We start from the raw sequence: 109555 nt of genomic DNA, 5'->3' as shown, positions 1-109555 counted from the left end.
CAGCACCGGCGGTGGCGCCAGGTGCCACGTTCTGGCCAACGGTCCTGCTGTCGCTGGTCTTCGCCGTCACCTGGTTCACCAGCACCGCGATGGCGGCCCACCTGCCGCGCCTGCTGCAGGCCCACGGGCTGACGCTGGCCGCCGCGCTGGCCCTGGCGGCCTTGGTGGGGCCAGCCCAGGTAGCGGCCCGCCTGCTGGAATTCGGCTTTCTGCGCAAGGTACACCCCTTGGTTTCGGCCCAGCTCGCGACAGCGGCGCACCCGGTGGGGGCGCTGCTCCTGATGGCGATCGGCGGCCCGGCGGCGATGCTGTTCACGCTGCTGCACGGTGCGGGCAACGGCATCCTCACCATCGCCAAGGGAACCTTGCCCCTGGTGATCTTCGGGCCGCAAGGGTATGGCGCGCGGCAGGGCTTGCTGATGGTGCCAGCGCGAGTGGCACAGGCCGTTGCGCCCTTGGCCTTTGGCCTGGCGATTGACCGGCTCGGGGGGGATGCCCTCTGGGTGTCCACCGGGGTTGGCCTGGTCGGCCTGACCGCACTGGTGTGGTTGCAGCGCAGCGGCCCGGTGGCGCGGTAGCGGCGGCGTGTTGGGCAGGCTGGCTCGTTGCTCCTAACGGACCAAGTCGTGTGTGCCCAGGCCGCAGGGCCGGCCACCCGGGAAGAGTCCCACCGGACAGCACCTGTCTAAGCCGCGAGTTGCTTTCTTTCTGACCCTCACGTGTGTTCCCAAGCCTTCTTCAGATCGATCGGCAGCCGGCGCGGCTGGTCGGGTTGGGACCTGGGATCGAAGTAGGGTGAGGCCGTTTCGAGCTGGGTCGGGCCCGGGCGAATGCCCGAGGGCGCCTCGACGATGCTGGCGATGCCCAACTCCGGGCAGCTGGAGTGGTAGCGCAACACGCCATCACCCACCCGCATCGCATCGCGCATGAAGTTGCGCGCCTGGTAGTTGCCTACGTGTCGGTCCAGGGCATGGTTGAGCCTGGCGCGGCCAGCAAGCGGCGTGGTGCAGGTCATCGTTTGGAAAGCGCTGCGCGAACGCCAGCGCGCCGCACTCACCCGCTCACGCCTGCTTGCGGTCTACGGCACCTGGCAACGCGACGGCGAGGTGCGCAACCTGATCGCCGGCCACCTGGAAGATCCGACGCCGCTGCTCGGCCGGCTGGCGGCAGGACGCAGCCGGGATTTTCATTGAGGGGGGTGAATGTCGGAAGGCGGCCAGGAGCGGTCGAAGTCCAAAAGGGGATGCAGTCGCTCAGCGTCCATGGCCAACGGCGCACAACACGCGCCGCGAAGCGGCAACCTGTTGTTGTGTGTCTGCTTGGGCCGACGTGTTAAACCGCATGTGTGACCTTGATTTTGGGTTCATTCATGGACACAACTTTTGCGATGTGATCTAGGCAAAGCAAAGCCCAATGCTTAAACGGGCCGGGATAGTCTGCCGATGCGTGTGTCTGATCCACAGCGATTCGCGCCAGGCATCGGATCAGCCAACCCGCCCGGACTACTCACCCGGGTCGACGCAAATCGTTCGTTTCTTGGCGGCGCCCTTCAGCGGATGCCGAAGCTGATAGAAGGAAAGCTGTTGCTGACAAGGAGCCGCCTCCAAGGCGGTTCTTACCTTGCCAGACCGCATCATGTCGTGACGCGTCCGTAGGTGTCTTCGAAGCGCACGATGTCGTCCTCGCCGAGGTAGCCACCACTTTGCACTTCGATGATCTCCAACGGCACCCGACCGGGATTGTGCAAGCGGTGTGTCTGTCCCAACGGGATGTAGGTGCTCTGGTTTTCCGTGAGCATGATCACCTTGTCGCCGTTGGTGACCTCGGCCGTGCCGCTGACGACGATCCAGTGTTCCGCACGGTGGTGGTGCATCTGCAGACTCAAGGACGCACCCGGCTTGACCATGATTCGTTTGACCTGGTGGCGCGGACCTTGGTCGATGCCGTCGTACCAGCCCCATGGACGCTGCACCTTGCGGTGCAAGGCTTGCTCGCCTCGTCGCTCAGCACCGATCTGACTGACGATCTGCTTCACGTCCTGACTTTTCTTGCGGCTAGCGACCAGCACCGCGTCGGCGGTCTCTACCACCACCACGTCGTCCATGCCGACCACGGTGACCAGGCGACTGGTGGCGTGCACCAGGGTGTTGTAGCTGTCGTTGACGATGGCGTCACCAACGGCCACGTTGCCAGCGGCGTCTTTGGGGGCGACTTGCCAGACCGCTTCCCACGCGCCGAGGTCGTTCCAGCCAGCGTCGAGCTCCTGCATGCGGATGTCAAGCACCCCCGGGCACTTCTCCATCACCGCGCAGTCGATGGACTCAGCGGGCACGGCCGCAAACTCGTGCTTGCCTGGACGCACGAACTGGGCGTCGCTGGTCTTTGCGGCCCAGGCCCTCTGGCAAGCGGCGACCATGTCCGGACGAAAGCGTTCGAGCGCTGCGATCCACACCGAAGCGCGCAAGACGAATATGCTGGCGTTCCAGTAGTAGCTGCCGGCCGCGAGATACCGCTGAGCAGTGGCGAGGTCGGGCTTCTCGACAAACTGCGCCACCGTCTGGCTCGGCGCCGCTCCTTGAGCCCGGATGTAGCCGTAGCCAGTTTCGGGACGGTCGGGCCTGATACCCAGGATCACGACAGCGCCGTCGGCCGCTTGCACCACGGCGCGTTGAACGGCAGCGGTGAAGGCGGTCTGGTCGGTGATGGTCTGGTCAGCGGCAGTGACGACCAGCACCGGGTCTGCGTTGTCCCCGTGGGTGGCACGCGCCGCATCGAGCGCTTGCAGGGCTGCCAGCATCAGCGCCGGCGCGGTGTTGCGGCTCATCGGTTCCAGCAACACGGCAGCCGGCTCGGTGCGTGCCTCGCGCATCTGGTCCAGCACCAGGAAGCCGTGATCTTCGTTGCCGACGATCAATGGCGCCAGCAGCGTCTGACCAGACGTCGCCAGTCCGTGAATCCGTGCCACGGCCTGCTGGAACGAGCTGGTGTGGCCAGACAGCACCAAAAATGGCTTGGGATGGGCGGCCCGCGACAGCGGCCACAGGCGCGTGTCCGAACCGCCGACCATGACCACCGGTTGTACGAGAAGGTTCATGTCGAGTATCCGTTGGGGTTGAACGATTGCCAGCGCTCGGTCGGCGCGTCTGGTGGCGCAGCGGGTTCCTTGCGCTCTGCTGTTGAAGGCGTGTTGCGGGCCGATATGGCGGTGTGGGACGCCGCGCTGGTCTGGGCTGTCTCGCTTGGGGTCAATGACATGGGTCCTCCTGAAGGTGGCGACGCAGTGAGCTGGCAGAGGGGACTGGCTTCGCTCTGTAACGACAACGCCTGGAGAGGGCATGTATTCCACGCGATGTGTGACCACCTGTCGCATCGACCCGCGTGCCTTTGGCCTGCTAGTGCCTGTATTGCAGCGTGAGGCGGGCGATCCCCCGACTGAAGCCCCCGTCGGACAGGGTTCGGGAGGTGGAGTGGTCATACGCCGCTTCGATGGCCAGCTGCGTGCTGACTTCCCAGGTCAGTCTGGCGTTGGCGCTGCGTATCGGCCTCTCGTCGCCAGGCCGGGACTTTTCCAGCCCCGTGGCCCAGCCCAGCTGCCACCGCAGGCCTGTGGGTAGCCGGCCCGACGCTTGCAGCGTGAGCTCGTCAGACCGGTAGTCTGCCGGGTTGAAGTAGCCGCTCTGGCCGGGCAGGCTGAAGCCATAGCGGTTGTGGCGGTAGCCGACATGAACGCGCGGCACGTCCCGCACACGGCGCTCTGCCTCGAACTGCCAGCCGTCACCGCGATTGCTGTCTGACAGGCGTGAGCTGTGCACGCGCACGGTCCAGCGCGTCAGTTCGTCTGGCAACAGGTCGGCCGACAGCTTGATCTGCGTGGCAGTGAGCCCCTTTCTCAGCGTCTCCTCGCTGTCGAAGGTCCAGCGCGAGGAGCCCAGGTCCAGGCGCAGGAGATCGCTGGGCCACCAGGTCAGGTAGGTGTCGTGCACCAGGCGGCTGTGGTCGCCGGTGCTGCCGGTGGTGTCGATCAGGTCGAGTCCTGCGCGGCCGTTCCATTCCAGGTCATCGTTCAACCGCCAGCGGGCTTGGGCACTGGGGCGGACCACATCGATGCGGCTCACCGTTCCGGCGGTCGGAACGAAGCGGGTGGTGCGCAGGTGCAAACCGACGTGGCCGCGCCCCAGTGCCACCGGGTGTTGTGTGGCCAGCGAGAGGTCTCGGATGCGCAGGCGGTCGGACTGGTCGAACTCGCGCCAGTCGAACGTGGTTTGTTGCCGCGAGTCGTTTTCCAGCTGCTTCAGAAGCTTGGCTGCGCGTGCGTCGTCGGCATCGGCCGCCAGTTGCGCGCGCAGCACGCTCTGGGCGCGGTCGGCCCGGCCCATCCAGGAAAGCGACTCGGCCAAGATCACAGTCGCCTCGCGGTCGTGCGGGTGATCCTGGAGGTACTCCTGCATCAGGGCCGCCGCTTCGCGGTGGCGGCCGCGCCAACTCTGGACGCGGCCCACGCCACGGCGCGCCTCTGCGTCGAGCGGCAAGTCACGAAGCAGAGCCTCGTACTGCGCCAGGGCCAGCGATTGCCGGCCAGCCCACGACAGCGCGCGCGCCATTCCCAGCCGCGCACGGTACTGCGCCACCGGGTCCTGCGTGGCCCCGGCTTCGCGGTACAGCGCGATGGCCTCATCGAGTTGGCCGGCCCAGGTGTGCTGGTCTGCCCATTCCTGCAACCACTCTGGTCGGCGGTGCGGCGCCGCTTGCACGGCGCGCCCGAAGGCCGCGATGGCGTCGGCATGGCGGTCGGCGCGCGCAGCCTCACGCGCTTGTTGTGCCGCCCGGTCGGCCGCATCGGCAGCCTGTGCGGGTGCCCACGCTCCCAGCAACGCGCCGCAGCACAGTGCACAAAGGTGTCGAAACAGGCGCTTCATGACTGCAGCTCCGTCGTGGTGCGCTGGCGGCGCTGGAGCAAGGCGGACGCGGCGGGTGCCAAGCGCAGGCCCACGACGCAGGCCAGCACCCAGGCAGCGCCCATCACTGCCAGGTTCATGCCCTGGCTGATGAAGTAGACGATCCAGCCGCCCTGCGCGGCGCACAGGGTGACCTCGGTCGTCAGGTAGGCCATCCGTGTCGATTTCGAGCGCGAAGCGGCTGGTGCTGGCGCGCTTGCCGGGCCCGCCTCTTTCGGTTTCGCGGTGGGGCCAGTCGTTCCGTCGGCGGCCGTGGCGCTCGCGGTCTTGGGCGTTCGCTCAAACTCGGCGTGCATCGGGCCGAACAGGCCTTCCAGAAACGCGCAGAAGTGGTGCGGCACCATGCCGGTGTTGATGATCAGATAGGGAACCAGTCTGGCGCAGCGGCGCGCAAAGCTGCCACGATTGGAACCTTGGCCATGGCGTGTCTCTGCCGTGGCCAACACGCCCGCCAGCAAGGCGAACAGCAGTGGTGGCACCAGATAGGCCAGCAGCGCGGCCTCGGTGCCGTAGGAGCCCAACCACAGACCCTTGGCCATCAGGAAGGGCAGCACTGCGATCCAGGCGGTCCACAAAGGCCATTGCCAGGAGATGCAGGCCAGATAGACCAGAAAGGCCTTGCGTGCCCAGTGGGTCCGGTAGTCGAAGACCAGGCCGCGAAGATGCAATCGCTGCAGCTGCGCCCAGCCCTGCGTCCATCGCTTCTGCTGCAGGCGGTACGCGGCCAGGGTCTGCGGCAGCTCCGCTGGTACCGCCAGCTGCCGGATGAAGCGGCTGCGGTAGCCGTGCAGCAGGGCGCGCACGCTGAGTTCGCAGTCTTCGACCAGACTGGCTGAGCGCCAGCCGCCCACCGCTTCGATCGCCGAGGCGCGCCAGACGCCTGCGGTGCCGGTGAAGTTGACCCAGTCAATGTTGGCGGAACGCCAGGACTGCTGCAGCGAGTGGTGGTCGTCGACCCAGAGCGCCTGCGCACCGGTGAGCAGCGACTCGTCGTCGTTGAGATGGCCCCATTGGGCCTGCACCAGCGCCAGGCTGGGAATGCCGCGGCCTGCGGCGTCGTAGAAGTGCGGCAGCGCACGCTCCAGGTAGTCCGGCGGCGGCACGAAGTCGGCGTCGAAGATGGCGATGAACTCGGCATCGGTCTCCTGGCGCCCGTGCTCCAGTGCGCCAGCCTTGTAGCCGGTGCGGATGGGCCGGTGGATCCAGGTGCAGCTGATACCGGTGCGCTCTCGCACACGGGCGCAGACACCCAGCACCATTTTGCGGGTTGCCTCGTCGGTCGAGTCGTCCAGAACCTGGATGACCAGCAGTTCCCGGGGCCATCGGATGGCTGCTGCGGCCTCGATGATGCGGCTGGCGACTGCATGCTCATTGAACATCGGCAACTGGATGCACACCTTGGGCAGGTGCATCGGCAGCCGGCCAGAAGGGTGAGGGGTTCTTCCCCGCCAGTAAAACCCGATCCGCTCCAGCAGACCGAAGGCCAGCATCACCAGGATCAGCAGATAGGGCAGGTGCAGCAGCAGGGCCAAGCCCCAAGAACCTGGCGAATCGAGCGCCTGGCCGGTCGTTCCGATCGCCATCTGATGAACAAAAAGACCCCCATAGCACATGGCCGCAGCACCCGCCGGCCACCACCACCTCAGGCGCGACCTGGGCGCTGCGGCAGCGGTGCTGCCCACGCTGCGCTGCGGTGTCCGCAGCATGGGCCCGGGCGAGATGTCCAGCGTGACGGTGCTGACGTCGTCGTGGTTCCGCTCAGCCATGGTGGACAAGGCTCGTGACCGAGATCGCGGTCGGGTGGCAGGGCAATCGCATGGGGCATCCTTTGGCTGGCGTGGCAGCGACGCGGCCGGTGTGTCCGGCTGTGCTGTACGACGACAACGCGTGGGAATGCCATTTATTCCCGCCGAAGGTGTTGGACCCCGTCGCTGCGGCAGGCAACGCCAAGCTGGGCCTTTCCAAGCCAGGCCATGCACTGGCTCTGGCGCCCGGGGCAGCGGGTAGCCCCGCCCTTCGTCACCCCCAGGCAATGCAGGGAATCCGCTCTCGCCCTGGCCGCAACGCCCTCGTTGAGGGCCTTGAGCCGCCCACTGGGCCCAACAGCCACGGCGGCAGCGGCAATGTCGCTGTTATTCCAGGCATGGGACGGGCCCGGCGGTGAAGCACCAAGAAGAGTGGGACCTGCAGGGTTTCATCAATTCCCCTCACCCGCTCCAGACGAAAAAGACTGCCCCTGAGGGCCGTTTTTTTGTTGGGCGGTCCAGTGCGTCAGATTGGCGGCACGCCAGTCTTGGACTGCACGAATTTGCGCGTGACCTTGGGCGCCAGTTCCACCAGCTTCAGGCCTTCGGTGGTGACGTCCATCACCGCCAGATCGATCACGATGCGGTTGACCACGCCCTTGCCCGTCATTGGCCCGGTCACAAACTGGTCAATCAGCTCGTTCGAGTTCTTCGGCAGCGCCGCACTTCTGGCGGCGCTGGCCGCGTTCTTCAACTTCGTCTTGCTTGGCACAATTGGTCCTGTCGGTCATGTTTATGCCTCAAACACAAAATTCAGGACAGGCTCGGGCGCTGGGTCTCAGAAGACTTGCCCTAAATCGCCCTTCACGATGCCCAGTCAGCTCTGGACGCCAATAGGTCTTCTTGAGTTTGCCTCTTCGCTTTGCTGGGGAGTAGCCGTGTCGACGTTCAACAAGGATTCCGATCTTCTTCGTGGCTGCACACTGCAATCGGAAGGACGGCTTTGCGGCACTTGGCCAGATGCCCGCTCAGGGTCGCCAAGAGCCGTTCAAAGTCCAGGCAGACCCTCCTGATTGAGTGCCCTCCGCGCCTGGGCATTCGCCACCGCCGTTCGGCTGCATGCCCTAGCTGCCCTGCGATCCTGCTGGAGCGTCGAACCCGCTTCAGCCGCTCAGCAGCCGCTGGGTGATGTGATCCCAGTGCGCCTCGCTCACCGGCGTGATCGAGAGCCGGTTGCCGCGCTTGAGCAGCAGCATCTCGGTCAGCTCGGGCGTGGCGCGCAGCTCGGGCAGGCCGAGCAGGCGGGTTTTGCGCAAGGCCTTCACATCGAGCAGCAGCCAGCGTGGCTGGTCGGGTGGGGACTTGGGGTCGAAGTAGGGTGAGGCCGGGTCGAACTGGGTCGGGTCGGGGCGCGTGGCCGAGGCCACTTCGGCGATGCCAGCGATGCCCGGCTCTGGGCAGCTGGAGTGGTAGAACAACACGCCGTCGCCCACCTGCATCGCATCGCGCATGAAGTTGCGGGCCTGGTAGTTGCGCACGCCGGTCCAGGGCACGGTGGCGCCCGGCGCGGCCAGCGCGTCGTCGATCGAACACTCGTCGGGCTCGGATTTCATCAACCAGTACTTCGCGCGGCTCATGGCGGCAGTTTATCGGGCCAGCGGTGGCGCGCGGCCGCGTGATGCGGGCTTGTGAACCTCAGCGCTGCGCTGGTGCCACCTGCGATTTTTCCATCACCAGATCGACCCGGCGGTTGGCCTGGCGGTCCACCGGGTTGTCTTTGCCGCCAAGGGGCCGGGTGTCGGCAAAGCCAGTGGCCTGGATGCGCTGGGGCGCCACGCCGTGTTCGGCCAGGTAGCGGGCCACGGCGGCGGCGCGGCTGGTGGAGAGTTCCCAGTTGGACGGGAAGCGCGCGTTCTGGATCGGCGTGTTGTCGGTGTGGCCCTCGATCACCAAGCGCAGCGTGGGGTCGGCATTGAGCACCGGAATCAGCTCGTCGAGCACCGGGTAACCAGCCTGCGTGAGCTCGGCCCCACCCGGGCCAAACAGAAACTCGCTGCTGAGCCGAAAGCGCACGGCGTTCGCGTCTTCGGTCACCTGCACTTCCTTACCCAGACTGTGTTGTGGCAGGCCTTGCGCTGGGCTCTCCTGCCGCGGTGCGGCGTCGGACTTGAGCACGGGCAAGGGGATCATGCCGGGCACATCGGGGGCGGCGCTGGCCGCAGCGGTTGTCGGCGCTGCCATAGCGACCGGTGCCGTGGTCGCTGGCGTTGGCTGCTGGTCGGGTGGGCCTGCGAGCGACAGCATGACCACCATCATCACCAGCATCAGCGTGATCACGTCCAGGTAGGTCAGCAACCAGCCCTCTTCTTCGGCTGGGGCGGGCGTGTCCAGGTGCCAGCGGCGAAAGCGCCGGCCTGCAGCCTTGGCGCGGGGCTGCGCGAGCGCGGGGGCCATGGGTGCGGCGGGCGTTGGGGTGCCGTCGGCACTCAGCGTGGCCGACATGTCAGGCTGCCTTGCGGATCTTGGCGCCGGGTTTGCCGTGGATGCCGCCGTCGAACATCTCGTCGTCGAACTGGGCGACAAAGGCTTTCAGGGTCTCGCGCATCATCGACGGGCTGCGCCCGGCACACATCATGGAAATGCCTTCGAGCACCATGTTCATGGTGACCAGTCGCTCCTCGGTGCGCCGCTCCAGCTTGACGGCGACCGGCTTGAACACCAGGTTGGCCAGCAGCACGCCGTAGAAGGTGGTCATCAGCGCCACCGCCAGCTGGCGCCCGATGGCGCCCAGATCGCCCGCGCCCACCAGGTCCATCAGGTTGATGAGACCGAGCAATGTGCCCACCATGCCGAAAGCCGGCGCGTAGCTGGCCATGGTGCGGAAGATCGCCGCTTCGGCCATTTCGCGCGAGCGCAGATGGGCGATGCGCCACTGCAGCAGGTCGACGATTTCATCTTCGGGTGTGCGGTCGATGATGAGCTGCACACCAGTGCGAAGAAACGGGTTGCTCACCGACGGCAGCGCGCGCTCCACCGCCCTGAGGTCGCCCGCGATCCACAGGCGCGACATGCGCACCAGCTCCTCGATCTCGCGCACGCTGTCCAGCCGCTCCTGGCGCATGACCTGCACCACCAGGGGCAACACCCGCTTGATTTCGCGCAGCGGGTAGCTCAGGAAAGTGGCTGCCAGGGTGCCGCCGAACACGATGGCCAGGCTTGGCAGGTCGACGAACTTGCCCGGGTCGTCGGCCGCAAACAGCAGGATCACGCCCATGAACAGCGCGCTGGCGATCATGCCGATGAGGGTGGACGGGTTCAATCGAAGGCCTTGCGGGGAAGTGAGAGGTCTGACGGCCTCCCATTGTTGGGTGCCGAGCGCGCCAGCAAAGACGACAAAAGCATCCTGCTTGCCCACCATTTCTGGCCTGATGCTGCTGGCCTGCGGATCCGTTTGCCATCGGATCGCCCTGGGCAGGTCAGGCGGCACCCCGGCCACAAGCCACACTCCGGCCTGCGATTGCGGTTAGCCTCGACGGTGGAGTCCTCAGCGCGCACACCAGCCGCACGACCACCGCTTCCTGATGCCACCACCCCAGTCCCCTCCAGCCGCCAGCGGCCGGCTGATCGCCAACCTGCTCGCGCAGCTGGCCTTCGGCCTGCTGACCATGACCATCTGCCTGCCGTCCATGCAGGAGTGGGGAGCCCTGTTCGACAGCAGCCAGGCGGCGGTGCAGCTGACCTTCAGCGGCTACGTGGTGGCGATGGGCCTGCTGCAACTGGTGTACGGCCCGGTGTCGGACCGGATGGGGCGCAAGCGGGTGCTGCTGTTTGGCCTTGGGTTGACGTTCATCGCCTCGGTCATGGCCGCCCTGGCGACGGACCTCAACACGCTGATCGCCGCGCGGATCTTGCAGGGCGCTGGCGGAGCCGCCGGCATGGTGGTGGGCCGTGCGCTGGTGCAGGACCTGTTTGAAGGGCCGCAGCGCACCCGGGTGATGGCCTACGTGGGCATGGCCATGGGCCTGTGCCCGCCGCTGGCCACGGTGGTCGGCGGTCAGCTGCATGTGCAGCTGGGCTGGCAGGCCAACTTCGTGTTGATCGCCATCCTGGCGGTGGCGCTGTTCGTGGCCGCCTGGCGCGGCCTGCCCGATCACCAGAAGTCCACCACGGTGCAGCCGCACTGGCTGCGCGCCATGCTGTCGGCCTATGCGCGGCTGGCGCGCGAGCCGGTCTTCATCTGCTATGTGGTCATCCTGTCGGCGACCACCGCCACCTTCTACGCCTTTCTGGCAGGGGCGCCCGTGGTGCTGGGCAGCTATGGCGTGGGGCCGGGTGGCGTGGGCTTCTACATCATGGTCGGTCCGCTGTCCTACATCGTCGGCAACTTCATCACCACCCACCTGGTGCACCGGCTGCATGAGCGCACCATCATGCGGTTGGGCCAGTCGCTCACCGTGGGCGGAATCGCTCTCATGGTGGTGCTGGCCTTGGCCGGCCTGAACAACCCGCTGGCATTTGCCCTGCCCTTGATTTTTATGGGGCTGGGCAATGGTTTGCTGGTGCCGCCAGCGCTGGCCGGCACGGTCGGCCTGCTGCCAGCCCTGGCTGGAGCCGCCGCCGCAGTGGCCGGGCTGATGCAGCAGCTCATGGGCGCGGTGGGTGGGTTTGCGGTGGGCCTGTTCAGCCACGAGGATGCGGTCAACCTCGGGGTGTTGATGCTGGTGCTGGCCTTGTGCGGTGTCGTTGCCCAGGTGTGGCTGCACCGCTTGCGTGGCCGCCGGACCTGAACAGACCTTACTCGCTCAGGCTGCGCAAGAAAGCGGCGAGGTCGGCGGCCTGCTCGTCGCTGAGGTTCAAGCGGCGCAAGATGCGCTCGCCATCGGCGTGCAGTCGGTCTTCGTTGAGCTGCGAGTAGTGCTGCACCACGGCTTCGATGCTGGGCAGGCTGCCGTTGTGCATGAAAGGCGCGGTGTGCGCCAGCTGGCGCAGGCTGGGCACGCGGAATTCGCCGAAGTGGCGCGGCTCCAGGATCACGTGGCGCGTGCCCACCGCGCCCGCGTCGGTGGCGCCGGCGTCGTTGAACGTACCCAGGCGGTTGTAGGGGCTGGCCAGCAGCTGCTGCAACCCGCGATAACGGCCCGGGTCCACACCGCCTGGCACAAAAAATGGCACGCCGATGTCGCCAAATTCGCCATTGCTGAACAGCGGCCCGGCGTGGCAGACGGTGCACCGGCCTTCACCAAGAAAAATGCGCAGGCCGCGCTGCGCGGCCATTGGGTAACGCGCAGCGCGGGCGGAGTTGCCGCTGGCCAGGGCATCGCGAAAAGCGTCGAAGGCCGAGCGCGGTGAGGCCAGTGTGGCCTGGTAAGCCGCCAGCGCCTTGGCCAGGTTGACCACCAGCGTGGTGTTGTCGGCCGGCGGTGACTGACCAAAGGCTTCGCGGTAGCCCGCTGCGAGTTCGGGCGTGCGGCGCACCCGCTCGGCCAGGCCAGGCACGGTCTGCTGCATTTCGCCATCGGACAGCAGCGGCGTGAGACTGGCCGACCACAGCGAGTCGTGTGCACCGTCCCAGCCCAGCCAGCGCCACTGCGCCACGTCGAGCAGGCCGGGCGTGTTGCGCTGGCCTGCGGTGCGGCCGACGGCGGTGGCCAAGCCGTCCTGAAACGCGCGATTGGGCTGGTGGCAGCTGGCGCATGAGAGCTGCTGGTTGGCCGACAGGCGCGTGTCGAAAAACAGCGAAGCGCCCCAGGCCTGAGCGGCGGCCTGCCCCATGGCGCGGTTGGAGGCATCGGTCCGAGGCTGGGGCGGCCACGGACCGTGGGCCACGATTTGTGCGCGCTCGGTGGCGCTGAAATCCAGCAGCGCGGGTGGCTCCGCAGTCGTGCCTGCGGCCATCGAGGGCAGGGCCAGCAGGCTGAGCGCTGCGGCGCCGATCGACAGTGCCCAGCGGGCGCGAGCCGCTCGGACCACTTGCGCAAGTCGGTTCATCCGGCCGGGTCGCTGGTTCACTTCAAGTTCACGGATTGCGTCAGGGTGTGGGTGGTGTCGATGAGCCGGGTGTCCAGCTTCAGTTCCCAGCGCCCGGCCATGTGCCAGACCAGCCCCTGCACACGCCACTCGCCTGGCCCCAGCGCCTCGATGCTGGGCCGGTAGTTCATGCCGTGGCGGTGCTCGGGCATGGTGGCGTCCACCCGCAGCAGCTGTGCGTTCGCCGGGCACAGAGACACGCGCATCACAAATGGCTCACCGACCTGCATCGGCTGGGGCTCGGTGGTCCAGCGCGCCTGCACCGGCCCGGTGGTGGCGTGGGCCGGTGCATCGGCCGGGAAAGGGCAGGCGGCGTGCGCCGCAAGAGCCGCCACGCTGATCAGACCCGCGACGGCCAGTGCCCTGAGGGAGGCGCGCGTCTGCGTCATCACTTCAGCGGCAGCGAGGCAAAAAGGGCTTCGCCGTTGCGGTAGCCGATGCGCTCGGCCACCTCGCGCGGCAGGTCGGCCAGCCAGGCGCGCGTCCAGTTGGCGTGTTCGCCCACGTAGTACCAGCGCTCGGGCGTGAAGGTGTCGGTGCCGACCACGAAGCGGTCGGGGAACGCGAGAAAGGTTTCGCGCCAGTCGCTGCTCACCTTGCCCATGGTGGCGTGGTCGCTGCGATAGGCCAGGTCGCACCACAGGTTCTTGTGCTTGCCCAGCATCGCGCGCACTTTCTCTGGCGCGTCAAAGCCCGAATGGGCCCAGAGAATGCGTGCGTCCGGGTCCTGGGCAAACTGGCGATCGATCGCTTCGGCATCGGAGTGCGAGTGCAGAAACAGCTTGTGTTGTCTGGCGAGCTGCACCACGCGGCGTATCACCGGAAGGTCGGCGTCCTGGCCGAAGATGTGGTACTCGCCAATGGCCACGTACCGGTACTTTTGGAGGCGCTCTTCCAGCATGCCGACCACGCTGGCGTCACGCATCCAGGTACCGAGCTCGCCGCGCACGCGGTAGGGCCGCAACGAAGGCAGGATCAGATCGGGCGCCTCGCGGTACAGCATCTGTGTGCCGTCGTCGCTGCTGCTGGAGACCATGGCGCGCTTGAGGCCGGCCTTGCGCAGCAAGGCGATTGCGTCTTTGGGGGGGAGGCGTTCCCAGGCGTCGTGGCTGTAGTGCAGGTGCGCATCGAAGATCGGCATGGGCGGGTCTGCGGCTTGCGCGGCGCCCGCGCCCAGCAGGCCGGCTGCGGTGCCCAGTACCCAGTGGCGGCGGTTCAATGGCGGAGCGGCGGTGTGGGTCTGGGTGCGCATGAAGACTCCTGGTGAGCAGATTGACGGGGTGAGCAGGGGGTTGATGCCGATCGCATCGCTAGGTTCAATCAACCCGCTGTGGCGCTGCGCCGTGTGCGAACGGCCTCTGCCAGGTCGCGCAGCACCCCGACGGTCGTGGTCCAGTCGATGCAGGCATCGGTCACGCTCTGACCGTAGGTCAGGCCGGTGCGGCCTTGAACAATGTCTTGCCGGCCTGCGACCAGGTGGCTTTCCAGCATCACGCCGCAGATGTCCCGGTTGCCACCGGCCACCTGCCGTGCCACATCGGCAGCCACGATGGGCTGGCGTGCCGGGTCTTTGCTGCTGTTGCCGTGGCTGCAGTCGATCACCAGCCGGGTCGAGAGCTCGGCCGCTGTCAGTGCCTGGCTGGCCTGAGCCACCTGGTCCGCGCCGTGGTTGGGGCCGTTGACATCGCCGCGCAAGACCAGGTGACCGTCGGGGTTGCCGGTGGTGGTGATGACGGTGGCGCGGCCTTCGAGCGACACGGTGGGAAAGCGATGCGGCTGGGCGGCCACGTGGATGGCGTCGATGGCCGTGGTCAGGCTGCCGTGGGTCGGGTTCTTGAAGCCCACCGGCGCGGAGAGGGCCGAGGCCATCTGGCGGTGCAGCGGGCTCTCCACCGTGCGTGCGCCGATGGCGCCCCAGGTGAGCAGCTCGGCGTAGTACTGCGGCGTGACCAGATCCAGAATCTCCGAGGCGGCTGGCACACCTCGGCGCGTGCACTCGATGAGCAGGCGCCTTGCCTGGCGCAGGCCTTCGCCAATGTCACCCTGGCCGTCGAGGCTGGGGTCGTAGATCAGGCCCTTCCACCCCATGCGGGTGCGTGGTTTCTCGAAATACACGCGCATCACCAGCAGCAGGTCGTGCTCGAAATCGGGCGTGACTTGCCGCAGGCGGTCGGCGTATTCGATGGCTGAGGCCGGTTCGTGCACCGAACAAGGACCCACGATCACCAGCAAACGATCGTCTTCGCCACGCAAAACGGCGCGGGTGGCCGCGCGCGAAGCCGCGATCAGCGCCGCATCCTGTTCGGTGGCGGGGAGCTCGCTGAGCAGCTGTCGCGGCTCGGGCAGTGCTTCGGACTGCGCGATGTGAAGGTCGTGAATCTGAGGTGGCATGAGTGGGTGATGGGTGGTGCTCGTGCTCGGGTTCATGCGCATCATGGGCCGCGGCATCCGGGCGGTGTCGCTGCGTGGGTGCAGCGGCGGGCGCGCCGTTACAAACCGCCAGTGGGGTGGGTGGGGTCGACCCAGAGCACCTGCTCGGGTTTTTCCACCGGATCGATGTCCAGGTTCACCGCCACCGCCTGGCCGTCGCTGCGGCACAGCACACATTCCAGCACCTCGGTGGCGCTGGCGTTGATTTCCTGGTGCGGCACAAACGGCGGCACGTAGATGAAGTCGCCCGGGCCAGCCTCGGCGGTGAACTCCAGGTGTTCGCCCCAGCGCATGCGGGCCCGCCCCTTTACCACGTAGATCACGCTTTCCAGCGGCCCATGGTGGTGGGCGCCGGTCTTGGCATCGGGGTGGATGGTCACGGTGCCGGCCCAGAGTTTCTGGGCACCGACACGGGCGAAATTGATCGCGGCCTTGCGGTCCATGCCCGGTGTGCTGGGCACGTTGCCATCGAGCTGGTTGCCTGGAACGACGCGCACGCCGTCGTGTTTCCACGCGGCCTCGTGGGCCGGGTGGTCATGTTCGTGGTCGTGTGACATGGTGGCCTCGATCAGTTGGCGAGCGTGGCGTAGGCCAGGCAACGGAACAGGTTGCGCACATGGTCGCGCTGGTTCGGTGCCTGGGTCATGAGAATGCCGAAGAAGTTTTCGGCAGGGTCGACAAAAAAGGTGGTGCCGGCGATGCCGCCCCAGTGGTAGGTGCCGACCGAACCGGGCATGGGCGACACCCCGGCCTGGGTGCGCACCGCAAAGCCCAGGCCAAAGCCGTGCCCGGGTGGCAGCAGGTTGTCGTGGCTGGGGATGGATCCCAGATGGTCGGCGGTCATGAAGTCCACCGTGTGCGAACCGAGCAGGCGCACGCCATCGAGCTGGCCGCGGTTGAGCAGGCACTGCAGAAAGCGCGCGTAGTCGCGGGTGGTCGACATCAGCCCTCCGCCGCCAGCTTCCAGCGCCGGCACCTCGCGCGGGTTCAGCACCCGCATCGGGATGCCGCCATCGGGATCGTGCGGGAACGGCTCAGCGATGCGGGCGTGGTCGGCCTCGGGCACGCTGAACGCGGTGTCGCGCATGCCCAGCGGACCGAAGATGGTGTGTTGCAGCAGCTCACCCAGGGTCTGGCCGGTGATCACTTCGAGCAAGTGGCCGAGCACGTCGGTGGCACGGCTGTAGGCCCACTGGCTACCGGGCTGGTGAAACAGCGGCAGGCTGGCCAGCGTTTCGCAGAACGCGGCATTGCTGCGTTCGCGAGAGCCGATCTGTGCCTGCGCGTAGAGGCGCTGCACGTGGGCACTGCCGAGGAACTCGTAGGTGAGGCCCGCAGTGTGGCGCAACAGGTCTTGCACGGTGGCGGGCTGGTGTACGGGCTCCAGTGTCACCTGCCCGTCGCGCTCTACCGCCACGCGCTGGTTCGCAAACTCGGGCAGAAACCGGGCCACCGGATCGGTGAGCAGCAGGCGACCCTGTTCCACCAGCATCATGACCGCAACCGAGACCACTGGCTTGGTCATGGAGTAGATGCGGAAGATCGCGTCGGTGGTCATGGCGCTGCCGGTGCCGGGATCGCGCTGACCCATGGCCTGGTGCAGCGCCACCTGCCCGTGGCGAGCGAGCAGCACCACGGCCCCCGGGATGTAGCCGCGGTCGACCTCGGCTTGCAGCACGTCAACCAGGCGTTGCGTGCGATCAGCGCACAGGCCGAGATCGGCCGGCTCTGCAGGGGAGAGGTGTTGGCGTGCACTCATGTGGTCGCCCTCCCCGGCTCAGCCGCCGTAGCGCTGGCGTGCCAGCGCAGCGCCTTTGCCCAGCGCCTCGAGTTTGGCCATGGCCACTTCGCGGCTCATCGGCGCCAGGCCGCAGTTGGTGCAGGCGATCAGGCGCTCGCGCGGCACGTACTTGAGCGCCAGGCCGATCGTGTCAGCCACCTGCTCGGGGGTTTCGATCTCCGGGTTGGCGACGTCGATCACGCCCACCATCACGTCCTTGCCTTCGAGCAGCGCCATCAGCTCGGGCGGCACATGCGAGTGGAAACATTCCAGGCTGACTTGCTGGATGCTGCTCTTGGCCAGCGCCGGAAAGACCTGTTCGTATTGCCGCCACTGGTCGCCCAGGGTTTCCTTCCACTTTACGTTGGCCTCGATGCCGTAGCCGTAACAGATGTGCACCGCGGTCGTGCAGGTGAGGCCCTGCGCGGCGCGCTCCAGTGCCTTGACGCCCCAGTCGGCCGCCTCACTCATGTAGACGTTGAACGCGGGCTCGTCGAACTGGATGATGTCCACGCCATCGGCCTGCAGCGCCAGCGCTTCCTGGTTCAGCAGCTCGGCAAAGGCCATGGCCATCTTGACCTTGTCGCCGTAGTAGCGGTCAGCCACGGTGTCCACGATGGTCATGGGGCCGGGCAGCGTGAACTTGAGCTTGCGCTTGGTGTGTGCGCGCGCCAGCTGCGCTTCGAACGCATGCACCCGGCCCTTGAGCTTGAGCGGAGCGACCACCTGGGGAACCATGGCGTCGTAGCGGTTGTTGCGGATCCCCATCGTGACCTTGTTGACGAAGTCGATGCCCTCGACCTGTTCAACAAAGCCGTGCACGAAGTGCTGGCGCGCCTGTTCGCCGTCGCCGATCACATCCAGGCCGGCATCCTCCTGGGCCTTGATCCAGAGCAGCGTGGCGTCGGCCTTGGCCTGCTGCAGCTCAAGGCCTTGCGCTTTCCACTGTGGCCAGAGTTTTTCGGTCTCGGCCAGCCACGATGGCTTGGGCAGGCTGCCTGCGATGGCGGTGCTGAACATGGTGAGGTCTCCTCTTGTTTGGGTAAACGAGGATGTTACCCAGCCTGGCATGGCCGAGTGTGACGCGAGGGTGTCCCCGCCCCTCACCCGTGCGCCGCTGGCTCGTTACCATCGAGGGGTGCCACTCACCTTGAACCTTTCCCCCAGAGCCCGCCGCGTGGTGCAGGCGGTCTTGTACGAAGCCTTCGCGCTGGCCTTCGTGGCGCCTATGCTGTCGTGGCTTTTCGCTCGTTCCCCCTGGTCCACCGCCGCGCTCACGCTGCTGATGTCGACCATTGCCCTGGGGTGGAACTACGTGTTCAACGCAGCCTTTGAGCGCTGGGAGGCGACTCAGGCCCTATCGGGGCGTTCGTGGAAGCGGCGCGCCGCCCATGGCCTGGGGTTCGAAGGCGGTCTGGCGCTCATTCTGGTGCCGGTGATGGCGCTCTGGCTGGACATCACGCTGTGGCAGGCGCTGGTGGCCGACCTGGGCATCCTGCTCTTTTTCCTCGTCTACACGGTCGTGTTCACCTGGTGCTTTGACCGCGTGTTCGGCTTGCCCCAGTCGACCCTGCGGCCCGCTGGTTGAAGCCGGCCGCAGGTTGGTGCATCACCGATAGCGCTGGTACCAGTCGGCTGCCGACAGCGCATGACCCGTGCGGTCCACCACCGAGACGGTGGCATGCCCGTCCTGCCCCGATACGCGCACGCGGTCGCCATCAAAACTGGTGAAGCTCATGGACATGCGCTCTCCGTACAGACTGGCCTGCTCTTCCAGGATGGATACGGTGATGCGTTCGCCCATGCGCAGCGACGCGAAGTAGTCGGTGTAGTAGTGCACGCCCGCCACGTTGCGCGCGATCGCGATGTTGGCGGCCAGCTTGTCGAGTTCGCCCTGCACCGTGAGTTTGGGCGATCCCGCGGCCTTTTTCAGCGTGGCCTTGTTGCCGACGTAGACCTTGCCGAATCCATAGGCACCGCTGCCGCCAGGGCCCTGGCCAGCGGCCAGCGGCCACTCCAGTTCGGTTTCCCCGTCGGCCTGGTACATCTCGAAAAACGCCTTCAGCGCCGTGACGCAGGCGCCTGCCACCGTGGCGTGGCCAGCGCCGTAGGCCGGGTGTGTGGGCGAGCCCTCGGGGAAGGCCATCGGCAGCAGGTAGTTCTTGCCGGCAGCGATGGTCGGCAGACCGGCGGTGTTGCCGTTGGGCGCCACGATGCCGGCCGACGCGGTCGGCGAGCCCGAGGTGTCCGCCGTGTTCTTGGCGGCGATGGCTGCCAGGATGGACGCCGGGATCTTGGCCTGCAGCTCGGCCAGCGCGGTCTGCAGGGCGGGGTCGGGAATGGCGGCCGGATCGTTGGCGTGCAGCGTGAGCAGGCCTGCCACCACCTCGGGCCGCAGGCGGCGGTGGTGCAGCCATTTCTGGCGCCACACCGCCTTGAGCGCGCGGGTGGAGACCTCGGTGACCAGGGCCAGGATGTGCGGGCCGCCGTAGCTGGCAAAGGCAGAGCGGGTGCGACTGTTCGACTCCGGCATGCCACGGTCCTTGCCAAAGGGCGCGCCGCCGGCCAGCATGAGCAGGCTGGCGACCTGGTAGGCCTGGTACAGCGCATCGAAGTGCACGTAGGTGGCGATATCCCGCGGCGTGGTCATGAACTGGCGCTTGCTTTCGAACTGGTCCAGCCCGCCGAAGTCGGCGCCGTTTTGTGCGTCGAGCCAGGCGGCCCAGGTCTGCATCCAGTCGTTGCCGGCCACGGCCACGGCGCTGCGTTGGTCGACCATCTGCGTGCCGTAGTAGACGTAGCCGTCGTCCACCTCGGGCAGGGCACGCACCGGCAGCGGCGCCGAGGTGTCGGCGCCGCCGGGCCCGCGGTTGCCCACCAGCAGGAACTGCGACAGCCACGGGCCGTTGCGCGAGCCCGGTGTGGAGCCGCGGAACAGGTCGGCTGGTCCGGTGAGCGGGCGGTGGCGGTCGCCAATGCCGGTGTAGCCCGCGGCACTGGCGAACCACGGCATGCCGGCCAGTGCAGTGGCGAGCGTGCCGGCGCTGCCAGCGCCGCTGGCGATGTCTTCAAACCTGGCATCGCGCAGCAAGGCCATGGCGTAGACCTCGGCCATTTCGGCGGCCAGTTCGTCACTGCCCAGCGTCGGCGCGGCGGTGATGGCCTGGGCGGCGGCGTCCAGGCCCTGCAGGTCGTACACGTGACCGGTGAACGGGCTGGTCATCTTGCGCTGACCGCTGCCACCGCCACTGGTGCGGCGCGGATGGCTGACGCTGGGGAAGTTGGCACCCACCGGCAGACCTTCGAAACGGGCGTGGTCCTGCTGCAGCAGGGCATCGGTGTACTCGCGGTAGGAGGCCGGGTCGACAAAACCAGTGGGCCCGTGCGGCAGGCCCTTGTGGTAGCAGCTGGCGAAGGTTTCGCCGTAGGCCAGCTCCTCCCCGTTGGTGCTGGTGCGGGCCTGACCGCGCTGCGGGACGCTGTGCGCGGCGTTGCGGATCGCCTGTGCCTGGGTGGCGCGTTCGTCGCGATCGGGTTGCGGATGGCCGATGACGTTGCTCATGGTGGACCTCTTGAATGAAAGTTGGTAACGGGTGGGTGCATGGTTCGGGTGGTGCCAGTCGGGCTTGCCGATAGGAATCACGCACCATGCGAGGCGCAGCGTAGGCCGCTGCTCAAGGCCACGCATCCATCGCGTAAGGGAGCAGCACACCCAGGCGAGGGAAAACAGGACTTCAACCTCCCCCGGGCGGGGGATGCCAGAGCGCCCGCGCACGGATGTGCTTCGGGCTTTGGGTTGTTGTTGGCCGAAGCGGCAGCTATTCTGGACAGCCAGACCGCCCCGAGCCGAGGAGACCGCATGCGCCCCGATGTGTTTCAAGCCCACGAAATCTTCAGCGCCTACCCGCCGCCATTCAGCAACTACGGCCGGCGTTTGCTGGCCGAGGGCGATTCGTGGTTCACCATCGGTACGCTGAACCTGCCGCGTTCGTCCAACATCCTGCTCAACCTGGAGTTCCAGCGCTCCACCGCCGTGGTGAACTGTGCTTACCCGGGTCACACGCTGCAGCACATGGTGGACAACCTTCACGATCCGTATTTCGATCGTTTCCTGCGCCAGCCCAACTTCGCCAGCTACTGGGAGGCGCTGCTGATCTCGGGCGGTGGCAACGACCTGATCGACGCTGCCCAGAGCCCTGCCCAGGACGGTCAGGGCCAGCTGGTGCCGGTCGAGGGTCGCCTGCTCCTGACACCTGCCGAGGTGGCAGCCAATGGCGTAGTCGCAGGCGCAGCCCGCTATGTGAGCGAGGCGGGCTGGGACCGGCTGGCCACCTATCTGCGCGCCAACTACGCCGAACTCGTCCTGCGCCGCGACCAGGGTCCGAGCCGTGGCCGGCCGCTATTCCTGCACACCTACGCGGTACCGGTGGTGCGGCCTTCGGGTACGGTGGGCGCTCCGCGCGGCTGGCTGTACCCGGCCATGGTGGCCTATGCGATCCCCGAGGCCGACTGGCAGTCGCTGGCTCAGCTGCTGTTCACCCGGCTGCGCCAGTTGTTGCTCGCCCTCGATCAGGGCAGCGGTCAGCCGGGTGCGCTGGCCCAGGTGCATGTGTTCGATTCGGCCGGACTGCAGACCCTGGTGCCTGCCAGTCCAGGCACCTCCGGGCGCTCGGGGGACTGGATCAACGAGATCCACCTCACCCCCACGGGCTACCGCAAGCTCGGGCGCGTCATGGGCGCCTTCATCGACACGGTGCTTTCGGGGTACCCTTGACGATGGTCGCCGCTTGGAGCGGCCGCGCTGTCCAAGTTCATGAGCACCCTGCAAACTGTCAATGCCCGCACCGGTGAGCCTCGCGGCAAGCCGATACCCGCCTCCACCCACGAAGAGATCGACGCTGCGGTGACGCACGCCGCGGCTGCCGCTGAGAGCTGGGCCAGCAGCGCCCCGATCAAGCGTGCGCAGCTGTTGCGAGGCCTGGCCGGCGCGCTGGAAATCGACGCCGAGACCCTGGTGGCCTGGGCCGAACTCGAGACCGCGCTGGGCCCGGTGCGCCTGGCCGGCGAGCTGGAGCGCTGTGCGTTCCAGTTGCGCCGCTTTGCCGAGCTGGCTGAAGCCGGAGTGCCCACTGCCGCTCTGGTGGAGCCTGCAGCACCTGGCGCCCCGCCGCGCGGCCATCCGGGTCTGATGCGCCAGCGCCAGCCGCTGGGGCCGGTGGCGGTGTTCGCTGCCAGCGCGTTCCCGTTTGGCTCGTCGGTGCTCGGTGGCGACACCGCGTCGGCACTGGCGGCAGGCTGTCCGGTGATCGTCAAGGCGCACCCCGCTCACCCCGGCTTGTCGCAGCGCCTGCACGCGGTGGCGCGGCAGGTGCTTGCGCTCAACGGTCTGCCCGAAGGCCTGCTGGGCATGGTGCAAGGGGCCGAACCCGAGATCGGCGCGACCCTGGTGCGTCACCCGCAGCTGGCAGCGGTGACCTTCACCGGTACGCAGCGCTCAGGCCTGGCCTTGCAGGCACTGGTGCAGGCGCGTGAAAGGCCCATTCCCTTTTTTGGACAGCTCAGCTCCACCAACCCGGTGGTGGCCCTGCCCGAGGTGCTGGCGTTGCGGGGTGCGGAGCTGGCGACCGCTCTGGCCACCACCATCGCCCAGGGTGGCGGGCAGTTCTGCACCAGCCCAGGCGTGGTGGTGCTGCTCAAGGACACCGCATCAGATGAATTCGTGGCCCAGCTGACCCGCCTGCTTGGCCAGCACAAGCCCCAGCCCATGCTGAGTTCCAGCACCCGCTCGGCATTTGATGCCGGCGTGCGCGCCTGGCTCGACCAGGGCGCACACCCGCTGCTCGCACCACCTGGTACACCGCTGGCGCCTTCAGCCCAGCTGTTTCAGGTGAGTGCGGCGCGCTTTCTGGAGCGCCCGGCTTTGCGCGGCGAGGTGTTTGGCCCGGCCTGTCTGCTGGTGCGTGCCGAGAGCCGCGCCGACGTGATCGCGGTGTTGCGCGCAGTGGGCGCCAGCCTCACCGTGACCCTGTGGGGAGCGGACGCCGACACGCCGGACAACCATGCGCTGGTGCGCACCGCCACCGCCATCGCCGGCCGGGTGCTGTTCTCCGGCGTGCCCACCGGCGTGACCATCTCGCCGGCGCAGCACCATGGCGGCCCCTGGCCGGTGACCACCGAGCCGCAACACACCTCGCTGGGTGACGCTGCGCTTGACCGCTTTTTGCGACCTGTCTGCCTTCAAGATCCGCCCCTCTGGCTTCAGGCGCGGCGTGGTCTGCCTTGTTGAATCACGCAGTAGGAGTTGTCACATGGTTTGGCTGATCCTGGGTCTGGTTCTGTTTCTTGGCGTGCACTCGGTGGCCATCGTAGCGCCGCTGGTGCGCGATCGCTGGGCGCAGCGCCTGGGCGAAGGGGCCTGGAAAGGGCTTTACACGCTGGTGTCGCTGGTGGGCCTGGGCTTGATCGTCTGGGGTTACGGGCCGGCGCGTGAGGCGCCGGTGCTGCTGTACAGCCTGCCCGCCGGGTTCCGGCACCTGGCGGCGCTGCTGATGCTGCCGGTGTTCGTGCTGTTGTTTGCGGCCTACCTGCCCGGGCGCATCCAGGCCGCGGCGAAACACCCCATGCTGCTCGCGGTGAAGCTCTGGGCCCTGGCGCACCTGCTGGCCCAATCCGTCACCGGCGGCACCCTGGCCGACGTGTTGCTGTTTGGCGGGTTTCTGGTCTGGGCCATTGCCGACCGCATCTCGGTCAAGCGCCGCGCCGCCGCTGGCCTCTTGCGCAGCCTGCCGCTGGGACCACCGCGCGCACGGAACGACGCGATCGCGCTCGCCGGTGGACTGGCGGTGTACCTGCTGTTCGCCTTCTGGCTGCATGCGGTCCTGTTCGGCGTGCGGCCGTTTGGCTGATCCGGGAACCTGCGGCGGTGCGCAGACATCCCACAGGCCCATTCACCGGAGTCCACCCATGAAATCTGCCCTGTTCACCACCGCACTTGTGCTGGCCACCAGCGCATGGCCGGCCCTGTCGGCTGCGCAGTCGTCTGCGATACGCACTGAGGTCGTGGCGAAGGGGCTGGAGAACCCGTGGGCCATGGCCTTCATCGGCGAGGGAAGGGTGCTGGTGACCGAGCGCCCGGGCACGATGCGGGTGGTTGGTGCCGATGGTCGGGTCAGCGAGCCGCTGGCTGGCGTGCCGCCGGTGGTCGCGCAAGGCCAGGGCGGCCTGCTCGATCTCATCACCGACCGCGACTTCGCCCGCAACCGAACCGTCTATTTCTGCTACGCCGAGCCCGCCGCCAGCGGCTCGGCCAACTCCACCGCCATGGCCTCGGCCGTGCTCTCGGCCGACGCGCGTTCGCTGGAGCAGGTGCGCGTGATCTTCAGCCAGAAACCAAAGTACAGCAGCCGGCTGCACTTTGGCTGCCGCATCGCGCAGGCTGCCGATGGCAGCCTGTTTCTCGCCCTGGGCGACCGCTTCCAGCGCATGGCCGATGCGCAGACGCTGGACAACCACCACGGCAAGGTGGTGCGCGTGAAGCCCGACGGCAGCCCGCACACCGACAACCCCTTCGTGAACCGCGCCGGCGCGCTGCCGGAAATCTGGAGCATCGGTCACCGCAACCCGCAGGGTGCCACCCTCGGTCCCGATGGTCAGCTTTGGGAGCTGGAGCACGGCCCACAGGGCGGCGATGAAATCAACCGCATCGAGCCCGGCAAAAACTACGGCTGGCCAGTGATCACTTACGGCGAGAGCTACGGCGGCGGCGCGATTGGCGAGGGCATCACGACCAAGCCCGGGCTGGAACAGCCACTGCACCAATGGACGCCTTCGATCGCGCCTTCCGGCATGGCGTTTGTGAGCAGCGAGCGTTATGGCAAGGACTGGGTCGGCAATCTGCTCGTGGGTTCGCTCAAGTTCCGCTACCTCGCCCGGCTCACGCTGGATGGCACGCGGGTGGTGAAAGAAGAGCGCCTGCTGCCCGACCTGAACCAGCGCGTGCGCGATGTGCGCCAGGGCCCGGACGGCTTCATCTATTTGCTGACCGACGCGCGCAACGGAGAGTTGCTGCGCCTGCTGCCGCGCTGAGCGCTTGTAAGAATCCGGTGGCTTGAGCGACTGATGCGGGCTGGCAGAGGATTTCGGGGTTCGACCCGGTGCATCCAGGTACCGGCTCCGATTGGTTTACCCTCTGGCCGAATCCGCTCGCCCACTGCCCATGCCCCTCCAGCCCCGCACCCTGATCCTCTTTGACTACGACTGGGATGCCCTCGGGCACGCGCATGCGGCGCAGGCGCAAGGGCTGGCGCTGGACCGCTCCGGCTTTGACCTTTTCACCTTCCCCAGCAACGCGCGTCTGGCCTGGTTCGACATGGGGCGTTACGTGGAAACGCTGGTGCAGCGCGCGAGGCTGCGCGGCTGGCAGGCAGTGGCCTCGCACCACGAACAGTTTGGCGCCCTGGCCGCGGCCCTTCTGGCCGAGCGCATGGGCTGGCCCGGCACACCGGTCAACGCCATCCTGGCCTGCCAGCACAAGCTCTACGCGCGCCAGGTGCTGCAGCGCGTGGCGCCCGAGGCCAACGTGCCGTTTGAGCTGCTCGACGCCGAATACGGCGCACCCATTCCGTCGGGGCTGGACTACCCGCGCTTCGTCAAGCCGGTGAAGGCCGCGTTTTCGGTGCTGGCGCGCCGGGTGGACAACCACGCCGAGCTGCACCGCCACACCCGCTTTGGCGCCTGGGAGCTGTGGGTGATCCGCCGCCTGGTGGAGCCCTTCGAGCGCATGGTGCGCGAGCGCCTGGGTGCCGACGTGCCCAGCGCCCACCGCATGCTGCTGGAGGCGCCGGTACAGGCCGAGCAGTTCAACCTCGACGGCTATGTGTTCAACGGTGAGACGAAGGCCATTGGCGTGGTCGACGCCATCATGTACCCCGGCACCCAGGCCTTCATGCGCCACCAGCTGCCCACGCGCCTGGCACCAGCGGTACAGGCGCGCGCGCTCGACGTGGCGAGGCGTTTCCTGGCAGCGGTGGGCTTCACCCACGGCCTGTTCAACATGGAGTTCTTCTTTGATGCGGCCACCGACCGGCTCACCGTGATCGAGTTCAACCCGCGCATGGCCTCGCAGTATTCCGACCTCTACCAGCGCGTGCTCGGCGTTGATCTGCACGCCATGGGCCTGGCGCTGGCGCACGGACGCGACCCGGCAGCGTTGCCGCGCGCCGTGCCCACCGCAGGCGCTGCTGCCAGCTTCGTCTACCGCGCCTTCGATCCTGCTCAGCGCGTGCACCTGCCCGATGCCGGGCAGACCCGTGCCTTTGCCCGCGCCTATCCCGATGCGCTGCTGTTTCCCTACCCCAAGTCGGCCGGCTCGATCGCTCGAGACTACAAGTGGCTGGGCAGCTATCGCTACGGCATCACCCACCTGGGCGGGCGCGACGAAGCCGACCTGCGCGCACGCTGCGAAGCCGCCAGCGCCTTGCTCGGCTGGGTCGCGCCCTATGCCGAATTTCCCCCGTCCTCCATCGATCCCATCCCGGCAACTGCGCCTTCCGCTCCCGCGGTGACCGTGTTGCAACCGTCCATCCACACCGCATCTTCTTGAGCCATGAACCCGACTGCTTTACGTGTCGTCCCAGGCTTCACTGCCCTGCTCCTGCTGAGCGCGTTGGCCGGCTGCGGTGCGATGTCGGCCCAAAATCCGTCGGGTGCGCTCAAACCCGTCAACGCGGTCGAGCTGCCCCCCAGCGAGCGCGTCATGCTCAAGGGCGCCGACGTGGTGGCCTATTTCACCGAAGGCGCGCATCGGCAGGGCAGCGCCGAGCACCAGAGCACCTACGAGGGTGTGAACTTCTGGTTCGCCAGCGCCGCGCACAAGGCCTTTTTCGACCAGTCGCCGCCGCGCTACCTGCCGCAGTACGGCGGCTACTGCGCCAACGGCATCGCCTACGGCATTCCGTGGGGCGGCGATGCCGATACCTGGAAAATCACCGATGGCAAGCTCTACATCTTCGGCGGCCAGGCCAGCAAAGACGGCTGGGAGCTCGATGAAAAAGTCAACCTTGCGCTGGCCGAAAAATACTGGGCGGAAGAAGTGAAAGGCAGCAACAGCTTTTTCCAGCGCGCCAAGCGCATGGTGCTCCGCGTGCCGCACTACAAGAGTGGCGAAGAACTGGCGCGCGAAATGGCCTCTGCGAAAGCCGCGCGCCAGTGAACGCGACATGCTGCATACGCCGCTGACGCGACGGTCTCTGCTGCTGGCAGGATCGGCCAGCGCGGCCGTGGTGATTTCTGGCTGCACACTCAATCCCGACCGAGACCACAGTGGGCCCGACGCGCCGCAGGCCTTGCCGCTGGCGAGCCCACCGCGCATCGCCTGGGTTCTCAGCTCAGGCGGACCGCGAGGTTTTGTGCATGTGGGCGTTCTCAAGGCGCTCGATGAACTGAGGTTGGTGCCCGACCTCATCGTGGGCGCTTCGGCTGGTGCGTTGGTTGGCAGCCTGTACGCCGCCGGCCTGAGTGCCCGCCGCATCGAAACCCTGGCGCTCGACTTGCAACCGCTCTCGCTGGCCCGCCTCGCCTGGGGCCAGGACGAGCGCCTGAGCGGCGCCGCCATCGCCGAGCTGGTGCGTGAGCACGCGCCCCAGACCCGGCTGGAGCGCATGCCCCTGCCCATGGCCTGTGTGGCCGCACGCCAGCGCGACAACACCGCCGTGGCCTTCACCGCTGGCGATGTCGGGGTGGCCGTGCAGGCGTCCAGCGCCATCGAAGGCCAGTTTGCGCCGGTGCGCATCCGCGGCGCGCGCTATGTGGATGCCGACTGGACAACGCCCTTGCCGGTGCGCATGGCCCGAGCGCTGGGCGCGCAGCGCGTGCTGGCCATCGACGCCAGCGTGCACCTGGACCGCGCACCGCCGGGCGCCGAGCGCTACCGGCTGAGCGACCTGCGCAAGAAGGCGCTGGTGGACGCCGACGGTACGCTCGCCGACCAACTGCTCAAGCCCGACTTCGGTTACTGGGTCAGCCTCTCGCGCGAGTTCCGCGAGCGGGCGATCGAGGCAGGGTACCGGGAGACGCTGGCGGCAGCGGCTTCCCTGAAATCCCTGCACGCTGGTTGAGGCCGCAGGTGCCGTCAGAGTCAGGCCGCAAGCTTCGCAGAGTCAGGAGGGCGAAGGGTCCCAGCCGTTTCGCTCGCAGAGAGGCGGCGCGGGTTGGAGCCAGAAGGGGTCACTTGCATCCCATGTGACGCCGATACATCTCGGCGTATCCGCGAAGCACGTTGTACCGCTTGATCTGGTCGGGTTTCAGAAACCGCACCGTCTTGAAGTGCTGCGAAAGGTGGATGTAGCGAAGCTCCGTCCTCGCGGACTCGGTTTGCGCCAACAGACGGCGCAATGATGCCTCGTCCACGGCCCCTTCGCAAAAGCGGCTTCCAGGGCTGTTTCCGCCGCGATCAGGCGCTCACCGGTCGATCCGGCTGCCTTGCGCATGTCGACAAACAACGCCTGGGTCTTGTCCACCTGATCCTGCGTCAAAGGGATCTGGTCCTTGAGTTCCAGAAGATGTGCCGGTCCGGGCATGCCATTGAGTTCGGCTGCCAGGGCAAGTCCCCAGACACCCCCTCGCCGAAGTTCCTTGAAGTCTTGGTCAGACAGCGAATTGATGGCTCGACTTTGCATGCCCGCACAGGGTGTCTGTGCTCCGTGGCTGTGTTGGGCCGGGGTTGAAAAGGGCAGACAGATGGCAACAGCTCCCAGCAGCGTGCTTGCTTTCACAGCGTTCTCCAGATGTGGAGCGAGAGCTTGGCGAGGCTCCTGGCGCGATGTTCAGTTGAACATTTGCGGCGCCGAGGGGGTTCGTCCAGCACAGGATTTGCCTGTCTTCGCCAGAGCAGAGGAGCGATCCCCATCGTTCTTCCTTTGGGGCGATCTGAAAAACGCGCAGCCGGGAATAAACCGGACAGCCCACCGTTGTCTCTCCAACACCCGGTGTCCCTGCGACGCCAACAACTTTGCGCTGCGACAAGGAAATTGCGATGAAAACCAAGCGTTGGACCACGACCGCAGTCGCTGGGCTGACCCTGCTCACCCTGAGCGGCTGCGCAAGCATGGGCGAGATGTCCAGTCCACTGCCGGTGGGACAGGTCAAGGATGTGCAGACCGACTATTCGCTGGGCCTGAGTTGCCTGGGGCAGCGCATCGACCGCAGTGCAAGGCCTGCTGTTGAGGTTTACGTCGACAGTATCCGCGATCTGACGGTTCCCGCCGAGTTCAAAGACCGCCGTCTCAGCGGCGGTGGAAAGTGGTGGTTGATCACCGCGCTGCAAAAAATCAATGCGAAAAAGATCCGGGTGGTCACGAGAGATAGCCGCAAAGCCGATTCCGACAACCGGTCGCCTCTGGTGCTTTCGGGTGCCTGGACGCAGGACGATCTGGAACTTGGTCGTCAGGAAGGTGGCATCAAGGCCTGGGTGCCCAAGGCAATGCTCAAACTGGGTGCCCGCCGCTCGTTTGATGTCATCGCGGGTGATTTTGTCTCCAGCCGAAACGGGCAGGTAGTCCATGCAGCGGCCATCAGTGTGGTGGTCTCGTCAGCCCGGGCTGGCATGAACCTTGAAGTGGAAGATGGTGACCGGAAACTCTCGCTGGATTTTTCGCAACAACACAATGAAGGCCCCCAGTTTGCGCAGCGCCGCATCGCGGAGGCTGCAGTCATGGTCCACATGGCCAGGGCCTTCGGAGTCGATTACCGACCCTGCATTGCCCAGGAAGCCCAGGCCACGGGTGGTGTGCAACCTGCTCGACCAGCAGCCACGAAGTTGCCGGTCAGATCGAAGCAGCCGGCTCAGGGCTGAGCGTTCAGCCGCGATGCATCCGTCGGTGATCCGGGTCTGACTCCTGATGCGTACCACCCTTGGTCGATCGTTCAAGCGCCTGTGTGTCCGCCATGCTGGCATTGCGGTGGCCCTGCTTGTTGCGGGCGCGCTGGGCTGGCTGGTGTTGGACGGGCACTGGGACGGAAAACCAAGCTCGGCATGGCTGTGGATTGTTGTGCCCACGGTCGTGGCCGGTCTGGCGGTGGATATGGCCCGCTGGCGCATCAGGGTCTGCCAGAACCGGGAGCGCCAGCGGATTTTTCGGTTTCTGAACGACGAGATGGTCGACGACAAGAGTCGCCTGCTTCAGAGGTTGCTCGATTTGCGCCATCGCGTGCTTGAAGCAGATGGTTTCGAGGGTTTGGTGTTTGATCACCTTGACCGATTGATCGTGGATCAGCACCGCCATCTGTTGGCGTTGCGTGATCGTGCGGTCGACAGCGATCGCATGGCACCTTTGCTGACTGGGGTCTATACGGAGGGCTTCAGGGAAACGACCTGGACGGCCTCGCTTCATGGCGAATTCGAAGCGAGTCGCAGCGCGCGGTGAGCCTGCGTGGGCAGCATTGCCTGCTCTCATGACCAGGGCAGGCAGGCAGGCAGGCCGCGCCGGCCCGGGTACATTCGCCAGCGGCAGCGCCGCTTGCGTGCGGTTCAGCGATTCGAAAGGCTCTGCATTCGGGCTCTGTTCAGGCGAGCGGTCGATCCGCCGCGTCAGCCGCGAAGAGGCTGGACCGCAGGTCAGCATCTGCTGGTCCGGTGCCTGCCGCAGTGGTGGGATGAAGGTGCAGACACAGCGAGCGACGACCGACGCATCAGGCGATGCGAGCAGGATGAATTCATGGACACGATCCGGCGACGGCTCGACCAGATCCCCACCGCCCTGACGGTGTGCAAGAGCCTGCTTGACAGCTGGCGGGCACGCTCAAACACCGAATCGGCTGGACACACTTCCTGAGACCAGGCATCCAGAGCGTGCCTGTCGAGATGAGCCTGAACGTGTTGACGCACAAGCTCAACGGCATGCTCAGCATCCTGGGCTTCGAGCCGATCAAAGAGGCAGTGCGGTCGTTGGGCGCATTGGCGCTCTTTGCGATTTTTGCAGGCCCGAATCACGGCCTCAGGAGAGCCCCAGCATCGCCTTGATGGCGTCAATTCGCAGACACAGCCAAGTCATCAACCTGCACCCGACATGCGCGGGCTCCCCAGTCAGTTGTCACACGGTCTCTCTGCAGTGCTGACGCTCAGTGGCGTCGGCTGAAAGGTGAAAACGGGTTGGACGAACCCATTCGCTGTCGACCACTTCTTTTTGATACCGGGCGCAGCCGGCATCACCTGGGACTGGCCCGGCGTCTGCGGCCGCCAACTTGCCGTCAGCCCGGTATTGGCTCGGCCTGCGGTGCGGCGCTTCCGCCCCCCTTTTTTTCGCGATGCTGAGAAGCCAGGCGCTCCAAGCGCCCTTCAGGATCTCACACGAGGGCCAGGCACCTGGTCTGACCGACGGCGCTTGTCTTGACTGGCGCCTTGCGACTGCGGCGGTCCGGAAAGAAAACTGTGCCGACAGACCGAGCAACGAGTCGGGCCGAACTTTGTGCGCAAGCGCGCGTCAAGGCACTTTTGCCCATCCTCGTTGAAGCGCCTGCTCCTCTTGCTCTGGCGTGAAGGCCTGGCCCAGCCGCAGGCTCTCCACCATCGCACCCATGGCGTCCGCTTCGCCGCTGGCCGTGGCGAATGCGGGCGGTGAGGCCTCGATGGACTGAGCCGGTCCGTGGTCCAGCAGCAGTCGGGTGACCCACTGCTGGCCATCGCGACAGGCGATTCCATGCGCGGCCCGGCCGCCAGCGGTCTGTTCGAACTCGCGACAGACAAAGCCTTCTTCCGAAACAAAGCTGGCCAGTGGCATGACCTGCGTTTCGCCGACCCGGAGCACCTGGCCGCTGGGAACGGTCTGCAGGGCCTGAGCCACCGCGTCGGCGCCGGGGGCTGTGCTGCCGCCCAACCACTGGCCACCCAACACCCCCACCACCAGCGCCAGCGCCACGCTGGCGGCCGTGGCCAGCGAGGGCCAGTACCAGCGGTCGTTGGCCGCTGTGCGTGAAGGTGGGTGGATCGGTGTCGGTGGCGCGATGGCCACTGGTGGCCCAGGATGCCGCCGGATGGCGTCGATCAGGCGCTGCGGGACGGGCTCGTCGAGCAGGGGATCCAGACCGGGCGCCAGCTGCGATCGCGTCTGCCGAAAACGCTCCACGATCGCCTGACCCTCAGGATCATCCTGCAACTCAAGCTCGACCTGCTTCGCTGTCTGAGCGTCCAGCTCGCCATCGGCGTAGGCCATGAGCTGTTCAATGTCGTGGGTCTTCATGACCGGCTCTCCGTGGTGTTGGGGCGACGCAGCTGAGCGGCATCGAGGGGCTGTTCCTGGAGCAGCAGGCGCGCACGCGCCAGGCGGCTCATGACGGTACCGACCGGCACCTGCAGGATGTCGGCCGCCTCCTTGTAAGAGTGTTCTTCTACACACACGAGCATCACGACCTCCCGGTGCTCTGGTCGCAGCGCCTGCAGCCGGCGGGAGACCTCGCTGAGTTCGTCTCGCCGTTCTGGCAGGTGGTGGGCCTGCTCGTCTGCTTGCAGCTCGAGCATGCTTTCATCGACGGTTTCTCCGCGCACGCGCCGGCTGCGAAGCCGGTCGTACCAAAGGTTCTGAATGATTCGGTACATCCAGCTGTCCAGCCGGGTGCCGGGTGTCCACAGCTCGGTTCGGGTGAGCGCTCGCTCGCAGGCTTCCTGAACCAGGTCGTCTGCGTCCTCCCGATGGCTGGTCAGGCCGTGGGCAAAGCGCCGCAATCGCGGCAGCAGCGCCACCAGTTCTTCGCGCACATCGCTCATTGGTCAAAGGTTCCATGCAGGTGACAACGGTCGGGATCGCGCTTTATTCCCAGGGCGTATCCAGGCCAACAAGTATGCCCGCCACGTGTGACCCCCTCCATGCCTATGCTGGCCAGGGAAGATCTGTAAGCAAGTGCAAAACCGCAGGGCTGGGCGGAATAGGCGGGAGCCAGCTTCGTTGTCAGCGCAATACCCGATCACACGGGTGAGCCCTTCGGAGAAAACCATGCACGTCCATTCCGCTGCGCCACCGGCGCCCAGCAAAACCGAACCCCCTGAGGCCAGCCGCCTGCAGCCTGGGCTGCACCATCTCAGCGCTCCCACCCACAGCCTGAGTGCCTGGCTGGCGGTGCCCGAGCACTTGAATCCCTCGCTCTCGCCGTTGGTGGCGGTGCACGGTGTGCGCCGGGGTGCAAGAAACCAGGCCAGGCAGTTCATGCAGGCCGCGCATGAACAAGGGCGGCTGGTGATCGCGCCTTTGTTCGACACTCACCACTGGTTTGGCTATCAGCGCATCCTCGCGCAAGGTCAGCGGGCCGACCTGGCCTTGTTGCGGTTGCTCGAATCGGTGAGCTTCCAGCTCGGCGTTTCCACCCGCCAGGTGGCCCTGTTCGGGTATTCCGGTGGTGCTCAGTTCGCGCACCGCTTTGCCATGCTGCACCCTCACCGCGTCGCCCAGCTGTGCACCTGCGCAGCCGGCTGGTACACCTGGGTGGAAGCGGGAGCAGGCGCGTTTCCGCGCGGCCTTGAGGCCAGCGCACGCCGGCGGCTGAGTCTTGGCGAGGTGGCAGCAGCGAACCTGGGTCGCTTCCTGCAGATTCCGACCTGGGTGACCGTAGGCGCGCTGGACAACCAGGCCGATGCACTCACCCGCCGCGATCCCCACCTCGATGCACTTCAAGGCAGCCACCGCCTGAAACGGGCGCAGCGCTGGGTTCAGGCGCTGCACAGCGCGGCGGCCTCGCGCGGCATGCAGGCCTCTGCGCAGTTGCATGTGCTGCCCGATGCCGGCCACGACTTTGGGCAATGCATGCGCTCCGGTGCGCTGGCGCAGCTGGCCTTGCCCGCCCTGGCGCCGGCCCGATTGCGGCTGGCGGCCTGAAGTCTGTCGGTGCACGCCAGGCGATTCGCTTTCCGTTCCCGTTGCAGGTCACCCGGCACCGTTTCCTCTCGTCCCCTTTTCGTTTTCCGTCAACTTTCTTGACTCTTTCAACACCTGGAGGCTTCCCATGAAAAACGAACAAACCCGCATGCTGCAAAACACGCTTCAAACGGCCAAATGGGCCTTTTCCACCCGCCGTGTTCAGCGCACCGACGCCAGCCAGCTGAGCCACGATCTCGCGCAGGCGGATTCGGGCGACCTGGTGCTGGGTCGCGTGCTGGCCGTCGGCGCCCACCCGCGCCTGCAGCTCAAGGATGGCCGCCCTAGCGACCTCTACGAAGGCGACCTGATCGTGGTGGCGTGCGGCGCCCGCTACGCCAGCGACCAGTTCGAGGGCATTGCTGTGCTCAGCGACGAAGGCGCCGACCTGCTGGCCGGTGGCGGCTGCCTGGGACAGATGCGCCAGCGCCACGCCAAGATGAAGATGCCGACCCGCGTGCAGGTGATCGGACTGCTGCAGGATGCAGATGGCTGCACCCTGAACCTGGCCCGCTACGCCACACCCCTGGCCGCACCCAGCGGTGTACTCACCGTGATCGGTGTGGTGGGTGCCTCGATGAACGCTGGCAAAACCTCGGCCGTGGCCTCGCTGGTGCACGGTCTGGAAGGCGCAGGCTACCGAACCGCTGCCATCAAGGTCACCGGCACCGGTGCCTTCGGTGACTGGAACGCCTACGAAGACGCGGGTGCCAGCTTCGTGACCGACTTCACCGACGCCGGCATGGTCTCGACTTACCTGCAACCCGTTGAACGCCTGGAGCAAGCGCTGCAGCACCTGCTGGGTGCTGCCGAACAGGCTGCATGCGAAGTGGCGGTGGTCGAGTTTGCCGACGGGGTGCTGCAGCGAGAGACCGCTGCTTTGCTCGAAAAGCCTGAGGTGCGCGGGCAGTTCGCTGGCTTCCTCTACGCCACGCCCGATGCGCTGGCCGCTGTGGGAGGCCAGCTGAGCTTGCAGCGCCTGGGCATCCAACCCGCTGCGCTGACGGGTCTGATCAGCGCCTCCCCGCTGAACGCGCTGGAAGCTCAGGCGGCCACCGGCCTGCCGGTGCTGGCGCGCGAGGCGCTGCGCGACCCCGCCCAGGCCGCCAGCCTGTTGCACAGCCTGTCCGCCGAGGCCGTCGCGTGCTGAAGGTCGCGCCACAAGCCAGACGCGAGCTGCCCGCCGTGTCGGCCGACGGGCGCCGCCCCCTGTGGCTGGCGTTGATCGGCCTGGCGCTGGCGCAGGCCCTCATGGCCGGCCTGCTCGCTCTGGGGGTGCGCAACGCGTTTGTGGCGCTGCACGCCGGTGACGCGCTGCCCTGGGGCGCCCTGGCACTGATCGCAGGCATGGGTCTGGGCATCGCACTCACCCGCTGGGCCGAACAGCTCTGTGCCGAGTCGCTCAGCCAGCGCTACGTGTTGGCGCTGCGCCAGCGACTGTTTGCGCACATCGCTCGCCTGTCGGACGAAACGCTGACCTGGCTGCGGCGCGGCCATTTGCAGCAGCGGCTGGCTGGCGACATGGGTGCGGTGCGCGTCTGGGTGGGCAAGGGCCAGGCGCACGGGCTGTCGGCTCTCGTCACGCTGCCCATCGTGTGCGCGCTGCTGGCCGTTTGGATGGCTCCGGCGCTGGTGGTCGGGGTGTTGCTGAGCGTGCTGGCCGGTTTGTTGCTGATGGTGGTGATTGCGCGCGATCTGCCGCGCGGCCAGGGTCAGTTGCGCCGCGCGCAGGGGCGGCTGCATGCCTTTATGGGTGAGCGGGTGCCCCATGCGCAATCCTTGCGGCTGGCGGGACGCATCAACCGGGAAAGCGATGCGCTCGCGCGACTGGGTAACCGGCTGCGCACAACGGCCATGCGCCACCAGCGGCGCGCAGCGGCCATGCGCGCCATGCCCGACCTGGTGCGGGGCGTGGCGGCGGCGTGGGTGCTGGGCGCCGCTTTTCTCGTGGGCGCTCCCCCCGCCGACGCCGCCGCCACACTGGCTGCGGTGGGCTTGCTGATGCCCGCGTTGCGCGATCTGGCCGGGTTCTGGGAGCGTCGCACGGCCTGGCGGCGCGCGCGCGTGCGCCTGCTGGCGCTGCTGGCGCGACCCACCGTGCCCGCTCTGGGCCGTGCCGCGGAAATCCCGGCGGATGCAGGTGCCCTCATGGTGTGGCACGCAGAGGGACCGTTGGCATGGCACTTCGAGCTGCTGCGCCACAGCAGGGTGGTGCTCAGCGGCGCGTCTGGCACGGGCAAGAGCAGGCTGCTGCGCGCCCTGGCCGGGCTGGGTGCGCCTCCAGGGGGACAAATGGTGCGCGGACCCGCGGCCCGAAGCCGACTGCGCATCACCTGGCTCGGTGCGCGCGTACCGCTGCTGATGGGCAGCCTGCGGCGCGCCCTTACGCTGGGGTGCCGCCAGCGTCCAGGCGATGACAAGATCATCAGCGTGGCCACGGCGTTTGGATTGCAGGGCTTGCTGCAACGGCTGGGCGGGCTGGACGCGCGGCTGGCGGAAGATGGCGCGAACCTGTCGGACACCGAGCGGCGCCGTCTCGTGCTGGCGCGTGCTGCGCTGTCGGGTGCAGACCTGGTGCTCATCGACGAGCTGGACAGGCTGCTGGACGACACCACGCGCGCCGCCTGGCAAGACTGGCTGTGCAGCACCGAGGCCACCGTGGTGTATGCGAGCGACGACCCGGACTTGCAGCGGCTGGCGGACGCCCGTTGGGAACTGCTGGAGGAAGGTGGTTCATCTGGGCCCATGGTTTTGCGCAGTGCTCAGACCATTCGCCATGCAGGCGGCGATAGACTGTCCACGCCTCGATGACCTGCGTGGCGTGAACAGGCCGTGGTGTTCTTTCTCGCAATTCACTTGCCCATGAAGCCGCGTGTTCACACCCATGACAGCCATGAAGGCCCCACCGAAAGCACCAGCGATCGCTGCGGTTCGCGCCATGCCCGGGTGTGAATCCACCGGTTTCAGTTCAGGTCACTGTGTGCGGGCCAGGACACCAGACAAACAGGAGTGAATGGACATGACGAACCAACACCGTCGCGGGCTCTTCGCTCGCGCATGGCTGCTGTACCTCGTGCTCGCGCTCGCGCCGATGCTCTGGGCACCGGGGTGGTCCACTGGCGACGACGCGATACCTGGCCAGGCCTGGGCCCAGGCCGGTGACGATGACGATGACGATGACGATGACGATGACGATGACGATGACGATGATGACGATGATGACGATGATGACGACGACGATGGCGGATCGTCCTATTCCGCGTCGGCACCAGTGGCTACCATGGCGATTGCCAGCGTGGATGGTGGCAATGCCGTGCAGGCCGAGGTGCTGGGCGTCGACCTGAGCCGAGGCCAGATCAGTCAGGCGCTGCAGCGTGGCTTTTCAGTCATCCAGTCCGCGTCGCTGCGTCAGAGTGACATCAGCTACACCCGCCTGGCTGTGCCCAGGGGGCTGTCGGAAGCGCAGGCGGTGGCGTTGCTCAATGCGGAAGTGGCTGCGAACCGGTTCGACTTCAACCACGTGTACCGGCTCACCCAGCCAGCCTGCAAAGGCCAGCGTTGTCTGGACCGCAGCATGGTGGCCTGGCCGCTTGATCAGGCCGACCGTTGTCGCATCCGCGCACGTGTGGGCATGATCGATTCCGGCGTAAGCCCGCAGATATCGGGCGTGGCCAGCGGCCGGTTGTTGCAGCGCAGCTTTCCTGGCGGGAAAGAAGCTTCAGACAGCGACCACGGAAGCGCCGTGGCGGCTTTGCTCGCGGGACAGGGTCACGGCGGGATCGGCCTGCTGCCCTACAGCGAGCTGCTGGCCGCCGATGTGTTCGTCAAGAGCTCCGACGGGCGCTTGAGTGCCTCGGCTTCGGCCGTGGCCGAGGCGATGAACTGGCTGGTCGCCCGCAAGGCGCAGGTGATCAACATCAGCGTGGCCGGGCCGGACAACCTGCTTTTGCAGAAATCCATGGCTGCGGCCAACCGCCAGGGTGTGGTGGTGGTCGCCTCCGCGGGCAACGGTGGCCCGCGTGCGAAGCCCCTTTTCCCAGCAGCCTACCCGCAGGCCATCGCCGTGACCGCGGTCGATGCCCGGCGGCGCCTGTACGCCAGCGCCAATCGGGGCGAACACATCGCCCTGGCCGCGCCGGGGGTTTCGGTGTTTGTGCCAACCGCTGGCGAAGGTTCCTACCGCACTGGCACCTCGTTTGCGGCGCCCTTTGTCACCGCCAGCGTGGCGGTCTTGCTGAGCCAGCAAGAGCTCACACCGAACGAAGTCAAGACCAGCCTGCAAAGCTCGGTGGTCGATCTCGGTGTGCGCGGCTACGACCCGCTGTATGGCTGGGGCCTGTTGCGCGCGCCAGCCAAATGCCAGTAGACCGCAGATTGCTCAGGCTGGCGCTGGCGTTGCTGCTGGCGTTGCGGTTGGGTGCGACCTGGAGCGGCGAGCCGTCGCAGCGGGTGGAGTGGCCGCTGGAGGCGCGCATGCATGCGGCGGCGTCTTATCTGCATGCGCAAATCGGGTCGAGCGGCAAGATGGTCTACTTGCGCAGTGCCACAACGGCGCAGCCGATCCCGTCGACACGGTACAACCTCTTGCGCCATGCGGGCACCTTGCTCGCGCTGGCCGAGTACCACGCCGAATTTGCTCCCAGTCGCGAGCAGCGCATCGCCATCCAGGCGGCTTTCGGGTTTCTTCGCAGCTGTTGCCTGCGCCCTTCCCGCAGCGGAGCGAACGATCTGGCGCTCTGGTCTGAGCCCGAGGTGATTGGTGGACAGCGCTCGTACCCGGTGGCCAAACTGGGCGGCGCAGGCCTCGTGCTGGCGGCGATGGCGCGCTGGCGGCCGATGGATCCCGGTGGTGTTGAGATGGCCGAGATGCAGGCGCTGGGCAACTTCATTCTTTCGATGCAGCGCTCAGATGGGTTGTTTCACTCGCTTCATGCACTCGACGAGGGCGAACATGATCCGGCGTGGGTGTCGCTCTACTACCCGGGGGAAGCTGCGCTGGGTCTGGTGCTGCTGCATGAGCTGGACGGCGACGCCCGCTGGCTGGAAGGTGCGGTCGATGCGCTGCTGGCACTGGCGCGTGAGCGGGAGGGACAGGCCGTACCTCCGCCAGATCACTGGGCACTGGTCGCCACCGCCCAGCTCCAGCGGGTCTCGCCAGCAGCACTTCAGGCGGCTTTGCCCAAGGGTTTCAGCTGGCAGCCAGCCACCGGGATTCTGGGTGTCGAGCGGCTGCTGACCGACCACGCCCTGGCCGTGGCCCAAGGCATGGTGGCAGAACAGCGGCCCGGCGAGACACCGGTTTGTGCCCAGGGTGGATTCGGGGCTGATGGTCGCACCACACCGGCGGCAACGCGGCTTGAAGGGCTGCTTGCGTTGCTCGCATTTCTGCCAGCGGGTGAGCGCCACGCCCAGGTCCACACAGCCGTCGAGGCTGGCATGCGTTTTCTGCTCGACGCGCAGCTACAGAGCGCCCCTGTGAAAGGCGCTTTCAGCCGCGTCACGCCCAGCTGCTTTTCAGCCGATCCTCGCGCCAGCGAGATCCGGATCGACTACGTGCAACATGCGTTGGCGGCGATACAGGCCTACCGAGCTTTGCTTCGCCCATCCCGATTGCCCTGATGCGAAGCCGCACCGTCGGTTTGGCCGTGAGACCGGGAAGTGCGAACGAAACCGAAGTCCTTGACCAAGGGCGGTGATGACCGCCTTGACCGGGGTGTCGACTTCAGCACGCCCGCTCAGTAGCGATGGAACGCGCAAGGCGCGCGCCAGCAGGCGCGCACTTCAGCGGCGCTCTCTGGCTTCCTTGCGGTACCAGCCTTCGCCCGCGCCGGTCGCGCGCTGGATGCGCTGCCGCTCGGCCGCCTCGGCGGCGGTTTCGGCACGGACCAATCCGGGCAACTGCAGATCGTCGCGGCGAAACGGAATCACCTGTACCAGCGGCGTGCCTTTCTCCAGCGTATACAGGCCATCGGGCGCGGTGGCAAAGAAGGGGAAGTTGATCAGAGACGTGTACTCGTCGGTGTCCACGATGCCCGCAGCGATTTCGATCACCCCGTTGGGCTGGTTCATGGGCGGAACGAACAGGCAGCTCCAGCCCTTGGGCGTGCGGATGGTCCAGTGGTTGTGGAACTTGCAAGGGGGGCGCGGCTGCATCGGGTGGCCGTTGACCTGGTAAGCGTGGTGGTTGCTGACCATGGTCTTGTCGAAGTCCCAGCCGGTGTCCACCGTCTGCCCGTTGTCACGGATGTCGATGCGCACCGTGGCCGCCAGCGGCAGGATCCAGCCGGCCATGAGGGCGTCCAGGAACGGCATGCAACGCTTGACAGTGAGCGCGTTGTCGGTGGTCGACAGGTGGTGCTTGTCGACCGGTGCGAGGCGACGAAACCATTCGGGCATGGCCTCGCGCGCAGGGACGGGCGCCGCGATGACGCCCAGATCTTCAGGTGCGCAGAGGAATTCGATGGGAGCAAGGTCTGAAACGGACATGGTTGGGCCTCGAAGGGAAACGGCGGCGCGGGCCTGCAGGACAGCACGCCAGCCGTGTCGATCAGTTGCTGGTGTTCGAGCTCGAATTGGACGAACTGTTCGAGCCCGAGTTCGAAGAGCTGTTGGAGCTGGAATTCGAAGAGCTGTTCGAAGAGCTGTTAGAGCTGGAGTTTGAAGAGCTGTTTGAGGAGCGGTTGGAGCTGGAGTTCGAAGAGCTGTTCGATGAACGGTTCGAGCTGGAATTGCTCGAGCTGTTGGAGCTGCGGTTGCTTGAGCTGTTCACGCTGGAATTGGAGGAGCCGCGAGTGCCCGCGCCAGCGCCGTCGCGGCCGCGCCGCTCGTTGTCCAGTCCGATGCTGCGAGCCGCGGAGGTCAGACCCCGCTCCCAGGCGTTGAAGAAGCCGTGCACCGGTGTGAGGGCGCGGCGTTCGTCCTTGGCGTCGTCTGCCTGCGCAGCGGTGACACTGAGCGCCCCCACCATCGCTGCCGTCACCAAAGCCGTGTGTTTCGTGTTCATGCTGTACCTCTCTTGCGTTGATCGTCAGAAGATGGAGTGCGCGTAACCATTCGGTACGGTGCTCCGCGAAGACACCAGGTTCGACATTTGCTGGTCGTAACCGGTGTGCACTGACAACGATTGGCGAGGCGGGCTATTCCATCGTGCTTGTAAGCATTTGTCCGCATTTGCCGTTGTGCAGCCGTGGCAACCTTTCATGCGGCGAAGGCGCTTCAAGTCCCATGCATCTTTGTTTCTTCGGAATAAATCCTGAGCTGGTTCGTTCTCATGTCAACAGGTCACGTTGGCCCGCTACAGAGAACCACCACCATGCACTTCTTCAGTACCGTCGCCGACACCTTCGCCCAACGGCTGAAGCAAGCATCGGGCAAAGCTGGCAACCCTTCTACGCTGGGGCATATCCGCCAGGAAATGCTCAGTCTGCTTCCGGCCATGGGCCACAGCCTTGAATGCGATCGCGTGCGGAGGCATCTGCTGGTCGCCTCTGACGTCAGGAGCCTGTGGTTCTTGCGCACCAATCTGCACCAGCAACTGTCGCGGATCTGGGGCGAGCGGATCGCCATGCAGAAAGTGAATGCGCTCTGGCCCCTCTTCGAGGGGCAAATTGCGCCGTCTTTGCTGGGGAAAAGGCCGGCGAGATTCCGCTGTCCAGGAGACCTGGGAACTCCCTCCCTGGAGGCGTTTGCTCGCCAGCAAGCGCCTCGCAACCGGGCGCTGTCAAATGCGAGTGCTGGCGCCTGGAAGTGACCGGAGCTCACGCAGCGGCATGGGCTGTACTGGGTGCGCTCAGGCCAGCGACGCCGTTCGAGGCCTGTGCAGTGCCCAAGCCCCCGACTTCGCCATCGTTTCGGACTTGGCGAAGTTCAGGTTCGAGATCCGACCAGCCACCCACTTGACCACGCGCTGCGGTGTTGACCAACCGAGTGCGCCTGCGCAGTCTTCGGCAAAAATCTCCCCTGCCTCAGGGCGCGGCCGGCACCACCTGGGGTTGCCCCGGCATCACCGGCAGTGTGCCCGCGGCCAGTTTGGCTTCCCACTCGGCCTGCAGCGCGCCGTCGCTCTTGTAGTGCGGCACGCGGAAGATCAGGCGTTTGTAGCGCACGAACACGGCGTTGGAGCCAGCGATTTCGTCGCGCCAGAGCTGGTGGGCGAGTTTGAGGTTTTCCTCGGTGGCCATTTCAAAGTGGTCACGTGAGGACTGGCCACCGAACACGTAGAGCTTGCCGCGGTAGATGCGCCAGGTGTTGGGGCCACCGCCCGCGCCCCAGGGCACGGCGTAGTTGATGCCGTTGGCGCAGAAGCCGCCGAACTGCGGCATGTACTGCGTGGGGTCGCGCAGAAACAGGGCCTGGTTTTCGGCACTGGCGAAGCGCCAGGTCACGCCCTGGTGCTCGCTCTGGATCGCCGGGTTGCCCAGCACGGCGGCGTTCTGCGTGAAGTAGGCGACTGGGTCGTAGCCCAAGAGCATCAGGCGCTCGGCGCCAGCGTCGCTCATGGTGCGAAACGGCGGGCCCTGGTCGGCGTTGCCAGCTGCCTGGGAGGTGGCGGGCAGGCCGGTGCCGAGCAGGGCGGCGCTGCAGAGCAGGGACAAGAGGGTTTGGCGTCGGTTCATGGAGATCTCCTGGGGTGGATCAGGCGTCGCGCGCCAGGCGCAGGCCGCTGAATTGCCAGCGGGCGTCGGTGGGGAAAAAGTTGCGGTAGCTGGTGCGGATGTGGCTGCGTGGCGTGGCGCAGGAGCCGCCGCGCAGCACCATCTGGTTGATCATGAATTTCCCGTTGTACTCGCCCACCGCGCCGGCCCAGGCTCGGTAGCCGGGGTAGGGCAGGTAGCTGCTGGCGGTCCACTCCCAGACGTCGCCGCCCATCTGCAGCAAACCGGCGCGGGCGCGCGGTGGCGGCATGGGGTGCAGCGCGCGGCTCTCCGAGAAGTTGCCGTGTTCGGTCCAGGCAGCGCCCGATGCTTCGGCGGCGTGTTCCCACTCGGCTTCGGTCGGCAGGCGGATCGCCTCGCCGTCTTGCGCGCTGCGCCAGCGGGCGTAAGCGTCTGCCTCGAACCAGTTGATGTGCACCACCGGGGTGTGGGGGTCGATGGGCGCGCGCCCGTGCAGGGTGAAGTTGGTCCATCCCCCGTCGCCATCGGTCTGCCAGTACAGCGGTGCTTGCGCGCGCTGTGCCAGCACCCAGTCCCACCCGGCTGCCATCCACCAGCGCGCATCGGTGTAGCCGCCATCCTCCATGAAGGCCAGCCACTCGCCGTGGGTCACCAGCCGGTTGGACAGCGCGTAGGGCGCAAGCAGCACGGCGTGACGCGGGAGTTCGTTGTCGAACGAAAACCCGTCGCCCTTGTGACCGATCTGCACCGTGCCGCCAGCAAAACCGACCCATTGCGCGGGCACGCTGGCCACGCTGGACAGCGGCCAGGGCGCTCGGTACACCGGCGCCAGCGGGTTCTGCGCCAAGAGGTGCTTGATGTCGGTCAGCAGCAGTTCCTGGTGCTGCTGTTCGTGATGCAGGCCCAGCGTGACGAGCTCGGCCAGCTCGTCGGACGCGGGCCGGGCGAGCAGCGTCGCCATGCGCGCATCCACCTGTGCGCGGTAGGCCTTGATGTCGGTGAGGTCGGGACGGGTGATGAGGCCGCGCTGCGGGCGAGGATGTTGATCGCCCACGCCCTGGTAATAGCTGTTGAACAGCACCCGGTACGCCTCGTGAAACGGCTGGAAGTTCGCTTCGAATCGCTCGAGAATGAAGGTCTCGAAAAACCACGTGACGTGGGCCAGGTGCCATTTGGTGGGGCTGGCGTCGGGCATGGACTGGACCTGGCAGTCGGCCTCGGACAAGGGCGCGGCAAGGGCCAGCGTTTGCGCGCGCACCTCTGCGTAGCGCTTTGCCAGCGGGGAGTCGGGTCGGGATTGTGGGACGGGTGCGGTCATGATCGGTCTCCTCGATAGGTGGCGCTGGCGATGTAGCCCATGCCCCATTGCGTGCTTTGCCATTCAAAGCCGTCGCAACGCTCGGCCACCAGGCTCCAGGGCGACCAGAGATCGGCCGCCCTGGCGTTGTACGGTCGGTTTTTGAGCCAGGCCAGCAGGTTCAGCGGGCCGGTCCACCACGGAAAAAACTTGATACCGGCCATCGCCACGCGCGCGCCGGGCTTCACCTGGCGAAAGATGTTGGCCACCGCCTCGGGCGTGCGGCAGATGTCGTGCGTGTAGTTGAACAGCACCGCGTCGGCCAGGCCCGGCAGCACCACGGTTTCGGCTGGCTGGTTGGTGTGCCACACATTGGCCCAGCCTTCCTTCTCCACCCGCTGCTGCCCCACTGCAAACATCTCCGGGCTTTGTTCAAAGCCCAGCACCCGCCCTTGTTCACCCACGCCCTGGCGCAGCAGCGCGTAGCTCAGACCGGTTCCAGCACCCACATCGAGCACCGTCTGGCCGGGCTGCAGCTTGAGCAGCGCGATGGTGCGCCGGCGCAGCGGCATGGTGAACTCGGCCGAGGCGTCGTAGCCTGCCGCCTTGGTTCGGTAACGTTCGATGGAGAGTTCGTTGTCGGTCATGTGTGCATTCGTCGCTCAATGCGCCAAGACCTTACGCTGACGGGATGCGCGATGCCGAGTGCAGGCCCAAGACGCCGATGACGATCAGGCCGATGCTCACCAGCTTGATGGCCGTTGCCGGTTCTTTGAAGTAGTACACACCGATCAGCGCGGTGAGCACCGTGCCCACGCCCGACCACACGCCATAGACCACGCTCAGGCCGAGCACCCGGATCACCAAGGTGTTGAGCGCAAACGACATCGCATAAAAGACGAAGATCAGGATCGAGGGCGTGAGCCGGGTGAAGCCCTCGGACAGCCGCATGCAGGTGGTGCCTGCGACTTCGAGCAGGATGGCACCGGACAGCACGGCCCAGGCTTGGGCAACGGTGAGGTTCAGCATGGTGTTATCTCGTCAAGAGGCGGCGCGACAGGTTGCTCAGCGCGTCCACCAGTCCCACCAGCAGCAGCATGGCAGCCAGCACGGTGGCGGTTTTGTTCATTTGAAACAGGCCCATGTGAAACGCCAGCAACTGGCCCAGCCCGCCTGCGCCGACCACACCCAGAATGGCGGCGGCGCGGATGTTGTTCTCCCACCGATAAAGCGTGTAGCTCAGCAGTTGCGGCAGCACCTGCGGCAAGGTGGCAAACAGAAACACGCGACCGTTGCCAACGCCTTGCACGCGCAGCGCAGCGCCCGGGCCAGCGGGTGCGTTCTCGATCGCCTCGGCAAACAAGCGACCTAGCACGCCGCTGGTGTGCAGGGCCAGCGCCAGCGTGCCAGCGAAAGGCCCCAGTCCGGCCGAGATCAGCAGCAAAGCAGCCCACACCAGCTCGGGGATGCTGCGCAGGGCGTTGAGCACCAGGCGAGTCGGAGCACGGGCCCAGGCCGCGTCGCCACTGTGCAGACGGCTAGCGGGAAGAGCCAGTGCCAGACCGAGCGCGGCCGCAAGCAGGGTGCCGAGCGCCGACATGGCGAGGGTTTCCCAGGCGCCAATGGCGACTTTGGTGACGAACTCGGGCGACAGGTCTGGCGGAAAAAACTCCGCCAGAAATCGGCCCATGCTGCGCGCCGCATCCAGCGAAAGAAACTGTGCCCACTGCAAATCGAGCGACCAGAAGCTCGCCACGATCAGCACCAGCAAGCCAGCTACGAACCAGCAGGCCTTGCAGCGCGCACTGAACAGCGGCGGCGGTAGGCGGTAGACCTCGTTGGCAGAAACCGGTTTGGTCATGGCTGAAACCCATAACGCATGGGAGAAAACCAAACCAGTCTCCGGAGCGCGTGCCCGATGCAGCACACACCGCCGAATCGGCTTCGCCGGGCGGCTGGTGTGGTCCCCCATCCCGCAGGAGAGGGGGGAAGACGCGAGGCGGCGCAGGCGGGAGTTCGCATCCTGGGGAAAGACGCGAAGCGGCACAGGGGGGAGCTCCCCATCATCCGAGTGCCTTGCGCAACCACGCGCTGACCTGATCAGCGAGCGCCACCAGCGCGATGAACACCAGCAGCAAAGTCGCGACTTCGCCGCCGTTGAACATCTTCATCGAGTTGTCCATCTGCTGGCCCAGGCCACCCGCGCCCACGAAGCCCAGCACCACCGAAGAGCGGATGGCGCATTCCCAGCGGTAAACGGTGTAGCTGGTGAGCTCGGCCGCATTGGTCGGCAGCAAGCCATAGAAAAAAGCCTGTAGCCGGCCCGAGCCATTGCGCAGCAGGTTTTGTGTCGCCTGGGTTTCGCCACTTTCCAGGATTTCGCCATACACCTTGCCCAGCATGCCGCCGTAGGTGAGTGCAATGGCCAGGACGCCCGCAGTCGGCCCCAGGCCGACCACGCGAACGAACACCAGCGCCCACACCAGCTCGGGGATGCTGCGCAGGAACACCAGCAGCCAGCGCACGCCCTGGCGCAGCCAGGCCGGCCCGCGCGCCATGGTGCCCGACAGCGCCGAGATCGACAGCACGCGCGTCGAGAGCAGGGTGAATGGCACCGCCACCACCAGCGCCAGCGTGAGGCCGGCCGTGGCCATGGCGACGGTGCGCCAGGTTTCCTTCAGCACCAGGCCCATGAACTCGGCGTTGAGCGTGAGCGGCCAGAAACTGCCCAGGAACTGACCGGTGACCTGCAGGTTGCGCGGCTCGAACAGGATCCAGGGCTTGAACTCGGTGGCCACACCCAAGGGCCACAGCACCACCAGCAAGGCGCTGATCCAGAACAGGCGCCCGAGCCAGGCTGGATCGCGATCGGGGGCGGAGCGCAAGAGGTGGGTGTTCATGAACGCCGATCACGCACAGGCACAAAAGCCTGCGATGGTTTGGCCAATCGGCAACCGGAATACCCGCACAGCGAAAAGCCTGTGCGCTTGCGGAGCGCGTGCCTGCCGCAGGGTACCCGTGGAACCGGCTTGGCCGGGCCACAGGGTGTGTCTCCCCTCCCGCAGGAGAGGGGGGAAGACGCGAAGCGGCGCAGGGGGGTGTTCACCATCTAACGGCAGTGCATCACCACCGGCTGGGGCGCGGCGGCCTCCTCGGGCACGGCTGTTGACGGCACCTCGCCGCGCAGCTCGTGCTCAAACTGGTCGTAGAGCGCCGCCAGTCGGGCGCGCGTGACCTGATCGGCCGGCAGGTCAAATGCCACCTGGCCGTCGCGCAGGCCGATCACGCGCGGGAAATGTGCCAGCGCCATGTCCACCTGGTGCAGTGTGGCCACCAGCGTGACGCCGCGTTCGCGCGCACCTTGTACCAGCGTGTCAATGGCCTGACGCGAACGGGTCGGGTCCAGCGCCGAGAGCGGCTCGTCGATGAACCAGGCCTTGGCGGGCGCCAGCAGCGCACGCGCAAGACCCACGCGCTGGCGCTCGCCGCCCGAGAGTCGGTCGACGCGCTCAAACAGCTTGTCGGCCAGGTCGAAGCGGTCCAGCGCGTTGAAGGCGGCGGGAATGTCGCTTGGGTAGAACAGGGAGCGCAGGCTGGACAGCAGACCCATGGCCGGCAGGCGTGCGGCGAGCACCGAGGTCACCACGCGCTGACGCGGTGGGAGCGGTGGCACCTGCGGCGCCATGAACAGCTGGCCGCGCAGGCGCTGCAAGGCGCTGCGCGAGAGTTGCCAGGGCGTGACTCCGTCGAGCCGGAACACACCACTGCTCGGTGGCAGCGCGCAGGCCAGCACCTGCATCAAGGTGGTCTTGCCAGCGCCCGAAGGACCGATCACGGCCACCTGCTCGCCATGACCGATGCTCAGCCGGATCGACCGGATGGCCGGTGACGCTCCCGGCCGCGCCGCAGGATGGCGCGCAGAGGCGCCGTCAAGTTCGATGTTCAAGCCACCGCGCTCAAAGCAGGCCGGCCGACTTGGCCGCGGTCTCCAGGCCTTTGTAGTTCTCTGGCTTGGTTTCCAGGTAACGGGTGGCGCGGTTGAGCTTCAGGATCTCGGCCTGCTCGGGCACGCTGGGCGAGAGCGCGAGCAGCGCGGCCTTGACCTTGTCCTGCATCGCCTGTGGCATGTCGGCGTGCACCGACCAGTTGTAGTTGAAGTAGCCTGGCGTCGTGAAGAACACATCGACCGCCTTGGTGTCAACCTTGTTTTCGTTGACGAACTTCTTCCACACCGTGACGTCCAGCGCTGCTGCGTCCACCTTGCCGCTGACCACCGAGGCGATGGTGGCGTCGTGCGCGCCGCTGTAGGCGATGCGTGCGAAGTCCTTCTCGGGGTTGATGTTGGCCGCCAGCAGGAAGCTGCGTGGCATGAGGTGGCCGGAGGTGCTGCTCTGCGAGCCAAACGAGACCTGCTTGCCCTTCATGTCGGCCAGGCTCTTGATGCCGGAGCTGGTCTTGGCGATGAAGACCGACTGGAACTTCGTGTCTTCCTCGCGCTGCGCCAGCGGCACGATCTTGCCGCCTGCGCGGATGTTGGCTTGCACGTAGGTGAAGCCGCCCAGCCAGGCCAGGTCGACCTTCTTGTTGACCAGAGCTTCCACCGCTGCGGGGTAGTCGCTCACCGGGGTGAACTCGACTTTCACGCCAAGCTGCTTCTCCAGGTAGTTGGCCAGCGGGGTGAACTTGCGCATCTGTTCGGTGGCCGCTTCTTCGGGGATGGTGGTGACGCGAAACACCTGCTGGGCCTGCGCGGCGGTGGCGGCGCAGAACAGCGCGCTCACCATCAGGGCTTTGAAACGGATGGTCGGATTCAGACTGAACATGGGGGGACTCCTCGGTGGTGACAGACAGACGGGCAAAGAAAGTATTAAAACCTGAGAATGCCTTTGAAGTGGCTGGTGGGGATTGGGTGAAATCCCCTGTAAGAAATTTTCGCCAGCACCGACTCCCTCCATGGCGCTCTCACGCCCCTACCTGCAGGCCCGCCTGCGCGCCTCCCATGTCCCTCGAAACACCGCAACCCCACTTCATCCAGCTCCACCAGCACGATCAGCAGGCTGTTCGGGCCGAATTGCTGACCGGCCTGGCGCAGATGCCGGCGCGCGTGGCGCCGAAGTTCTTGTACGACGCGCTGGGCTCGCGCCTGTTTGATGCGATCACCGAGCTGGCCGAGTACTACCCTACCCGCACCGAAGCCCTCATTTTTTCGCAGCGCGGCGGCGACATGGCGCGCTGTATCGCACCGGGTTCGGTGCTGATCGACCTGGGTGCCGGCAGCTGCGCCAAGGCCGCGCGCCTGTTTGCGCCGCTGCAGCCCGCAGCCTACGTGGCAGTGGACATTTCGGTGGACTACCTGCGCGCCAGCCTGGGTGCGTTGCAGCAGCGTCACCTGGGCCTGCCGATGCTTGGGCTGGGGCAGGATTTTTCCAGCGAGCTGGCCCTGCCCGAGGCAGCACTTCGCTGGCTGTCCACCCAGGGCGCGGCCGCTGCGCCCCGCACCGTGTTCTACCCCGGGTCGAGCATCGGCAATTTCACGCCGCCCGAGGCCTTGAAGCTGCTGCGCCAGGCGCATGCGCTGTGCGTAGGGGGTGGTTCCGGTGGCGGCCTGTTGATCGGTGTGGATCGTGTCAAACCCAAGGCGGTGCTGGAGCCAGCCTACGACGACGCGCTGGGCGTGACCGCTGCTTTCAACCGCAACCTCCTGTTGCATGTGAACCGCGTGCTGGGCGCCAACTTTGATCCTGCGCAGTGGGACCATGTGGCGCTGTTCGATGAAGCGCAGTCGCGCATCGAGATGCACTTGCAGGCCCGTTCAGCGCTTGCCGTTCAATGGCCGCAAGGCGAGCGCCGCTTTGCAGCCGGGGAGCGCATCCACACCGAGAACTCTTACAAGTGGACGCCCGAGGCCTTTGCTGCCCTGCTGAGCGAGGCGGGCTTTGCCCCTGCCACGCAATGGACCGATTCGCAAGGCTGGTTCAGCGTGTTCTGGGCGCCAGCGACCTGATCTGTTTTCTAACCCACCCAAGGAGATTCACCATGAACGTTCGCCAAACACTGGTTGCCACATGGATGCTGGCTGCCAGCATTTCGCTCGCCCAAGCGGCCGACGGCCTGATCGCGGTCAAGAGCCCGCACAGCGCCAAAGCCACCATGGACAAGTTTGAAGCCGTGGCCAAGGAAAGGGGTCTGAACGTGTTTGCCCGCATCGATCACGCAGCCGGTGCGAGCAAAGTGGGCAAGAGCTTGCGCGCCACCGAGGTGCTGATCTTCGGCAACCCGCAGGGCGGCACGCCGTTCATGGAATGCGCGCAGTCGGTGGGCATCGACCTGCCGCTCAAGGCCCTCGTGTGGGAAGACGCATCTGCGCAGGTCTGGGTCGGTTACAACGACCCAGCCTGGATCGCCAAACGCCACGCGGTGGAGTCCTGCCCGGTGGCCGGCAACATCGCCAAGGCGCTGGCCGCCATCACCGAAGCCGCGGTGGCGAAGTAAGCCTTGGACCTGGGCGACCCGCGAAGCGGCGGAGTATGGGGGCGCTGCGATCCGCCGCCGGGCCGCCCCAAGGCGGATCAGCCCCCTCGGGGGGCAGCGACCCGCGAAGCGGCGGAGCGTGGGGGCAACATCACCACACTGCGAAAGCCCGACACGATGTCGTTGCGTTCGTGGGGGAAGAAGTTGCGGTACTTGGGGTGGCGCATGCGCGGCACGGTGGCCGGGCTGGCGCCCTTGAGTACCGGCCTGCCGTCGAACCAGGGGCGCGAATAATCCACGTAGGGGTGGGCGACGAAGCCGGGGTAGGGCGCAAACGGGCTGCTGGTCCATTCCCAGACCTCACCCCAGGCGAAGCCCTCGGCGTTGTGCGCAGCGCTTTCCCATTCGGCCTCGGTGGGCAGTCGCCGGCCCGCCCAGCGGCACCAGGCCTCGGCCTCGAAGGCCGTCAGGTGGCACGCGGCCGCCTCCATGTTCAGCGTCTGCCAGCGCCCGTGGTGCTGTTGTTCCCAGCCTTCGCCAGTCGAGCGCAGGTAGCGGGGCGCGGTGACGCCGCTGCGCGATACCCATTGCCAGCCAGCGTCGCTCCAGCAGGCGCGGTCCCGGTAGCCACCCTGGTCGACAAACGGGAGGAACTGCGCCCAGCGAACCGGCTGGGCGTCGATGTCAAACGCGGCCACCGGCACGGCGTGTGCAAAGAGTTCGTTGTCGAACAAGAAACCGCCGGGCGCACTGCCGAGTGTCCAGGTGCCGCTGGACAGGTGCAGCGTCGGCGTGGCGCGTATGGTGGCTGGTGGCTGGTGGGCGGCCTCGCCGGGGTCAAAGCCCAGCGTCTGTGCCATGTAGACGGCGGCCTCGGCGTGCATGTCTTCGTGGAACAGCGCGAGGCGGTGGAAATACAGGCCCTGGTCATTGTCTTCGGCGGTCTGCAGCAGCGCCAGCGTATCGGCCAGGCTGGCCTCCAGCAGCGCTCGCGTTGCAGCGGCATCCGGCAGCTCGAGCTGCCAGCGGTGGTCGTGGGCCACGGTGCTGGAGTTGTAGAGGCTGTCGCTGCGAGCACCGCGTGCGGGCTGGTGTGGCTGGGTCCGCGGCACATCCGGGTCGGCCTGTGCGCCCAGGTGGCGCTGCGGGTTGCGGGCGATCCACCAGTCGGCAAACCAGCTCACGTGGCCCAGTTCCCAAAGCGGCAGGTTGAGTTCGGGCGTGCATGGCACGCGCAGCTCAGGGCCGAGCGCAGCCTCGTAGGCTGCAAAGAGGCGCAGCGTGCGCGCACGCGCATCGAGCAGCAAAGCCTCCAGCGTGGCTTTGTCTGCGCGGCGCGCCGCCCGTGCTTCGGACACAATGCCTGACCCCATCAAGCTCATGCAAAAACCTTCTCTCTGTATCGTCACGCCCGCGCTGGCCGACGCCAACAACGGCAACTGGCAGACTGCACGCCGCTGGGCGCAGCTGCTCTCCGGTCATTATCGGGTGCACCTGAGCAAAACCTGGTCCGGCGACAGTGCGCAAGATCGGCAGACCGACGCGTTGCTGGCGCTGCACGCGCGCCGTTCGGCCGACTCGATCGCGGCCTGGGCCCGCTTGCGGCCCGGACGCGCGCTGGTGGTGGCGCTCACCGGAACCGACCTGTACCGCGATATCGCGCACGACGCCAACGCGCAGCGCTCGCTCGCGCTGGCGCACCGCCTGATCGTCTTGCAAGATCAGGCGCCGCGCGATGTGCCCGAGGCCTGGCGCGACAAGTGCCGCGTGGTGTTCCAGTCCAGCGCGCGGCGGCGCAGTTTGGAAAAGACCACGCGGCACCTGCGCGCGGTGGTGGTCGGTCACCTGCGCGAGGAGAAGTCGCCGCAATCCATCTTTGAGGCCGCCGGTTTGTTGACGCCTGAGGAAGGCATTCGCATCGATCACCTGGGCCAGGCTCTGGACCCGGCGCTGGGCGATGCAGCGCATGCCACGCAGGTCGCCTGTCCACACTATCGGTGGCTGGGCGGCGTGCCGCACGGCGCCGCGCGTGAGCGCATCCAGCGTGCACATGTGTTGCTGCATCCGAGCCGAATGGAAGGCGGGGCACACGTGATCATCGAGGCCGTGCAAAGTGGCACGCCGGTGCTGGCCTCTGAGATTCCCGGCAATGTCGGCATGCTGGGATCGGACTACGCGGGCTACTTCCCGCCTGGTGATGCCGCGCAGCTGGTCGCGCTGCTGCGAGCCTGCCGTGCGGGCATCGGTCAGCCGGAAGGCTCGCTGGCGAGACTGCAAGCGCAATGTGAAGCACGATCTCCTTTGTTCGAGCGCGCCTCCGAACAACGCCATCTGTTGCAGGCTCTGGCCGGGTTGCCTGGCACCGCAGAGGTGTAGGCCTGGTGCCCGGACGCCGGTCCATCAGACCAACCTGGACCCACTTCAATGGGTCTCGACTTGAACGCATCCACCCCGCGGCGACCCAGCCGCGGCTGATCAGTTTCTCGCAAGGCGGCGGCTGCGGCCGCTAGATCGCGCCAGGCTTGCATGGGCGAAATCCTCAAGGGCGCCGGCGCCATGCCCATGGCAAGGAATTGCTGGTGGGCGTAGAGACTGCCGACCACGCTGCGGACTTCCTGCTCCACGGCGAGCAGGCGTTCATGGCACCGCCGACTTTTTCTTGCCTATCGTCGATGACCCATCTGCACCACGGTTTTCCTGCCTCGGCCGATGTCCGCGAGATCCGGGCTTCGCGCAGCGACGGTGTTCGCCTCAGTGTGGACTTGCGCGGGCTCGTTCTGGCGCCTGAACCGCTCTGCAACAACGGTTGCGGTGTGTGACAGCGCCACGGCGTGCACCTGAAATAACATACACGCATGAAGCTGTTGCCCCTGTTGCTGCCCGTTGCGTTGCTGGCCGCCTTGCCCCCCACCCATGCCAACGACTGGTTGACTTGCGCCGGCATCAGCGACGGCACCGAGCGCCTGGACTGCTTCGATCAGAAAGCGAAACAGTTTGCCAACCCGGTTCAGCTGCAAAGCCCGCCGCCCGTGCCCTACACCGTCCCTGCGACCGCGTCGCCTGAGCCGCCAGTGGCCTCGGCCGCCCAGCGCGCCGAGGCGCAGCCCAGCGAAATCACGCGTTTCTGGGACCTCGAGCACGCCACCGCGCGCGACAACTTCGAGCTGCGCGCTTACCGGCCGGTGTCGCTCAGCGTCGTGGGTGGTCACCCGGTCAACACCTTGCCCGACTCGCCCGCGCCGGGGCGCACACCCAGCGAAGCTAGGCCTTACCAGCCCGGCGAGGTGAAGATCAATCTGAGCGTGCGCACCAAGGTCGCCAGCGGCCTGCTGCGCGGCGGTGATGACCCGTTGCGCGATTCGATCTGGTTTGGCTACACCCAGCAGAGTTACTGGCAGCTTTTCAACGGCGAGATCTCGCGTCCCTTTCGAAACACCGACCACGAGCCTGACCTCACCTACGTCTTTCCTCACTTCATCGCCTTGCCCGGCGGCTGGACCTACCGGCTCAGTGCAGCCGGTGTGGTGCACCAGTCCAACGGCCAGAGTCTGCCGCTGTCGCGCAGCTGGAACCGTGCTTTTGTGATGGGTGCCGCCGACAAGATCGCCGACAACGGAGACCGCTTCACGCTGCAGGCCCGCGTCTGGCGGCGCATGGATGAAAAGCCAGACAAGGACGACAACCCCGACATCAGCGATTTTGTGGGCCGTGGCGAGATCGTGGGCCGCTGGAGCTTTGACAGCGGTGTGGGTACCGACAAAACCTTGCACACCCTGGGCCTCGCGCTGCGTCACTCGCTGCGCTCCAGTGGCCGTGGTTCGGCGCGCCTGGACTACCTGCGCAGCATCGGCCGAGCCGACACCGGCTTGCGCTTTCACGCGCAACTCTTCAGCGGCTATGGCGACAGCCTGATCGACTACAACCGCAGGCGCACCGTGTTTACCGCCGGCCTGAGCCTGGTCGACTGGTGAGCCCATGAACACCCACGTCCTGGATATCCGAATCCCACCGCCGGTGGTGGCGCTCATCGTGGCGCTGTTGATGTGGAACGCGTCGGCCTGGTGGCCGGTGCTGGATCTGCCCGCATGGCGAATTCCGTTGGTGCTGTTGCTGGTGGCTGCGGGCGCCGCGCTGGACCTGTCTGGCTTGTGGGCCTTTCACCGCGCCAAGACCACGGTGAACCCGATGAAGCCCGACAAAACCTCCAGCCTGGTGAGCAGTGGTGTCTACCGCCTCACGCGCAACCCGATGTACCTGGGGCTTGCGTTCTTTCTGTCCGCGGGCGCAGTGATGCTGTGGTCTCCGCTGGCGCTGCTGGGGCCACCGGCTTTCGTGGCCTACATCAACCGCTTTCAGATCAAGCCGGAAGAACGGGTGATGCGCGAGCGCTTTGGTGAGGCCTACACCGACTATTGCGCCCGGGTGCGCCGCTGGTTCTGAACCCGGTCGAGGCCGACATGATGCAGCCCCAGGTACTCGCTTTCGACATTTTCGGCACCGTGGTCGACTGGCACGGCAGCATCGCGCGCGAGATCGCGGTCATCGATCCCAAGGTGGATGCCGATGCCTTTGCGCTCGCCTGGCGCGCGGGCTACCAACCTGCCATGCAACGGGTGCGCTCGGGAGAACTCGGCTGGACCCGCATCGACGATCTGCACCGCTTGATTCTGGACGGCATCCTGCCGCGTTTCGGCCTCGACCATCTGGACGAAACGCAGCGCCGCGAGCTCAACCGCGCGTGGCACCGGCTCGATGCCTGGCCCGATACGGTGGCGGGGCTGACCCGGCTCAAGCGCCGTTTCACGATCTGCACACTCTCCAACGGCAACATCGGCCTGCTCACCAACATGGCCAAGCGCGCTGGGCTGCCCTGGGACTGTGTGCTCTCGGCCGAGGTGTTCCGTGCCTACAAGCCCGACCCGCGCACCTACCTGGGCGTGGCTGAGACATTTGATCTGAAGCCCTCGCAGGTCATGCTCGTCGCCGCCCACCAGGACGACCTGGCCGCGGCCCGCGCCTGCGGCTTGCAGACCGCCTACATCGAGCGGCCGCTGGAATTCGGCACAGGCCAGCCCAAAGACGTCTCACCCGATCCGGCGAACACGCACCACGCGCGGGATCTGGAGCAGCTGGCGGATCTGATGGGGTGTTGAGGCTCGCGAGTCGACCCCCACCGCGCATGGCGTTCAAGTGGCGTCACCCTTGAACCTGACTTTTGGCGCCAGCACGTGGCCGACCGTCGCCGAAAAGGCGTCTCAGCGGCCCACCACCTGCACTTGCGCCGTGGCGGGCTCGATCACGTCGGTGCGGCCGGTGATGTTGTCCACCCAAAGCAGCTGCAGGCGGTAGGTGCCGGGTGGAGGCGAGAGGTGCACCTCGGTCTGGCCGTTGGTGTAGTTCAGGTCTGCGTTGCCGCTGCCACTGGTCGAGGTGACCTGGAGCTTGAAGTGGCCGGTATCAGGCAGTTGCTGGTCCAGTCGAGCCACATTGAGTTTCGAGGCATGGAACTGCACCCGGAAAGGCGCGCGCACTTCGCCCGGTGGCAGCATCAGGCTGATGCCTGCGGTCTGCAGGGACTTGGGATCGGAAGGGTTCTTTTTGGTGACGGTGATCCTGGCCGGCTTGCTGTACACGAAGTGCGGCAAGTGTTGCTGGTTGGCCAGCAACATGCGCAGGGTGTAGGTGCCTGGTTCGAACGTCAGCACGGTCTCCATCTGACCGCCACCGAAGTGAATGTACTGGTCATTGAACGGCAGCGCTTCCTTGAAATTGAGGGGCAGGTCTCGGTTCACCAGCAGGTGGTGATGGCCCGCCTTGCCGCTGGAGGGCTTGGCCACGGGTGCGAGTCCCCAGCCGCCCGAGAGGCCGAACTTCAGCACATAGGGGGTTTCGATCTGATCACCGTCCTTGAGGTTGGTGAAGTAGGCGTCGGCTTTCAGGCGCGGTGTGGGCACTTCCCAGGGATGCAGGCCGGATGCGGTGGCGGTCTGGGCCAGGGTGAGCAAGGGGGCCAGCGCCGCGGCAGCGACGACCAGGGAGCGGAATGAACGTGGGGTCATGGAGCTTCTGCTTTGGGTGTGACAGCGGACCGGCCGCGTCTGAGGTGTTCAACGTTCGCTCAGGTCGGCAAGATCGCTGAGGGTCGCTTTCATGGAGTCTATCCAGTCGGGTTTGGACTTGGGCTCTTCTCGCGACGCAAGCATCAGCAAAATGATGAGCAAAAAAATGCCACCCCTCACGACGCGGTCGCGATGGGCAACACAAAGATCAAGGAGACGGTACCCTTCTAGAGGCGGGCAGTTCCCAGGAAAGCGCAAAAGAACCACAGGCTGTTCGACCGCGACACGCTGAGCGCCACGGTCGATCCGTCGCGCCGACCTCCGCGGGACAACGGGCGCGAGCGCTTCAGGATGGGGAATAACCGCTGCTGCAGCACCAACGCATTGGCGCTGAGCAGCCTCGCCCGCAGCAGTTTGGCCTGCAGCTTTGGGTTGAGCAGACAGACCTGGCTGGCTTGCCAGCCCAGGTAGACGACGGCCGCGCCGGTGCAGTGAAGCACCCCCCAGTGCCGCGCTCACCATCAACGTCTCGAAACCCTCGGGCGGCGGGATCACCCCCTTGTAGCCCAGGACCTTGGCTGAGAGCCGCAGGCCGATGATCCGCATCAGCCCATCAGTGCAGCGCCCACCAGTGCGCACCCCGCCACCACGAGCCAGGGCGGCCATTTCCAGCGCATCAGCGCCAGCAGTGCCACGCCTGCCAGCAAGCCGTCTTCCACGCCGTGGATGCCGCTGGTGATAACCGGGTTCCACAACGCAGCCAGCAGCAGACCGACCACGGCGGCGTTGATGCCGAGAAGGGCGGCGCGCACCTGGGGTTGGGCGCGCAGCTGTTCCCAGAACGGCAATGCGCCTGCGATCAGCAGGAAGGAGGGCAGGAAAATGGCGGCCAGCGCGAGGGCGCCGCCGGTCCACCCGGTGGGCGTACCCGACAGACTGGCGCCGAGAAACGCGGCAAAGGTGAAGAGCGGACCGGGCACGGCCTGCGCCGCGCCGTAGCCGGCCACGAAAGCGTCGGCGCTGACCCAGCCGTTAGGTACCACGCTGGCTTGCAGCAGCGGCAACACGACATGGCCACCACCGAAGACCAGGGCGCCAGCGCGGTAAAAGGCGTCCACCACCGCCACCGCCTGCCCGGGCAGGGCCACGGCCAGCAGCGGCAGGCCGAGCAGCAGTGCGAAGAACAGCGCCAGCCAGGCGGCGCCAGCTCGCCGGCTGACCGGTACGCCCATCGGCTGAGGCGCGGTGTCGGCCGCCGGGCGCAGCCAGGCCAGACCAACCAGGGCGGCCAGGCCAATGGCGAGCAGTTGCATCGCGGTGCCCGGCCACGCAATAAGCAGCGCGGCGCTGGCGAGCATGAGCGCTCGGCGAGGGGTGTCAGGGCACAGGCTTCGCGCCATGCCCCATACGGCCTGCGCCACCACCGCCACCGCGACCACCTTGAGGCCATGCAGCAGGCCGGCAGGCACCGCATCGCCGGCTTGCGCGAGGCCAATCGCGAGTGCGATCAGCGCGATGGCCGAGGGCACGGTAAAGCCGACCCAGGCGGCCCAGGCGCCCGCGTAGCCGGCGCGCGAGAGGCCCAGTGCCAGGCCGACCTGGCTGCTGGCCGGGCCGGGCAGAAACTGGCACAACGCCACCAGGTCGGCGTAAGCCGCTTCGCTTAGCCAGCGGCGGCGCTCGACAAATTCCTGCCGGAAATAGCCGAGATGAGCGACCGGCCCACCGAACGAAGTGAGCCCGAGCCGCAGGAAGATCAGGAAGATGCGCCAGGCGCTGCGATCGGATACCGGCGTCATGCGGCGGGCAGGGCGTATTTCGCCACGAAAGCGCGGTCGATGCGGTCTTTCCAGCGCCAGGCCCAGGCGCCTTCCAGGTGCAGCGGGCCGTAGCTGGCGATGGCGTGACCGGCGCCACACGACAGCAGGTTGAGCGTGTGCTTCGGCGGGTGGTGGGCCTTGAGCGCCTGAGTCTCGTGGGCAGCGAGCAGGTTGCGCGCCAGTGGCGGGCCCGCGCGCACCGCGTAAACGCCGCTCTTGGGGTGCTCGCTGTCGGCGCGCGTGGCCACATCGCCCGCGGCGAACACGTTGGCGTGGCTGGTGCTTTGCTGGAAGGCGTTGACCAGCACATGGCCAGCCGCTGACAGCGCCAGCCCGCTGCCCTGAAGCCATGGCGGCGCGTGGGTACCGATGGCAAGGATGGGCACGTTGCAGGCCAGGGTGGCGCCGCTGCCCAGCAACAAGGCATCAGAACTGACGCCCACACAGGTTTCGCGCAGCACGGTGATGTTGCGCCGCTTGAGCAGGCGGCGCACGCGGGCCTGCACGCCCTTGGGGTAGTTCGTGGCCACCTCACCACCGCCCGTGATGAGGGTAAAGCGAGCCGATGCATGACCCGCCTGGCGCAGCCTCTGCTCGGCCGCGAACAGCAGCTCCAGTCCAGCAGCGCCAGCGCCGATGATCGCCACCGACACAGGATTCTTCTCGGCCAGACCGAGCACCTGGGGCCACAGCGCTGCGAACGCCTCGATGGGGCGCACGATCAGCGCGCGCGCAGCCGCGCCCGGCATCTCGGCCTCCAGCCGCTGCCGGTCGATGACCGCGCCGGTGTCGATGGACAGCAGGTGGTAGGGCAACTCTGCCGGGACCTGCTTGGCGCCGCCGGCGGCAGCGAGCCGCACCAGTTGCTCGTTGGCGTCAAGCCCGGTGCAGCGCGCCTGCACCCATTTCGCGCCAGCCGCTTTCACCAGCGGCTCCAGCGGAATCTGGCACTCGGCCGTTTCGTAGCGGCCGGCGACCAGGCCGGGCGTCATGCCGCTGTAGGTCTGGAACGGGTAGGGCGTAACCACGGTCACGTCCAGATCGGCGGGGCGGTTCTGAGCCAGCCGGGACAGGACATGCACGTGCGCATGACCGGCGCCGAGCAACACAAGTTTCTTGATGCCGGGGTTTTGCATGGGCATGGATGTTAGCTGGCCCCAACCTCGTAAAGTATCTCGCCCTCTGCCTCCCCGGGTAGGGGTTGAGGGAAGGATGGAAACACCGTCTCAACAGGTCGAAAGCCCGACTTCTCCAGCAAGCGGCGAGAAGCGAGGTTCGCTGTCATGGTGCGGGCCTGGATTCTGCCAAAGCCCATGGAGCCCAAGGCGTTGGCAACGAGTGCCTGCACGCCTTCGGACCCATAGCCTTGGCCCCAGGCTGCTCGACGAAGCCGGTAGCCCAGCTCCGCTGTCCTGATGCCGTCGACCATGCCATCGTCAAACAGCGCGAACCACCCGACAAAGTGGCCGGTTGCGCGCTCGTGAGCCGCGAGGACCTCAGACTCTGTGCCGCGCGGTGTCAGGAAGTCGCCATGGGCGCAGCCCGCTTGCGCAACTGGTCTTCCCCCGTTGAGGTAGCGCATGACAGAGGGGTCTGCCTCCAGCGCGATGAGGTCGGCTCGGTCTGCAGGGGTCACCGGCCGAAGTGCAAGGCGGGCGGTGAACATTCGACGGGGGGTCGGCATGCTCCATGGTAGCCGTGACTCGGCGACCCGCTGGCTTGCTGAACCCTGGCCTATCTCCCGAGCATTGCGCTCAGGGCGCCCAGCGCAGATCGGCCACCCAGCCCAGGCTGCGACTGGCGGTGTTGTCGCTGTCGGCGCCGATCAGCACCGTGTTCACCGGGGGCAGGTCGGCGCGCGGCGTCTGCGCACCTTGCGGCAGTTCGTCGGCGAACAGGGTGGCGAAGTCTCGCGCCACATCGCGCGATTCGTTGGCCCAGCGGCCCAGTGGCGCATCGCGCCCTTGCAGGCTGATGAAGCGCACACGCCGCGTGTACGGGTTGGCGCCCTGCACGCTCGCGGCACCCACGCTGTCCCACACGTAGCACAGCGTGGCGGCGGGCAGTGGCGCGCCGCTCACGCTGCGGGCGACGCGCAACAGGGTGCGTTCCACGAAGGGCACGCGGTCCAGCGCGTGGTCGAACATCACGCAGACTTTGAGCGCAGCGTCGTCGCCAGCCTTGCTCAGCAGGTTGGCCGGCGCCACACCGCCCGACAGCGGTTCATCGAGTCGCCAGCGCCATTGCAGTCGCTCCGGTGCCGCGCCTCGCCAGCCGTTGACCCAGGTGCCATAGGAGCGTTCGGTGACGACCTTCAGTGCGGGCTCGCCGTCCACCGTGCCAGGCTCGAAGCGCGTGGGCGGGATGTCGGCCTGGTTCTTGGGGAAACCCACGAAGCGCCAGTCGGAGGAAAGCGCGCCGCCGTTTTGAAGCAAAGGGGGCAGCGGGAGATTGGACTGCGCGAGCGCGGCCACCGTGCAGCCTGCCACCAGCGTGGCCAAGGCCAGCCGTCTCATGTTCACCGCCCCACGTCGTTGAGCGACCAGTCGTACTCCAGGTAGCTCACCGGCAGGCTCTTGGCGCGCAGTGCCGCTTGTTCTTCGGGCTTGTCGCTCAGGTGCTCGGCGTGCTGGGCCAGCAGGTCTTCCAGCCGGTTGATGCCGCGGTAGCCGCTGTTGAAGTCTTCCTTGAACCACTTGAAGATGTTGTTGATCTGCACCTCGCCGCCCTGGACGCGGTTGCGGGTTCGGTCGCTCATGAAGCGCTTCATGCCGTCGTCGAGCTGGGCATCGAGCTGGGTCGCGGTGAAGGCTTCGTCGCGCAGGGCCGGGCAGCCGATGCTCGCGCAGTTCACGCCGGCATGGATGCGCGGGTCTTTGTAGACAGGGCGCAGTTGCTCGTGTTCGATCCAGTCGAGGTGGCGCTTGGCGTCGAGCAGGGTGAAGAACTCGTTTTTCCAGGGACCGCGGTTGAGGAAGCCCAGTTCCTTGATGGACTTGATGTCCGGGTACTTGGTGAGGATGATCTCGACCGTGAACGCGTTGTAGGCGTTGATCAGAAACGCCATTTGCTGCGGTTTGCTCCAGCCGTCGAAGCTGGCTTTGGGCACAGCGCTCAGACCGTCCAGCACGCTTTTGAGCGCCGCGCGATCGGTTGCAAAGCCCTTGTAGTTCACGCGCGACTGCTTGCCGTCGGGCAACCAGCGCACATGCTTTTTCAACAGTGTGTTCCAGGCTTTGTACTGATGGTCGAATCCGGCCTGGGCCAGGGCGCCCAGCGGCATCAAGGTGGTGCTCGCCAGTGCGGTCAACAGGCGGAGGGTGTGGCGACGGGTGAGGCGTTGCGTGTTCATGGTGAGTGCCTTGGAGTTGAATGCAGGCGGCTGGTTCAACCGCGGCGCCAGTCGTGGAATTTCTTCACCCACAGCAGCAACTTCTCGGGCGCGTGGGCGCGCTTCCATTCGCCAGCGGCGTATTTGTTGGCCTCGGCCAGCGTGGGGTAGGTGTGGATGGTGCCCAGGATCTTGTTCAGACCCAGTCCATGCTTCATCGCGAGCACGTACTCGGCCAGCAGGTCGCCAGCGTGCGTGCCTACGATGGTCACGCCCAGGATGGTGTCCTTGCCGGGTACGGTCAGCACCTTCACGAAGCCATGGGCCTCGCTGTCGGCAATCGCGCGGTCGAGGTCGTCGATGCCGTATTTCGTGACTTCGTAGGCGATGCTCTTTTCCTTGGCTTCCTGTTCGTTGAGACCGACGCGCGCAACCTCTGGGTCAACGAAGGTGGCCCAGGGGATCACCGAATAGTCGGCCTTGAATTTCTTGAAGTCGCCAAACAGCGCATTGACGGCCGCGTACCAGGCCTGGTGGGCTGCCACGTGGGTGAACTGGTAGGGCCCGGCCACGTCGCCAGCGGCAAAGATGTTGGGGTACAGCGTTTCCAGGTACTCGTTGGTTTCCACCACGCGGTTGGTTGGAATGCCGATGTCTTCCAGGCCGTAGCCGGTCAGGCGCGCGCTGCGGCCCACGGCGCACAGCAGCTGGTCAAACGCAATGCGCTGCTCCTGGCCCTGGTGTTCGACGATCAGCGTCTTTTCGCCGCCCACCATCTCACAGCGCAGCGCCTTGTGGCCCACGCGCACATCCACGCCGTCGGCCTCCAGCGCCTTCTTCGCCAGCTCGCTCACCTCTTCGTCCTCGCGAATCATGATGCGCGGACCCATTTCCACCTGCGTCACCTGCGAGCCCAGGCGAGCGAAGCTCTGCGCCAGCTCCGAGCCGATCGGACCACCGCCCAGCACCACGAGGCGCCTGGGCACCTCATCCAGTTTCGCAAACTCGTCCCACAGCGTGTCGCTGGTGACGTAGCCCACGTCGTTCAGACCCAGCAGTGGGGGCACAAAAGGGCGCGCGCCAGCGGCGATCACGATGCTGCGTGCGGTGAGTGTCTGCTTGCTGCCATCGTTGAGCGCGATCTCGACCGTCCAGGGGTTGACCAGCTTGGCGTAGCCCTGCAGCACTTCCACGCCCAGCCCGGTGTAGCGCTCCACACTGTCGTGCGGCTCGATGGCTCGGATGACGTCGTGGATGCGCTGCATCACGGTCTTGAAGCTGAAGGTGGGCGTCGTGTCGGACAAACCGTACTTTTCGCCATGGCGCATCTGGCTGGCCAGCTTGGCGCTCTTGATCAGCGCCTTGCTCGGTACGCAGCCGTAGTTCAGGCAGTCGCCCCCCATCTTGTGGGCTTCGATCAGCGTCACTTTGGCCTTGACCGCAGCCGCGATGTAGGCCGACACCAGGCCGCCGGCACCGCCGCCGATCACGATCAGGTTGCGGTCGAAGGTCTTCGGACGCACGCTGGCCCAGCGCGCATAGACCTTGCGCTTCTTCACCGCCTCGACGATCTTGCGCGCGATCAGCGGGAAGATGCCGAGCAGCACGAAAGAGCCGATCAACCCCGGACTCAGAATGCCTTTCAGGGATTCGATCTGGGCCAGCTGTGTGCCCGCATTCACGTACACCAGCGTGCCGGCCAGCATGCCGACCTGGCTCACCCAGTAGAAGGTGAGCGCCTTCATCTTCGTCAGACCCATGAGGAGGTTGATGACGAAGAACGGCACCACCGGAATCAGCCGCAGCGTGAACAGGTAAAACGCGCCGTCTTTCTCCACGCCGCGGTTGATCTCGCCCAGGCGCTTGCCAAACTTGTCTTCGACCGTGCTTCGCAACACAAAGCGCGACACCAGAAACGCCAGCGTGGCGCCGATGCTGGAAGCGAACGACACGATCACCGTGCCCCAGAAGAGGCCAAAGATCGCGCCACCCGCCAGCGTGATGATGGCCGCACCGGGCAGCGAGAGCGCGGTGGCCGCCACATAGATCAGGAAGTAGGCGCCGGCTACTTTCAGCGGCTGGCTGGCGTAAAGCTCGGTGAAGCTGGCCTGGCTTTGCTTGAGATAGTCCAGGCTCAGGAAACGACCCAGGTCGAAGAAAAAGAAGGCGCCAATGCCCAGCGCCAGGGCGATCAGCAGTAAGACTTTGCGAGGGTTCACGACCATTTCCTTGTGGGTTGTTCTGGTTGAGTCGACAGCGTGAGGCCATTCTTACACCCCCCCCGTGACCCGCTTCCGAACCGCCAGCGATACTGTCTTCTCCATGTCCAGCCGCTCTTCCTTGTTGTCCGACTTGCAGGCCGCGCTTCGCCGCGCTCAGCACCCGCTGCGCGGCTGCGAGCTGCAAGCGCTGCCCGACAAAGGTCTGGCGCACGACCATGTGCGCCTGGTGGGCAGCGGCTGGCTGGCGCGCGTGCCCAAGCAAAGCCAGATGGGTCTGGACGCGGCGCACAACCTGGCCTACCAGCGCGCCTGCTTCGAGCGCGCGGCCCCCAGCGGCCACACGCCCGCACTGCACGGTGTGTTGCCGCCATCCGACCATCTGCCGCGCGGCGCCTTGCTGGTGCAGGCCATCGACGGCCGCCCCGCGCGCCTGCCGCATGACCTCGGCGCCATCGTCGCGGCACTGGCAGCCATTCACGCCTTGCCTCTGCCCGCAGCATCTCAGCGGGCGCCGTTGCTCGCAGCGGCTGATCCGCTGCGGGATCTGCACCAGGAAATCAGCGCCCAGGCTCAACACCTGAGTGCGGCGCGCGTGTCGCCCGCCGTGGCCACCGCGGTGGCAGCCGAGCTGCAGATGCTGGCGGACCTTTGCGATCGGGTGGAGCGACCGCCGCGGCACCTGATTGCGTTTGATGGGCACCCCGGCAACTTCATCGTTCGCGATGAGGGCTCGGCGGTGCTGGTGGATCTGGAGAAGTGCCGCTACAGCTACCCAGGCCTGGACCTGGCCCACGCCACGCTCTACACCTCGACCACCTGGGACGTGGAAACCCACGCGGTACTCAGCCTGAATGAGGTCGCGTCGGCCTACCGCACCTGGCGCCAGGCGATGGGGTCGGCCGCGGACGCGGCCCAGTCCTGGGCGGTGCCGCTGCGCCGGGCCATGTGGCTTTGGTCGGTCACCTGGTGCGCCAAGTGGCGCGTTCTGGCACGCCAACCGCTGCGCGCCTCGTCGGCCGGTGAGGACTGGTCTGAAGAGCGCAGCGGCAGCGCGCTGATCCACCATGTGCGTGACCGCGTCGACCACTACCTCAGCGCCTCGGTGGTCGAGCGGGTGCGCCAGGAATTTGAAGCGCTCGAACGCGCCCTCGCCGCATGAGGTCGGTTGCATGAAGCTGGCGGTGGTGATGCCGGTGCTCAACGAAGCGCCGACCTTGCCCGCGCGCCTGCTGGCGCTTTCGGAGCTGCGCCGCGAAGGTGCTGCCGTGATCGTGGTCGACGGCGGCAGTGACGACGACACCGTGGCGGTGGCTCGATCGGGTGCCGATGCCGTGCTGCAGGCACCGCGCGGCCGGGCGGCGCAAATGAACGCGGGTGCCTGCCATCCGCTGGCGCGCTGCGCCGATGGCTTGCTGTTTCTGCATGCCGACACCGCCTTGCCGGCAAACGCCCACGCACGCATTCAAAAAGCCCTGGCTGACGGTGCGACCTGGGGCCGCTTCGACGTGCGCATCGAAGGCCGGCACCCGCTGCTGCCCATGGTCGCGGCGTTTATGAACCGGCGCTCGCGCTGGAGCGGCATCGCCACCGGCGACCAGGCGATGTTTGTGCAACGCACGGTGTTTGAATCGCTGGGTGGCTTCGCGCCCCTGCCGCTGATGGAGGACATCGAGCTCAGCACCCGCCTCAAGGGCATCTCACCACCGGTTTGTTTGCGCGAAAAAGTCATCACCGCGGGCCGTCGCTGGGATCAGCGCGGTTTCTGGCGCACCGTGTGGCTGATGTGGCGCTTGCGCGCCAACTGGGCAATGGGAGGCGACGCCCATGCGCTGGCTCGTCGCTATGGCTACACCGTGCGCGCGCCGGCTGCGGTGGCGGTGCTGGCCAAGGCACCGGTGCCCGGCCAGGCCAAGACGCGGCTGGCGCCGCTGCTGGGGCATGCCGGCGCGGCCCGCGCCCAGCGCGGCTTCATCCTGCGCACCCTCACCACCGCGCACCACGCCAGCACCGGGCCGCTCACACTGCACGGCGCCCAGGGGGCCAACCACCGCCTGTTTCACCTGCTGCGCGACCGCTGGGGCGTGGCCTGCCGGCCACAGGTGGAGGGTGACATCGGCGAGCGAATGGCTGCGGTCATGGTCGAGCACTTCGCGAACACGCCCCACCTGCCGCTGATCATCGTCGGCACCGACTGCCCGGTGCTCACGCCCGAGCACCTGCAACAGGCCGCCGATGCGCTGCAGACGCACGACGCCGTTCTGATCCCGGCGGAAGACGGCGGCTATGTGCTGATCGGCCTGCGGGTGGCGCTACCCACCGTATTCGAGCGGGTGGACTGGAGCACGCCCCGGGTGATGGCCCAGACCCGCTTGCGCCTGACCCAGGTGGGCGCCCGCTGGCAGGAGTTGCCGGCGCTGTGGGACGTGGACGACCCGCAAGACTGGACCCGTTGGCAGACATTGGCCAGCGCAACACCCGACCATTTGCGCCGCGCTTGACGGTTTCGGTGTGAAACCACGCCGCGCGGCGCTATGGTTTGGCCATGGAGCAGTCACCTCGCCACCCTGAACAAGCCCCCTCCACGGCCTGGCACACGCTGGAGCCGGGCGAAGTCTGGCAGCGCCTGGACAGCACGGAGCGAGGACTCGGTGCATCCGAAGCCCGGCGTCGACTGGTGGCGCAGGGTCCCAATCGCTTGCCTGCCGCACGCCGACCCAGCGCGCTGCGCAGGCTGCTGAGCCAGTTCCACAACCTGCTGATCTATGTGCTGCTGGCCGCGGCCGCCATCACCGCCGCACTCGGCGACTGGCTGGACACCGCGGTCATTCTCGGTGTGGTGCTGATCAACGCGGTGATCGGCTTTGTGCAGGAGGGCAAGGCCGAGCGCGCGCTGGAGGCGGTGAGCGCGATGCTGGCGCGCAAGGCCACCGTGTGGCGCGACGGCCGTCGGCTGGAGATCGACGCGACCGACCTGGTGGTGGGCGATGTGGTGTGGCTCGAATCGGGTGCGCGCGTGCCAGCCGATCTGCGCCTGTGGCAGGTCAACAGCCTGGGCATCGACGAGGCTGCGCTCACTGGGGAATCGGTGCCGGTGGACAAGAACACCGAGGCGGTGTTACAGGCCGCTGCGCTGGGTGACCGCAGCGGCATGGCCTACGCCGGCACCGTGGTCACGCAAGGCCAGGCCAGTGGGGTGGTCGTGGCCATCGGGTCCGATACCGAGCTGGGGCGCATCGGCCAGCTGGTGTCAGCGGTGCACAGTCTGACCACGCCGCTCACGCGCCGGCTCGACCAGTTTGCGCGCCAGATCACGTTGGCCATCCTCGTGTTGAGCGGGGTCGTTTTCTGGTACGGCAGCCAGATCGGCGAGCGGCCGGTGCTGGAGATGTTTCTCGCGGTGGTGGGTCTGGCGGTGTCCGCCATTCCCGAAGGCCTGCCGGCCATCGTCACCATCACGCTGGCGATCGGCACCGCCGCGATGGCCAGGCGCCGTGCGGTGGTGCGCCGCCTGCCGGCGGTGGAAACGCTGGGCTCGGTGGGTGTGATCTGCACCGACAAGACCGGTACCCTGACCAAGAACGAAATGACCGCGGTCGAGGTGCACCTCGCGGGCGAAATGATCGAGGTGAGTGGTGCAGGCTATGCACCACAGGGCGAATTCTCGGTGGCGCAGCGGGCGATCGACCCCTCTCAGCGGCCTGAGCTGATGCGCCTGGCGCGCTGCGCGCTGCTGTGCAACGACGCGCACCTGCACCCCGATCAAGACGGTGTCTGGACCCTGGCGGGCGACCCGACCGAGGGCGCCCTGCTCACGCTGGCGCTCAAGGCCGGTCTCGATCCCGAGCAGGCCCAGCGCGAGTCACCGCGCATCGCCGCCATTCCTTTCGAATCCGAGCACCGTTTCATGGCCACGCTGCACCGCAACGCCAGCGCAGAGGTGATGGCTTTGCTCAAGGGCGCACCGGAGCGGGTGATCGGCCTGTGCACCCGGGACGCGAAGGGACAGACCCTGGATGTCGAGGCCTGGCGATCCCGGGTGCGCGAAGCGGCGGGCCAGGGACAGCGCGTGCTGGCGCTGGCCGAATGCGAGATGCCGCCGGACGCCGAGGCCCTGACCATGGACGACATCACGCCGCGCTTCACCTTGCTGGGTCTGGTGGGTCTGATGGACCCGGCGCGGCCCGAGGCGGTGAAAGCGGTGGCCGAGTGCCAGCGCGCGGGCATCCGTGTGCTCATGATCACGGGCGACCACGCCGCCACCGCGGCTGCCATCGGTGCAGGCATTGGCCTGCATGCCGGCAAACCGCTGACCGGCACGGAGATCGACCAGCTGGACGACGCCGCGCTGCGCCAGCGCCTGGGCGAGACCGACGTGGTGGCCCGCGCCAGCCCCGAACACAAGTTGCGCCTGGTGGCCAGCCTGCAGGCCAGCGGACAGCTGGTGTCGATGACGGGCGACGGCGTCAACGACGCACCCGCGCTCAAGGCTGCCGACATTGGCGTGGCCATGGGCCAGCGCGGCACCGATGCCGCGCGCCAGGCGGCCGATCTGGTGCTGACCGACGACAACTTCGCCTCGATCGCCGCGGCCGTGCGCGAAGGCCGGCGCGTGTTCGACAACATCAAGAAGGCGCTGCTGTTCATCATCCCCACCAACGGTGGCGAGGCCGGGATCATTCTGCTGGCGGTGTTTGCCGGCCTGGCGATGCCCATCACCGCAGGCCAGATCCTCTGGGTCAACATGGTGACCAGCGTCACGCTGGACATTGCGATTGCGTTTGAACCCGAGGAGGCGGGCGTGATGCAGCGCGCGCCACGCCCGCCGCGCGAACCGCTGATCACGCGCCTGCTGCTGATGCGCATCGGCTACGTGAGCCTGCTGATGGTGGGCGCGTGTTTCTGGGTCTACCACTGGGAGCTGGGGCGAGGCAGCTCGCTAGAGGTGGTGCGCACCGCCGTGGTCAACATGCTGGTGGTCAGCCAGGTCTTTTACCTCTTCAATGTGCGCCATTTCACCGCCAGCGCGCTGCGCTGGGAGACGCTGATGGGCAACCCGATTGCGGTGGCGGCAGCGGTGATGACGCTGGTGCTGCAATCGCTGTTCATCTACGCGCCGCCGATGCAGCAGCTCTTTGGCACCGGCGCGCTGGATCTCACGGCTTGGGCTCTGATCATCGCCTTGGCGAGTGCCATCTTCCTGGCGGTGGAGGCCGAAAAAGCGCTGCTGCGCCGCCGCGGCGTTCAGCGCATGTGAGCGCTGGCCGGTTGCTGGCCCGGTATAGTGGGTGCCATTCAAACGCTTGTATTGCTTGGCGCCGTGGCCCTCTGGGTCGGCGCCATTTTTCTTTTTCTGTCTTCGTGAATTCCCCCCGTTTCCTGAAAGCGCGCACCGAGCTGCGCGCCGTCGCCCTCATCGCCTTGCCCGTCATCACCGCGCAGCTGCTGCAGATGGGCATGGGCGTGGCCGACACCCTGATGGCCGGGCGCATCAGCCCGCTCGCGCTGGCCGCGGTGGCCATGGGCTCGGCCATGTGGTTCTTCACCTTCATCGCCGGCCTGGGCCTGATGCTGGCGCTCACGCCCATCATGGCCCACCACGTTGGCGCCAGCCGCCACCATCTGATTGGTGGCGAATGGCGCCAGGGCCTCTGGCTGGCGCTGGCGCTCTCGCTGGTGCAGATGGCCACGCTGCTGGCGCTGGCCTTGTTGATGCCGCACCTGGGCATTGCGAGCGAGATCGTGAGCGAGACGCGCCGCTACCTGCTGTGGGTGGGCTGGAGCCTGCCGTTCACCTGCCTGTACCTGGTGCCGCGCTTTCTCAACGAGTCCATGGGCCACACCATGCCGATGCTGTGGACGCAGCTGCTCATGCTGCCGCTCAACGTGCTGGGAAACTATGTGTTCATGTACGGCCACTTCGGCTGGCCCACCATGGGCGGCGCTGGCGCGGCGCTGTCCACCGGCATCGCCCAGACCATCGGCTGCCTCGCGCTGTTCACCTACACCCTGCGCACACCGCGCTACGCCGCGCACCGCCTGCGCCAGACCTGGGCCCGACCCGACTGGGCGCACATCGCCCGCATCGTGCGCCTGGGTCTGCCCATCTCCATCGGCATGGCGATGGAGTCGGGCATGTTCACCGCCACCGCGCTGCTCATGGGCCGCTTCGGCGTGGACGCGGTGGCTGGCCACCAGATCGCGATCAACATCGCCTCCATTGCGTTCATGGTCCCGCTGGGCATTTCGATCGCGCTCACGGTGCGGGTGGGTCAGGCACTGGGTGCGGGCGATCCGCTCGCCGCGCGCTACCGCGGCCGCCTGGGCATCGCACTGTGCAGCGGTTTCATGGCGGTGTCGGCCATCGTGCTCTGGAGCGCCAATGAGTTTCTGGCCAGCCTCTACACGCCGAATGCGCAGGTGATCGCGGTCGCCGCGCAATTCATCGTGTTTGCCGCCGTGTTCCAGCTGGTCGACGGTCTCCAGGTGGGCGCCATGGGCGTGCTGCGCGGCTACAAGGACACCAAGATTCCCATGCTCGTCACCGTGTTCGGCTACTGGGTGATCGGCATGGGCCTGAGCCTGAGCCTCGGCGTGTTTGGCCCCCTGGGTCCGGTGGGCCTGTGGGTCGGGCTGGTGGGCGGCCTGGCAGTGGCCGCGCTGGTGCTCAACGTGCGCTTCTGGCGCTTGACGCGGCGAGTTGAGCCGTTGCCCGCCGCGACCCGGTAGCCTGTCGCACCAGTGCCTGGCCGCAAAAGGTCGCCCTCAACGGTCGCTCGCCTCGGCCGCGCTCCATCGCCAAGCACCCGGAGCCAGGCCATCCAGCGCATAAGGCCCGATCGCCGCGCGGATCAGCCGCAGCGTGGGGTGGCCCACCGCCGCGGTCATGCGCCGCACCTGTCGGTTGCGCCCTTCGGCAATCGCCAGCTCAATCCAGCTGGTGGGAATGTGCTGACGAAAACGCACCGGTGGATCGCGCGGCCACAGTGCGGCGGGCTCGGGCATGCTGCGCGCGCGAGCGGGCCGGGTGGGGCCGTCGTTCAGCTGCAGGCCCTCGCGCAGGCGGCTCAGCGCGGCCTCATCGGGCACACCCTCGACCTGCACCCAATAGGTCTTCTCCATCTTGTGGCGCGGGTCGCTGATGCGGGCTTGCAGCTGCCCGTCGTTGGTGAGCAGCAGCAGGCCCTCGCTGTCCGCATCCAGCCGGCCCGCCACGTAGACGCCCGGCACATCGATGAAGTCTTTCAAACCCCGCCACCGGCCTTCGGCGGTGAACTGGCTCAGCACGCCGTAGGGCTTGTTGAAACAGATGAGGCGAGGCGCTGAAGCGGTGACCATGGCGGGGAGGTTAGCAGCGGGGGAGTGGTCACCGCAGAAGTGCGAGGCCACACGACACACGCCCCGCCGGGCAGCAGGTCTCAGATTTCCACGATTTCCAGCCGCCCGTTGCGCGCTGCCGCCGCCAAAGCGTGCACCGAGGTCGGCGCGGTGCAGACCAGCAGGTGCCGACCTTGCGGGCCGCCGAGTGCGCAGGCGTAGGCGTTTTGCGAGGTGGTCACGGTGTCTGTGATCTGGCCACCGTCTTCCACCCGGATTACCTGGGGCGCCAGCGCATTCGCCACCCAGATGCCGCCTTGGGCATCGGCGCAAATGCCGTCGGGCGCGACCCCGGCTTCTTTGAGCGAGGCCCAGACGCGGCGGTTCGACAGGCTGCCATCGGGCGCGCGGTCAAACGCGGTGAGCTCAAAGCCCAGCGTCTGCGCCACCACCAGCGTGCGCCCGCCGTTCAGCAATGCCATGCCGTTGGGGAACAGCACCGGCTCGGCCGCCACCGACGCCGTGCCGTCGGCCTTCACATGGGCCAGCCTGCCCAGGAACGGCGACGGGTCGGTGCCCAGCGCCGCCAGCAGGCCTTCCACGCCGTGGGCCATCAGGAACGCATCCAGATCAAAACCGAAGTTGCCCACATAGGCATCGCCCTCGGGCGTCACCAGCATGTCGTTGGCGTGAAAGGTGGCGATGCCGTTCAGGTCGGCGTGCACCGCCAGGTCTTTGCCGGCAGCCCGGCGCAGCACCTGCCGCTTCGTCATCCCCACCACCAGCAGATCGCCATTCGGCAACCAGCCCAGGCCAGAGGGCTGCTCGTCGCCCAGGCTCAGCTCCAGCCGCACATCGCCACTCAGCCCGACCGAACACACCTCGTGCGCATAAAAATCGCTGAACCAGAAACGGTCATCGTGCCAGCGAGGACCTTCGCAGAAGTAGCGCTGGTCGGCGAGGGGGGTGGCAGTGTGGGTGGTCATGGGTGGTCTCCTTGTTTGTGGGGCTGGGTGCGTGGGTTGCTCAAGCGCCCTGGGAGCATCGTGCGCCAGGTCGCAGAGCCCTTCAGTCGGTTGGGGGACAGTTGCAACGCCACCAGCGCTAGGTAGTACGAATGACCTTGGCTAGGGTGGCTGCCTCTGCCATAGGGGCTTGGGCCAAGATCTGAGCAGATCGGCAGCGTTGCCGGGTTGGGTCAGGTCTTTGTCGGTACATTAGGTGCTCGAGCAGCAGGCAACCTGTTGATTTCAAATGAAAAAAATATGAGATCAGTGGTCAGAGTATTCCGCAATGCCCAGCTTGCCCCGCGGGGTTTTCGGAACACGTTGCGTTTGGCGGCTCAAAGGATCCCACCCATATGTCCGGCGACACCTCGTACTACGTTTACGCGCTGAAAGATCCGCGGACTTCACCTGCCATGCCGTTCTACATCGGCAAGGGGACCGGAACGCGCTCGTTCGATCACCTGGTTAAGCCAGACCAGACCCGAAAGGGCCTGAAGCTGTTGATTCAAGAGATCGAGGCCTCTGGCGCTAAGGTGTTGGTCAGTCGGCTGGTTGACGCACTCGATGAGCATCAAGCAATGAAGCTCGAAGCCGAGTTGATTGCCGCGTTCGGAACAATCGACACAGGCGGGATCCTGACCAATTCGGTAGTGCCATCGGGTCTTTCCAAGAAGGCTCGTGGTTCAGTGGTTGTTCCATCTGGAGTCAAAGAGAAAGCTCAAGTCGGCCTCTCGCTGTTGAAGGAAGCAGTGCTTGACCTCGCGAGGGCCAATCCAACCGGAGTTTCAAACTCCGAAACCGCAAGCCTTCTCGGGCTGCGCAGCGACTACGGAGGCGGCTCGAAGGACTACTTGTCATACAGTTTGCTCGGCATCCTCATGCGAGAAGGCAAGCTCGAGCGGTCCAAGACAAACAAGAAGCACGTCTCCCGTGTCGAATGAGGGGAAACTAGGGTCGGATTGCACTTCGCCTCGTTCAACTTTCAGCGACGGTAGCCGATCAAAGACGGCCACACCGTGGCCCTAGGTGAGGGAAGGCGAAGGTGGACTGTTCATCGGTCCCGCCGGCCGGATTAGGCGGTGGTGAACGATCGCCAGCAGATACCATGCCTGCGGTCCGTGTTGGTTGAGAGGAGAAGATCCGTATCCCGCTGTCGATGGCGCAGCGAGATGTTCATGATCTGTGAGCTGTCGGACCGGCGCGTAAAGGGCTACGAGATCGCCGCGATTTATGGAGGTACCTCATGCGCTGCACCTTGCTGGCCCTGGCCACCGTTTCCATCGTCACCCTGTCGCACGCCAAGGTCGACTGCAAGAAGGCCATGACCACGCTGGACATCAACGCGTGTGCGCAGGCTGATTTTGAGGTGGTCGAGAAGAAGTTGAACGACACCTACCGCCGCGTGATGAAGTCGCTCAGCAAGCCCGACGAAGGCCTTGCCTACGCCGAGATCAAGAAGGGCCTGATCGAGGCGCAGCGGGCCTGGGTGGTGTTCCGGCAGAAGGACTGCGATGCCTATTACACGCTGCACGCCTCCGGCACGATCCGCACCGTGATGTACATCGGGTGCATGCAGAACCATGCCGAGCAGCGCATCAAGGCTTTGGAGGAATACGCGCTGTGAACCGCTCCTACCGGAACCGCTGCCACCCCCAGCCGATGCGCATGGCAATCGTGATCGCGCACAACACCGCAAAGCCATAAGCGATCTGCGGGAACCATTGCGGCCAGAGGCACATGGCGGCGAAGGCGATCAGGGTTTCGGTCGCTTCGGTCAGGCCGCCCAGGAAGTAAAAGCTCTTGTCGGGAAATGCGGTGGACGGCACCTGGTGTTTTTCGGCGATGACCGCAAAGGCGAGAAAGCTGCTGCCGGTGCCGATGAAGGCGGCGAGCAGCACGGCGGCGGGCAGGGCGTTGTGCGCGGGGTCGGCGATGGCGAAGGCCAGCGGGATGGACGCGTAGAACAGGAAGTCGAGCGTGATGTCCAGAAAGCCGCCGCGGTCGGTGGGCTGGGTGGCGCGGGCCACCGCGCCGTCCAGCCCGTCCATGAGGCGCGAGGCGAGCAGCAGCCCCAGGCCCAGCAGATAGGCCTGAAATGCAATGGCCACGGCGGCGGCCATGCCGACCACGAAGCCGGTGACGGTGACGGCGTCGGCGCCGATGCCCAGGCGCACCAGCCCTTGCGCTGCCCGGTTGAGCACGGGCTTGATGGCGGACTGGATGGTGCGGTCCAGCATGGCTACTTCAATTCCAACACCAGGGCGGCGTCGGCGATGTCGGCGGCGTCGTGGGTGACGAGCACGGCAGGGATGTTTTGCGCGCGGATGTGGTCGAACACAAAAGCGCGGAACTGGTCGCGCAGCGTAGCGTCGAGCTTGGAAAACGGCTCGTCGAGCAGCAGGGCGCTGGGCCGGGCGAGCAGGGCGCGCATGAGCGCCACGCGGGCGCGCTGGCCGCCGGAGAGCGTGGCCGGGTCGCGCTCGCCGTAGCCGGCCAGTTCGGCGTCGGCCAGTGCTTGCTCCACCTGCTGCCAGCGCTGCGCGCGCGGGCCGGGCGGCACGGCAAACAGCAGGTTCTCGGCCACCGTCATGTGGGCGAACAGCAGCGGGTCCTGAAACAGCAGGCCGATGCCGCGCCGGGCAGTGGGCAGTTGGGTGAGGTCGGTGCCGTCTAGCGTGATGGTGCCGTCGAAGCGCAGGGCCTGCGCGCCCTCGGCCACGCTGTGCAGCGTGCCAGCGATGGCCGCGAGCACCGAGCTCTTGCCGCTGCCGCTGGCGCCCATGAGGGTGAGCGTTTCGCCGGGCGCCACGTCAAAGCGCAGGTCGCGCAGCAGCACGCGCTGGGCGCTGCCGAGTTGCCTGAGGTGAACAGAGAGGGTCATGCCGTGGCCACTCTAAACCGCCGCGGCCGACCCACCCACGCCGCCAGGCCAAAGGCCAGCACCGGCAGCAGAAACTGCAAGCCAGCATAGGCGCTGGTGAGCGAGCGTTGCGCGCCCGCGGCCAGGGTCACGGCCTCGGTGGTCACGGTGGCGAAACGCCCCGCGCCGATGTAGAGCGTGGGCAGGTACTGGGTGACGCTCACCGCAAAGCCCACCGCCGCGCTGGCGGTCAGCGAGCGGCGCAGCAGCGGCCACTTCACCCGCCAGAGAAAAGCGGCGCGGCTGTGACCCAGGCTGTCGCTGAGCTGGGCGGCGCGCGGGTCGAAACCGAGGTAGGCGGGCGATAGCGCGAGCAACACATAGGGCAACACCATCACCGTGTGCGCCAGCATCAGGCCCAGCCACTGGCCTTCCAGCTGCCACTGCAACGCCACGCTGTACAGACCCACCACCCACAACACGGCGGGCAACACCAGCGGCAGGTAGAGCAGCGGGCGCAGCGCCTGGTCCCAGGCGCGCGGGCTGAGTTCCAGCCAGGCCACGCACCACACCAGCGAAAGTGCGGTTGAGGCCAGCGCCAGGCCGAGCGTGGTGCCCACGGTGTCCAGGCTGGCCCAGACGCTGAGCCAGGCCTGGGCGGTGAGTGCCTCGGGCCACAGCGCGGGGAAGCGCCACACGCCGGCCACGCTGCCCACCGCGAGCGCCAGCAGCACGGCGGCATACACACCGCCGAGCAGCCACAGGCCGGGCAGGGTCGCCGCGGTGCGTGTGGGCCGGCCACGCTCGCCGCTGGCACGCCGGGCGCGCCGCGCCATGGTGGCCTGCAGCGCGCGCCAGCCCAGCGCTGCAGCCAACACCGCCAGCGCCAGCACGCCGCCAGCCGCCGCGCCGCGCGCGTTGATGGCCAGGTCGGCGTCTTGCAGCCACTGCCAGGCCAGCACGGCCAGCGTGGGCGGCGAGGCCGGACCAATCACAAGTGCCATGTCGACCACCGTGAGGCCATAGGCCAGCACCGCCAGCAGCGGCCAGAACAGGCGCGGCGCCAGTTGCGGCCAGACCACGCGCCACCAGGCGCGTTGCGGCGAGTAGCCCACCGTCTGCGCCAGCGTGTGCTCGGCGCGCCAGCGCTGGCGCACGTCGTCGCGCTGCAGCTGGGTGGCAGCGGTCCAGAGCAGAAAGGGAATTTCCTTGAGCGTGAGCGCGACGATGAGGCCCAGGCCCCAGGGGTCTTGCGTGGTGGGCCAGGGCGGCGGCCAGTCGAACCCGGTGAGCCAGGGCGAGAGCGCGCGCAGGATCCAGCCGCTGGGCGCGATCAGAAACACCAGACCAATGGCAAACGCCGCATGGGGCGTGGCCAGCATCACGGGCAGACCCCGCAACAAGGCGCCCAGGCGCTGACGAACAAAACCCTGGGCCAGCAGCCCGGCGGTGATCCACCACGCCAGCGCGGTGGAGGCCAGGCCGGTCCACAGTGTGAGGCCGAGTGCGGGCAGCCATTGCGCGTCGCCCATCAGCGACACCCAGGCCGCCGCATCGAACAGCGCGCGCAGCGACAGGGCGGCCACCGCCAGCAAAGGCATGCCAACGAGCAGCAGCAGGGCGGTGGCGGAGGCAGTGCGCAGTGAGCTCAACGGCGAATTCATGCGCCCGAGTCTGGCATCGCCTCAGGCGCGCGGCACGTGGTCAAACCGCGTAGCGACGGGTCCACTCTCGCTCGATCGGCTCCACCCAGGCCGCGTGCGGTTCGGGCAGCGTGGGTGCGCCCTGGGCCACCTGGCCGGGCAAAGGCTTGGCGGGGAACAGCGCGCGATCGGCCGGGGACAGGCGCTTGAGGTCGAGCACAGTCGGGTCGCCCCAGTGGCTGATGTCGGCCTTGCGCGCCTGCGCCTGGGCCGAGAGCAGGAAGTTGGCCACCACCTGCGCGCCGGCCTTGGCGCGCGCGTTGTAAGGAATGGCCACGAAGTGCGTGTTGCCGATGGTGCCTTTGGCGAACTGCCAGGCGATGGTGGACGCGGGCAGGCGCTTGGCCGCGACTTCGTTGGCCGGCTCGTTGGGGTTGAAGGTGAGGGCCAGCAGCAGCTCGCCGTCGGCCATCATCTGGCGGATGGCGGCGGGGTTCTGCGGGAACTGCTTGCCGCCGCGCCACAGGTGCGGGTGCAGCGCATCGAGAAACTGCCACAGGGCGGCGGTCTGCTGGCCAAACGCGGCTTCCACCGGCGGCTTGCTGAGCAGGGCCACATCGCTCACGTGTTCGATCAGCGCCTGTTTGATGAAGGTGGTGCCGGTGAAGTCGGGCAGGCGCGGGTAGGTGATGCGCCCGGGCTGCTGGCGGGCCAGCGCGAGCAGCTCAGCCATGCTTTGGGGCGGCTTGGGCAGACGCTTGCCGTCGGCGAAAAAGGTGAACTGTGCCATGCCCCAGGGTGATTCCATGCCATCGGTGGGCACGGAAAAATCGTTGCGGGTGGTGGGCTTGCCGTCCACATCCACGTAGCGGAAATTGGGCAGGGTTTCGGCGAATGGGCCAAACAGCAGGCTCTCACGTTTCATGGCGGCGAAGTTCTCGCCGTTGATCCACACCAGGTCGACCGTGCCCTCGGTGTCCTTGCGGCCAGCGGTCTTTTCAGCGCGCACGCGCTTGACCACGTCGGCGGTGTCGGTGATCTTCACGTGTTCCAGCTTCACGCCGAAGGTCTTTTGCACCTCAGCGGCGACCCATTGCAAGTACGCGTTGGTCTGCTCGCTGCCAGCCCAGGCGTTCCAGAACACGGTCTGGCCACGCGCGGCTTTCTCGATCTCGGCCCAGTCGGGTGCTTTGGACTGTGCCCAGGCACCGGGCAGGGCAGACGCCGCGGCAGCGCCCAACAGGAGATGGCGGCGCGAGACGGCGGGCAGATTCGAGGCAGGCAGATGCAAAGGCAAAACGGTTCTCCAATTGACAACAAAAAACGCAACGGCGGTTCAGCGGGCGGCGCGGGCCAGACGTCGCTCCAGGCGTGGGCGAATCCAGCCGCAATCGAGGGTCCATTTGCCCAGGCCGTACAGCACCAGCGCCGCGAGCAACACGCCCCAGGTGATGTGCTGCTGCAGCGCGGCGGGTGCGATCTCGGACAGGCTGATCACGGCGACGAAGTTGACCACACTCAGGCCCATGGCCGCAAAACGCCCGGCCAGCCCGAGCAAGAGCAGCACCGGCAACACGAGTTCCCCGCCGGTGCCCATGACCGCCGCCACCTCGGGCGAGAGCAGCGGCACGGCGTATTCGTGGGTGAACAGCAGCACGGTGGTTTCCCAGTCGCGGATCTTGGTGAGGCCTGCGAGGAAAAACACCTGAGCGAGGTAGAGGCGTGCGGCCAGCGCGGCGGGCGCGCGCAGCGCGTCGATGATGCCGGTGAAACCCAGCCAGAGCGATTGGCTGCGGTGCAGCAAGGTGGGTTGGTTCATGGAGTTTCCTTTGAAGCGGTGGGGCTGGCATCGCTCACGCCAATGACCAGGCCGGTGGTCACGGCCTGGGTGAGCCAGACAGAAAGATCAAACGATTGCGTGTCGGTGGTTTCGGTGGCCAGCGCGATGTCGATCGCCGTCTCCAGGTCTTTTCCAGCCAGCAGCTGACTCAGCAGCGATGCCTCAACCGGGGAGAGCAGAGCGATACGCGGTTGCAAGGCCCGGCGCCAGACCAGCGCCGACTCGGCGATGCCTTCGCTGAGGCGCTGGGCGGCTTGCGCCAGGCTGGGCTGGGCGTGTCGGTGCGAGCGCACCAGGCTGGCCACGGGGAAAGCGCTGTGGATCACGGCCGTGCCGGGTGGCAGCGTGAGCGTGAGGCCGCTGGGATCTTCCGCAGCGAGGCGCGCAAAACTGGCGTGATCGGTCACCGCGTCGGCCGCGCTGGCGGCGCGGTGCAGCGCCCATTCCACACGCGCCACGTCAGCGAGGTAGGGCGCATCGAGCAGGGCCTCGCTGTGGGCCAGGAAGTCGGGCAGGCGGTCTCCCCAGTGCGCGAGATCGCCCCGCATGGGCGGGTGCCGATGCCAGAGGTCGCGGGCGAGCGCGACGAAGTTCAATTGGCCGAGCATCATCTCGATGACGGGGTAGGTCGCCGCCAGCGAACGCTCGGCGAGTGCATGGCCATTGGACTGGTAAGCCATCAGGCCGCGCGCCGCCTGTACACCCTGGGTGGTGAACTGGGCCAGCAGGTGCTCGCTGGCGAGGCGCGCGTCGTGGTGCGCGGGATGGGTGAACAAGGCGCTCAACAAAGCCGCTTGCTGGTCATGCAGCGCACTGACGGATGCGTTGCTCATGCGAGCGCGTCCAGCGGGGTTCGGGTGTTGGTGTGCGCTTGGGCGGCGACCTGTCGCGCGCGATCGGCCTCGTCCAGCAGCACCGACAGAGGTGGCACGTCGGTGTCCCATTCGATCAGCGTGGGTACCTGGCCAAAGCGCTGCAGGGCATGGCCGTAGAGCGACCAGACGGCATCCACCACGCAGCTGCCGTGATCGTCGATGACGATGTCGCCGGTGTGCACATGGCCGGCCAGGTGCAGCTCGGCCACGGTGGCGGGGACGATGGCGTCCAGCCATGCTTCGCACGCCGCCAGCGGGTCCAGTGGCTCGCCGCGAAGCTGGGCGTTGAGCGCGTTGACGAAAATATTGTTCACGTCCACCAGGAGTCCACAACCAGTGCGTTTTGCCAGGGTATTGAGGAAGGTGGGTTCGTCCATGTCGGACTCGCGCCACTGCACATAGGCCGACAGGTTTTCGACCGCAATCGGTCGGCGCAGCCGGTCTTGCACCTGCTGCACGTTGGCGCACATGACATCGAGGGCGGCCTTGGTCAGGGGCACGGGCAGCAGATCGGACGCGTGCGCAGGCTGGCCGGCCAGCGGCGCACGAGCGAAGCAGGCGTGGTCGCTCACGCGCACCGGTTCGATGCGGCCGACCAGTTGCGCCAGCTGGTCCAGATGCCAGGCATCAAGGCCGATCGCCGAGCCCAGCGACAGACCGACGCCATGCAGGCTCACGGGGTAGTGCTCTCGCCCCTGATGCAGCACCGACAGGGCCGCACCGCCGTCGGCAAAGAAGTTTTCGGAATGAACCTCGATGAAGTCCAGTGCGGGCTGCTGCTCCAGCAGCGCCGCGTAATGCGGGTGCCGCCACCCGATGCCCACCGCAGCGCCAGCGGGCGCATGCAGGGAGGGCTTCGGCGTGGCGTGCGACATGGCTGATCAGCCCTTCTTCATCATGTCGTCTTTTTTCATCTCGTCCTTCTTCATGTCGTCTTTTTTCATCATGCCGGCCTTGGCTTCTGCCTGGGTCAAACCCTTCATGGAGGCACAGGTGCCGGCGGCGACGTACTTCCACTCGCCTTTGTCGTTGTCCACTTTGGACTGACCGGCGCAGGAGTGCGTGCCGGCGAGGTTGGCGCAATCGTTCTGGCCGGCCTTGGCGATGCCGTAGCACTTTTCTTTACCAGCGTTCTGGGCCAGGGCGGGGCCGGACAGCATGGCGAGGGTCATCAGCGAGGCAGCGGCGGCGGTGATCATGGTGCGTTGGGTCATGGAAAATCTCCTGAAGGGTTGAATTAACCAGGGTGGGCACGTCAGCGACCGCCTCCGGTGCAGTTTCGTCAGCGCACACAGGCGGGTTCTTACAGTGGCCACATAACAAATCTGTGATGTGGCCGCTCACAGCAGCTCGGCGATGCGGTCCCACGCTTCGGGCGGGATGCGCCCGCTGTAGCGCTCCACCAGGCTGCCAGACTTGTCGATCAATACGCCGCTGGGCAACTGCTGGGGCATTTCCAGGTTGGATGTGAATGACGGGCCTGCGGCCCAGACCGAGCGCAGGCGCTGCGCCGCCGGCACGGTCTGGCGCAGCAGGTCTTCGTAGCTGGCCAGGTCGGCCTGGCGGGGGTCCATGTTCACGCCCAGCAGGGTAAAAGGCTGGTTTTGCCAGCCCGCGACGTTGGCGCGCATTTCGTGCATCTTGTCCCGGCAGACCGCACATCCAGTGGACCAGTACAGGAGCAGCACCACGCGCCCGCGCAGTCCGCTCAACCCCAGCGGCGTGCCGTCCACGCTGCTGCCTTCCAGCGTCGGGCCCGGCGCTTCGGCGGGCTGGGCCTGTGCCAACGGCCAGGCCAACGCGGGCAAGCAGGCGAGCAGCTGGCGACGGCTCAGGAGAGGGCTCGGGATCAGGTTTGGTGGCATGGCGGACTCCGGGTGCATCGCATTTTGTCTCGCCATCTGACCAGTCCTTACACTTCAGCCCCAGGATGTCTTTTGCCTTTCCATGCCCATGACCGATTTTGAACAGCAGCTGGTGGCGCTGCGCGAAGACTTGCTGCGCTACGCCCGGCTGCAACTGCGCAACGCCACCTGGGCCGAAGACGCGGTGTCCGACACGCTGCTGGCCGCCCTGGCCAAGCCGCAGGCGTTCGAGGGCCGCTCACAGCTCAAGACCTGGCTGGTGGGCATCCTGAAGCACAAGATCATCGACAGCATGCGCCTGCGCAAGCGCGAGGTGGTGCTGGACGGTGGATCAGAGGACGACGGTTTCGACCCCTTGGAGCACATGGCCTTCAAGGCCGACGGGCATTTCGCCCAGCGCCCATCCGACTGGGGCAACCCGGAGCAGGATCTGGGCAGCCGCCAGTTCATGGCGGTGCTGGATGCCTGCACCGAAAAACTGCCGTCCACCCAAGGGCGTCTGTTCCTCATGCGCGAGTGGCTGGAGCTCTCCAGCGACGAGATCTGTAAGGAACTGGACCTGACCCCGACGAATCTCTACGTTCAGTTGCACCGAGCCCGGCTGCGACTGCGCGAATGTCTGGAACTCAACTGGTTTTCGTCGCGATGAATCGCCTGCTCCGAAAAATGCCCCTGATGCGCACCTGCAAGGAGGTGACCGCGCTCGTGGTGGCGCGCGAGGACCGCGAGCTGCCGGCGCTGGAGCAGGCCGCGCTGCGGGTCCACATGGTGATCTGCAAGGCCTGCCCCAACTTCGAGCGGCAGATGCTGACCATGCGCAACGCGATGAAGCAGTGGCGCCACTACCGCGAGAGCGACTGAGGACTCGGAGACCGTGCTCAGGCCAGCAGGGCCTGCGCGAACTCTCTGGCGTCAAACGTTTCCAGGTCTTCCAGCTTTTCGCCGACACCGATGAAGTAGATCGGCACCGGCTTCTCGCGTGCAATCGCGCAGATCACACCGCCCTTGGCGGTTCCGTCGAGCTTGGTGATCACTAGGCCGGTCAGGCCCAGGGCCTCGTCAAAGGCCTTCACCTGCGCCAGTGCGTTCTGCCCGGTGTTGCCGTCGATCACCAGCAGCACCTCATGAGGGCTGGACGGATCCGCTTTTTGCACCACGCGCTTGATCTTGCGCAGCTCTTCCATCAGGTGCAGCTGCGTGGGCAGACGGCCAGCAGTGTCCACCAGCACCACGTCGCGCCCGCGTGCGCGGCCAGCGGTCACGGCATCAAAACTCACGGCGGCGGGGTCGCCGCCGGCCTGGGTGATGATTTCCACCGTGTTGCGGTCGGCCCAGACCGCGAGCTGCTCACGGGCGGCGGCGCGAAAAGTGTCGGCCGCGGCCAGTAAGACGCTCGCGCCGCTGTTGGCGAGGTGGCGCGTGAGCTTGCCGATGGAGGTGGTCTTGCCCGCGCCGTTGACGCCCGCGACCATGATCACCGTGGGTTTGTGTTCGCCGATCACCAACCGCTTTTGCAGCGGCGTGAGCAGGGCGGTGATGGCATCGGCCAGCAAGCCCTTGACGGCCGCCGGGTCGGTGGTCTTGCTCTCTTTCACGCGCCGCTTGAGATCGGCCAGCAGGTGCTCGGTGGCCTTGACGCCGGTGTCGGCCATGAGCAGCGCGGTTTCCAGCTCTTCGTACAGCGCATCGTCGATCTGGGTGCCGGTGAACACGGTGGCGATGCCGCTGCCGGTCTTGCGCAGGCCGGCCTTGAGCTTGTCCAGCCAGCCCTGGCGGGGTGGTTTGGCCGCGGGCGAGGCTTCGGGCACTGCCGGCGCGGACATGACGGCAGGAGCCGTTGCCGGAATCGGCACCGTTGGCGCGCTGGTCTCGGTGGAGGTATCGGGTGCCGTTTCACCTGCGCTTGCGGGCGGTCTGGCGGGTTCCAGGGCCTTGTCGGCGCTGGGTGGAGGGGATTTTTTTCGAAAGAACGAGAACATTGGCCAATCTCTAGAATCCATTGCATTCTATGAAACGCACCACACCCTTGTCGTCTGCCCGCCTCCTGGCCGGTCTGTTCTTCGTGGCAGGGATCATGATGGCCCAGATGCCCGCGCGAGCATCCACCGCGGCCATTTCGGGCGCATCGCCCACCGCCCAGCAGTTCACCCTCTCCAACGGCATGACGTTGATCGTGCGGCCTGACCGGCGCGCGCCCACGGTGGCCCACATGCTGTGGGTGCGCGTGGGTTCGATGGACGAGGTCGATGGCACATCGGGCGTGGCCCATGTGCTGGAACACATGATGTTCAAGGGCACACCCAGTCTGAAGCCGGGTGAATTCTCGCGCCGCATGGCTGCGCTGGGCGCGCGCGAAAACGCCTTCACCAGCCGCGACGCCACCGCCTACCACCAGCAGCTGCCGGCCGAGAAGCTCGAAGCCGTGATGCGGCTGGAGGCGGACCGCTTCGCCAACAACCAGTGGGCCGACGAAGAGTTTGTGCGCGAGTTGGAGGTGGTGAAGGAAGAGCGCCGCCAACGCACCGAAGAATCGCCGCGCGCGCGCATGTTTGAAGCGCTCAATGCGATCGTGTTCCAGGCCAATCCCTACCGCCGCCCGGTGATCGGCTGGATGAGCGATCTCGACGCGATGACACCGGACGACGCTCGCGCCTTCTACCGCCAGTGGTATGTACCGGGCAATGCCGCGGTGGTGATCGCGGGCGATGTGGACGTGGACCAGGTGAGATCTCTGGCCGAAAAGCACTATGGCGCTATCCCCGCGCGTGCCGTCCCCGCGCGCAAGCCGCGCGAGGAGCCGGAACAGGTGGGCCCTCGGCGCATGGAGTACCGCGCCGCAGCCGACCAGTCGCTGGTCGCGCTGGTCTACAAGGTGCCGCGCTGGACTGGCGGCGAAACGGCCACCGATCAGGACGCGCTGGCGCTGACCGTGTTGTCGGCCGTGCTCAGCGGCTACAGCGGCGCTCGCCTGGAGCGAGCCCTGGTGCAGGGTTCGGGCACGGGCGGCAAGCGCATCGCCGACAGCGCGGGTGCGTCCTACGGTCTCATGGGCCGAGGCCCCCAGCTGTTTTCGCTCTCGGCCGTGCCTGCCACCGGCGTCACCCCCGAAATGGCGGCTGGCGCCCTGAAAGCCGAACTGCAGCGGGTGGCGCGTGAAGGCATTGGCCAGGCTGAGCTCAAGCGTGTCATCACCCAGTGGACGGCGGGTGAGGTGTATCAACTGGATTCGGTGTTCAACCAGGCGCGTGAGCTCGGCAGTTACTGGATCAACGGCATGGATATCCACACCGGCGACCGGCTGATGCAGCGCCTTCGCAGCGTGACACCGGCCCAGGTGCAGTCCGTGGCACAGCGCTATTTCAGCGAGGAACAGCTCACCACCGCGGTGCTCGTGCCCGACGCCAGCAAGCGCCAGGCGGCCGCACCGGCGCGAGCCCCTTCCACACCAGGACGCCACTGATGAACCTCACGCTTTTGGTCTGGCCTGCCGTGGCGCGCCGTCTGGTTCTGGTGGGTGCTGTTGCATGGCTCGCGCTGGCGGGCACTGCGCAGGCCGCCATCCCGATCCAGCACTGGACCCACGCCAGCGGCGCCCGCGTTTACCTGGTGCCCAGCCCCAGCATTCCGATGCTTGACGTGCAGCTCAACTTCGATGGTGGCAGCCGGCGCGACCCGGCGAACCAGGCCGGTCTCGCCAGCATCACCGCCGGTCTTCTGCTCGACGGCGTGGCCGCGCAAGGCGCCCAACCCGCGCTGGACGAAAACCAGCTTGGGGAAGCCTGGGCAGACCTCGGCGCCCAGTTTGGTGCCCAGGCCAGTGACGACCGGTTCAGCTTTTCGCTGCGCACCCTGACCGAGCCTGAGCTGATGCGCGGTGCGGTGGCGCTCGCCGCGCGGCAGATGGCCGCGCCCGCCTGGCCCGAGCGCATCTGGCAGCGCGACCGGGAGCGCGCCCTCGCAGCCCTGAAAGAGGCCGAGAACCGCCCCGGCACCCACGCCGGGCGCGCCTTCTCCCGCGCCGTCTACGGCCAGCACCCCTACGGCCAGGACATCACACCCGCCACGCTGAACGCCATCACCGTGGCCGACATGCGCAGCTTTTATCGTCGCCACGTGGCGGCCTGCCGGGCCCAGGTGAGTCTGGTGGGGGCGATCGACCGCGCACAGGCCGATCAAATCGTGGAGCAATTCATGGCCGCGGTGAAGCCGCACGGCTGTGAACCGCTGCCACCCGTGGCCGAGGTCGCACCGCTGACTCAGGCGGTGGAGCAGCGCCTGCCGTTTGATGCAGCTCAGGCTCAGGTGCTGATCGGTCAACCTGGTGTCAAGCGCGACGACCCTGACTTCTTCCCGCTCATCGTGGGCAACCACATCCTGGGTGGTGGCGGCTTTGTGTCGCGCCTCACCACCGAAGTGCGCGAGAAGCGGGGCTTGAGCTACAGCGTCTACAGCTACTTTTCCCCAGGCCTGCACGCAGGCGCGTTCCAGCTCGGCCTGAGCACACGACCCGACCAAGCCGATCAGGCGATCGCCGTCGCGCGTGAAGTGGTGCAGCGTTTCGTGGCCGAGGGACCGACCGAAGCCGAGTTGCAGGCCGCCAAGGACAACCTCGTCAACGGCTTTGCGTTGCGCATCGACAGCAACAAGAAGCTGCTTGACAACGTATCCAACATCGCCTGGAACGACTTGCCACTCGACTACCTGGACCGCTGGACCCAGAAGGTTCAGCAGGTGAGCCTGGCCGACATCCGCCGCGCGTTTTCCCGCGTGATCCAGCCAGAGCGCATGGTCACCGTGGTGGTGGGCGCCAAGCCCTGATCGGGCCTGTCATCAGGCCGTCGGGTTCGCGGCGTAAGCTCGGGCCATGAAGCCCTCCAAACCACCTCGCACCGCTGCCGCACCCCAGGAAGTGCGCCTGATCGGCGGGCGCTGGAAGCGCACACCGCTGCCGGTGCTGCAGCGTCCCGGCTTGCGCCCCACGCCGGCGCGGGTGCGTGAGACCCTGTTCAACTGGCTGGGCCAGGACCTGAGCGGCTGGCGTTGCGTGGACGCCTTTGCTGGCACCGGTGCGCTGGGGCTGGAAGCGGCTTCGCGGGGCGCAGCCGAGGTGGTGCTGGTGGAGCAGGACGCGGCGCTGCTGGCCCGCCTGAACCAGCTCAAGGCGCGGTTGCAGGATGCGCAAGCCCTGCGCATCGAGCGTGGCGACGCAGTGGCCTCCCTGAGACAGCGAGCCGGACAAGGGCTGGACCTGGTGTTTCTGGATCCACCGTTTGCCGAGGGTGAGAACGAAGCGCTGTTCACGGCGGCCCTGCTGGCCGCCCGCGCCACCCTGCGCCCCGAGGGCCTTATTTACCTGGAAGCGCCTCACCCCTGGAGCGCAGAAGCGCTGGACCCGCTGGGCCTGGAGGTCCATCGGCAAGGCAAGGCCGGCGCGGTGGCCTTTCACCTGTTGCGGCTACTGAGTGCCCAGTGAGGCGTTGGGCACGAGGCCTCACGCATAATCCTTTCCATGGACACGGCCACGCCCCGCATCGCGGTTTACAGCGGCACCTTCGACCCCGTCACCCGCGGGCACGAGGACGTGGCGCGGCGCGCGGCGCAGCTGTTTGACGAGGTGATCATCGCGGTGGCCATGGCGCACCACAAAAAGACCCGCTTTGGCCTGAAGGACCGGCTCGCGATGGCCAGTGAGGCGGCCGCCCAGCTGCCAGGCCAGGTGCGCGTGCTGCCGTTTGACGGCCTCATCATGGATTTCTGCCGCGAGCAGCGCGCTTGTGCGGTGGTGCGCGGCATCCGCAACCTGACCGACTTTGATTACGAAGCGCAAATGGCCGCGATGAACCGCAAGCTGCTGCCCTCGGTCGAAACCGTGTTCTTGCTGCCTGATGCGCCGTTGCAGTGCATCTCCAGCACGCTGGTGCGCGAAATATCCTATCTGGGAGGCGATGTGTCTCAGATGGTGAGCCCCCATGTGGCCGCTCGCCTGCTTACGCCTCCGGTGCAGGCCTAGCCATGCAAAGCGCTTTTGCCTGTTCCGAGATCACTGGGAGTACGCCGTGGCTTTGATGATCACCGACGAGTGCATCAACTGCGATGTGTGCGAACCCGAATGCCCGAACCAGGCGATCTACATGGGCGAGGAGATCTACGAGATCGATCCGTCCAAGTGCACCGAGTGCGTGGGGCATTTCGACGAGCCGCAATGTGTCCAGGTCTGCCCGGTGAGCTGCATTCCCATTCACCCCGACCATGTGGAGTCGCGCGAGACGCTGTGGCAGAAGTACCAGCGCCTGCAGGGCGAGGCTCAGCCAGCGGGATCGGGGTCTGCCAGGCCTTCGCCGGCCTCGTCCGGGGGCGGTGTCTGATCGTCGGCTGAAGCCTTGGGCACAGGGCGCGCTGGCTTGGGCCGAGGGGGCTTGCTGGTGTGGATCAGCGCGGTGGCCTTGTCCATCTCGCCCGCGATCAGGTGGGGCAGTGCCTTCAGGCAACGGTCCAGCGTCTGTGCGATGGCGATTCGGTCATCTGGGGAAGGTTTCTTCAGCACCCAGTTGGCCACCTCGCTCTTGTTGCCAGGATGACCGATGCCGATGCGCAGACGCCAGTAGTCGGCGCTGCCGAGCTGGCCGTGGATGTCGCGCAACCCGTTGTGGCCTGCGTGACCGCCTCCACGCTTGAGCTTGGCTTCACCCGGTGGCAGGTCGAGCTCGTCGTGCACCACGAGCACTTCTTCGGGCGTGATCTTGTAGAAGCGCGCCACCGAGGCGACACATTTGCCCGAGAGGTTCATGAAGGTCTGAGGTTCGGTCAGCCACACCGTTTGCCCCGCCACGTTGGCGCGACCCAGCAGGCCAAAGTGCCCGCGCTCCATTTGCAGCGGCGTCTTGAGCGCCCGCGCCACCTCATCGACCCACCAGAAGCCGGCGTTGTGGCGAGTGTCTTCGTATTCGGGACCCGGGTTGCCCAGGCCGGCGATGAGTCGGATCATGGTCGGGATTATGGGTGAGCCAAAAAGCAACAGCCCGCGTGAGCGGGCTGCTGTGCGGGCTGGGTGGCTGGGACCTGTTGCCCCGCCCCATCGGCCGGCTTACTTTTTCTTCTTGCCTTTTTTGTCGTCGGCAGGTGCGGCATCCACCGGAGCGGCCACGACCTCTTCCACCTTCGGTGGCACCAGGGTGGCCACCGTCAGGTTGGTGCGGCCGTGGGTGACTCGCTTGATGCCCTTGGGCATGACGAGGTCGCGGGCGTGGATGGTGTCGCCCTTCTTGGCATTGCCCAGGTCCACCTCGATGAATTCGGGCAGTTGCATGGCCAGGCATTCCACTTCAATCTCGGTCATGACGTGGTTGACCACGCACTTGTCGGTTTTGACCGCTTCCGAGTTCTCGGCGTTGACAAAGTGCAGCGGCACTTTCTTGTGCAGCCGGGTTTTTTCGTCCACGCGCTGGAAGTCCACGTGCAGCACCTGCGGCTTGTAGGGGTGGTACTGCACATCGCGCAGCAGCACTTTGTGGGTCTTGCCAGCCAGCTCCATGTCGAGAATGGAGGCGTGGAACGTCTCCTTCTTCAACGCGTGCCACAAGGCGTTGTGATCCAGTTCGATGGTGACCGGTGCGGCCTCGCCACCAAACACGATACCGGGCGCGCGACCGGTGTTGCGCAGACGGCGGCTCGCACCCGTACCCTGCTTGGCGCGCTCAAAAGCGACAAATTGCATGACTGACTCCTGTTGAGGGGTTCCGCGACCAGAACGCCTCGGGTTGAAAAGAACCGTGCCGATTGCACAGTTCGCTTTTTGCTGCCGTCAGAACAGGTTGTCCTGATCGGCAAACAAACTCATGACCGACTCACCCGAGGCAATGCGCGCGATGGTTTCGGCCATCAACGGTGCCACGGAGAGCTGGCGGATCTTCTTGCAGGCCTGGGCGGCTTGCGACAAGGGAATGGTGTTGGTCACGACCACTTCATCCAGTGCGTCGCCTTTGGCGATGCGTTCGATGGCGGGACCGGAAAAGATGGGGTGGGTGCAGTAGGCGTAGACGTTCTTGGCGCCGCGCTCCTTGAGCACCTCGGCCGCCTTCACCAGGGTGCCGGCGGTGTCGATCATGTCATCCATGATCACGCAGTTACGGCCTTCGATGTCGCCGATGACGTGCATCACTTCCGACACGTTGGCCTTGGGACGGCGCTTGTCGATGATGGCCATGTCGCAGTTGAGCTGCTTGGCCAGCGCACGTGCGCGCACCACGCCACCCACATCCGGCGAGACCACCAGCAGGTCGGTGTAGTTCTTCTGGCGCAGATCGCCCAGCAACACCGGCGAGGCGTAGATGTTGTCCACCGGAATGTCGAAAAAGCCCTGGATCTGGTCCGCGTGCAGGTCCATGGTGAGTACGCGGCTCACGCCCACAGCCTGCAGCATGTTGGCCACGACCTTGGCCGATATCGGCACGCGACTGGAGCGCGGACGGCGGTCCTGGCGGGCATAGCCGTAGTAGGGAATCACCGCAGAGATGCTGACCGCAGACGCGCGCTTGAGCGCGTCGACCATGATGATGAGCTCCATCAGGTTTTCGTTGGTCGGGGCACAGGTGGACTGGATCACGAACGCGTGGCGAGCGCGCACGTTCTGGGTGATCTCCACCGTGACTTCGCCATCCGAGAACCGACCCACATTGGCCGAGCCGAGCTGGGTACCCAGACTGTGTGCGATCTCCGCAGCCAACACCGGGTTGGCGTTGCCGGTGAAGATCATGAAGTCCGGAGGCTGAACCTGCATGGCGGTGTAAGCTGCATCCATAGCGTTGAAGCGCGGCGCTGGCGGTGTTTGCAGCGGCAGACCCGGTGCGTGATGTGAACAAAGTGAGTGGCAGGGGAGGAAGGACTCGAACCCTCGCATGCTGGAATCAAAATCCAGTGCCTTTACCAACTTGGCGACTCCCCTACGCAGGTCAACTGATCGGCACCAAGGCTGTTTCAGTCCACCCAAAAACGTCGCAGGTCACGCATCAACTGCCCGAACTGATGCGAAATCCGATTCTAATCGGAACACCAGTCCAGCAATGGATGCGCATCCATGTTGCTGCAGACTTGAACCACCCAATGCGGCGGGGCATCGGAGAAGTCCATCGCCTGCGGCAGCTGCGCAAAAACCGCGGTGCCCGAGCCGGTCATTCGGCCCTGCAGGCCGTGGGTTGCAAGCCACTGCAGGCATTCCGACATCTCCGGGCACAAGCGCTCTACCACCGGTTGCAAGTCGTTGTGGCCAAAATCCAGCAATTGCCCGATTTCGCACCGCAACGGCACAAACTGTTGGTCGGTTTGGTCTTTTGCAGCAAAGCCTTGGATTGTAGCAGTTTCCGTGTCGCGTTTGAGTGAGGCGTCACCAAAGATGCGTGGGGTGGAAGCACCTGCTGGTGGCTTGACCACCACAAATCGGGCAGGCGCCAGCGAGATCGGTGTGATCTGCTCGCCCACGCCTTCCACCCAGGCGTTGCGCCCGTACACGAAAAATGGAACGTCGGCGCCGAGCTGGAGGCCGATCTCGGCCAGCTGGTGTCGGCGCAGCCCCAGGCCCCAGAGCCGGTTGAGCGCCAGCAGGCAGCTGGCGGCATCGGATGAGCCGCCGCCCAGGCCCGCTTCGGCCGGCAAACGCTTGTCCAGACCGATGTGCACCCCGAAAGAACAGCCCGTCACCCTTTGAAGCGTCCTGGCCGCCTGGGTGCACAGGTCATCGGCCGGCAGACCAACACCGCTCAGGTCTTCCCGGCTGATCTGACCGCTCGCTCGCCGTTCAAAATGCAGGCGGTCACTCCAGTCAATCAACATGAAGGCCGACTGCAGCAGGTGGTAGCCATCTGGGCGGCGACCGGTGATGTGCAAAAACAGGTTGAGTTTGGCTGGCGCCGGCACATCGTGCAGCGAGTTCATTGGTTTGACAGCCCCTGACGTCGTCATGGCAAAAACAGCAGGCGCAGCTCGGCGGTGGGCAAGGGGCTTTCGCGTCGCGCAGTGATACGGCCTTGGCTTTGTTGAGACAGGTCAGCTGTCCAGCCCGCGCTTGCCGGGTTGTCGCCACGCAGCCAGCCGAACAGGGCCGCCACAGGAAGCGCGGTGCCGCTGAGCTCGGTGGTGAGCTCGTCCAGGCTGGCGCGGCGCTGTACCTGACCACCTTGCTGCAACTCTGCCCCCGCTGATGACCAGCGCACCTGGGCGATCGTATTGCCCAATGGCGAGCTGAGCAGCAGTTCGCCGGCGTCGGGCGCGCCGCGCAGGTCGAAGCCGGCAGAGAACGACTGAGGCGGGACGCTGTCCACGCGCAAGGCCAGCCGCCCGCTCCAGGCTTCAGTCTTTGAGGAGCTTGAGTCCGGCGGCGTCGCACAGGCCACCAGCACAAGCGGCGCAGCCAACAGACCACCCAGCAGCCGGCGACGCTGGGCGAGGCCGGCCGGCGCTGTCGGGTCGCTCACGGTTTGACCTGAAATCGCTTGAGCGTTTCTTGCAGGGTCTCGTTGTCGCTCGCCAGCAAGAGACCCTCACGCCAGATCTTGAGCGCCTGTTCGCGCTGTCCCAGCACCCACAGCACCTCACCCAGGTGGGCAGCGATCTCGGCGTCGGGCCGCTTGGCGTAGGCCGCCTGCAGAATCTCCAGTGCGCGCTCGTTGTTGCCCAGGCGGTATTCGACCCAGGCCAGGCTGTCTTGGATGTAGGCGTCGTTGGGCGCCAGCGACACCGCCTTTTCGATCAGCTGCTTGGCCTCAGGCAGGCGGATGTTGCGGTCTGCCAGCGAGTACCCCAGCGCGTTGTAGGCATGGTGGTAGTCGGGCCTGGCGGCAATCAGCTGGCGCAACAACCGCTCCATCTCGGGCAGGCGGTCGGCCTTCTCGGCCATCATGGCCTGGTCGTAAAGCAGGTCGGTGTCTTGCGGGAAGCGCTTGACCGCCTCGCCGTACACCTCATATGACGCCTCGTACAGCTTGAGGTCGCGCAGCAGCCGCGCCTCGGCCACCAGCTTCAGGCGCGCGTCACCCTCGCGCCGCTCCGGCTGGTTGCGCAGCAGCGCACGTGCCTGGTCAAGCTGCCCCTGGCGTGCCAGCAGCGAGGCGCGCCGCATCTGTGCCTCCATGATGTCGTCGGCATTTTCGATCCGGTCCAGCCAGGCGTTGGCGGCGGAGAAGTCTTTCTGCTTCTCGGCGATTTGTGCCATCAGCAGGTAGGCCTGGGTGAGTCCGCGCGCAGTGCGCTCGTTGCTGGACTGGCGAGCCAGCGTCATGTAGGTCTGCAGGGATTGCGTGGCCGCGGGCAGGGCGTTGGACTGCACCTGCAAGGTGGCCAGGAGCAGCCAGGGTTCAGGGAGGTCGGGATGGCGGGCGGTGAGCGCGTCCAGCTGGGTGCGCGCTTCGGCGCTGCGCTGCAGGTCCAGCAGCGCGCGGGCGTAGTTCAGGGCGACCGAGTGTTCGCGTGTTCCGGCGCCCGTTTCGGCGGCTTTCAGATGACGCAGGATGACCGCTTCAGCGTCGGCCTGCCCGCGCTCGAACAGCTCCAGCGCCAGCAAGGCGGGAAAAGGCGAGGCCGGGTCGGCTGCATGACCCTGGCGCATGGATGCCAGCGCAGCCGGCTCCTGCTCGGCCGCTAGCTGCATGCGACCAATGGTGGTCCAGGTCGCTGCCGCCCGGTCGTTCCTGCTCAACGAGTCGCTCAGTGCTTCGCGCACGGCCGCGAGCGCCGCCGCCTTGTCGGGAATGCGGGCGTAGGTCTGCGGGATGGCGTTGAGGGTGTTGTTGCGTTCGTTCGCCGGGCTGCGCTCGACGATAGCTCGCAACACCGGCGGGGTTTCGCTCACCCGATTGAGAGCCAGCAGAATCTGAAGCAGGTAGCGGTCGGCCTCGGGGTCTTGCGGCAGGTCGGCAGACCAGGCGCGCGCAGCGGTCAGGGCAGCCTCTCCCGAGCGGTTTTGCAGTGCCACCTCGACCGCACGGCGGAACAGCGCGGGATCGCGTTGCTTGCGGGCGGCATCGAGCAGCAGCGAGAAACCCGCGCCTGCGTCACCATCGCGCACCTTGAGTTCGCCGAGCAGCAGTTGGTAAAAAAGGGGCGCGGTGAGTGCCGAGTTGGTCACCCCAGGCGCCGCCTGGGTCGGCGCCGGTGTCGCAGTTTGGGCGTGAAGGGGCGTGGCGCTCACCAGCAGTCCCACCGCCGCCGCCAGCATCCAGCCGACCTCGCTGCGCACCGGTTTATCAGAGAAGGACTCGGCCTGATCGGCGCGGCGCAAAGTGGTCATCGGGTCATGATAATGGAAGGCCAAAGAGCCCGTGCCTTGAGATTCCATGGCCCCACGGGCGTTCCCGAACCCTGAGTCAACGAACGGTTTTCATGCCCGAACTGCCCGAAGTCGAAGTTACCCGCCGCAGCTTTGCCGATCGCATCGCCGGTGCCCGCATCATCGACCTGCAACTGGGCAAACCCTTGCGCTGGCCTCTGGGAGTGGAGCGCGAGCGTTTGATCGGGCAGGTGGTGCAATCGGTAGGCAGGCGCGGTAAGTATCTGTTGGTGGAGCTGGGCGAAGGCTGCCTGCTGTTGCACCTGGGCATGTCGGGCAGCCTGCAGTTTGCAGCCGAGCTGCCGCCGCGCGGCACGCACGACCACTTCGAACTGGTGACCACGCGTGGACGGTTGCGGTTGCACGATCCCAGAAGGTTTGGGGCGGTGGTATTCGCCGCGACCCTGGACGACCCGGTAGCGCAAAAGCTGCTGGGCGGGCTCGGCGTGGAGCCGCTGGAGGCCGGTTTTGATCCGGTGTCCTTTCACCAGCGGCTGAAACAGCGGCGTGCCAGCATCAAGCAGGTGCTGTTGGCCGGCGACATCGTGGTGGGTGTAGGCAACATCTATGCTTCCGAGGCCTTGTACCTTGCCGGCATCCGCCCCACCCGGCGCGCCGATCAGCTGAGCAAACCCGCCGCACGTCGGTTGCATCAAGCCGTGGTGACGGTGCTGCAGCGCGCGCTGGCGCTGGGTGGCAGCACGCTGCGAGATTTCTCCAGCGCCGAAGGTCAGAGCGGCTACTTTCAGCTCGATGCCATGGTCTACGGCCGCTCGGGCCAGCCCTGCCGCGTTTGCGGGACACGGGTCAAGACCCTTCGCCAGGGTCAGAGGTCGAGCTTTTTTTGCCCGGTCTGTCAGAAGCCCTGAGCCGTGGCCAGGCCCCATTCCGTGAATTTTCCGCTGTTGGCGGCCGCGGGTGCGATGCTATATTGACTGATTCCTTCAGAGCACGGTGTATGAGCTTCATTCAGGATTTCGACGAGCACGGGGCTTGGCGCAAGCAGTTTGCTTTGCGGCTCAAGCTCTTGTCCGAGTGGCTGATCGATCATGACCTCATGCAGCCTGGCGTGCGCGATCGCTTGGAGCAGCTTCACGCCGAGGTCAAGAGCGACAAGATCATGGTGGCCTTTGTCGCCGAGTTCTCGCGCGGCAAGTCAGAGCTGATCAACGCGGTCTTTTTCGCTGGTTACGGTCGGCGCATCATGCCGGCAAGCGCCGGGCGCACCACCATGTGCCCCACCGAGCTGTCCTACGACGCCGAGATTCCGCCCTGCCTGCGGCTGCTGCCGATCGAGACACGCCTGCAACCCCAGTCGCTGCTGGACTGGAGAAGTGCACCCAACAAATGGGAGCGGGTCGACCTGGATGTGAACGATCCCAAGCAGCTGGCCAAGGCGATTCACAAGGTGGCCGAAGTGCGTCGGGTCAGCCGGGCCGAAGCGGCCTCGCTCGGCTTCTGGAATGAAGAGACGCCAGAAGACAATCCGCTGCCCGGTCCGGACGGGTTGATCGAAGTGCCGAAGTGGCGCCATGCGCTGATCAACATGGCGCACCCGCTGCTCAAGCAGGGCCTGGTGATACTGGACACGCCAGGGCTCAACGCCATCGGCGCTGAGCCCGAGCTCACGGTGAGCCTGTTGCCGCAAGCGCACGCGGTGGTGTTCATTCTCGCGGCCGACACCGGTGTGACCAAATCCGACCTGACCATCTGGCGTCAGCACCTGGCCACGCTGGGCGAAGGGCGCGAAGCGCGGCTCGTGGTGCTCAACAAGATTGACACCATGTGGGATGCCCTGAGCACCCCCGAGCAGGTTCAGCTGCAAATCGCGTCGCAGCGCACCGATTCGGCCGACATCCTGGGCCTGTCACCACGGCAGGTGCTGGCAGTGTCGGCGCAGAAAGGCCTGCTGGCCAAGGTCAACCGCGACGAGAAGCTGCTGGAGGCCAGCAACCTGCTGGAGCTGGAGGCAGCGCTTGGCGTTGGCCTTCTGGGACAGCGCCGCAAGATCCTCACCGCTGCCGTTTCGTCTGGCATCGACGCCTTGCGCGACGAAACCGGGCGGCTGGTGCACATCCGGGCGCGTGATCTGGTGGAGCAAGTGCAGGAGCTGGAAGGTCTGCGCGGCAAGAATGCCGGTGTGATCAAGCAGATGCGTTTGCGGATTGAGCAAGAACAGGCTGACTTCGACGCCAGCGGCGCCAAGATCCAGGCAGTGCGTTCGGTGCACCTGCGGCTGCTCAAAGACCTGTTTGATCTGTTGAGCGCGACCCAACTCAAGACCGAAGTGATGGAGCTGGCGCGCGCGCTCAAGCAGCCTGGCGTCAAGCTGGGCGTGCGGCGCGTGTACGGCCACACTTTTGACCGTCTGCGCGCCGGCCTGCAGCAGGCTGACCGCCTGGCGGGCGAAATCCAGTCCATGCTGGAAGGCAGCTTCAAGGGTTTGAACGCGGAGTACGGGTTTTCCTTGCAGGCGCCTGAGCCTCCCCATCTGGCCCAGTACATCAAAGAGCTCGACCTGGTCGAGAAGAGCCACTTGCAGTACCTGAGCCTGGGCAATGCCTTGCGCCTGGCCCAGCCCGAATTTGGCGAACGCCTGGCGCGTGCGCTGATGAGCCGCTTGCGCGTGGTTTTCGAGAGCGCGGTCAACCAGGTCGAACTCTGGAACAAGTCGGCTGCTGCCCAGCTTGATGCTCAGCTGCGCGAACGCCGGCGCAATTTTGGTCGTCGCATCGAAGCGGTCTCGCGCATTCAGCAGGCGGCTGGTGGGCTCAACGAGCGCATTCGCGAGCTTCAGATGCAGCAGGCCGAGCTCAACCTGCTCGACGCCAAGCTCACCGAGCTCACCGACCACCTGCTGGCCTCGCCTGAAGAAGCCCCGGCCGAAGTCGCGCTCGCATGAGCGCCTTGCCCGCGGCGGCGGGCCAGGACCCGCTGCCGGCCGCGTTTGCGCCGCGCCTGATCGCCTGGCAACGGGAACATGGTCGGCACGGTCTGCCCTGGCAGCAGACGCGAGACCCTTACCGGGTCTGGTTGTCCGAGGTCATGCTTCAGCAGACCCAGGTGAGCACTGTGCTCACCTATTTCGACCGTTTTCTGCAGCGATTTCCCGACGTCCATTCGCTGGCTGAGGCGCCCGCCGACGCCGTGATGAGTCTGTGGGCCGGGCTGGGTTACTACTCCAGGGCCCGCAACCTGCATCGATGCGCCCAGGTGGTGGTGCAAGACCATGGCGGTGTGTTTCCCCCAGCAGCGGCCCAGTTGCAGACATTGCCGGGCATTGGCGCCTCGACTGCGGCGGCCATCGCGGCGTTCTGTTTTGGCGAGCGGGTGTCCATCGTGGATGGCAATGTGCGGCGGGTGCTGGCGCGATTGCTGGCGTTTGATCAGGATCTTGCACAGGCGGCGAGTCAGCGCCAGCTCTGGGCGCTGGCGCAGGGCCTGCTGCCGCCATCTCCCACGCCGGCCGACATGAGTGCCTACACGCAAGGTCTGATGGATCTGGGCGCCACCGTGTGCCGGCGCAGCCAGCCGCTGTGTGAACGGTGCCCGGTGCAGGCGCTCTGTCAGGCCCGTTCGAATCAGACAGTGACGCAGTTTCCGGTGAAGTCATCCAGGGTCAAGCGCCGCGCGGAAAGCTGGTGGTTGCTGGTGCTGAAAAGCCCTTCGCTGGTCCCGGACGGCATGGATTTCTGGCTGGAACGCCGTCCCGCGCCTGGCATCTGGGCTGGGCTCTTCTGTCCGCCGGTGCTGGGCAGCGAAGCCGAGCTGCAGCAGCGTGTGCCGGCGCAAGCCTGGCAGGCGGCTCAGCACTTGCCGGCGATGACCCACAACCTGACCCACCGCGAGCTGCGGCTGTATCCGGTGGTGGTTAAGGTGGACCGCGCGTTGGTCTCCGAGCGGCAGGCGCCAGGCGTGTGGGTGAACGTTGCGGAACTGGCTGCGCTTGGCTTGCCCGCGCCCGTGCGCAGTCTGTACCAGCAGCTCGCGAGCTGAGACCAAGACGCGAGTCAGCCGACGTCGGTGGCGCGTTGGGTGCGCGCCGGCCAGTCGCCGATTTCCCGGTGGCGCACCCGGGTGGACCAGTCGGATGCAAAGGTTTGGGACAGCGCCTCGGCCAGGTAGACCGAGCGGTGCTGGCCCCCGGTGCAACCAATGGCCACTGTGACGTAGCTGCGGTGATCACGCAACATTTGCGGCAACCAGTCGCGCAGGAAGTCGGTGAGCTGATCCCGCATGCGCAGCACCTCGGGTTGTGCCGCCAGAAAACGGGCCACAGGAGCGTCTCGCCCGGTCAGGGCTTTCAGCTCGGGCTCGTAGTGCGGGTTCGGCAGCATGCGCACATCAAAGACAAAGTCGGCGTCCATGGGGATGCCGCGCTTGAACGCAAACGATTCGAACACCAGTGTGAGCGGCGCCTGCGTGGCACCCAGCAAGTCCTTGATCTGGCTGCGCAGCTGGGCCGGTCGGATCAGGCTGGTATCGAACACCAGCGCCTGCTCGCGCAGCTCGGCCAACAGTTCACGTTCGTGCTCGATGGCGTCGGTGAGCGCGCGGTGCTGGTCGTTGGCGCTCTTGAGCGAGAGCGGGTGCACGCGGCGGGTCTCGGAGAACCGGCGCACCAGCGTGTCGGTGGTCGCGTCGAGGAACACGGTTGTCAGGTGAACGCTGCGCTGAGGGCGGTTCTGCAGCAGTGCCAGGCGTTGTGGCAGACCGGGTAGCGAGCCGGCACTGCGCACATCCATGGCGATCGCCACCTTGTCCGCGCGCAGGCCTTGCTCAAGCGAGATGAAGGCCTCCAGCAGCTCGGGTGGCAGGTTGTCGACACAGTAAAAGCCCACGTCTTCCAGCGCGGTCAGCGCGACTGACTTGCCCGAGCCGGACATGCCTGTGACCAGCACCAGTCGGATGGGAGATTCTTGCGGATCGTTCATGGCGCAGGTCTCAGGAAGTCAGCATTTCGCGCGCATGCGCCAGCGATGCTGCTGAAGCATCACCGCCTCCGAGCATGCGGGCCAGTTCGCTCACCCTGGCGTCTTCTGCAATTGTCTGGACCGAACTCAGCGTCTGGCGCCCACTGCGCTGCTTGCTCACCAGCAAGTGGTGGTCGGCGCTGGCGGCGACCTGGGGCAAGTGGGTGACCGCCAGCACCTGCCGATCCCGACCGAGCTGGCGCAGCAGATGACCCACGGTCTGTGCCACCGCGCCACCCACGCCGGCGTCGACCTCGTCAAAAATCAGGGTCGGCGCCTGCCCCAGCTGGCTGGTGATGACCGAGATGGCCAAAGCGATACGCGAGAGTTCGCCCCCTGAGGCGACCTTGCCCACGGGACGCGGTGTCGCACCAGCGTGGCCCGCGACGAGAAACTCCACCTGCTCCCAGCCGTGTGCTTGCGGTTCGTCCAGGCGCTGCAGGCTCACCTCAAAGCGCCCGCCGCCCATGCCCAGAGTCTGCATGGTGGCGGTGACCGCTTTTGACAGGCGTGGTGCAGCCTGCTGGCGCAACCGGCTGAGTGCCTGGATCTCGGCGTCAAAAGTCTGCCAGGCTTTTCGCTCTGCGCGCTGCAGGGCATCGAGATCAAGCGCCTGGTCGATCTGGGCGAGTTCCGCGCGCCATTGGGCATGCAGATCGGCCAGATCCTCGGGCGCGCTGCGGTAGCGCCGTGCCAGCGCCATCCACTGCGACAGCCGATTGTCGAGTCGGGCCAGACTGGCTGGGTCCTGGTCGGTGTGGCGCGCGACCTGATTCAGGCTGTGCACGATGTCCTGCACCTGAGCCAGCGCCGCCTCCAGCGTTTCGACGCTCTGGGCAAATGCGGGTTCGATGTGTGCCTGAGCGCGCAAGGCGGTGAGAGCCCGATGGATCAGGGCGATCGCGCTGTCTTCCTGGTCGTCCAGCAAGCGGGCAGCCAGCTCTGCGGCGTCAATCAAGCCCTGCGCATTGGCCAGTCGCCCGTGTTGCGCATTGAGTTCGCTCCATTCTTCAGGCCTGGGGCTGAGCTTGTCCAGTTCGGTGATCTGCCAGCTCAGGCGTTCGCTGTCGTGCCGCAAGCTGTTCTGGCGTTCGGTGGCGGCTTGAAGCGCTTTGCGTTGCTCGCGCCAGTGAGCCCAGGCGGTATGCGCCGAAGTGCCATCGATGCCGGCGTAGGCGTCCAGCAATTCGCGAACCGCGGCGGCACGCGTCAGGCATTGCCAGGCGTGTTGTCCGTGGATGTCCACCAGATCGTCGGCCAGGGCCTTGAGCTGGCTCATGGTTGCCGCGCCACCGTTGATCCAGGCACGGCTGCGGCCATCGGCATCGACCGTGCGGCGCAGCAGCAGACTGTCTTCGATGGGGAATCCCTGGTCTTCGAGCCACGCTGCCACTTTGTCGCCGATATCGAATTCGGCCGCGATTTCGCAGCGCGCCGCACCCTCGCGCACCACGCCGCTTTCAGCGCGCGCGCCAAGCGCGAGCTGCAAGGCGTCGATCAGGATGGATTTGCCCGCGCCGGTTTCTCCGGTCAACACCGAAAAGCCGGTGGACAGGTCCAGGTCGAGGGATTGCACGATGACGAAGTCGCGCAAGGCTATGCGTCGAAGGCTCATGAAGCGGGGACGTTGGCAGGTCCGGGCAGGACGGAACGAAGCCACTATTCTGACCGGGAAATCAGGCGCCTTCGTTCCAGTGAAGTTTCTTTCGCAGCGTGTCGAAGTAACTCCAGCCCACCGGGTGCAGCAGGCGCAGCGCATGCTCCGAGCGGCGCACGACGATGCGGTCGCCATGCAGCAGGCTGGTGAGCGACTGCATGTCGAAATTGGCACTGGCGTCTTTGCCCGAGACGATCTCGACAGCGATCTCGCTGTGCGACGGCAGCACGATGGTCCGGTTGGACAAGGTGTGGGGCGCGATGGGCACCAGCACCCAGCCAGCGATGGACGGGTGCAGCAGCGGTCCGCCGGCCGACAGCGCGTAGGCGGTGGAACCCGTGGGGGACGCGATGATCAGGCCATCAGCCCGTTGGTTGGCCACAAAATGCCCGTCCACCTCCACCCGCAATTCGATCATGCTGGCCACGCCACCCCGGTTGACCACCACGTCGTTGAGGGCGGTGGCCTCGAACACGCAGCGCCCGTCGCGCCAGACCGACGCTGCCATGAGGGCACGCGCGTCTTCTTCGTATGCACCGTGCAGGATGGGGCGCAGCGAATCGCGAAAGGTCTCGAAAGGGATGTCGGTGATGAAACCCAGCCGGCCCTGGTTCACGCCCACCAGTGGCAGGCCATGGCGCGCCAGCTGCCGTCCGACTCCGAGCATGGTGCCGTCGCCTCCGACCACCAGGGCCAGGTCGCAGGCACTGCCCATGGCGGCCACGTCGAGCGCTGGGTACTGGTTCAGGCCCGTGTTGAGGGCGGTATCGCGCTCCAATGAGACCTCACACCCCTCATCGTGCAGAAAGTGAGCAATCTCTTCGACCGCGTGGCGCGAGCCGGGCGCCTGGTACTTGCCGATGATGACCACGTGCCCAAAGCGCAGCCCGCTTGGCATGGCGGCCAGTGCGAAGCGGGCTGGAGCAGACGGGTTCATCGCCGGATTACAACATGCGTGCGCCTGTTGACGGCTCCCCGGAAACCCTTGCCGCAAGGAGCGCCACGGCCGTGACCTTGTCCTTAAAATGGCTCGATGCTGGACGACCGCGCCAATCTGCTGCTCAAGACCCTGGTCGAGCGTTACATCGCCGACGGGCAACCCGTGGGCTCGCGCACCCTGGCCAAAGCGGCTGGCATGGAGCTGTCACCGGCGACCATCCGCAACGTGATGAGCGACCTGGAAGAGTTGGGGCTGATCGCCAGTCCACACACTTCGGCCGGGCGCATTCCCACCGCACGAGGTTATCGGCTGTTTGTCGACGCCATGCTGACCGTGCGGCGTGAGAAGCTCAGTGTGCCCAGCGACATCTCCAGTCCTGGGATCGAAGCGGGCCAGCCGCAGCGCGTGATCAGCCACGCGGCCAACATGTTGTCGAATCTGTCGCAATTTGTGGGCGTGGTGATGGCGCCGCGGCGCAGCTCGGTGTTTCGTCACATCGAGTTCCTGAGCCTGTCTGATCGGCGCGTGCTGGTGATCATCGTGTCGCCCGATGGCGACGTGCAGAACCGCATCATCCACACCCAGACCGACTTCACCCAGTCGCAGCTGCTGGAGGCGGCGAACTTCCTGAATGCGCACTACGCTGGGCTGACCATGGAAGCGGTGCGTGAGCGGCTCAAGGTCGAGGTGGACCGGTTGCGCGGCGAAATTGCCGACCTGATGCGTGCCGCTGTGGATGTGAGCCCCGACGATCCGTCCGAGCAAGATGAGGTGGTGGTGGCTGGCGAACGCAACCTGCTGTCGGTCAGCGAATTCTCCAGCGACATGAGCAACCTGCGTCGCATGTTCGACCTGTTCGAGCAGAAGACGCAGTTGTTGCGGCTGCTCGACGTGTCGGCCCAGGCCGATGGTGTGCGCATCTACATCGGCGGTGAAAGCCAGGTCGTGCCGTACGAAGGCCTCTCGGTAGTGACTGCGCCCTACGAGGTGGACGGTCAGGTGGTGGGTACGCTGGGCGTGATCGGCCCGCAGCGCATGCCCTATGAGCGCATGATCCAGATCGTGGACGTCACGGCCAAGCTGGTGAGCAATGCGCTGAGCCACAGCAAGGGCGGCTGAACCCAGCGCCTACAATTAAGCTTGCGGGCCGTTAGCTCAGTTGGTCAGAGCAGAGGACTCATAATCCTTTGGTCGTTGGTTCAAGTCCAACACGGCCTACCACCCGAAATCTGGTTATAATATGAGGCTTAGCGGCTGTAGCTCAGTTGGATAGAGTACTTGGCTACGAACCAAGGGGTCGTGGGTTCAATTCCTGCCAGCCGCACCATATGAAAAGCCTGCAGCCACAAGCTGCAGGCTTTTTCTTTGGGTCCTGCGCTTGGCTGGTTCTGGCCCATCGTGTCACCATCCTCCACCTCATGAGCAAGGCCTTCACCCGAGAAACCGACCCAGAAGACGACGATTTGCCGTCAGCGCCGCCGCTCGCGCCCGATGGCAAGAATTACATCACCCGGGGTGGCTACGAGCGACTGCGCGCCGAACTCATGAACCTGATCGACGACGAGCGGCCCCGCATTGTCGACATCGTGCACTGGGCCGCCAGCAATGGTGACCGTTCGGAGAACGGAGACTACCTGTATGGCAAGAAACGGCTGCGCGAGATTGACCGGCGCATCCGCTTTCTGACCGGGCGCCTGGAAATCGCCGAGGTGGTGAATCCTTCGTTGCATCACGGCTCTGACCAGGTGTTCTTTGGTGCGACCGTGGTCTACCTCGATGGCGAAGGATGTGAGACTCAGGTCACCATCCTGGGCGTGGACGAGGCCGACACCAGCCAGGGGCAGATCAGCTGGATTTCGCCAGTCGCACGCGCGCTGATCAAGGCCCGCGAGGGCGATGTGGTCAGGTTGGTGCTGCCCGATGGACCGCAGGAGCTGGAAGTGCTGTCCGTGAGCTACCCAGCCGGTACTGGCTCAGCCTGATCAAGGCCTCATGTTCTTGGCGCGCTGCGCCCTGAGGACAGACGCCGTGCGCTTGAGGCTGCGCAGCACCGCGGCCAGGTGCTGCCTGTCACGGACTGCTACGGTGAATCGGATGTCGGTGGCATTCTGCGCGGGCTCATCCCCCATGTCCACGTGGGTGATGTCGGCCTCGGCTGCGGCCATGGCCGACGCCACACGCGCCAACACCCCTTTGCCGTTGGTGACGGTGATGGTGACCACAGTCTCGAAGGCGCGCACGGGTTCGTCTGCCCATTCCACTTGAAGAAAGCGCTCGCTGTCGCGCAGAAGGAGGCGCTTACCGGTGGGACAGTCTTCTGCGTGCACCATCAGGCCTTCACCGCGACCCAGGTAGCCCACGATGCGGTCACCCGGAATCGGCTTGCAGCAGTTGGCGTACTTGACCGACACACCCTCGCTGCCGTCGAGGGTGACCACGCCCTGCAACGCCGAGTCCTCGCGCCCGCTGGCGTAGCGCTCGTGGCTGATAAGCAGCGCATCGGGCTTGAGGCCACTTTCTGACAGCAACACCGCCATTTTCTTGCCCACCATGCTGGCGATGCGCTTGCCCATGCCGATGTCCGACAGCAGCTCGCCGCGAGACTGATTGCCGGTAAAACGCAACAGCTTTTCCCACGCCGCCTTGTGTTCGCCATCTTCGCTGGGCAGCTGTGCAATGCCTTCGAAGCGCAGGGCCTGGGTCAGCATGCGCTCGCCCAATAGGTGAGACTCCTCCTGAGCCAGGGTCTTCAGGTGGTGGCGGATCTTGGAGCGCGCTCGGCCCGTCTTGACGAACGAAAGCCAGGCCGGATTGGGCTCGGCGTGGTCGCCGGTGATGATCTCGACCACGTCACCGTTGTTGAGCTCGGTGCGCAGCGGCGCTTCTTCGCCGTTGATGCGTGCTGACACCGCGCGGTTTCCCACACCACTGTGAATGGCGTAGGCGAAGTCCATCACGGTCGCACCACGGGGCAACGAGAGAATCTTGCTCTGTGGGGTGAACACGTACACCGCATCTGGAAACAGGTCAATCTTGATGTGGTCCCAGAATTCAGCGGCATCGTGCGTTTCCTGCTGGATGTCGAGCAGCGACTGCAGCCATTGCGTGCCCAGGCGCTGCGACGTGTCGCTGCCAGGCTCGCTGGCCTTGTAGAGCCAGTGGGCGGCCACGCCCGATTCAGCCACCACGTCCATGGCGTGGGTCCGCAGCTGGAACTCGATGTTGGTGCCGAACGGCCCGATCAACGTGGTGTGAAGCGACTGGTAGCCGTTGACCTTGGGAATGGCCACATAGTCGCGAAATTTTCCCGGCACCGGCTTGTAAAGCTGGTGGAGGATACCCATACCCGTGTAGCAGTCGGTGAGCTCGGGCACGATGATGCGAAAGCCGTAGATATCGGTCACCTGGGAGAACGACAAATGCTTGCTGTCCATCTTCCGGTAGACCGAATACAGCGTCTTCTCGCGCCCGATGATGCGCACCTGCAAGCCGTGCCCGATGAACAGCTTCTCCACCTCTTCCTTCACCCGCTCGATCAGATCCCTACGGCGGTGGCGCGATTTGTTGAGCGCTTTGTCCAGTACCTCAAAACGCCACGGGTGCAAAAAGCGAAAGGCCAGTTCCTGCAGCTCGCGGTAAGTGAAATTCAGCCCCAGGCGATGGGCGATGGGTGCGTAAATTTCCAGCGTTTCGCTGCTGATGCGCTGCCACTTGTCGCGCGGCATGTCACCCATGGTGCGCATGTTGTGCGTGCGGTCGGCCAGCTTGATCAGGATGACGCGCACATCCTTGGCCATCGCCAGCAGCATTTTTCGAAACGACTCGGCCTGGTTTTGCTCTCGGGTGTCGAACTCGAGTTTCTCCAGCTTGGTCAGGCCATCCACCAGCTCGGCCACCGGCGCACCGAAGCGCTGGACCAGATCTTCCTTGGTCACGCCGCAGTCTTCGATGGCATCGTGCATCAGCGCAGCCATCATCGCCTGCGCGTCCAGCTTCCACTCGGCACATTGCGCCGCCACCGCGATCGGGTGCGTGATGTAGGGGTCGCCGTTCTTGCGCAGCTGGCCCAGGTGGGCCTCGTCCGCAAAGCGGTACGCCTGACGAATGTGCTCAATGTCGTCCGGGCCGAGGTAGTCGAGCTTGCCCACCAGCGCGGCAAAGCTGGCCGCAGCCGCGCTGTCTGCCGGGCGTGCCTGGGGCACAGGCAGCTCGGGCGAGGAGGTGTCGACCATGAGACTCATGACGCTACTTTAGCGCGGCAGCGCTCCTTGCGCTGCTGGTCTCCGCCTGAAGTCCTTATCGTGCTGTTGCAACGGCTCTGGGCAGGCAAAAAAAAACACCGCTCAGCGGTGTTTTTTGGGAGGAAGACCAGGCGCTCAGAGCGGCACCTTCTTGAGCATTTCCAGTCCAACCTTGCCGTCGGCGATCTCGCGCAGGGCGGTCACGGCCGGCTTGTTTTTGCTTTCGATTTTGGGTGCGTGTCCCTGGCTCAGCATGCGGGCACGGTAGGTCGCGGCCAAGACCAGCTGAAAGCGGTTGGGAATTTGAAGAAGACAGTCTTCGACGGTGATGCGTGCCATGGTGGGCTCCGGTGGAAACAGGGTTCAGGGGATGTTGAGCGCCTTGAAGGTATCGCCGCGAGCGATGCGCTGGGCGGCAAATTTCAGGCGTTGGGCGTGTACGATGGCCTTGAGATCAAACAGAGCCCGGTCGAATAACTCATTGATTATAACGAAGTCGAACTCGTGCGCGTGCCGCATCTCGGTGGCGGCGTTCTGCAGGCGAAGCTCGATCACATCGGCGCTGTCTTCTGCCCGTCGCTCCAGGCGCGAACGCAGTTCTTCCAGGCTGGGGGGCAGGATGAACACCAGGACTGCATTCGGAAAAATGCGTTTGACCTGGATCGCGCCCTGGTAGTCGATCTCCAGCACCACATCGGCGCCTTGAGCCATGCGCTGCTCGATCACCTGCTTGGACGTTCCATACCGGTTGCCGTGGACCTCGGCCCATTCCAGAAACGCCTGCTGGATCACCATCTGGTCAAAGGTGTCCTGGCTCACGAAGTAGTACTCGCGCCCATGGAACTCCTGGCCCCGCGGCGCCCGCGTGGTGTGGGAGATCGATGGAACGACGCGTGAATCCAGCTCCATCAAGGCCTTCACCAGACTCGACTTGCCAGCGCCGCTGGGCGCTGCCACGACATACAGGTTTCCGGGATAGTCCATATCAACAGTCAGTTCAGCTCAGTGGCGCAGGTTCAAGACGAAAAGTTGGCGCGTTCAGGGCTACTCGATGTTCTGCACCTGTTCGCGCATCTGCTCAATCAGCACCTTCATGTCCACCGATATGCGGGTAAGTTCCAGGCTCGACGACTTGGAGCCCATGGTGTTCGCTTCCCGGTGCAGTTCCTGGATCAGGAAGTCAAGCCGTTTGCCCACCTCGGCGCCCTTTTTCAGCAGCCGCTCGATTTCGGTCAGGTGCGAGTCCAGCCGAGTCAGTTCCTCGGCCACATCGATGCGGATGGCGAAAGCGGTGGCTTCTGTCAGAGCCCGGTCGCGGGCCATGTCGCCGGTGACTGCATTGCCCATGCTGCCAGAGGTGGATGGATCGGCCGACGAAGCGGCCAGGGCCTCATTCCAGCGGTCAATGAAGCGCTGGCGCTGCTGCGCCACCAATTGTGGAATCAGCGGCTGAGCGTCTTTGGCCAGCTGCCGCAGCTGCTGCAGGCGGTCAAGCAACATGCTGGCCAGGCGCCGCCCTTCGCGTTCGCGCGCAGCCACCAGCGATTTCAGAGTCGTCTCGCCCAGCTCGACCACCTGTGCATGCATGGCGCCGCTGTGGCTGGTGGGGCGCGCCGTCAGTGCCAGCACTTCGGCCACCGAAAGCGGATGGGCTGTTGGCAGCCAGGCGCGCACTTGGTCTTGAAGACTCACCAGCTTCTGCAAATCGGCCGCACCGGGCGAGCGCACGCTGGCGTCCTGGCGGCCTTCAACCCAGGCGCGCACTTCGACCTTGCCGCGCTTGAGCTGGCTGGTAATCAATTCGCGCAAGGCCGGTTCGGCGCTGCGCAGGTCGTCAGCGAGCTTGAAACTGATGTCCAGGAAGCGGCTGTTGACCGATCGCAATTCCATGCCGACCGCTGGTCCAGGCTCGGCGGCAACCCCGGCAGACGGCCCGCCTAGCTGGGCTGTGGCGTAGCCGGTCATGCTGTAAACTGCCATGGAGATGCGTCCGATCAGGTTGAGAGGTCCACAACAAGGCGTTACGGAACCCGCTTGAATTATGTCAAAGGTCAAACCCGCTCCGCTGCCGCCGGACACCGTGATTGGCGGTTACCGCATTGTCCGCAAGCTGGCTGCGGGCGGATTCGGCGTGGTTTACCTCGCGGTCGACACCGAAGGCCAGCAGGTCGCCGTCAAGGAATACCTGCCGTCCTCCCTGGCCAGCCGGGGACCTGGCGAATTGCTGCCGCAGGTGCAGCCCGAAAAACTCTCGCTCTACCGCCTGGGCCTCAAGAGCTTCTTTGAGGAGGGGCGTGCGCTGGCGCAGATCTCCCATGCCTCGGTGGTCAGCGTGCTCAATTTCTTTCGTGAGAACGAGACCGTTTACATGGTGATGAACTACCTGGAGGGCGCTTCCCTGCAGGAATTCATCATCACCGCGCGCGAGCTCAAGAAGCAGAAGGTGTTTCGCGAGTCCACCATTCGCTCGCTGTACGACGAAATTCTGCGCGGACTGCGCATCGTGCACCAGCACAAGATGCTGCATCTGGACATCAAGCCGGCCAACGTCTTTGTCACCGACGACAACCGTTCTGTGCTGATCGACTTTGGCGCTGCCCGCGAAGTACTCAGCAAAGAGGGCAATTTCATCCGCCCGATGTACACGCCGGGCTTTGCCGCGCCCGAGATGTACCGGCGCGATTCCAGCATGGGCCCCTGGACCGACATCTACGCCATTGGCGCCTGCATCTACGCCAGCATGCAGGGCTATCCACCCAACGACGCGCCCCAGCGGCTGGAGAAAGACCGTTTGTCGCTGGCCCTGTCCCGCTTGCGCGGCGTCTATTCGGACAACCTCATCGAAGTGGTCGAATGGTGCATGTCGCTCGATCCGCTGTCCCGTCCCCAGTCGGTCTTTGCGCTGCAAAAGGAATTGAGCCGAGAAACCGAGCGCAGCTACACCAAGCTCACGGTAGCGGAAAAAATGCGGTTGCAGTTCGACAACATCGTGTCTGACAACAAAAAGTCGGCACGCAAGTCCACCGCAGCGGGAACCCGCTTCAAATGAAGTTTTCGGTCTACCAGATCAGTCGGCAGGGCGGACGCGAGCGCAACGAAGACCGCATGGGCTACGCCTACACCCGAGAGGCGGGCCTTTTTGTGTTGGCCGACGGCATGGGCGGTCACCCCGAAGGCGCGATGGCCGCGCAGCTGGCCTTGCAGACCTTCTCGGCTTACTTCCAGAAGGCCGCCAACCCCACGGTCAAGGAAGTGCCGGAGTTTCTCTCCAGTGCCACCATGGCGGCGCACCACCAGATCATTCGCTACGCCTCCGAGAAGGGCATGCTGGACACGCCCCGCACCACCTTGGTAGCGGCGGTGATGGAGCGCAACCATGTCCACTGGGTGCATTGTGGTGATTCGCGCCTGTACATCGTGCGCGATGGTGCGCTGGTGACGCGAACGCGAGACCACTCCTACATGGAGCAACAGGCCCACCTGGGTCGCGCCACCCAACACATCAACCGCAATATCCTGTTCACCTGCCTGGGATCGCCCGCCAAACCGGTATTCGATCTCTCGGGGCCGCTGCAGCTGCAGCAAGGTGATCGGGTGCTCCTGTGTTCCGATGGTCTCTGGGGCACCGTGACCGACGAAGAGATCGTGAACGAGCTCTCTCGCCGCACGCTGGATCAGTCGGTGCCTGAGCTGGTCGAGATGGCGCTCAAGCGCGGTGGCGCTCGTTGCGACAACGTGACCGTGCTGGCGATGGAGTGGGAAACCACTGAGGAATTCCGAACCACCCGTGTGTCCACCGAAGACATTGAAGACGGCGTGTTCGCTTCAACCATCCAGTCGGGTGTGCCCGACCCCACGATCGAAGATCTGGACGATGCGGCCATCGAGCGCTCGATTGCCGAAATCAACGAAGCGATCCGGCGCACTGCTGAAAAGAACGCTTGATTTTTCCTGCGCCGGCTCGCGACTTCTCCTTGCAACGATTGCGCCAGTGACCCGGCAAAGCCGGCTCTGGGCCGTGTGCTGGATGCCTGGGCCGAACCCCCTTCGAAACCGCTGACAAAGGCCCCTTTCATGACCACTTACGTTCGCCCTGATCAACGGGCCACCGATGCTTTGCGTCCTGTGCGCATCACCCGAGCCTTCACCATGCACGCCGAAGGCTCGGTTCTGATCGAGTTTGGTCACACCAAGGTGCTGTGCACCGCCTCTGTGGAAGAGAAGGTGCCGCCGCACAAACGAGGCAGTGGCGAAGGCTGGGTAACCGCCGAGTACGGCATGCTGCCGCGCGCCACCCACACCCGCAGCGACCGGGAAGCGGCCAAGGGCAAGCAGAGTGGCCGCACGCAAGAGATCCAGCGCCTGATCGGCCGC

110 protein-coding genes, 3 tRNA genes and 2 pseudogenes (2 of these 115 cut by a window edge) are annotated in these 109555 nt (G+C 66.1%); 51 read left to right on the top strand and 64 right to left on the bottom strand.

Translation table 11 applies throughout. The annotated features are described in order from the left end of the window. Positions 1 to 578, top strand: the end of a protein-coding gene (locus QUV25_RS01960; RefSeq protein ID WP_300860918.1) for an MFS transporter. Its footprint begins 616 nt before the window's first position; the window shows 578 of its 1194 coding nt (coding positions 617-1194); its start codon lies beyond the left edge, outside the window; it ends in the stop codon at positions 576 to 578. A gap of 158 nt (positions 579 to 736) precedes the next feature. Here QUV25_RS01960 and QUV25_RS01955 read toward each other — a convergent pair. After that, positions 737 to 996 (bottom strand): annotated as a pseudogene (locus QUV25_RS01955) (EVE domain-containing protein); the annotation flags it as partial. Between the two features lie 8 nt (positions 997 to 1004). Between QUV25_RS01955 and QUV25_RS01950 the strand changes: the two are divergent. Beyond that, positions 1005 to 1193 (top strand): hypothetical protein, encoded by a 189-nt coding sequence (locus QUV25_RS01950; RefSeq protein ID WP_300860917.1) that lies wholly within the window; start codon positions 1005 to 1007, stop codon positions 1191 to 1193. 440 nt (positions 1194 to 1633) lie between these two features. Here QUV25_RS01950 and QUV25_RS01945 read toward each other — a convergent pair whose 3' ends face one another. The 8 genes and pseudogenes from QUV25_RS01945 to QUV25_RS01910 form a co-directional block, all read right to left on the bottom strand. Beyond that, complete coding sequence (locus QUV25_RS01945) at positions 1634 to 3094, bottom strand: mannose-1-phosphate guanylyltransferase/mannose-6-phosphate isomerase (protein ID WP_300860916.1); 1461 nt, start codon at positions 3092 to 3094, stop codon at positions 1634 to 1636. Beyond that, positions 3091 to 3255 (bottom strand): hypothetical protein, encoded by a 165-nt coding sequence (locus QUV25_RS01940; RefSeq protein ID WP_300860915.1) that lies wholly within the window; start codon positions 3253 to 3255, stop codon positions 3091 to 3093. Before QUV25_RS01940 ends, QUV25_RS01945 begins: the two co-directional genes overlap by 4 nt. Before the next feature lie 137 nt (positions 3256 to 3392). After that, positions 3393 to 4916 carry a tetratricopeptide repeat protein gene (locus QUV25_RS01935; RefSeq protein ID WP_300860914.1) on the bottom strand — a complete coding sequence of 508 codons (1524 nt, stop codon included), beginning with the start codon at positions 4914 to 4916 and terminating at the stop codon, positions 3393 to 3395. After that, positions 4913 to 6721 (bottom strand): glycosyltransferase family 2 protein, encoded by a 1809-nt coding sequence (locus tag QUV25_RS01930; RefSeq protein ID WP_300860912.1) that lies wholly within the window; start codon positions 6719 to 6721, stop codon positions 4913 to 4915. Before QUV25_RS01930 ends, QUV25_RS01935 begins: the two co-directional genes overlap by 4 nt. Before the next feature lie 505 nt (positions 6722 to 7226). Continuing rightward, positions 7227 to 7379 (bottom strand): annotated as a pseudogene (locus tag QUV25_RS01925) (succinyl-CoA--3-ketoacid-CoA transferase); the annotation flags it as partial. Positions 7380 to 7863: 484 nt separating this feature from the next. Further along, on the bottom strand, positions 7864 to 8337 hold the full coding sequence (locus QUV25_RS01920) for an EVE domain-containing protein (protein ID WP_300860911.1): 474 nt from the start codon (positions 8335 to 8337) through the stop codon (positions 7864 to 7866). Positions 8338 to 8395: 58 nt separating this feature from the next. Beyond that, positions 8396 to 9202 carry an OmpA family protein gene (locus tag QUV25_RS01915; RefSeq protein WP_300860910.1) on the bottom strand — a complete coding sequence of 269 codons (807 nt, stop codon included), beginning with the start codon at positions 9200 to 9202 and terminating at the stop codon, positions 8396 to 8398. 1 nt (position 9203) lies between these two features. Further along, complete coding sequence (locus QUV25_RS01910; RefSeq protein WP_300860908.1) at positions 9204 to 10019, bottom strand: MotA/TolQ/ExbB proton channel family protein; 816 nt, start codon at positions 10017 to 10019, stop codon at positions 9204 to 9206. Between the two features lie 262 nt (positions 10020 to 10281). On the opposite strand from QUV25_RS01910, the gene QUV25_RS01905 reads away from it, so the two are divergent. After that, positions 10282 to 11487 carry a multidrug effflux MFS transporter gene (locus tag QUV25_RS01905; protein WP_300860906.1) on the top strand — a complete coding sequence of 402 codons (1206 nt, stop codon included), beginning with the start codon at positions 10282 to 10284 and terminating at the stop codon, positions 11485 to 11487. Positions 11488 to 11494: 7 nt separating this feature from the next. Here QUV25_RS01905 and QUV25_RS01900 read toward each other — a convergent pair whose 3' ends face one another. The 7 genes from QUV25_RS01900 to QUV25_RS01870 all read right to left on the bottom strand — a co-directional run bounded on the left by QUV25_RS01900 (position 11495) and on the right by QUV25_RS01870 (position 17957). Next, a complete protein-coding gene (locus QUV25_RS01900; protein ID WP_300860904.1) occupies positions 11495 to 12688 on the bottom strand; it encodes a cytochrome c peroxidase in 1194 nt (397 codons plus the stop codon). A 17-nt stretch (positions 12689 to 12705) separates the two neighbouring features. Continuing rightward, positions 12706 to 13116 carry a hypothetical protein gene (locus QUV25_RS01895; protein ID WP_300860902.1) on the bottom strand — a complete coding sequence of 137 codons (411 nt, stop codon included), beginning with the start codon at positions 13114 to 13116 and terminating at the stop codon, positions 12706 to 12708. Then, entirely contained in the window at positions 13116 to 13979 is an 864-nt protein-coding gene (locus QUV25_RS01890; RefSeq protein WP_300860900.1) for an amidohydrolase family protein, read from the bottom strand. Before QUV25_RS01890 ends, QUV25_RS01895 begins: the two co-directional genes overlap by 1 nt. A gap of 68 nt (positions 13980 to 14047) precedes the next feature. Beyond that, positions 14048 to 15154 carry a 3-deoxy-7-phosphoheptulonate synthase gene (locus QUV25_RS01885; RefSeq protein ID WP_366945621.1) on the bottom strand — a complete coding sequence of 369 codons (1107 nt, stop codon included), beginning with the start codon at positions 15152 to 15154 and terminating at the stop codon, positions 14048 to 14050. 62 nt (positions 15155 to 15216) lie between these two features. Continuing rightward, positions 15217 to 15714, bottom strand: a complete 498-nt coding sequence (locus QUV25_RS01880; protein WP_300860898.1) for a cupin domain-containing protein — start codon at positions 15712 to 15714, stop codon at positions 15217 to 15219. 11 nt (positions 15715 to 15725) lie between these two features. Further along, positions 15726 to 16916: a serine hydrolase gene (locus QUV25_RS01875; RefSeq protein ID WP_300860896.1), complete on the bottom strand. Its 1191-nt coding sequence runs from the start codon at positions 16914 to 16916 to the stop codon at positions 15726 to 15728. A gap of 18 nt (positions 16917 to 16934) precedes the next feature. Continuing rightward, the gene (locus QUV25_RS01870; protein ID WP_300860894.1) at positions 16935 to 17957 is read right to left on the bottom strand and encodes a methionine synthase; all 1023 of its coding nucleotides are present in this window, start codon (positions 17955 to 17957) and stop codon (positions 16935 to 16937) included. A gap of 130 nt (positions 17958 to 18087) precedes the next feature. Here QUV25_RS01870 and QUV25_RS01865 point away from each other — a divergent pair, with 130 nt between their 5' ends. Next, positions 18088 to 18525 carry a PACE efflux transporter gene (locus tag QUV25_RS01865; protein WP_300860892.1) on the top strand — a complete coding sequence of 146 codons (438 nt, stop codon included), beginning with the start codon at positions 18088 to 18090 and terminating at the stop codon, positions 18523 to 18525. 21 nt (positions 18526 to 18546) lie between these two features. On the opposite strand, the gene QUV25_RS01860 is transcribed toward QUV25_RS01865, so the two are convergent. Then, a complete protein-coding gene (locus QUV25_RS01860) occupies positions 18547 to 20499 on the bottom strand; it encodes a hypothetical protein (RefSeq protein WP_300860890.1) in 1953 nt (650 codons plus the stop codon). Positions 20500 to 20796: 297 nt separating this feature from the next. Here QUV25_RS01860 and QUV25_RS01855 point away from each other — a divergent pair, with 297 nt between their 5' ends. From QUV25_RS01855 to QUV25_RS01825, 7 genes are all read left to right on the top strand, one after another. After that, complete coding sequence (locus QUV25_RS01855; protein WP_300860888.1) at positions 20797 to 21711, top strand: hypothetical protein; 915 nt, start codon at positions 20797 to 20799, stop codon at positions 21709 to 21711. A 39-nt stretch (positions 21712 to 21750) separates the two neighbouring features. Next, entirely contained in the window at positions 21751 to 23223 is a 1473-nt protein-coding gene (locus QUV25_RS01850) for an aldehyde dehydrogenase (NADP(+)) (RefSeq protein ID WP_300860886.1), read from the top strand. A 22-nt stretch (positions 23224 to 23245) separates the two neighbouring features. Continuing rightward, on the top strand, positions 23246 to 23842 hold the full coding sequence (locus tag QUV25_RS01845; RefSeq protein WP_300860884.1) for an NnrU family protein: 597 nt from the start codon (positions 23246 to 23248) through the stop codon (positions 23840 to 23842). 58 nt (positions 23843 to 23900) lie between these two features. Beyond that, positions 23901 to 25022: a PQQ-dependent sugar dehydrogenase gene (locus tag QUV25_RS01840; RefSeq protein WP_300860882.1), complete on the top strand. Its 1122-nt coding sequence runs from the start codon at positions 23901 to 23903 to the stop codon at positions 25020 to 25022. A gap of 130 nt (positions 25023 to 25152) precedes the next feature. Continuing rightward, entirely contained in the window at positions 25153 to 26538 is a 1386-nt protein-coding gene (locus tag QUV25_RS01835) for an ATP-grasp domain-containing protein (protein WP_300860880.1), read from the top strand. Positions 26539 to 26541: 3 nt separating this feature from the next. Continuing rightward, positions 26542 to 27147 (top strand): YHS domain-containing (seleno)protein, encoded by a 606-nt coding sequence (locus tag QUV25_RS01830; protein WP_300860878.1) that lies wholly within the window; start codon positions 26542 to 26544, stop codon positions 27145 to 27147. 7 nt (positions 27148 to 27154) lie between these two features. Then, entirely contained in the window at positions 27155 to 28051 is an 897-nt protein-coding gene (locus QUV25_RS01825) for a patatin-like phospholipase family protein (protein ID WP_300860876.1), read from the top strand. 186 nt (positions 28052 to 28237) lie between these two features. On the opposite strand, the gene QUV25_RS01820 is transcribed toward QUV25_RS01825, so the two are convergent. Then, complete coding sequence (locus QUV25_RS01820) at positions 28238 to 28708, bottom strand: hypothetical protein (RefSeq protein ID WP_300860874.1); 471 nt, start codon at positions 28706 to 28708, stop codon at positions 28238 to 28240. Between the two features lie 260 nt (positions 28709 to 28968). Here QUV25_RS01820 and QUV25_RS01815 point away from each other — a divergent pair, with 260 nt between their 5' ends. The 3 genes from QUV25_RS01815 to QUV25_RS01805 all read left to right on the top strand — a co-directional run bounded on the left by QUV25_RS01815 (position 28969) and on the right by QUV25_RS01805 (position 30954). Beyond that, on the top strand, positions 28969 to 29787 hold the full coding sequence (locus QUV25_RS01815) for a hypothetical protein (RefSeq protein ID WP_300860872.1): 819 nt from the start codon (positions 28969 to 28971) through the stop codon (positions 29785 to 29787). Positions 29788 to 29833: 46 nt separating this feature from the next. Continuing rightward, positions 29834 to 30358 carry a hypothetical protein gene (locus QUV25_RS01810; RefSeq protein ID WP_300860870.1) on the top strand — a complete coding sequence of 175 codons (525 nt, stop codon included), beginning with the start codon at positions 29834 to 29836 and terminating at the stop codon, positions 30356 to 30358. Between the two features lie 437 nt (positions 30359 to 30795). Next, the gene (locus QUV25_RS01805) at positions 30796 to 30954 is read left to right on the top strand and encodes a hypothetical protein (RefSeq protein ID WP_300860868.1); all 159 of its coding nucleotides are present in this window, start codon (positions 30796 to 30798) and stop codon (positions 30952 to 30954) included. Between the two features lie 460 nt (positions 30955 to 31414). On the opposite strand, the gene QUV25_RS01800 is transcribed toward QUV25_RS01805, so the two are convergent. After that, complete coding sequence (locus QUV25_RS01800; protein ID WP_300860865.1) at positions 31415 to 32170, bottom strand: hypothetical protein; 756 nt, start codon at positions 32168 to 32170, stop codon at positions 31415 to 31417. Continuing rightward, positions 32167 to 32694: an RNA polymerase sigma factor gene (locus tag QUV25_RS01795; RefSeq protein ID WP_300860863.1), complete on the bottom strand. Its 528-nt coding sequence runs from the start codon at positions 32692 to 32694 to the stop codon at positions 32167 to 32169. Before QUV25_RS01795 ends, QUV25_RS01800 begins: the two co-directional genes overlap by 4 nt. A 226-nt stretch (positions 32695 to 32920) precedes the next feature. On the opposite strand from QUV25_RS01795, the gene QUV25_RS01790 reads away from it, so the two are divergent. From QUV25_RS01790 to QUV25_RS01770, 5 genes are all read left to right on the top strand, one after another. Beyond that, positions 32921 to 33796, top strand: a complete 876-nt coding sequence (locus QUV25_RS01790) for a hypothetical protein (protein WP_300860861.1) — start codon at positions 32921 to 32923, stop codon at positions 33794 to 33796. Positions 33797 to 33923: 127 nt separating this feature from the next. After that, a complete protein-coding gene (locus QUV25_RS01785; RefSeq protein ID WP_300860859.1) occupies positions 33924 to 34985 on the top strand; it encodes a DUF1611 domain-containing protein in 1062 nt (353 codons plus the stop codon). Continuing rightward, positions 34979 to 36646 (top strand): ABC transporter ATP-binding protein, encoded by a 1668-nt coding sequence (locus tag QUV25_RS01780; protein WP_300860857.1) that lies wholly within the window; start codon positions 34979 to 34981, stop codon positions 36644 to 36646. Before QUV25_RS01785 ends, QUV25_RS01780 begins: the two co-directional genes overlap by 7 nt. A gap of 208 nt (positions 36647 to 36854) precedes the next feature. After that, positions 36855 to 38201: a S8 family serine peptidase gene (locus QUV25_RS01775; protein ID WP_300860854.1), complete on the top strand. Its 1347-nt coding sequence runs from the start codon at positions 36855 to 36857 to the stop codon at positions 38199 to 38201. Continuing rightward, positions 38192 to 39454: a hypothetical protein gene (locus QUV25_RS01770; RefSeq protein ID WP_300860852.1), complete on the top strand. Its 1263-nt coding sequence runs from the start codon at positions 38192 to 38194 to the stop codon at positions 39452 to 39454. The genes QUV25_RS01775 and QUV25_RS01770 overlap by 10 nt, the downstream gene beginning before the upstream one ends. 162 nt (positions 39455 to 39616) lie before the next feature. On the opposite strand, the gene QUV25_RS01765 is transcribed toward QUV25_RS01770, so the two are convergent. Further along, complete coding sequence (locus QUV25_RS01765) at positions 39617 to 40321, bottom strand: DUF6065 family protein (protein WP_300860850.1); 705 nt, start codon at positions 40319 to 40321, stop codon at positions 39617 to 39619. Positions 40322 to 40392: 71 nt separating this feature from the next. Between QUV25_RS01765 and QUV25_RS01760 the strand changes: the two genes are divergently transcribed. Beyond that, positions 40393 to 40884 (top strand): hypothetical protein, encoded by a 492-nt coding sequence (locus QUV25_RS01760; RefSeq protein ID WP_300860848.1) that lies wholly within the window; start codon positions 40393 to 40395, stop codon positions 40882 to 40884. Positions 40885 to 41147: 263 nt separating this feature from the next. Then, positions 41148 to 41585 (top strand): hypothetical protein, encoded by a 438-nt coding sequence (locus tag QUV25_RS01755; protein ID WP_300860846.1) that lies wholly within the window; start codon positions 41148 to 41150, stop codon positions 41583 to 41585. A 214-nt stretch (positions 41586 to 41799) separates the two neighbouring features. On the opposite strand, the gene QUV25_RS01750 is transcribed toward QUV25_RS01755, so the two are convergent. From QUV25_RS01750 to QUV25_RS01715, 8 genes are all read right to left on the bottom strand, one after another. Further along, a complete protein-coding gene (locus QUV25_RS01750; protein ID WP_300860844.1) occupies positions 41800 to 42450 on the bottom strand; it encodes a YHS domain-containing (seleno)protein in 651 nt (216 codons plus the stop codon). 19 nt (positions 42451 to 42469) lie between these two features. After that, complete coding sequence (gene egtB, locus QUV25_RS01745; protein WP_300860842.1) at positions 42470 to 43768, bottom strand: ergothioneine biosynthesis protein EgtB; 1299 nt, start codon at positions 43766 to 43768, stop codon at positions 42470 to 42472. Continuing rightward, complete coding sequence (locus QUV25_RS01740; RefSeq protein WP_300860840.1) at positions 43765 to 44394, bottom strand: methyltransferase domain-containing protein; 630 nt, start codon at positions 44392 to 44394, stop codon at positions 43765 to 43767. Before QUV25_RS01740 ends, egtB begins: the two co-directional genes overlap by 4 nt. A gap of 31 nt (positions 44395 to 44425) precedes the next feature. Beyond that, the gene (locus tag QUV25_RS01735; protein ID WP_300860838.1) at positions 44426 to 44776 is read right to left on the bottom strand and encodes a multidrug efflux SMR transporter; all 351 of its coding nucleotides are present in this window, start codon (positions 44774 to 44776) and stop codon (positions 44426 to 44428) included. A gap of 4 nt (positions 44777 to 44780) precedes the next feature. Beyond that, positions 44781 to 45608, bottom strand: coding sequence for a phosphonate ABC transporter, permease protein PhnE (gene phnE, locus QUV25_RS01730; RefSeq protein WP_300860836.1), 828 nt, complete (start codon positions 45606 to 45608; stop codon positions 44781 to 44783). 202 nt (positions 45609 to 45810) lie between these two features. Then, positions 45811 to 46647: an ABC transporter permease gene (locus QUV25_RS01725; protein ID WP_300860834.1), complete on the bottom strand. Its 837-nt coding sequence runs from the start codon at positions 46645 to 46647 to the stop codon at positions 45811 to 45813. A 209-nt stretch (positions 46648 to 46856) separates the two neighbouring features. Beyond that, positions 46857 to 47693 carry an ATP-binding cassette domain-containing protein gene (locus QUV25_RS01720; protein WP_300860832.1) on the bottom strand — a complete coding sequence of 279 codons (837 nt, stop codon included), beginning with the start codon at positions 47691 to 47693 and terminating at the stop codon, positions 46857 to 46859. Positions 47694 to 47703: 10 nt separating this feature from the next. Then, complete coding sequence (locus QUV25_RS01715; protein WP_300861984.1) at positions 47704 to 48531, bottom strand: putative selenate ABC transporter substrate-binding protein; 828 nt, start codon at positions 48529 to 48531, stop codon at positions 47704 to 47706. A gap of 215 nt (positions 48532 to 48746) precedes the next feature. Between QUV25_RS01715 and egtD the strand changes: the two genes are divergently transcribed. Both egtD and QUV25_RS01705 read left to right on the top strand, forming a co-directional pair. Then, complete coding sequence (egtD, locus tag QUV25_RS01710; protein WP_300860830.1) at positions 48747 to 49751, top strand: L-histidine N(alpha)-methyltransferase; 1005 nt, start codon at positions 48747 to 48749, stop codon at positions 49749 to 49751. Between the two features lie 32 nt (positions 49752 to 49783). Continuing rightward, positions 49784 to 50239, top strand: a complete 456-nt coding sequence (locus QUV25_RS01705; protein WP_300860828.1) for a DUF302 domain-containing protein — start codon at positions 49784 to 49786, stop codon at positions 50237 to 50239. A gap of 77 nt (positions 50240 to 50316) precedes the next feature. On the opposite strand, the gene senA is transcribed toward QUV25_RS01705, so the two are convergent. Then, positions 50317 to 51600, bottom strand: coding sequence for a selenoneine synthase SenA (senA, locus tag QUV25_RS01700; RefSeq protein ID WP_300860826.1), 1284 nt, complete (start codon positions 51598 to 51600; stop codon positions 50317 to 50319). Between senA and senB the strand changes: the two genes are divergently transcribed. From senB to QUV25_RS01675, 5 genes are all read left to right on the top strand, one after another. Continuing rightward, positions 51599 to 52594, top strand: a complete 996-nt coding sequence (senB, locus tag QUV25_RS01695) for a selenoneine biosynthesis selenosugar synthase SenB (RefSeq protein WP_300860824.1) — start codon at positions 51599 to 51601, stop codon at positions 52592 to 52594. The two genes, senA and senB, sit on opposite strands and share 2 nt — an antisense overlap. Before the next feature lie 296 nt (positions 52595 to 52890). Next, positions 52891 to 53037, top strand: a complete 147-nt coding sequence (locus QUV25_RS01690) for a hypothetical protein (protein WP_300860822.1) — start codon at positions 52891 to 52893, stop codon at positions 53035 to 53037. Positions 53038 to 53073: 36 nt separating this feature from the next. Beyond that, positions 53074 to 54189, top strand: a complete 1116-nt coding sequence (locus tag QUV25_RS01685) for a phospholipase A (protein WP_300860820.1) — start codon at positions 53074 to 53076, stop codon at positions 54187 to 54189. Positions 54190 to 54193: 4 nt separating this feature from the next. Then, on the top strand, positions 54194 to 54658 hold the full coding sequence (locus QUV25_RS01680) for an isoprenylcysteine carboxylmethyltransferase family protein (protein ID WP_300860818.1): 465 nt from the start codon (positions 54194 to 54196) through the stop codon (positions 54656 to 54658). 17 nt (positions 54659 to 54675) lie between these two features. Then, the gene (locus tag QUV25_RS01675; protein WP_300860816.1) at positions 54676 to 55371 is read left to right on the top strand and encodes a haloacid dehalogenase type II; all 696 of its coding nucleotides are present in this window, start codon (positions 54676 to 54678) and stop codon (positions 55369 to 55371) included. A 102-nt stretch (positions 55372 to 55473) separates the two neighbouring features. Here QUV25_RS01675 and QUV25_RS01670 read toward each other — a convergent pair whose 3' ends face one another. The 8 genes from QUV25_RS01670 to QUV25_RS01635 all read right to left on the bottom strand — a co-directional run bounded on the left by QUV25_RS01670 (position 55474) and on the right by QUV25_RS01635 (position 63653). Continuing rightward, on the bottom strand, positions 55474 to 56277 hold the full coding sequence (locus tag QUV25_RS01670; RefSeq protein WP_300860814.1) for a DUF4399 domain-containing protein: 804 nt from the start codon (positions 56275 to 56277) through the stop codon (positions 55474 to 55476). A 48-nt stretch (positions 56278 to 56325) separates the two neighbouring features. Further along, positions 56326 to 56883, bottom strand: coding sequence for a hypothetical protein (locus QUV25_RS01665; RefSeq protein WP_300860812.1), 558 nt, complete (start codon positions 56881 to 56883; stop codon positions 56326 to 56328). Then, entirely contained in the window at positions 56883 to 58076 is a 1194-nt protein-coding gene (gene chrA, locus QUV25_RS01660; protein WP_300860810.1) for a chromate efflux transporter, read from the bottom strand. Before chrA ends, QUV25_RS01665 begins: the two co-directional genes overlap by 1 nt. Further along, the gene (locus QUV25_RS01655; RefSeq protein ID WP_300860809.1) at positions 58073 to 59233 is read right to left on the bottom strand and encodes an FAD-dependent oxidoreductase; all 1161 of its coding nucleotides are present in this window, start codon (positions 59231 to 59233) and stop codon (positions 58073 to 58075) included. The genes chrA and QUV25_RS01655 overlap by 4 nt, the downstream gene beginning before the upstream one ends. An 11-nt stretch (positions 59234 to 59244) precedes the next feature. Next, entirely contained in the window at positions 59245 to 59781 is a 537-nt protein-coding gene (locus tag QUV25_RS01650) for a GNAT family N-acetyltransferase (protein ID WP_300860807.1), read from the bottom strand. 70 nt (positions 59782 to 59851) lie between these two features. Beyond that, the gene (locus QUV25_RS01645; RefSeq protein WP_300860806.1) at positions 59852 to 60613 is read right to left on the bottom strand and encodes a DUF3047 domain-containing protein; all 762 of its coding nucleotides are present in this window, start codon (positions 60611 to 60613) and stop codon (positions 59852 to 59854) included. A gap of 2 nt (positions 60614 to 60615) precedes the next feature. Next, a complete protein-coding gene (locus tag QUV25_RS01640) occupies positions 60616 to 61449 on the bottom strand; it encodes a DUF547 domain-containing protein (protein ID WP_300860804.1) in 834 nt (277 codons plus the stop codon). Positions 61450 to 61484: 35 nt separating this feature from the next. Beyond that, a complete protein-coding gene (locus QUV25_RS01635; protein WP_300860802.1) occupies positions 61485 to 63653 on the bottom strand; it encodes an FAD-dependent oxidoreductase in 2169 nt (722 codons plus the stop codon). Between the two features lie 97 nt (positions 63654 to 63750). On the opposite strand from QUV25_RS01635, the gene QUV25_RS01630 reads away from it, so the two are divergent. From QUV25_RS01630 to QUV25_RS01615, 4 genes are all read left to right on the top strand, one after another. After that, the gene (locus tag QUV25_RS01630; RefSeq protein WP_300860801.1) at positions 63751 to 64809 is read left to right on the top strand and encodes a phosphotransferase; all 1059 of its coding nucleotides are present in this window, start codon (positions 63751 to 63753) and stop codon (positions 64807 to 64809) included. A 10-nt stretch (positions 64810 to 64819) separates the two neighbouring features. Then, on the top strand, positions 64820 to 66148 hold the full coding sequence (locus QUV25_RS01625) for a TIGR04283 family arsenosugar biosynthesis glycosyltransferase (RefSeq protein WP_300860799.1): 1329 nt from the start codon (positions 64820 to 64822) through the stop codon (positions 66146 to 66148). Between the two features lie 44 nt (positions 66149 to 66192). Then, positions 66193 to 68904 (top strand): HAD-IC family P-type ATPase, encoded by a 2712-nt coding sequence (locus QUV25_RS01620; protein ID WP_300860798.1) that lies wholly within the window; start codon positions 66193 to 66195, stop codon positions 68902 to 68904. Positions 68905 to 69008: 104 nt separating this feature from the next. Beyond that, positions 69009 to 70376 (top strand): MATE family efflux transporter, encoded by a 1368-nt coding sequence (locus tag QUV25_RS01615; protein WP_300860797.1) that lies wholly within the window; start codon positions 69009 to 69011, stop codon positions 70374 to 70376. Between the two features lie 36 nt (positions 70377 to 70412). On the opposite strand, the gene QUV25_RS01610 is transcribed toward QUV25_RS01615, so the two are convergent. Both QUV25_RS01610 and QUV25_RS01605 read right to left on the bottom strand, forming a co-directional pair. Beyond that, a complete protein-coding gene (locus tag QUV25_RS01610) occupies positions 70413 to 70985 on the bottom strand; it encodes an rRNA large subunit pseudouridine synthase E (protein WP_300860795.1) in 573 nt (190 codons plus the stop codon). Between the two features lie 80 nt (positions 70986 to 71065). Further along, positions 71066 to 71950 carry an SMP-30/gluconolactonase/LRE family protein gene (locus QUV25_RS01605; RefSeq protein WP_300860794.1) on the bottom strand — a complete coding sequence of 295 codons (885 nt, stop codon included), beginning with the start codon at positions 71948 to 71950 and terminating at the stop codon, positions 71066 to 71068. Positions 71951 to 72324: 374 nt separating this feature from the next. On the opposite strand from QUV25_RS01605, the gene QUV25_RS01600 reads away from it, so the two are divergent. Further along, positions 72325 to 72912, top strand: a complete 588-nt coding sequence (locus QUV25_RS01600; RefSeq protein WP_300860792.1) for a GIY-YIG nuclease family protein — start codon at positions 72325 to 72327, stop codon at positions 72910 to 72912. 302 nt (positions 72913 to 73214) lie between these two features. Beyond that, positions 73215 to 73595, top strand: a complete 381-nt coding sequence (locus QUV25_RS01595; protein WP_300860790.1) for a lysozyme inhibitor LprI family protein — start codon at positions 73215 to 73217, stop codon at positions 73593 to 73595. Between the two features lie 7 nt (positions 73596 to 73602). Here QUV25_RS01595 and QUV25_RS01590 read toward each other — a convergent pair whose 3' ends face one another. From QUV25_RS01590 to QUV25_RS01550, 9 genes are all read right to left on the bottom strand, one after another. Next, on the bottom strand, positions 73603 to 74208 hold the full coding sequence (locus QUV25_RS01590; RefSeq protein WP_300860788.1) for a CDP-alcohol phosphatidyltransferase family protein: 606 nt from the start codon (positions 74206 to 74208) through the stop codon (positions 73603 to 73605). A gap of 2 nt (positions 74209 to 74210) precedes the next feature. Then, positions 74211 to 74852, bottom strand: coding sequence for an ATP-binding cassette domain-containing protein (locus tag QUV25_RS01585; RefSeq protein WP_300860787.1), 642 nt, complete (start codon positions 74850 to 74852; stop codon positions 74211 to 74213). Next, positions 74849 to 76495 carry an ABC transporter permease gene (locus tag QUV25_RS01580; RefSeq protein ID WP_300860786.1) on the bottom strand — a complete coding sequence of 549 codons (1647 nt, stop codon included), beginning with the start codon at positions 76493 to 76495 and terminating at the stop codon, positions 74849 to 74851. The genes QUV25_RS01585 and QUV25_RS01580 overlap by 4 nt, the downstream gene beginning before the upstream one ends. Positions 76496 to 76535: 40 nt before the next feature. Beyond that, the gene (locus tag QUV25_RS01575) at positions 76536 to 77771 is read right to left on the bottom strand and encodes an ABC transporter substrate-binding protein (RefSeq protein ID WP_300860785.1); all 1236 of its coding nucleotides are present in this window, start codon (positions 77769 to 77771) and stop codon (positions 76536 to 76538) included. Between the two features lie 39 nt (positions 77772 to 77810). Next, the gene (locus tag QUV25_RS01570) at positions 77811 to 78293 is read right to left on the bottom strand and encodes a DoxX family membrane protein (RefSeq protein WP_300860784.1); all 483 of its coding nucleotides are present in this window, start codon (positions 78291 to 78293) and stop codon (positions 77811 to 77813) included. Then, the gene (locus QUV25_RS01565; RefSeq protein ID WP_300860783.1) at positions 78290 to 79147 is read right to left on the bottom strand and encodes a putative DNA-binding domain-containing protein; all 858 of its coding nucleotides are present in this window, start codon (positions 79145 to 79147) and stop codon (positions 78290 to 78292) included. Before QUV25_RS01565 ends, QUV25_RS01570 begins: the two co-directional genes overlap by 4 nt. After that, positions 79144 to 80064, bottom strand: a complete 921-nt coding sequence (locus tag QUV25_RS01560; protein ID WP_300860782.1) for a DUF692 domain-containing protein — start codon at positions 80062 to 80064, stop codon at positions 79144 to 79146. Before QUV25_RS01560 ends, QUV25_RS01565 begins: the two co-directional genes overlap by 4 nt. 6 nt (positions 80065 to 80070) lie before the next feature. Beyond that, positions 80071 to 80403 (bottom strand): DUF2282 domain-containing protein, encoded by a 333-nt coding sequence (locus QUV25_RS01555; RefSeq protein WP_300860780.1) that lies wholly within the window; start codon positions 80401 to 80403, stop codon positions 80071 to 80073. 126 nt (positions 80404 to 80529) lie between these two features. Further along, positions 80530 to 81054: a TlpA disulfide reductase family protein gene (locus QUV25_RS01550; protein ID WP_300860778.1), complete on the bottom strand. Its 525-nt coding sequence runs from the start codon at positions 81052 to 81054 to the stop codon at positions 80530 to 80532. 88 nt (positions 81055 to 81142) lie between these two features. Between QUV25_RS01550 and QUV25_RS01545 the strand changes: the two genes are divergently transcribed. Both QUV25_RS01545 and QUV25_RS01540 read left to right on the top strand, forming a co-directional pair. Then, positions 81143 to 81703 carry a sigma-70 family RNA polymerase sigma factor gene (locus QUV25_RS01545; RefSeq protein WP_300860776.1) on the top strand — a complete coding sequence of 187 codons (561 nt, stop codon included), beginning with the start codon at positions 81143 to 81145 and terminating at the stop codon, positions 81701 to 81703. Positions 81704 to 81729: 26 nt separating this feature from the next. Beyond that, the gene (locus tag QUV25_RS01540; RefSeq protein WP_300860775.1) at positions 81730 to 81915 is read left to right on the top strand and encodes a zf-HC2 domain-containing protein; all 186 of its coding nucleotides are present in this window, start codon (positions 81730 to 81732) and stop codon (positions 81913 to 81915) included. A 17-nt stretch (positions 81916 to 81932) separates the two neighbouring features. Here QUV25_RS01540 and ftsY read toward each other — a convergent pair whose 3' ends face one another. Beyond that, positions 81933 to 83033 carry a signal recognition particle-docking protein FtsY gene (gene ftsY / locus QUV25_RS01535; protein ID WP_300860774.1) on the bottom strand — a complete coding sequence of 367 codons (1101 nt, stop codon included), beginning with the start codon at positions 83031 to 83033 and terminating at the stop codon, positions 81933 to 81935. 107 nt (positions 83034 to 83140) lie between these two features. Here ftsY and QUV25_RS01530 point away from each other — a divergent pair, with 107 nt between their 5' ends. The 5 genes from QUV25_RS01530 to QUV25_RS01510 are packed head-to-tail and all read left to right on the top strand — an operon-like array spanning position 83141 to position 87419. Continuing rightward, positions 83141 to 84514, top strand: a complete 1374-nt coding sequence (locus QUV25_RS01530) for a pitrilysin family protein (RefSeq protein WP_300861981.1) — start codon at positions 83141 to 83143, stop codon at positions 84512 to 84514. Beyond that, positions 84514 to 85872, top strand: a complete 1359-nt coding sequence (locus tag QUV25_RS01525) for a pitrilysin family protein (RefSeq protein ID WP_300860772.1) — start codon at positions 84514 to 84516, stop codon at positions 85870 to 85872. The genes QUV25_RS01530 and QUV25_RS01525 overlap by 1 nt, the downstream gene beginning before the upstream one ends. Positions 85873 to 85918: 46 nt before the next feature. Next, positions 85919 to 86527, top strand: a complete 609-nt coding sequence (gene rsmD / locus QUV25_RS01520; protein WP_300860771.1) for a 16S rRNA (guanine(966)-N(2))-methyltransferase RsmD — start codon at positions 85919 to 85921, stop codon at positions 86525 to 86527. 36 nt (positions 86528 to 86563) lie between these two features. Further along, the gene (gene coaD / locus QUV25_RS01515; RefSeq protein WP_300860770.1) at positions 86564 to 87064 is read left to right on the top strand and encodes a pantetheine-phosphate adenylyltransferase; all 501 of its coding nucleotides are present in this window, start codon (positions 86564 to 86566) and stop codon (positions 87062 to 87064) included. Positions 87065 to 87110: 46 nt separating this feature from the next. Next, entirely contained in the window at positions 87111 to 87419 is a 309-nt protein-coding gene (locus QUV25_RS01510) for a YfhL family 4Fe-4S dicluster ferredoxin (RefSeq protein ID WP_300860769.1), read from the top strand. On the opposite strand, the gene pth is transcribed toward QUV25_RS01510, so the two are convergent. From pth to QUV25_RS01475, 7 genes are all read right to left on the bottom strand, one after another. Next, positions 87359 to 88039: an aminoacyl-tRNA hydrolase gene (gene pth, locus QUV25_RS01505; protein WP_300860767.1), complete on the bottom strand. Its 681-nt coding sequence runs from the start codon at positions 88037 to 88039 to the stop codon at positions 87359 to 87361. The genes QUV25_RS01510 and pth overlap by 61 nt on opposite strands. A 99-nt stretch (positions 88040 to 88138) precedes the next feature. Next, entirely contained in the window at positions 88139 to 88768 is a 630-nt protein-coding gene (locus QUV25_RS01500) for a 50S ribosomal protein L25/general stress protein Ctc (protein ID WP_300860766.1), read from the bottom strand. A gap of 87 nt (positions 88769 to 88855) precedes the next feature. After that, positions 88856 to 89830 (bottom strand): ribose-phosphate pyrophosphokinase, encoded by a 975-nt coding sequence (locus QUV25_RS01495; protein ID WP_300861979.1) that lies wholly within the window; start codon positions 89828 to 89830, stop codon positions 88856 to 88858. Between the two features lie 88 nt (positions 89831 to 89918). Then, positions 89919 to 89995, bottom strand: a tRNA-Gln gene (locus QUV25_RS01490). A 95-nt stretch (positions 89996 to 90090) separates the two neighbouring features. Next, positions 90091 to 90981 (bottom strand): 4-(cytidine 5'-diphospho)-2-C-methyl-D-erythritol kinase, encoded by an 891-nt coding sequence (ispE, locus tag QUV25_RS01485; protein WP_300860764.1) that lies wholly within the window; start codon positions 90979 to 90981, stop codon positions 90091 to 90093. Positions 90982 to 91004: 23 nt separating this feature from the next. Continuing rightward, positions 91005 to 91520 carry an outer membrane lipoprotein LolB gene (locus tag QUV25_RS01480; RefSeq protein WP_300860763.1) on the bottom strand — a complete coding sequence of 172 codons (516 nt, stop codon included), beginning with the start codon at positions 91518 to 91520 and terminating at the stop codon, positions 91005 to 91007. Next, positions 91517 to 93331 carry a tetratricopeptide repeat protein gene (locus QUV25_RS01475; RefSeq protein WP_300860762.1) on the bottom strand — a complete coding sequence of 605 codons (1815 nt, stop codon included), beginning with the start codon at positions 93329 to 93331 and terminating at the stop codon, positions 91517 to 91519. Before QUV25_RS01475 ends, QUV25_RS01480 begins: the two co-directional genes overlap by 4 nt. Before the next feature lie 92 nt (positions 93332 to 93423). On the opposite strand from QUV25_RS01475, the gene mutM reads away from it, so the two are divergent. The 3 genes from mutM to mutY all read left to right on the top strand — a co-directional run bounded on the left by mutM (position 93424) and on the right by mutY (position 97366). Beyond that, positions 93424 to 94239, top strand: coding sequence for a bifunctional DNA-formamidopyrimidine glycosylase/DNA-(apurinic or apyrimidinic site) lyase (gene mutM, locus QUV25_RS01470; RefSeq protein WP_300860760.1), 816 nt, complete (start codon positions 93424 to 93426; stop codon positions 94237 to 94239). An 89-nt stretch (positions 94240 to 94328) separates the two neighbouring features. Further along, positions 94329 to 96272, top strand: coding sequence for a dynamin family protein (locus tag QUV25_RS01465; protein ID WP_300860759.1), 1944 nt, complete (start codon positions 94329 to 94331; stop codon positions 96270 to 96272). Then, positions 96269 to 97366 carry an A/G-specific adenine glycosylase gene (mutY, locus tag QUV25_RS01460; RefSeq protein WP_300860758.1) on the top strand — a complete coding sequence of 366 codons (1098 nt, stop codon included), beginning with the start codon at positions 96269 to 96271 and terminating at the stop codon, positions 97364 to 97366. The genes QUV25_RS01465 and mutY overlap by 4 nt, the downstream gene beginning before the upstream one ends. Positions 97367 to 97380: 14 nt before the next feature. Here the strand turns inward: mutY and rapZ are convergent, their stop codons facing one another. The 3 genes from rapZ to QUV25_RS01445 all read right to left on the bottom strand — a co-directional run bounded on the left by rapZ (position 97381) and on the right by QUV25_RS01445 (position 100898). Then, positions 97381 to 98304 (bottom strand): RNase adapter RapZ, encoded by a 924-nt coding sequence (gene rapZ / locus QUV25_RS01455; RefSeq protein WP_300860757.1) that lies wholly within the window; start codon positions 98302 to 98304, stop codon positions 97381 to 97383. 10 nt (positions 98305 to 98314) lie between these two features. After that, complete coding sequence (gene recN, locus QUV25_RS01450; protein WP_300860756.1) at positions 98315 to 99958, bottom strand: DNA repair protein RecN; 1644 nt, start codon at positions 99956 to 99958, stop codon at positions 98315 to 98317. Positions 99959 to 100019: 61 nt separating this feature from the next. Beyond that, positions 100020 to 100898, bottom strand: a complete 879-nt coding sequence (locus tag QUV25_RS01445) for an NAD kinase (protein WP_300861977.1) — start codon at positions 100896 to 100898, stop codon at positions 100020 to 100022. A gap of 135 nt (positions 100899 to 101033) precedes the next feature. Between QUV25_RS01445 and hrcA the strand changes: the two genes are divergently transcribed. The 4 genes from hrcA to greB all read left to right on the top strand — a co-directional run bounded on the left by hrcA (position 101034) and on the right by greB (position 102922). Further along, on the top strand, positions 101034 to 102059 hold the full coding sequence (gene hrcA / locus QUV25_RS01440; RefSeq protein WP_300860755.1) for a heat-inducible transcriptional repressor HrcA: 1026 nt from the start codon (positions 101034 to 101036) through the stop codon (positions 102057 to 102059). 25 nt (positions 102060 to 102084) lie between these two features. Beyond that, a tRNA-Ile gene (locus QUV25_RS01435) sits at positions 102085 to 102161 on the top strand. Positions 102162 to 102190: 29 nt separating this feature from the next. Beyond that, positions 102191 to 102267 (top strand) — tRNA-Arg (locus tag QUV25_RS01430). A 91-nt stretch (positions 102268 to 102358) separates the two neighbouring features. Further along, complete coding sequence (greB, locus tag QUV25_RS01425; protein ID WP_300860754.1) at positions 102359 to 102922, top strand: transcription elongation factor GreB; 564 nt, start codon at positions 102359 to 102361, stop codon at positions 102920 to 102922. Here greB and QUV25_RS01420 read toward each other — a convergent pair whose 3' ends face one another. The 4 genes from QUV25_RS01420 to QUV25_RS01405 form a co-directional block, all read right to left on the bottom strand. Beyond that, positions 102923 to 105181 (bottom strand): bifunctional (p)ppGpp synthetase/guanosine-3',5'-bis(diphosphate) 3'-pyrophosphohydrolase, encoded by a 2259-nt coding sequence (locus QUV25_RS01420; protein WP_300860753.1) that lies wholly within the window; start codon positions 105179 to 105181, stop codon positions 102923 to 102925. 135 nt (positions 105182 to 105316) lie between these two features. Beyond that, on the bottom strand, positions 105317 to 105520 hold the full coding sequence (gene rpoZ, locus QUV25_RS01415; protein WP_300860752.1) for a DNA-directed RNA polymerase subunit omega: 204 nt from the start codon (positions 105518 to 105520) through the stop codon (positions 105317 to 105319). Positions 105521 to 105544: 24 nt separating this feature from the next. Beyond that, a complete protein-coding gene (gmk, locus tag QUV25_RS01410; protein WP_300860751.1) occupies positions 105545 to 106165 on the bottom strand; it encodes a guanylate kinase in 621 nt (206 codons plus the stop codon). 60 nt (positions 106166 to 106225) lie between these two features. Further along, a complete protein-coding gene (locus QUV25_RS01405; protein WP_300860750.1) occupies positions 106226 to 107161 on the bottom strand; it encodes a YicC/YloC family endoribonuclease in 936 nt (311 codons plus the stop codon). A 61-nt stretch (positions 107162 to 107222) separates the two neighbouring features. On the opposite strand from QUV25_RS01405, the gene QUV25_RS01400 reads away from it, so the two are divergent. From QUV25_RS01400 to rph, 3 genes are all read left to right on the top strand, one after another. Next, positions 107223 to 108230 carry a serine/threonine-protein kinase gene (locus QUV25_RS01400; protein WP_300860749.1) on the top strand — a complete coding sequence of 336 codons (1008 nt, stop codon included), beginning with the start codon at positions 107223 to 107225 and terminating at the stop codon, positions 108228 to 108230. Further along, positions 108227 to 109126 carry a protein phosphatase 2C domain-containing protein gene (locus QUV25_RS01395; protein ID WP_300860748.1) on the top strand — a complete coding sequence of 300 codons (900 nt, stop codon included), beginning with the start codon at positions 108227 to 108229 and terminating at the stop codon, positions 109124 to 109126. The genes QUV25_RS01400 and QUV25_RS01395 overlap by 4 nt, the downstream gene beginning before the upstream one ends. A gap of 129 nt (positions 109127 to 109255) precedes the next feature. Beyond that, positions 109256 to 109555, top strand: the 5' portion of a protein-coding gene (rph, locus tag QUV25_RS01390) for a ribonuclease PH (protein ID WP_300860747.1). The gene runs 432 nt beyond the window's last position; only the first 300 of its 732 coding nucleotides appear in the window; the start codon lies at positions 109256 to 109258; its stop codon lies off the right edge, out of view.

It is taken from the genome of Hydrogenophaga sp. (assembly GCF_030373245.1).
GTDB lineage: Bacteria > Pseudomonadota > Gammaproteobacteria > Burkholderiales > Burkholderiaceae_C > Hydrogenophaga.
The sequence above is the reverse complement of the archived record's forward strand: the minus strand, read 5'-3'. Positions and strand labels throughout refer to the sequence as shown.

Excerpts from the sequence above, each read along its gene's own strand:
- QUV25_RS01945 (WP_300860916.1), bottom strand. The coding sequence starts at position 3,094 with ATGAACCTTCTCGTACAACCGGTGGTCATGGTCGGCGGTTCGGACACG.
- QUV25_RS01940 (WP_300860915.1), bottom strand. The coding sequence starts at position 3,255 with ATGTCATTGACCCCAAGCGAGACAGCCCAGACCAGCGCGGCGTCCCAC.
- QUV25_RS01935 (WP_300860914.1), bottom strand. The coding sequence starts at position 4,916 with ATGAAGCGCCTGTTTCGACACCTTTGTGCACTGTGCTGCGGCGCGTTG.
- QUV25_RS01930 (WP_300860912.1), bottom strand. The coding sequence starts at position 6,721 with ATGGCTGAGCGGAACCACGACGACGTCAGCACCGTCACGCTGGACATC.
- QUV25_RS01920 (WP_300860911.1), bottom strand. The coding sequence starts at position 8,337 with ATGAGCCGCGCGAAGTACTGGTTGATGAAATCCGAGCCCGACGAGTGT.
- QUV25_RS01915 (WP_300860910.1), bottom strand. The coding sequence starts at position 9,202 with ATGTCGGCCACGCTGAGTGCCGACGGCACCCCAACGCCCGCCGCACCC.
- QUV25_RS01905 (WP_300860906.1), top strand. The coding sequence starts at position 10,282 with ATGCCACCACCCCAGTCCCCTCCAGCCGCCAGCGGCCGGCTGATCGCC.
- QUV25_RS01900 (WP_300860904.1), bottom strand. The coding sequence starts at position 12,688 with ATGAACCGACTTGCGCAAGTGGTCCGAGCGGCTCGCGCCCGCTGGGCA.
- QUV25_RS01895 (WP_300860902.1), bottom strand. The coding sequence starts at position 13,116 with ATGACGCAGACGCGCGCCTCCCTCAGGGCACTGGCCGTCGCGGGTCTG.
- QUV25_RS01890 (WP_300860900.1), bottom strand. The coding sequence starts at position 13,979 with ATGCGCACCCAGACCCACACCGCCGCTCCGCCATTGAACCGCCGCCAC.
- QUV25_RS01885 (WP_366945621.1), bottom strand. The coding sequence starts at position 15,154 with ATGAACCCGAGCACGAGCACCACCCATCACCCACTCATGCCACCTCAG.
- QUV25_RS01880 (WP_300860898.1), bottom strand. The coding sequence starts at position 15,714 with ATGTCACACGACCACGAACATGACCACCCGGCCCACGAGGCCGCGTGG.
- QUV25_RS01875 (WP_300860896.1), bottom strand. The coding sequence starts at position 16,916 with ATGAGTGCACGCCAACACCTCTCCCCTGCAGAGCCGGCCGATCTCGGC.
- QUV25_RS01870 (WP_300860894.1), bottom strand. The coding sequence starts at position 17,957 with ATGTTCAGCACCGCCATCGCAGGCAGCCTGCCCAAGCCATCGTGGCTG.
- QUV25_RS01860 (WP_300860890.1), bottom strand. The coding sequence starts at position 20,499 with ATGAGCAACGTCATCGGCCATCCGCAACCCGATCGCGACGAACGCGCC.
- QUV25_RS01855 (WP_300860888.1), top strand. The coding sequence starts at position 20,797 with ATGCGCCCCGATGTGTTTCAAGCCCACGAAATCTTCAGCGCCTACCCG.
- QUV25_RS01850 (WP_300860886.1), top strand. The coding sequence starts at position 21,751 with ATGAGCACCCTGCAAACTGTCAATGCCCGCACCGGTGAGCCTCGCGGC.
- QUV25_RS01845 (WP_300860884.1), top strand. The coding sequence starts at position 23,246 with ATGGTTTGGCTGATCCTGGGTCTGGTTCTGTTTCTTGGCGTGCACTCG.
- QUV25_RS01840 (WP_300860882.1), top strand. The coding sequence starts at position 23,901 with ATGAAATCTGCCCTGTTCACCACCGCACTTGTGCTGGCCACCAGCGCA.
- QUV25_RS01835 (WP_300860880.1), top strand. The coding sequence starts at position 25,153 with ATGCCCCTCCAGCCCCGCACCCTGATCCTCTTTGACTACGACTGGGAT.
- QUV25_RS01830 (WP_300860878.1), top strand. The coding sequence starts at position 26,542 with ATGAACCCGACTGCTTTACGTGTCGTCCCAGGCTTCACTGCCCTGCTC.
- QUV25_RS01825 (WP_300860876.1), top strand. The coding sequence starts at position 27,155 with ATGCTGCATACGCCGCTGACGCGACGGTCTCTGCTGCTGGCAGGATCG.
- QUV25_RS01815 (WP_300860872.1), top strand. The coding sequence starts at position 28,969 with ATGAAAACCAAGCGTTGGACCACGACCGCAGTCGCTGGGCTGACCCTG.
- QUV25_RS01810 (WP_300860870.1), top strand. The coding sequence starts at position 29,834 with ATGCGTACCACCCTTGGTCGATCGTTCAAGCGCCTGTGTGTCCGCCAT.
- QUV25_RS01805 (WP_300860868.1), top strand. The coding sequence starts at position 30,796 with ATGAGCCTGAACGTGTTGACGCACAAGCTCAACGGCATGCTCAGCATC.
- QUV25_RS01800 (WP_300860865.1), bottom strand. The coding sequence starts at position 32,170 with ATGAAGACCCACGACATTGAACAGCTCATGGCCTACGCCGATGGCGAG.
- QUV25_RS01795 (WP_300860863.1), bottom strand. The coding sequence starts at position 32,694 with ATGAGCGATGTGCGCGAAGAACTGGTGGCGCTGCTGCCGCGATTGCGG.
- QUV25_RS01790 (WP_300860861.1), top strand. The coding sequence starts at position 32,921 with ATGCACGTCCATTCCGCTGCGCCACCGGCGCCCAGCAAAACCGAACCC.
- QUV25_RS01785 (WP_300860859.1), top strand. The coding sequence starts at position 33,924 with ATGAAAAACGAACAAACCCGCATGCTGCAAAACACGCTTCAAACGGCC.
- QUV25_RS01775 (WP_300860854.1), top strand. The coding sequence starts at position 36,855 with ATGACGAACCAACACCGTCGCGGGCTCTTCGCTCGCGCATGGCTGCTG.
- QUV25_RS01770 (WP_300860852.1), top strand. The coding sequence starts at position 38,192 with ATGCCAGTAGACCGCAGATTGCTCAGGCTGGCGCTGGCGTTGCTGCTG.
- QUV25_RS01765 (WP_300860850.1), bottom strand. The coding sequence starts at position 40,321 with ATGTCCGTTTCAGACCTTGCTCCCATCGAATTCCTCTGCGCACCTGAA.
- QUV25_RS01755 (WP_300860846.1), top strand. The coding sequence starts at position 41,148 with ATGCACTTCTTCAGTACCGTCGCCGACACCTTCGCCCAACGGCTGAAG.
- QUV25_RS01750 (WP_300860844.1), bottom strand. The coding sequence starts at position 42,450 with ATGAACCGACGCCAAACCCTCTTGTCCCTGCTCTGCAGCGCCGCCCTG.
- egtB (WP_300860842.1), bottom strand. The coding sequence starts at position 43,768 with ATGACCGCACCCGTCCCACAATCCCGACCCGACTCCCCGCTGGCAAAG.
- QUV25_RS01740 (WP_300860840.1), bottom strand. The coding sequence starts at position 44,394 with ATGACCGACAACGAACTCTCCATCGAACGTTACCGAACCAAGGCGGCA.
- QUV25_RS01735 (WP_300860838.1), bottom strand. The coding sequence starts at position 44,776 with ATGCTGAACCTCACCGTTGCCCAAGCCTGGGCCGTGCTGTCCGGTGCC.
- phnE (WP_300860836.1), bottom strand. The coding sequence starts at position 45,608 with ATGACCAAACCGGTTTCTGCCAACGAGGTCTACCGCCTACCGCCGCCG.
- QUV25_RS01725 (WP_300860834.1), bottom strand. The coding sequence starts at position 46,647 with ATGAACACCCACCTCTTGCGCTCCGCCCCCGATCGCGATCCAGCCTGG.
- QUV25_RS01715 (WP_300861984.1), bottom strand. The coding sequence starts at position 48,531 with ATGGTGAGCGCGCTGTTCTGCGCCGCCACCGCCGCGCAGGCCCAGCAG.
- egtD (WP_300860830.1), top strand. The coding sequence starts at position 48,747 with ATGTCCCTCGAAACACCGCAACCCCACTTCATCCAGCTCCACCAGCAC.
- QUV25_RS01705 (WP_300860828.1), top strand. The coding sequence starts at position 49,784 with ATGAACGTTCGCCAAACACTGGTTGCCACATGGATGCTGGCTGCCAGC.
- senB (WP_300860824.1), top strand. The coding sequence starts at position 51,599 with ATGCAAAAACCTTCTCTCTGTATCGTCACGCCCGCGCTGGCCGACGCC.
- senA (WP_300860826.1), bottom strand. The coding sequence starts at position 51,600 with ATGAGCTTGATGGGGTCAGGCATTGTGTCCGAAGCACGGGCGGCGCGC.
- QUV25_RS01690 (WP_300860822.1), top strand. The coding sequence starts at position 52,891 with ATGACCCATCTGCACCACGGTTTTCCTGCCTCGGCCGATGTCCGCGAG.
- QUV25_RS01685 (WP_300860820.1), top strand. The coding sequence starts at position 53,074 with ATGAAGCTGTTGCCCCTGTTGCTGCCCGTTGCGTTGCTGGCCGCCTTG.
- QUV25_RS01680 (WP_300860818.1), top strand. The coding sequence starts at position 54,194 with ATGAACACCCACGTCCTGGATATCCGAATCCCACCGCCGGTGGTGGCG.
- QUV25_RS01675 (WP_300860816.1), top strand. The coding sequence starts at position 54,676 with ATGATGCAGCCCCAGGTACTCGCTTTCGACATTTTCGGCACCGTGGTC.
- QUV25_RS01670 (WP_300860814.1), bottom strand. The coding sequence starts at position 56,277 with ATGACCCCACGTTCATTCCGCTCCCTGGTCGTCGCTGCCGCGGCGCTG.
- QUV25_RS01665 (WP_300860812.1), bottom strand. The coding sequence starts at position 56,883 with ATGCGGATCATCGGCCTGCGGCTCTCAGCCAAGGTCCTGGGCTACAAG.
- chrA (WP_300860810.1), bottom strand. The coding sequence starts at position 58,076 with ATGACGCCGGTATCCGATCGCAGCGCCTGGCGCATCTTCCTGATCTTC.
- QUV25_RS01655 (WP_300860809.1), bottom strand. The coding sequence starts at position 59,233 with ATGCAAAACCCCGGCATCAAGAAACTTGTGTTGCTCGGCGCCGGTCAT.
- QUV25_RS01650 (WP_300860807.1), bottom strand. The coding sequence starts at position 59,781 with ATGCCGACCCCCCGTCGAATGTTCACCGCCCGCCTTGCACTTCGGCCG.
- QUV25_RS01645 (WP_300860806.1), bottom strand. The coding sequence starts at position 60,613 with ATGAGACGGCTGGCCTTGGCCACGCTGGTGGCAGGCTGCACGGTGGCC.
- QUV25_RS01640 (WP_300860804.1), bottom strand. The coding sequence starts at position 61,449 with ATGAACACGCAACGCCTCACCCGTCGCCACACCCTCCGCCTGTTGACC.
- QUV25_RS01635 (WP_300860802.1), bottom strand. The coding sequence starts at position 63,653 with ATGGTCGTGAACCCTCGCAAAGTCTTACTGCTGATCGCCCTGGCGCTG.
- QUV25_RS01630 (WP_300860801.1), top strand. The coding sequence starts at position 63,751 with ATGTCCAGCCGCTCTTCCTTGTTGTCCGACTTGCAGGCCGCGCTTCGC.
- QUV25_RS01625 (WP_300860799.1), top strand. The coding sequence starts at position 64,820 with ATGAAGCTGGCGGTGGTGATGCCGGTGCTCAACGAAGCGCCGACCTTG.
- QUV25_RS01620 (WP_300860798.1), top strand. The coding sequence starts at position 66,193 with ATGGAGCAGTCACCTCGCCACCCTGAACAAGCCCCCTCCACGGCCTGG.
- QUV25_RS01610 (WP_300860795.1), bottom strand. The coding sequence starts at position 70,985 with ATGGTCACCGCTTCAGCGCCTCGCCTCATCTGTTTCAACAAGCCCTAC.
- QUV25_RS01605 (WP_300860794.1), bottom strand. The coding sequence starts at position 71,950 with ATGACCACCCACACTGCCACCCCCCTCGCCGACCAGCGCTACTTCTGC.
- QUV25_RS01600 (WP_300860792.1), top strand. The coding sequence starts at position 72,325 with ATGTCCGGCGACACCTCGTACTACGTTTACGCGCTGAAAGATCCGCGG.
- QUV25_RS01595 (WP_300860790.1), top strand. The coding sequence starts at position 73,215 with ATGCGCTGCACCTTGCTGGCCCTGGCCACCGTTTCCATCGTCACCCTG.
- QUV25_RS01590 (WP_300860788.1), bottom strand. The coding sequence starts at position 74,208 with ATGCTGGACCGCACCATCCAGTCCGCCATCAAGCCCGTGCTCAACCGG.
- QUV25_RS01585 (WP_300860787.1), bottom strand. The coding sequence starts at position 74,852 with ATGACCCTCTCTGTTCACCTCAGGCAACTCGGCAGCGCCCAGCGCGTG.
- QUV25_RS01580 (WP_300860786.1), bottom strand. The coding sequence starts at position 76,495 with ATGAATTCGCCGTTGAGCTCACTGCGCACTGCCTCCGCCACCGCCCTG.
- QUV25_RS01570 (WP_300860784.1), bottom strand. The coding sequence starts at position 78,293 with ATGAACCAACCCACCTTGCTGCACCGCAGCCAATCGCTCTGGCTGGGT.
- QUV25_RS01565 (WP_300860783.1), bottom strand. The coding sequence starts at position 79,147 with ATGAGCAACGCATCCGTCAGTGCGCTGCATGACCAGCAAGCGGCTTTG.
- QUV25_RS01560 (WP_300860782.1), bottom strand. The coding sequence starts at position 80,064 with ATGTCGCACGCCACGCCGAAGCCCTCCCTGCATGCGCCCGCTGGCGCT.
- QUV25_RS01555 (WP_300860780.1), bottom strand. The coding sequence starts at position 80,403 with ATGACCCAACGCACCATGATCACCGCCGCCGCTGCCTCGCTGATGACC.
- QUV25_RS01550 (WP_300860778.1), bottom strand. The coding sequence starts at position 81,054 with ATGCCACCAAACCTGATCCCGAGCCCTCTCCTGAGCCGTCGCCAGCTG.
- QUV25_RS01545 (WP_300860776.1), top strand. The coding sequence starts at position 81,143 with ATGACCGATTTTGAACAGCAGCTGGTGGCGCTGCGCGAAGACTTGCTG.
- QUV25_RS01540 (WP_300860775.1), top strand. The coding sequence starts at position 81,730 with ATGCGCACCTGCAAGGAGGTGACCGCGCTCGTGGTGGCGCGCGAGGAC.
- ftsY (WP_300860774.1), bottom strand. The coding sequence starts at position 83,033 with ATGTTCTCGTTCTTTCGAAAAAAATCCCCTCCACCCAGCGCCGACAAG.
- QUV25_RS01530 (WP_300861981.1), top strand. The coding sequence starts at position 83,141 with ATGCCCGCGCGAGCATCCACCGCGGCCATTTCGGGCGCATCGCCCACC.
- QUV25_RS01525 (WP_300860772.1), top strand. The coding sequence starts at position 84,514 with ATGAACCTCACGCTTTTGGTCTGGCCTGCCGTGGCGCGCCGTCTGGTT.
- rsmD (WP_300860771.1), top strand. The coding sequence starts at position 85,919 with ATGAAGCCCTCCAAACCACCTCGCACCGCTGCCGCACCCCAGGAAGTG.
- coaD (WP_300860770.1), top strand. The coding sequence starts at position 86,564 with ATGGACACGGCCACGCCCCGCATCGCGGTTTACAGCGGCACCTTCGAC.
- pth (WP_300860767.1), bottom strand. The coding sequence starts at position 88,039 with ATGATCCGACTCATCGCCGGCCTGGGCAACCCGGGTCCCGAATACGAA.
- QUV25_RS01500 (WP_300860766.1), bottom strand. The coding sequence starts at position 88,768 with ATGCAATTTGTCGCTTTTGAGCGCGCCAAGCAGGGTACGGGTGCGAGC.
- QUV25_RS01495 (WP_300861979.1), bottom strand. The coding sequence starts at position 89,830 with ATGCAGGTTCAGCCTCCGGACTTCATGATCTTCACCGGCAACGCCAAC.
- ispE (WP_300860764.1), bottom strand. The coding sequence starts at position 90,981 with ATGAACTCGCTGCACGATGTGCCGGCGCCAGCCAAACTCAACCTGTTT.
- QUV25_RS01475 (WP_300860762.1), bottom strand. The coding sequence starts at position 93,331 with ATGACCACTTTGCGCCGCGCCGATCAGGCCGAGTCCTTCTCTGATAAA.
- mutM (WP_300860760.1), top strand. The coding sequence starts at position 93,424 with ATGCCCGAACTGCCCGAAGTCGAAGTTACCCGCCGCAGCTTTGCCGAT.
- QUV25_RS01465 (WP_300860759.1), top strand. The coding sequence starts at position 94,329 with ATGAGCTTCATTCAGGATTTCGACGAGCACGGGGCTTGGCGCAAGCAG.
- mutY (WP_300860758.1), top strand. The coding sequence starts at position 96,269 with ATGAGCGCCTTGCCCGCGGCGGCGGGCCAGGACCCGCTGCCGGCCGCG.
- rapZ (WP_300860757.1), bottom strand. The coding sequence starts at position 98,304 with ATGAACGATCCGCAAGAATCTCCCATCCGACTGGTGCTGGTCACAGGC.
- recN (WP_300860756.1), bottom strand. The coding sequence starts at position 99,958 with ATGAGCCTTCGACGCATAGCCTTGCGCGACTTCGTCATCGTGCAATCC.
- QUV25_RS01445 (WP_300861977.1), bottom strand. The coding sequence starts at position 100,898 with ATGCCAAGCGGGCTGCGCTTTGGGCACGTGGTCATCATCGGCAAGTAC.
- hrcA (WP_300860755.1), top strand. The coding sequence starts at position 101,034 with ATGCTGGACGACCGCGCCAATCTGCTGCTCAAGACCCTGGTCGAGCGT.
- greB (WP_300860754.1), top strand. The coding sequence starts at position 102,359 with ATGAGCAAGGCCTTCACCCGAGAAACCGACCCAGAAGACGACGATTTG.
- QUV25_RS01420 (WP_300860753.1), bottom strand. The coding sequence starts at position 105,181 with ATGAGTCTCATGGTCGACACCTCCTCGCCCGAGCTGCCTGTGCCCCAG.
- rpoZ (WP_300860752.1), bottom strand. The coding sequence starts at position 105,520 with ATGGCACGCATCACCGTCGAAGACTGTCTTCTTCAAATTCCCAACCGC.
- gmk (WP_300860751.1), bottom strand. The coding sequence starts at position 106,165 with ATGGACTATCCCGGAAACCTGTATGTCGTGGCAGCGCCCAGCGGCGCT.
- QUV25_RS01405 (WP_300860750.1), bottom strand. The coding sequence starts at position 107,161 with ATGGCAGTTTACAGCATGACCGGCTACGCCACAGCCCAGCTAGGCGGG.
- QUV25_RS01400 (WP_300860749.1), top strand. The coding sequence starts at position 107,223 with ATGTCAAAGGTCAAACCCGCTCCGCTGCCGCCGGACACCGTGATTGGC.
- QUV25_RS01395 (WP_300860748.1), top strand. The coding sequence starts at position 108,227 with ATGAAGTTTTCGGTCTACCAGATCAGTCGGCAGGGCGGACGCGAGCGC.